Origin of the sequence: Streptomyces sp. NPDC091371, from assembly GCF_040684275.1 — a bacterium.
Taxonomy (GTDB): domain Bacteria; phylum Actinomycetota; class Actinomycetes; order Streptomycetales; family Streptomycetaceae; genus Streptomyces.
In genome coordinates this window covers 57,672-170,048 of sequence record NZ_JBFBFP010000004.1, presented here as the reverse complement: position 1 = coordinate 170,048, position 112,377 = coordinate 57,672, and the positions used below count along the sequence as shown (strand labels likewise).

At 73.1% G+C, this 112,377-nt stretch carries 107 protein-coding genes, 1 pseudogene and 1 riboswitch (2 of these 109 running past the window's edge); of the genes and pseudogenes, 51 read left to right on the top strand and 57 right to left on the bottom strand.

Annotated elements, in window-relative coordinates; translation table 11 throughout:
• Positions 1-595: the 3' portion of an MASE1 domain-containing protein gene (locus tag AB0O21_RS07615; protein ID WP_365167464.1), read on the top strand. 359 nt of this gene lie to the left of the window's left edge; 595 of the gene's 954 nt are visible here — the last part of the coding sequence; the start codon falls outside the window, past its left edge; the stop codon is at positions 593-595.
• A gap of 279 nt (positions 596-874) precedes the next feature.
• Here the strand turns inward: AB0O21_RS07615 and AB0O21_RS07610 are convergent, their stop codons facing one another.
• Positions 875-1,405: a hypothetical protein gene (locus tag AB0O21_RS07610; protein WP_365167462.1), complete on the bottom strand. Its 531-nt coding sequence runs from the start codon at positions 1,403-1,405 to the stop codon at positions 875-877.
• A complete protein-coding gene (locus AB0O21_RS07605) occupies positions 1,402-2,490 on the bottom strand; it encodes a helix-turn-helix domain-containing protein (protein WP_365167460.1) in 1,089 nt (362 codons plus the stop codon). Before AB0O21_RS07605 ends, AB0O21_RS07610 begins: the two co-directional genes overlap by 4 nt.
• Before the next feature lie 117 nt (positions 2,491-2,607).
• Here AB0O21_RS07605 and AB0O21_RS07600 point away from each other — a divergent pair, with 117 nt between their 5' ends.
• Positions 2,608-3,504, top strand: a complete 897-nt coding sequence (locus AB0O21_RS07600; protein ID WP_365167457.1) for an alpha/beta hydrolase — start codon at positions 2,608-2,610, stop codon at positions 3,502-3,504.
• Between the two features lie 9 nt (positions 3,505-3,513).
• On the opposite strand, the gene AB0O21_RS07595 is transcribed toward AB0O21_RS07600, so the two are convergent.
• The gene (locus AB0O21_RS07595; protein WP_365167455.1) at positions 3,514-3,921 is read right to left on the bottom strand and encodes a DUF3224 domain-containing protein; all 408 of its coding nucleotides are present in this window, start codon (positions 3,919-3,921) and stop codon (positions 3,514-3,516) included.
• A gap of 127 nt (positions 3,922-4,048) precedes the next feature.
• On the opposite strand from AB0O21_RS07595, the gene AB0O21_RS07590 reads away from it, so the two are divergent.
• Positions 4,049-5,032 carry a WYL domain-containing protein gene (locus tag AB0O21_RS07590; protein ID WP_365167453.1) on the top strand — a complete coding sequence of 328 codons (984 nt, stop codon included), beginning with the start codon at positions 4,049-4,051 and terminating at the stop codon, positions 5,030-5,032.
• A 61-nt stretch (positions 5,033-5,093) separates the two neighbouring features.
• The gene (gene cpt, locus AB0O21_RS07585; RefSeq protein WP_365167755.1) at positions 5,094-5,615 is read left to right on the top strand and encodes a chloramphenicol phosphotransferase CPT; all 522 of its coding nucleotides are present in this window, start codon (positions 5,094-5,096) and stop codon (positions 5,613-5,615) included.
• A gap of 13 nt (positions 5,616-5,628) precedes the next feature.
• On the opposite strand, the gene AB0O21_RS07580 is transcribed toward cpt, so the two are convergent.
• Complete coding sequence (locus AB0O21_RS07580; RefSeq protein ID WP_365167451.1) at positions 5,629-6,360, bottom strand: hypothetical protein; 732 nt, start codon at positions 6,358-6,360, stop codon at positions 5,629-5,631.
• A gap of 64 nt (positions 6,361-6,424) precedes the next feature.
• On the opposite strand from AB0O21_RS07580, the gene AB0O21_RS07575 reads away from it, so the two are divergent.
• Both AB0O21_RS07575 and AB0O21_RS07570 read left to right on the top strand, forming a co-directional pair.
• Complete coding sequence (locus AB0O21_RS07575; protein WP_365167449.1) at positions 6,425-6,577, top strand: hypothetical protein; 153 nt, start codon at positions 6,425-6,427, stop codon at positions 6,575-6,577.
• Positions 6,578-6,663: 86 nt separating this feature from the next.
• Positions 6,664-9,060 (top strand): excinuclease ABC subunit UvrA, encoded by a 2,397-nt coding sequence (locus AB0O21_RS07570; protein ID WP_365167447.1) that lies wholly within the window; start codon positions 6,664-6,666, stop codon positions 9,058-9,060.
• Between the two features lie 22 nt (positions 9,061-9,082).
• Here AB0O21_RS07570 and AB0O21_RS07565 read toward each other — a convergent pair whose 3' ends face one another.
• Positions 9,083-10,126, bottom strand: a complete 1,044-nt coding sequence (locus AB0O21_RS07565; RefSeq protein ID WP_365167445.1) for a saccharopine dehydrogenase NADP-binding domain-containing protein — start codon at positions 10,124-10,126, stop codon at positions 9,083-9,085.
• Between the two features lie 103 nt (positions 10,127-10,229).
• Here AB0O21_RS07565 and AB0O21_RS07560 point away from each other — a divergent pair, with 103 nt between their 5' ends.
• A complete protein-coding gene (locus AB0O21_RS07560) occupies positions 10,230-11,180 on the top strand; it encodes a helix-turn-helix domain-containing protein (protein ID WP_365167443.1) in 951 nt (316 codons plus the stop codon).
• A 25-nt stretch (positions 11,181-11,205) separates the two neighbouring features.
• Here AB0O21_RS07560 and AB0O21_RS07555 read toward each other — a convergent pair whose 3' ends face one another.
• Both AB0O21_RS07555 and AB0O21_RS07550 read right to left on the bottom strand, forming a co-directional pair.
• Positions 11,206-12,018, bottom strand: coding sequence for an alpha/beta hydrolase (locus tag AB0O21_RS07555; protein ID WP_365167441.1), 813 nt, complete (start codon positions 12,016-12,018; stop codon positions 11,206-11,208).
• Positions 12,019-12,178: 160 nt separating this feature from the next.
• Positions 12,179-12,673 (bottom strand): GNAT family N-acetyltransferase, encoded by a 495-nt coding sequence (locus tag AB0O21_RS07550; protein WP_365167439.1) that lies wholly within the window; start codon positions 12,671-12,673, stop codon positions 12,179-12,181.
• 46 nt (positions 12,674-12,719) lie between these two features.
• Between AB0O21_RS07550 and AB0O21_RS07545 the strand changes: the two genes are divergently transcribed.
• Positions 12,720-13,298 (top strand): TetR/AcrR family transcriptional regulator, encoded by a 579-nt coding sequence (locus tag AB0O21_RS07545; RefSeq protein WP_365167437.1) that lies wholly within the window; start codon positions 12,720-12,722, stop codon positions 13,296-13,298.
• A 45-nt stretch (positions 13,299-13,343) separates the two neighbouring features.
• Here the strand turns inward: AB0O21_RS07545 and AB0O21_RS07540 are convergent, their stop codons facing one another.
• Positions 13,344-13,970 carry a hypothetical protein gene (locus AB0O21_RS07540; protein WP_365167436.1) on the bottom strand — a complete coding sequence of 209 codons (627 nt, stop codon included), beginning with the start codon at positions 13,968-13,970 and terminating at the stop codon, positions 13,344-13,346.
• A gap of 219 nt (positions 13,971-14,189) precedes the next feature.
• Between AB0O21_RS07540 and AB0O21_RS07535 the strand changes: the two genes are divergently transcribed.
• The 3 genes from AB0O21_RS07535 (at position 14,190) to AB0O21_RS07525 (ending at position 16,467) form a co-directional block, all read left to right on the top strand.
• Positions 14,190-14,720: a DUF4232 domain-containing protein gene (locus AB0O21_RS07535; protein ID WP_365167434.1), complete on the top strand. Its 531-nt coding sequence runs from the start codon at positions 14,190-14,192 to the stop codon at positions 14,718-14,720.
• A 130-nt stretch (positions 14,721-14,850) separates the two neighbouring features.
• Complete coding sequence (locus tag AB0O21_RS07530) at positions 14,851-15,882, top strand: alpha/beta hydrolase (RefSeq protein ID WP_365167432.1); 1,032 nt, start codon at positions 14,851-14,853, stop codon at positions 15,880-15,882.
• 12 nt (positions 15,883-15,894) lie between these two features.
• A complete protein-coding gene (locus tag AB0O21_RS07525) occupies positions 15,895-16,467 on the top strand; it encodes a GNAT family N-acetyltransferase (RefSeq protein WP_365167430.1) in 573 nt (190 codons plus the stop codon).
• Between the two features lie 4 nt (positions 16,468-16,471).
• Here the strand turns inward: AB0O21_RS07525 and AB0O21_RS07520 are convergent, their stop codons facing one another.
• Positions 16,472-16,666, bottom strand: coding sequence for a hypothetical protein (locus AB0O21_RS07520; protein ID WP_365167428.1), 195 nt, complete (start codon positions 16,664-16,666; stop codon positions 16,472-16,474).
• A 332-nt stretch (positions 16,667-16,998) separates the two neighbouring features.
• Between AB0O21_RS07520 and AB0O21_RS07515 the strand changes: the two genes are divergently transcribed.
• Complete coding sequence (locus AB0O21_RS07515) at positions 16,999-17,730, top strand: SOS response-associated peptidase (RefSeq protein WP_365167426.1); 732 nt, start codon at positions 16,999-17,001, stop codon at positions 17,728-17,730.
• A 156-nt stretch (positions 17,731-17,886) separates the two neighbouring features.
• Here AB0O21_RS07515 and AB0O21_RS07510 read toward each other — a convergent pair whose 3' ends face one another.
• From AB0O21_RS07510 to AB0O21_RS07500, 3 genes and pseudogenes are all read right to left on the bottom strand, one after another.
• The gene (locus AB0O21_RS07510) at positions 17,887-18,435 is read right to left on the bottom strand and encodes a GNAT family N-acetyltransferase (RefSeq protein WP_365167424.1); all 549 of its coding nucleotides are present in this window, start codon (positions 18,433-18,435) and stop codon (positions 17,887-17,889) included.
• Positions 18,436-18,452: 17 nt separating this feature from the next.
• Complete coding sequence (locus tag AB0O21_RS07505; protein ID WP_365167422.1) at positions 18,453-20,432, bottom strand: zinc ribbon domain-containing protein; 1,980 nt, start codon at positions 20,430-20,432, stop codon at positions 18,453-18,455.
• Positions 20,429-21,040, bottom strand: a pseudogene (locus AB0O21_RS07500) (IS607 family transposase). Before AB0O21_RS07500 ends, AB0O21_RS07505 begins: the two are co-directional and overlap by 4 nt.
• Before the next feature lie 173 nt (positions 21,041-21,213).
• Here AB0O21_RS07500 and AB0O21_RS07495 point away from each other — a divergent pair.
• On the top strand, positions 21,214-22,305 hold the full coding sequence (locus tag AB0O21_RS07495; RefSeq protein ID WP_365167420.1) for a DUF5954 family protein: 1,092 nt from the start codon (positions 21,214-21,216) through the stop codon (positions 22,303-22,305).
• A 95-nt stretch (positions 22,306-22,400) separates the two neighbouring features.
• On the top strand, positions 22,401-24,356 hold the full coding sequence (locus tag AB0O21_RS07490; protein WP_365167418.1) for a PE-PGRS family protein: 1,956 nt from the start codon (positions 22,401-22,403) through the stop codon (positions 24,354-24,356).
• Here AB0O21_RS07490 and AB0O21_RS07485 read toward each other — a convergent pair.
• A complete protein-coding gene (locus tag AB0O21_RS07485; protein WP_365167416.1) occupies positions 24,353-25,558 on the bottom strand; it encodes an erythromycin esterase family protein in 1,206 nt (401 codons plus the stop codon). The two genes, AB0O21_RS07490 and AB0O21_RS07485, sit on opposite strands and share 4 nt — an antisense overlap.
• Positions 25,559-25,616: 58 nt before the next feature.
• Here AB0O21_RS07485 and AB0O21_RS07480 point away from each other — a divergent pair, with 58 nt between their 5' ends.
• Complete coding sequence (locus AB0O21_RS07480; protein WP_365167414.1) at positions 25,617-26,336, top strand: TioE family transcriptional regulator; 720 nt, start codon at positions 25,617-25,619, stop codon at positions 26,334-26,336.
• A gap of 167 nt (positions 26,337-26,503) precedes the next feature.
• Entirely contained in the window at positions 26,504-27,934 is a 1,431-nt protein-coding gene (rox, locus tag AB0O21_RS07475) for a rifampin monooxygenase (RefSeq protein ID WP_365167412.1), read from the top strand.
• Positions 27,935-28,081: 147 nt separating this feature from the next.
• Here rox and AB0O21_RS07470 read toward each other — a convergent pair whose 3' ends face one another.
• On the bottom strand, positions 28,082-29,314 hold the full coding sequence (locus AB0O21_RS07470; RefSeq protein WP_365167410.1) for a serine hydrolase domain-containing protein: 1,233 nt from the start codon (positions 29,312-29,314) through the stop codon (positions 28,082-28,084).
• A gap of 244 nt (positions 29,315-29,558) precedes the next feature.
• Between AB0O21_RS07470 and AB0O21_RS07465 the strand changes: the two genes are divergently transcribed.
• The 6 genes from AB0O21_RS07465 to AB0O21_RS07440 all read left to right on the top strand — a co-directional run bounded on the left by AB0O21_RS07465 (position 29,559) and on the right by AB0O21_RS07440 (position 35,623).
• Positions 29,559-30,044 (top strand): hypothetical protein, encoded by a 486-nt coding sequence (locus AB0O21_RS07465; RefSeq protein ID WP_365167407.1) that lies wholly within the window; start codon positions 29,559-29,561, stop codon positions 30,042-30,044.
• Positions 30,045-30,174: 130 nt separating this feature from the next.
• Positions 30,175-30,960 (top strand): CoA transferase subunit A, encoded by a 786-nt coding sequence (locus AB0O21_RS07460; protein ID WP_365167405.1) that lies wholly within the window; start codon positions 30,175-30,177, stop codon positions 30,958-30,960.
• The gene (locus AB0O21_RS07455; protein ID WP_365167402.1) at positions 30,960-31,616 is read left to right on the top strand and encodes a CoA transferase subunit B; all 657 of its coding nucleotides are present in this window, start codon (positions 30,960-30,962) and stop codon (positions 31,614-31,616) included. The genes AB0O21_RS07460 and AB0O21_RS07455 overlap by 1 nt, the downstream gene beginning before the upstream one ends.
• A gap of 259 nt (positions 31,617-31,875) precedes the next feature.
• Positions 31,876-33,297 (top strand): PHB depolymerase family esterase, encoded by a 1,422-nt coding sequence (locus AB0O21_RS07450; RefSeq protein WP_365167753.1) that lies wholly within the window; start codon positions 31,876-31,878, stop codon positions 33,295-33,297.
• A 29-nt stretch (positions 33,298-33,326) separates the two neighbouring features.
• Positions 33,327-34,745, top strand: coding sequence for a tannase/feruloyl esterase family alpha/beta hydrolase (locus AB0O21_RS07445; protein ID WP_365167399.1), 1,419 nt, complete (start codon positions 33,327-33,329; stop codon positions 34,743-34,745).
• 92 nt (positions 34,746-34,837) lie between these two features.
• Entirely contained in the window at positions 34,838-35,623 is a 786-nt protein-coding gene (locus AB0O21_RS07440; protein ID WP_365167396.1) for a 3-hydroxybutyrate dehydrogenase, read from the top strand.
• A gap of 10 nt (positions 35,624-35,633) precedes the next feature.
• On the opposite strand, the gene AB0O21_RS07435 is transcribed toward AB0O21_RS07440, so the two are convergent.
• The 5 genes from AB0O21_RS07435 to AB0O21_RS07415 all read right to left on the bottom strand — a co-directional run bounded on the left by AB0O21_RS07435 (position 35,634) and on the right by AB0O21_RS07415 (position 40,584).
• Positions 35,634-35,756: a hypothetical protein gene (locus AB0O21_RS07435; protein WP_365167394.1), complete on the bottom strand. Its 123-nt coding sequence runs from the start codon at positions 35,754-35,756 to the stop codon at positions 35,634-35,636.
• An 84-nt stretch (positions 35,757-35,840) separates the two neighbouring features.
• Complete coding sequence (locus tag AB0O21_RS07430; RefSeq protein WP_365167392.1) at positions 35,841-36,725, bottom strand: AraC family transcriptional regulator; 885 nt, start codon at positions 36,723-36,725, stop codon at positions 35,841-35,843.
• A 16-nt stretch (positions 36,726-36,741) separates the two neighbouring features.
• Positions 36,742-38,793: a protein kinase gene (locus tag AB0O21_RS07425; RefSeq protein WP_365167390.1), complete on the bottom strand. Its 2,052-nt coding sequence runs from the start codon at positions 38,791-38,793 to the stop codon at positions 36,742-36,744.
• Between the two features lie 109 nt (positions 38,794-38,902).
• Positions 38,903-39,454, bottom strand: coding sequence for a hypothetical protein (locus tag AB0O21_RS07420; RefSeq protein ID WP_365167388.1), 552 nt, complete (start codon positions 39,452-39,454; stop codon positions 38,903-38,905).
• Positions 39,455-39,519: 65 nt separating this feature from the next.
• Positions 39,520-40,584, bottom strand: a complete 1,065-nt coding sequence (locus tag AB0O21_RS07415; protein WP_365167385.1) for a hypothetical protein — start codon at positions 40,582-40,584, stop codon at positions 39,520-39,522.
• Positions 40,585-40,942: 358 nt separating this feature from the next.
• On the opposite strand from AB0O21_RS07415, the gene AB0O21_RS07410 reads away from it, so the two are divergent.
• The 8 genes from AB0O21_RS07410 (at position 40,943) to AB0O21_RS07375 (ending at position 47,883) form a co-directional block, all read left to right on the top strand.
• Positions 40,943-41,770 carry a CAP domain-containing protein gene (locus tag AB0O21_RS07410; protein ID WP_365167383.1) on the top strand — a complete coding sequence of 276 codons (828 nt, stop codon included), beginning with the start codon at positions 40,943-40,945 and terminating at the stop codon, positions 41,768-41,770.
• 173 nt (positions 41,771-41,943) lie between these two features.
• Entirely contained in the window at positions 41,944-42,501 is a 558-nt protein-coding gene (locus AB0O21_RS07405; RefSeq protein WP_365167380.1) for a hypothetical protein, read from the top strand.
• Positions 42,502-42,806: 305 nt separating this feature from the next.
• Complete coding sequence (locus AB0O21_RS07400; RefSeq protein WP_365167378.1) at positions 42,807-43,520, top strand: thioredoxin family protein; 714 nt, start codon at positions 42,807-42,809, stop codon at positions 43,518-43,520.
• Positions 43,517-44,140 (top strand): TlpA disulfide reductase family protein, encoded by a 624-nt coding sequence (locus tag AB0O21_RS07395; RefSeq protein ID WP_365167376.1) that lies wholly within the window; start codon positions 43,517-43,519, stop codon positions 44,138-44,140. The genes AB0O21_RS07400 and AB0O21_RS07395 overlap by 4 nt, the downstream gene beginning before the upstream one ends.
• On the top strand, positions 44,137-44,919 hold the full coding sequence (locus AB0O21_RS07390) for a cytochrome c biogenesis protein CcdA (protein ID WP_365167374.1): 783 nt from the start codon (positions 44,137-44,139) through the stop codon (positions 44,917-44,919). The genes AB0O21_RS07395 and AB0O21_RS07390 overlap by 4 nt, the downstream gene beginning before the upstream one ends.
• A 220-nt stretch (positions 44,920-45,139) precedes the next feature.
• Positions 45,140-45,703 (top strand): hypothetical protein, encoded by a 564-nt coding sequence (locus tag AB0O21_RS07385; protein ID WP_365167371.1) that lies wholly within the window; start codon positions 45,140-45,142, stop codon positions 45,701-45,703.
• Between the two features lie 27 nt (positions 45,704-45,730).
• A complete protein-coding gene (locus AB0O21_RS07380) occupies positions 45,731-46,462 on the top strand; it encodes a response regulator transcription factor (protein ID WP_365167368.1) in 732 nt (243 codons plus the stop codon).
• Positions 46,459-47,883, top strand: a complete 1,425-nt coding sequence (locus AB0O21_RS07375; protein ID WP_365167366.1) for an ATP-binding protein — start codon at positions 46,459-46,461, stop codon at positions 47,881-47,883. Before AB0O21_RS07380 ends, AB0O21_RS07375 begins: the two co-directional genes overlap by 4 nt.
• An 18-nt stretch (positions 47,884-47,901) precedes the next feature.
• Here AB0O21_RS07375 and AB0O21_RS07370 read toward each other — a convergent pair whose 3' ends face one another.
• The 12 genes from AB0O21_RS07370 to AB0O21_RS07315 all read right to left on the bottom strand — a co-directional run bounded on the left by AB0O21_RS07370 (position 47,902) and on the right by AB0O21_RS07315 (position 61,259).
• Entirely contained in the window at positions 47,902-48,621 is a 720-nt protein-coding gene (locus AB0O21_RS07370; RefSeq protein WP_365167363.1) for an LmeA family phospholipid-binding protein, read from the bottom strand.
• The gene (locus tag AB0O21_RS07365) at positions 48,618-50,849 is read right to left on the bottom strand and encodes an MMPL family transporter (protein WP_365167361.1); all 2,232 of its coding nucleotides are present in this window, start codon (positions 50,847-50,849) and stop codon (positions 48,618-48,620) included. The genes AB0O21_RS07370 and AB0O21_RS07365 overlap by 4 nt, the downstream gene beginning before the upstream one ends.
• A 100-nt stretch (positions 50,850-50,949) precedes the next feature.
• Entirely contained in the window at positions 50,950-52,338 is a 1,389-nt protein-coding gene (locus AB0O21_RS07360) for a HAMP domain-containing sensor histidine kinase (RefSeq protein ID WP_365167359.1), read from the bottom strand.
• The gene (locus AB0O21_RS07355; RefSeq protein ID WP_365167357.1) at positions 52,335-53,021 is read right to left on the bottom strand and encodes a response regulator transcription factor; all 687 of its coding nucleotides are present in this window, start codon (positions 53,019-53,021) and stop codon (positions 52,335-52,337) included. The genes AB0O21_RS07360 and AB0O21_RS07355 overlap by 4 nt, the downstream gene beginning before the upstream one ends.
• Before the next feature lie 111 nt (positions 53,022-53,132).
• Positions 53,133-53,744: a TetR/AcrR family transcriptional regulator gene (locus AB0O21_RS07350; protein ID WP_365167355.1), complete on the bottom strand. Its 612-nt coding sequence runs from the start codon at positions 53,742-53,744 to the stop codon at positions 53,133-53,135.
• A 131-nt stretch (positions 53,745-53,875) separates the two neighbouring features.
• Entirely contained in the window at positions 53,876-54,736 is an 861-nt protein-coding gene (locus AB0O21_RS07345; RefSeq protein ID WP_365167353.1) for a 3-hydroxybutyryl-CoA dehydrogenase, read from the bottom strand.
• 87 nt (positions 54,737-54,823) lie between these two features.
• Positions 54,824-55,996, bottom strand: coding sequence for an acyl-CoA dehydrogenase (locus AB0O21_RS07340; protein WP_365167350.1), 1,173 nt, complete (start codon positions 55,994-55,996; stop codon positions 54,824-54,826).
• A 61-nt stretch (positions 55,997-56,057) separates the two neighbouring features.
• Positions 56,058-57,230, bottom strand: a complete 1,173-nt coding sequence (locus AB0O21_RS07335) for an acyl-CoA dehydrogenase family protein (RefSeq protein ID WP_365167348.1) — start codon at positions 57,228-57,230, stop codon at positions 56,058-56,060.
• A gap of 44 nt (positions 57,231-57,274) precedes the next feature.
• Positions 57,275-59,344 carry an acetate--CoA ligase family protein gene (locus AB0O21_RS07330; protein WP_365167346.1) on the bottom strand — a complete coding sequence of 690 codons (2,070 nt, stop codon included), beginning with the start codon at positions 59,342-59,344 and terminating at the stop codon, positions 57,275-57,277.
• Position 59,345: 1 nt separating this feature from the next.
• Positions 59,346-59,537 carry a ferredoxin gene (locus tag AB0O21_RS07325; RefSeq protein ID WP_365167344.1) on the bottom strand — a complete coding sequence of 64 codons (192 nt, stop codon included), beginning with the start codon at positions 59,535-59,537 and terminating at the stop codon, positions 59,346-59,348.
• Between the two features lie 10 nt (positions 59,538-59,547).
• Positions 59,548-60,861 carry an NADH-ubiquinone oxidoreductase-F iron-sulfur binding region domain-containing protein gene (locus AB0O21_RS07320; protein ID WP_365167342.1) on the bottom strand — a complete coding sequence of 438 codons (1,314 nt, stop codon included), beginning with the start codon at positions 60,859-60,861 and terminating at the stop codon, positions 59,548-59,550.
• Positions 60,858-61,259, bottom strand: coding sequence for a hypothetical protein (locus tag AB0O21_RS07315; RefSeq protein WP_365167341.1), 402 nt, complete (start codon positions 61,257-61,259; stop codon positions 60,858-60,860). Before AB0O21_RS07315 ends, AB0O21_RS07320 begins: the two co-directional genes overlap by 4 nt.
• 346 nt (positions 61,260-61,605) lie before the next feature.
• Here AB0O21_RS07315 and AB0O21_RS07310 point away from each other — a divergent pair, with 346 nt between their 5' ends.
• The 8 genes from AB0O21_RS07310 (at position 61,606) to AB0O21_RS07275 (ending at position 69,899) form a co-directional block, all read left to right on the top strand.
• The gene (locus AB0O21_RS07310) at positions 61,606-62,787 is read left to right on the top strand and encodes an aromatic ring-hydroxylating dioxygenase subunit alpha (protein ID WP_365167338.1); all 1,182 of its coding nucleotides are present in this window, start codon (positions 61,606-61,608) and stop codon (positions 62,785-62,787) included.
• A gap of 69 nt (positions 62,788-62,856) precedes the next feature.
• Positions 62,857-63,987: a spermidine/putrescine ABC transporter substrate-binding protein gene (locus tag AB0O21_RS07305; RefSeq protein WP_365167336.1), complete on the top strand. Its 1,131-nt coding sequence runs from the start codon at positions 62,857-62,859 to the stop codon at positions 63,985-63,987.
• A 1-nt stretch (position 63,988) separates the two neighbouring features.
• Complete coding sequence (locus AB0O21_RS07300) at positions 63,989-64,921, top strand: ABC transporter permease (RefSeq protein ID WP_365167334.1); 933 nt, start codon at positions 63,989-63,991, stop codon at positions 64,919-64,921.
• Positions 64,918-65,751, top strand: a complete 834-nt coding sequence (locus AB0O21_RS07295; RefSeq protein ID WP_365167333.1) for an ABC transporter permease — start codon at positions 64,918-64,920, stop codon at positions 65,749-65,751. The genes AB0O21_RS07300 and AB0O21_RS07295 overlap by 4 nt, the downstream gene beginning before the upstream one ends.
• A 5-nt stretch (positions 65,752-65,756) precedes the next feature.
• A complete protein-coding gene (locus AB0O21_RS07290) occupies positions 65,757-66,863 on the top strand; it encodes an ABC transporter ATP-binding protein (RefSeq protein WP_365167331.1) in 1,107 nt (368 codons plus the stop codon).
• Positions 66,864-66,878: 15 nt separating this feature from the next.
• Positions 66,879-68,195 (top strand): NAD(P)/FAD-dependent oxidoreductase, encoded by a 1,317-nt coding sequence (locus AB0O21_RS07285; protein WP_365167329.1) that lies wholly within the window; start codon positions 66,879-66,881, stop codon positions 68,193-68,195.
• Positions 68,188-69,588 (top strand): aminobutyraldehyde dehydrogenase, encoded by a 1,401-nt coding sequence (locus tag AB0O21_RS07280; protein ID WP_365167327.1) that lies wholly within the window; start codon positions 68,188-68,190, stop codon positions 69,586-69,588. Before AB0O21_RS07285 ends, AB0O21_RS07280 begins: the two co-directional genes overlap by 8 nt.
• A gap of 95 nt (positions 69,589-69,683) precedes the next feature.
• On the top strand, positions 69,684-69,899 hold the full coding sequence (locus AB0O21_RS07275; protein ID WP_365167325.1) for a hypothetical protein: 216 nt from the start codon (positions 69,684-69,686) through the stop codon (positions 69,897-69,899).
• A 15-nt stretch (positions 69,900-69,914) separates the two neighbouring features.
• On the opposite strand, the gene AB0O21_RS07270 is transcribed toward AB0O21_RS07275, so the two are convergent.
• Positions 69,915-70,277, bottom strand: a complete 363-nt coding sequence (locus tag AB0O21_RS07270) for a hypothetical protein (RefSeq protein ID WP_365167323.1) — start codon at positions 70,275-70,277, stop codon at positions 69,915-69,917.
• A gap of 31 nt (positions 70,278-70,308) precedes the next feature.
• Here AB0O21_RS07270 and AB0O21_RS07265 point away from each other — a divergent pair, with 31 nt between their 5' ends.
• Positions 70,309-71,589, top strand: a complete 1,281-nt coding sequence (locus AB0O21_RS07265) for an AI-2E family transporter (RefSeq protein WP_365167320.1) — start codon at positions 70,309-70,311, stop codon at positions 71,587-71,589.
• Positions 71,590-71,608: 19 nt separating this feature from the next.
• Here the strand turns inward: AB0O21_RS07265 and AB0O21_RS07260 are convergent, their stop codons facing one another.
• Positions 71,609-72,148, bottom strand: coding sequence for a hypothetical protein (locus tag AB0O21_RS07260; protein WP_365167318.1), 540 nt, complete (start codon positions 72,146-72,148; stop codon positions 71,609-71,611).
• Positions 72,149-72,295: 147 nt separating this feature from the next.
• Here AB0O21_RS07260 and AB0O21_RS07255 point away from each other — a divergent pair, with 147 nt between their 5' ends.
• Positions 72,296-75,256 (top strand): BTAD domain-containing putative transcriptional regulator, encoded by a 2,961-nt coding sequence (locus AB0O21_RS07255; protein WP_365167316.1) that lies wholly within the window; start codon positions 72,296-72,298, stop codon positions 75,254-75,256.
• Positions 75,257-75,297: 41 nt separating this feature from the next.
• On the opposite strand, the gene AB0O21_RS07250 is transcribed toward AB0O21_RS07255, so the two are convergent.
• From AB0O21_RS07250 to AB0O21_RS07235, 4 genes are all read right to left on the bottom strand, one after another.
• Entirely contained in the window at positions 75,298-77,004 is a 1,707-nt protein-coding gene (locus AB0O21_RS07250) for a thiamine pyrophosphate-binding protein (protein ID WP_365167314.1), read from the bottom strand.
• A gap of 10 nt (positions 77,005-77,014) precedes the next feature.
• On the bottom strand, positions 77,015-78,388 hold the full coding sequence (locus AB0O21_RS07245; protein WP_365167312.1) for a hypothetical protein: 1,374 nt from the start codon (positions 78,386-78,388) through the stop codon (positions 77,015-77,017).
• Between the two features lie 14 nt (positions 78,389-78,402).
• Entirely contained in the window at positions 78,403-81,270 is a 2,868-nt protein-coding gene (locus tag AB0O21_RS07240) for a peroxidase family protein (protein ID WP_365167310.1), read from the bottom strand.
• Between the two features lie 112 nt (positions 81,271-81,382).
• Positions 81,383-84,409 (bottom strand): hypothetical protein, encoded by a 3,027-nt coding sequence (locus AB0O21_RS07235; protein WP_365167308.1) that lies wholly within the window; start codon positions 84,407-84,409, stop codon positions 81,383-81,385.
• A gap of 155 nt (positions 84,410-84,564) precedes the next feature.
• Here AB0O21_RS07235 and AB0O21_RS07230 point away from each other — a divergent pair, with 155 nt between their 5' ends.
• Positions 84,565-84,936, top strand: a complete 372-nt coding sequence (locus AB0O21_RS07230) for a family 1 glycosylhydrolase (protein ID WP_365167750.1) — start codon at positions 84,565-84,567, stop codon at positions 84,934-84,936.
• A 44-nt stretch (positions 84,937-84,980) separates the two neighbouring features.
• Here AB0O21_RS07230 and AB0O21_RS07225 read toward each other — a convergent pair whose 3' ends face one another.
• The 3 genes from AB0O21_RS07225 to AB0O21_RS07215 all read right to left on the bottom strand — a co-directional run bounded on the left by AB0O21_RS07225 (position 84,981) and on the right by AB0O21_RS07215 (position 87,869).
• Complete coding sequence (locus tag AB0O21_RS07225; protein ID WP_365167306.1) at positions 84,981-85,484, bottom strand: NUDIX hydrolase; 504 nt, start codon at positions 85,482-85,484, stop codon at positions 84,981-84,983.
• A gap of 282 nt (positions 85,485-85,766) precedes the next feature.
• Entirely contained in the window at positions 85,767-87,014 is a 1,248-nt protein-coding gene (locus tag AB0O21_RS07220; protein ID WP_365167303.1) for an FAD-dependent monooxygenase, read from the bottom strand.
• Positions 87,015-87,869, bottom strand: coding sequence for an alpha/beta hydrolase (locus AB0O21_RS07215; protein ID WP_365167301.1), 855 nt, complete (start codon positions 87,867-87,869; stop codon positions 87,015-87,017). It abuts the gene before it with no gap.
• A 77-nt stretch (positions 87,870-87,946) separates the two neighbouring features.
• On the opposite strand from AB0O21_RS07215, the gene AB0O21_RS07210 reads away from it, so the two are divergent.
• Entirely contained in the window at positions 87,947-88,852 is a 906-nt protein-coding gene (locus AB0O21_RS07210) for a helix-turn-helix domain-containing protein (protein ID WP_365167299.1), read from the top strand.
• Between the two features lie 127 nt (positions 88,853-88,979).
• On the opposite strand, the gene AB0O21_RS07205 is transcribed toward AB0O21_RS07210, so the two are convergent.
• Both AB0O21_RS07205 and AB0O21_RS07200 read right to left on the bottom strand, forming a co-directional pair.
• Positions 88,980-89,573: a DUF4240 domain-containing protein gene (locus AB0O21_RS07205; protein WP_365167297.1), complete on the bottom strand. Its 594-nt coding sequence runs from the start codon at positions 89,571-89,573 to the stop codon at positions 88,980-88,982.
• Between the two features lie 49 nt (positions 89,574-89,622).
• Positions 89,623-90,642 carry a hypothetical protein gene (locus AB0O21_RS07200; RefSeq protein ID WP_365167294.1) on the bottom strand — a complete coding sequence of 340 codons (1,020 nt, stop codon included), beginning with the start codon at positions 90,640-90,642 and terminating at the stop codon, positions 89,623-89,625.
• Positions 90,643-90,973: 331 nt separating this feature from the next.
• Here AB0O21_RS07200 and AB0O21_RS07195 point away from each other — a divergent pair, with 331 nt between their 5' ends.
• Entirely contained in the window at positions 90,974-91,429 is a 456-nt protein-coding gene (locus AB0O21_RS07195; protein ID WP_365167291.1) for a hypothetical protein, read from the top strand.
• On the opposite strand, the gene AB0O21_RS07190 is transcribed toward AB0O21_RS07195, so the two are convergent.
• The 3 genes from AB0O21_RS07190 to AB0O21_RS07180 all read right to left on the bottom strand — a co-directional run bounded on the left by AB0O21_RS07190 (position 91,409) and on the right by AB0O21_RS07180 (position 93,009).
• On the bottom strand, positions 91,409-91,771 hold the full coding sequence (locus tag AB0O21_RS07190) for a hypothetical protein (RefSeq protein ID WP_365167288.1): 363 nt from the start codon (positions 91,769-91,771) through the stop codon (positions 91,409-91,411). The two genes, AB0O21_RS07195 and AB0O21_RS07190, sit on opposite strands and share 21 nt — an antisense overlap.
• Before the next feature lie 137 nt (positions 91,772-91,908).
• Positions 91,909-92,580, bottom strand: coding sequence for a hypothetical protein (locus tag AB0O21_RS07185; protein ID WP_365167286.1), 672 nt, complete (start codon positions 92,578-92,580; stop codon positions 91,909-91,911).
• Between the two features lie 135 nt (positions 92,581-92,715).
• A complete protein-coding gene (locus AB0O21_RS07180) occupies positions 92,716-93,009 on the bottom strand; it encodes a Ku protein (protein ID WP_365167284.1) in 294 nt (97 codons plus the stop codon).
• 260 nt (positions 93,010-93,269) lie between these two features.
• Between AB0O21_RS07180 and AB0O21_RS07175 the strand changes: the two genes are divergently transcribed.
• A complete protein-coding gene (locus AB0O21_RS07175; RefSeq protein WP_365167282.1) occupies positions 93,270-93,689 on the top strand; it encodes an ATP-binding protein in 420 nt (139 codons plus the stop codon).
• Positions 93,690-93,712: 23 nt separating this feature from the next.
• Here AB0O21_RS07175 and AB0O21_RS07170 read toward each other — a convergent pair whose 3' ends face one another.
• From AB0O21_RS07170 to AB0O21_RS07160, 3 genes are all read right to left on the bottom strand, one after another.
• A complete protein-coding gene (locus AB0O21_RS07170) occupies positions 93,713-94,936 on the bottom strand; it encodes a cytochrome P450 (RefSeq protein WP_365167280.1) in 1,224 nt (407 codons plus the stop codon).
• Between the two features lie 132 nt (positions 94,937-95,068).
• Entirely contained in the window at positions 95,069-95,545 is a 477-nt protein-coding gene (locus AB0O21_RS07165; RefSeq protein WP_365167277.1) for a VOC family protein, read from the bottom strand.
• Positions 95,546-95,652: 107 nt separating this feature from the next.
• Positions 95,653-96,183: a DoxX family membrane protein gene (locus tag AB0O21_RS07160; protein WP_365167274.1), complete on the bottom strand. Its 531-nt coding sequence runs from the start codon at positions 96,181-96,183 to the stop codon at positions 95,653-95,655.
• Between the two features lie 236 nt (positions 96,184-96,419).
• Here AB0O21_RS07160 and AB0O21_RS07155 point away from each other — a divergent pair, with 236 nt between their 5' ends.
• Positions 96,420-96,842 (top strand): CBS domain-containing protein, encoded by a 423-nt coding sequence (locus AB0O21_RS07155; protein WP_365167272.1) that lies wholly within the window; start codon positions 96,420-96,422, stop codon positions 96,840-96,842.
• 37 nt (positions 96,843-96,879) lie between these two features.
• Here AB0O21_RS07155 and AB0O21_RS07150 read toward each other — a convergent pair whose 3' ends face one another.
• The 3 genes from AB0O21_RS07150 to AB0O21_RS07140 form a co-directional block, all read right to left on the bottom strand.
• Complete coding sequence (locus tag AB0O21_RS07150) at positions 96,880-97,320, bottom strand: hypothetical protein (protein WP_365167269.1); 441 nt, start codon at positions 97,318-97,320, stop codon at positions 96,880-96,882.
• Positions 97,307-97,771, bottom strand: coding sequence for an Ohr family peroxiredoxin (locus AB0O21_RS07145; protein WP_365167266.1), 465 nt, complete (start codon positions 97,769-97,771; stop codon positions 97,307-97,309). Before AB0O21_RS07145 ends, AB0O21_RS07150 begins: the two co-directional genes overlap by 14 nt.
• Before the next feature lie 75 nt (positions 97,772-97,846).
• A riboswitch (guanidine-III (ykkC-III) riboswitch) is annotated at positions 97,847-97,909 on the bottom strand.
• Positions 97,910-97,981: 72 nt separating this feature from the next.
• Positions 97,982-98,644, bottom strand: a complete 663-nt coding sequence (locus tag AB0O21_RS07140) for a deoxynucleoside kinase (protein ID WP_365167264.1) — start codon at positions 98,642-98,644, stop codon at positions 97,982-97,984.
• Between the two features lie 297 nt (positions 98,645-98,941).
• Between AB0O21_RS07140 and AB0O21_RS07135 the strand changes: the two genes are divergently transcribed.
• From AB0O21_RS07135 to AB0O21_RS07115, 5 genes are all read left to right on the top strand, one after another.
• Complete coding sequence (locus tag AB0O21_RS07135) at positions 98,942-99,679, top strand: WYL domain-containing protein (protein WP_365167262.1); 738 nt, start codon at positions 98,942-98,944, stop codon at positions 99,677-99,679.
• Between the two features lie 88 nt (positions 99,680-99,767).
• Positions 99,768-100,184, top strand: coding sequence for a nuclear transport factor 2 family protein (locus AB0O21_RS07130; RefSeq protein ID WP_365167259.1), 417 nt, complete (start codon positions 99,768-99,770; stop codon positions 100,182-100,184).
• Positions 100,185-100,481: 297 nt separating this feature from the next.
• The gene (locus AB0O21_RS07125) at positions 100,482-101,864 is read left to right on the top strand and encodes a solute carrier family 23 protein (protein ID WP_365167257.1); all 1,383 of its coding nucleotides are present in this window, start codon (positions 100,482-100,484) and stop codon (positions 101,862-101,864) included.
• A 19-nt stretch (positions 101,865-101,883) separates the two neighbouring features.
• Positions 101,884-103,329, top strand: a complete 1,446-nt coding sequence (locus AB0O21_RS07120; RefSeq protein WP_365167254.1) for an amidohydrolase family protein — start codon at positions 101,884-101,886, stop codon at positions 103,327-103,329.
• Positions 103,326-104,036 carry a sulfite exporter TauE/SafE family protein gene (locus AB0O21_RS07115; protein ID WP_365167252.1) on the top strand — a complete coding sequence of 237 codons (711 nt, stop codon included), beginning with the start codon at positions 103,326-103,328 and terminating at the stop codon, positions 104,034-104,036. Before AB0O21_RS07120 ends, AB0O21_RS07115 begins: the two co-directional genes overlap by 4 nt.
• Here the strand turns inward: AB0O21_RS07115 and AB0O21_RS07110 are convergent.
• Positions 104,020-105,099 carry a LacI family DNA-binding transcriptional regulator gene (locus AB0O21_RS07110; protein ID WP_365167250.1) on the bottom strand — a complete coding sequence of 360 codons (1,080 nt, stop codon included), beginning with the start codon at positions 105,097-105,099 and terminating at the stop codon, positions 104,020-104,022. The two genes, AB0O21_RS07115 and AB0O21_RS07110, sit on opposite strands and share 17 nt — an antisense overlap.
• 137 nt (positions 105,100-105,236) lie before the next feature.
• Between AB0O21_RS07110 and AB0O21_RS07105 the strand changes: the two genes are divergently transcribed.
• On the top strand, positions 105,237-106,016 hold the full coding sequence (locus AB0O21_RS07105) for an alpha/beta hydrolase (RefSeq protein WP_365167248.1): 780 nt from the start codon (positions 105,237-105,239) through the stop codon (positions 106,014-106,016).
• Between the two features lie 42 nt (positions 106,017-106,058).
• Here the strand turns inward: AB0O21_RS07105 and AB0O21_RS07100 are convergent, their stop codons facing one another.
• The 5 genes from AB0O21_RS07100 to AB0O21_RS07080 all read right to left on the bottom strand — a co-directional run.
• Complete coding sequence (locus AB0O21_RS07100) at positions 106,059-106,811, bottom strand: VOC family protein (RefSeq protein WP_365167245.1); 753 nt, start codon at positions 106,809-106,811, stop codon at positions 106,059-106,061.
• Between the two features lie 200 nt (positions 106,812-107,011).
• On the bottom strand, positions 107,012-107,518 hold the full coding sequence (locus tag AB0O21_RS07095; protein ID WP_365167243.1) for a hypothetical protein: 507 nt from the start codon (positions 107,516-107,518) through the stop codon (positions 107,012-107,014).
• A gap of 206 nt (positions 107,519-107,724) precedes the next feature.
• Positions 107,725-108,459 carry a sortase gene (locus tag AB0O21_RS07090; RefSeq protein ID WP_365167240.1) on the bottom strand — a complete coding sequence of 245 codons (735 nt, stop codon included), beginning with the start codon at positions 108,457-108,459 and terminating at the stop codon, positions 107,725-107,727.
• A 155-nt stretch (positions 108,460-108,614) separates the two neighbouring features.
• Positions 108,615-111,101 carry a SpoIIE family protein phosphatase gene (locus AB0O21_RS07085; RefSeq protein ID WP_365167237.1) on the bottom strand — a complete coding sequence of 829 codons (2,487 nt, stop codon included), beginning with the start codon at positions 111,099-111,101 and terminating at the stop codon, positions 108,615-108,617.
• 32 nt (positions 111,102-111,133) lie between these two features.
• Positions 111,134-112,377: the 3' portion of a SpoIIE family protein phosphatase gene (locus tag AB0O21_RS07080; protein WP_365167235.1), read on the bottom strand. The gene runs 838 nt beyond the window's last position; only the last 1,244 of its 2,082 coding nucleotides appear in the window; the start codon falls outside the window, past its right edge; it ends in the stop codon at positions 111,134-111,136.

Below are 112,377 nucleotides of genomic sequence, written 5' to 3'. Positions count from 1 at the left end.
GGCCCTGGTCTTCCTGGGCGGCCTCCTGCCGATGCTGATCAGCGCGAGTGCCGGAACCTTGACCCTGGTGCTCACCGGGGACCTGCCGCTCGCCCAGTTCTGGCCGACCTGGTCGGCCTGGTGGGCGGGAGACACGATGGGGGTGCTGATCGTGACCCCGCTGCTGCTCGTCCTGCCCACCGTCAGGCTGCCCGAGGACGCCTACCGGGCCGCCGAGGCGGTGGGGCTGCTGGCCGGCGCCGGTGTCGTCACCTACGTGGCCACCCGCAGTTCCCTCTCCCTGCTGTTCCTCGTGTTCCCGCTGCTCATCTGGGCGGCGGTACGGTTCCAGCTGGCCGGGAGCGCGCCGTGCGCCCTGCTCGTGTCCGTCCTGGCGATCTCGGCGGCGATCGACCGCGAGGGGCCGTTCGCGGGCCACACCCTCTTCGAGATCATGGTCAACCTCCAGGCCCTCAACGGGGCCGCGGCGCTGACCGGGCTGCTTCTGTCGGCGCTCGTCACCGAGCAGAACAACATCCGCCTGAAGATCGAACAGGTCTGCGAGGACCTCGCCGAACTGGTCGACCACCTCTCTCCGGGGCGGCCGGACCGGTGAGGCCCGGCCCGTGCGACGGCCGCCCGCGCGGCCCGCTCGGCGGCGGACGACGCCCGTTCGGGCCACCGAGCACGGCCGCCTCACCGAACCGGGTAGAGGTGCTGTCCGCCCTCGACGTACTCGTCCGGGCTGGGAAACGACGTGGTCGACCGCCTCGACGGGTCGCGCGGGAGACCGGCCGGAGCATCGGCGCGATCGGCCGGACCCCGTCGCCGGAACAGGCGGCCCGCCTCGACCCACCGCCGACCGGAGCCGCACGCGACCGGTAGCCGCGCGGACTCAGCCCGCCCGCTCGGGCCCGTCCACGTTCCAGCGCGCCGGCAGTGCCCCACCGCAGAAGACGCAGACGTAGTCCTCGTCCCGCACGATGCCGACCTCCCCGCAGGCGGGACAGCGCCGGAACACCACCGCGTGGGTGAAGCCGGACGGGCGCTCGATGCCGGCCGCGTCCAGCGCCTCCGCGACGGCCGCCCACGAGCCGACGTCCGGGCAGTACCCGGTCGACTGGTTGCTGACCTCGGCGACCGACCACTGCCCGGACTCCCGGCGGAAACGCATCTCCCCGGCGGCCAGCACCGTTCCTCCGTCGGCGCACGCCACGTGCTCGCTCCGGCGCGCCGCGAGCCGCAGCACACCCGCCGGGTCCACGACGAAGGTGAAGGGCTCGGCCAGGTCCCCCCTCGCCTGCTCCGAAACCCAGCCGTCCAAGTCCGCGGCCGAGCGGATGCTCCGCCCCGCGGCCCCGGGCCGGACGAGCCGCCGCAGCTCCGCCGGGCCCACGTACCGGTAGTTCCGCCCCGGTGCGGTCACGTCGGCCGGCGGTCGTCGAGCAGCCGCCACGCGGTGAGGGCGAGTCCGGCCCGGACCAGCCCGGCAGGTTCGGTGAGTTCGATGCCCAGCGCCTTCGCGATCAGTTCGAGCCGGCGGGCGACGCTGCTGTGGTGCAGGTGCAGCAGGTCGGCCGCGCGGCGCAGGGAGCCGGTGGCGCAGTAGGCGTCCAGGGTCTCCAGGTCCTCCCGGTTGGCGGCGATCCGGGCTACGGCGGCCACGTCGGCGTTGTCGCGGGAGGCGTCCTGGGGGATCTCGGCCAGCAGCGCCAGGGCCCCCAGGCCCTCGAAGTCCACGACCGGTCGGCGCGGGGTGGTGAAGCGCAGCGCGGTGCGGGCCTCCCGCCAGGAGCGGTCGGGGCTTTCGGCGGCCCCGATGCCCGCGCGCACGCCCGCCGGGAACCGGTCCCGGTCCACCGTCGTCGCCAGGATGACGCCCACGTCGGCGAGCAGCGCCGCCTTCACGGGGCGGGCCGGGCAGACCAGGCCGCCGACCTGGTCGAGCGGGACCTGAGTCCGTACGGCGACCACGCGGACCGGCAGGTCGGCGGCGAAACCCAGGAGCCGTAGCGCCCGGGCCCGGCCCGCCTCGTCCGTGTCCGGGCTGATCACCAGCTCGACGAGGGCCGGGTCGGCCATGGTCGTGCGGGCCGGACCGTACCGCTCGGCGACCGCCGCGGCCGCGAGCGCGAACCGCTCCAGCAGCGCCTCGTCGAGCGGGCCGGGCGGGCCGGGGCGCTCCAGCCACACCGTGCCGATCTCCTCGTCGTCGAGGACGATCGCCACCGTGGCGGACGCGGACGCGGACGCGGACGCGGAAGCGGACAAGGGCGCGGGCGCGGGCGCGGTGGGGGCGGCCGCTTCTCTGCCGTCGGGCGCCACGCGGATCACCCGCCCCGTGCCGTGCAGCCGGATCCCGGCCACGCACTCGGCCAGACCCGCCGAGGCCCGGGTGAGCGCCGCCAGATCGACCCGACGGCGCATCAACGTGTCGTAGAACGCGACGACTCGGATCACGCCGTCGACGTACGGATCCAGTCCAGACAGCCGTACGGCCAGTGCCTCCATGCCAGGAGGATAGGGCCCCGGGACACGGAGCGGGCGCGCCGATCGGTGCGCGATCGGGCCGGGACGCGCGACGGATGGCGGGTGCCTCCCGGGCGGACGGCCCCGAGGATGGTCGTCATGGATCCCGAACTCGAAGCATTCGTCCCGCTGCTCCCCGCGGAAGACCTGAGCGACCCGCTCAGGGTGCGCAAGCACTACGCCGAACTCGCCGCCGCGAGGCCGGCGCCCGACACCACCGGCCTGGAGGTCGAGGACCGCACCGTGCCCGGCGATCCCGGCGTGCCGGTGCGGATCTACCGCCCGCGGCAGGCCCGCGGGGCCATCGTCTGGCTGCACGGCGGGGGACGGGTCTCGGGCGACCTGGACACCGAACACCCGTGGGCCGCCGGAATGGCGCGGCTCTCCGGGGCGGTGGTGGTCTCGGTGGACTACCGGCTGGCGCCCGAGCACCGGTTCCCGGCCGCCCTGGACGACGCCTACGCCGTGCTGGACTGGACGGCGGAGCACGCCGCCGAGCTCGGCATAGACCGGGAGCGGATCGCGGTCGGCGGGCACAGCGCAGGCGCGAACCTCGCGGCCGCGGTGGCGTTGCGGGCCCGCGACGAGCAGGGCCCGCCGATCCGCTTCCAGCTGCTCAACGAGGCCTCGCTGGACGACCGGCAGGAGACGTGGTCGCAGCGGAACTTCACCGACACGCCCTGGGCGACCCGCGAGAACGTCGGCGCTTCGTGGCGGCACTACCTCGGCTCGCAGCCCGCCACTGCGTACGCCGCCCCGGCCCGCGCCACCGACCTGTCCGGCCTGCCGCCCGCCCACATCGCCACCGCGGAGTTCGACCCGAACCGCGACGAGGCCATCGACTACGCGCTGCGCCTGTTGCGGTCGGGCGTCTCCGTCGAACTGCACCAGTGGGCCGGCACGTTCCACGGCTCGCAGGCGATCACCTCCGCCGAGGTGTCACAGCGTCAGATCGCCGCACTGGGCGCCGCCGTGCGCCGCGCCGTGACCGACTGAGCCGGCCTGTCACAGCGCGTACGCGAACGTGTACTCGGTGGACTCCTCGCCGTGGCGGTGGGTGAAGCCGCCGGAACCGGTGAGCCCGGCCAGTTCACCGGTGCCGGAGCCCGGGACCACCTCGAAGCGGCAGCGCGTGCCGGAGGCGTCGAACTCGCCGCGTTCCTCCAGGACGAACGTCCCCTTGCGGCCTTCGACGCTGCCGGACAGCAGCTCCATGCCGCTGTAGGAACCGGTCGTCTCCCCGGTGTACGCGATCGTGTACGAGCAGCTGGTGCCGGGAGCCTCGATCGTGCCGGTGAAGGAATTGGTCACCTGCGCACGGGCGAGCCGCGGCGTGCTGTCGGCCGGGCCGACGGGGTCTTCCGTCCAGTCGGCGAAGGTGAAGCTGCCGCCGGCCTGCGGGGTCTGGGACATGGTGGTCCTCCAGGAGCTGTGGATCGGTCGGTGGGCCGGCCGGCGGCGGGGTTCGTGCCCCCGGCGTGAGAACAGCCTGTCCGGGGTACCTGACACCTTCTGTCAGGTATCCCGGACAATGACCCGCATGCGCGCCGACCGGCTCCTCTCCCTGCTCCTGCTGCTCCAGAACCGCGGCCGGATGACCGCCCCCGAACTCGCCGCCGAACTGGAGGTGTCGGTCCGTACCGTCTACCGGGACATCGAGGCCCTCGGCGCCTCCGGAGTCCCGGTGCACGCCGACCGCGGACCGGCCGGGGGATACCGCCTGATGGACGGCTACCGCACCCGGCTCACCGGCCTCACCGACGCCCAGGCCGGCTCCCTCTTCCTCGCCGGTGCGCCCGGGCCCGCGGGCGAGCTCGGCCTCGGCGCCGACCTGGCCGCCGCCCAGCTCAAGCTCCAGGCGTCGCTCCCCGCCGAACCTGCCGCCCGCGCCCGGCAGATCCAGGCCCGCTTCCACCTGGACGCCCCGGCCTGGTTCCGCGACGCCGACCCCGTCCCGCACCTCGCGCAGGTCGCCCAGGCGGTGTGGGACCAGCGGATCCTGCGCACCCGCTACCGCCGCTGGGGCGGCGAGGTCCACCGCGAGCTGCGCCCGCTCGGCCTCGTGGTCAAGGGCGGCATCTGGTACCTCGTCGCCCTCGCGCAGGAGGCGGTGCGGAGCTACCGCGTGGGGCGGTTCCTGGCCGTGGAGACCCTGGAGGAGGGCTTCGAGCGGCCCGCCGGCTTCGACCTCGCCGCGTACTGGCAGGAGAGCTCGCGCCGCCTGGAGACCTCGCTCCTGCGCCAGACCGCCGTCGTACGGCTCTCCCCGCGCGCCCGGAAGCTGCTGCCCATGCACTTCGGGTCGGTGGCCGTGCGCGCCCTCGCGGAAGCGGAGGCGGCCGGCCCCGACGCCCTCGACGCGGAGGGCTGGCTCCAGGTCCGCCTGCCCGTCGAGACGCATGCCGTCGCGGTCGGCGACCTGTTGCGCCTCGGTCCCGAGGCCGAGGTCCTCGGCCCGCCCGAACTCCGCCGCGCCGTCGCCGATGCGGTCGCCGCGCTGGCCGAACGCTATGCGCCGCGATAGCGCCGGAAACTCGCTGCGTCCTGTGCGGGGAGCGCCCTAATGTGGCGCGGTGACGATTCGGATGATCATTCTCAACGGTGGTTCCAGCTCGGGGAAGTCCGGGATCGTACGGTGCCTGCAGGCCGTACTGCCCGATCCGTGGCTGGCGTTCGGCTGCGACTCCTTCGTGGACGCCATGCCCGCGCGGATGCAGGAGTCGGACGGGGGCATCACCTTCGCCGCGGACGGCGCGGTGAGCGTCGGCCCGGAGTTCCGGGCGCTGGAGGCGGCCTGGACGGAGGGCGTCGCGGCCATGGCCAGGGCAGGCGCCAAGGTCATCATCGACGACGTCTTCCTCGGCGGAGCGGCCTCACAGCAGCGCTGGCAGAAGGCCCTCGGCGGACTGGACGTGCTGTGGGTGGGCGTCCGGTGTGAGAGCGAGGTCGCCGCGGGCCGCGAGATCGCCCGGGGCGACCGCGTCCGGGGGATGGCCGCGGCGCAGGCGGACGCGGTCCACGAGGGGGTGTTCTACGACCTGGAAGTGGACACGACGCACACCGAGTCCCTGCTCTGCGCGCAGGCCATCGCCACGTACGTCGGCTGACTCGGGCAGGGGTTCAGGAGATCCCGTACCACTGGCTGGCCCAGCCGGTGTTGATGGTGCTGGTCGACTGGTCGGCGAGGTTCACCGTCGGCGGCAGCGAGGTCTGGCCGGTCAGGAGCGTGCTGTAGCGGAGCTGCGGCGGCGTCAGGCCGGCGTTCACCGAGATGCCGGCCCCCGTGGACTTGAGCGTGAGCGCGTTGGTGGCCCACGTGCCGTTGAGGAGGAGGGCGATGAAGTACGTCCCGGGGGCGGCGGTGAACGGCTTGGCGAGGGCGAACGGCTTGGCGATCGGGTCGGTCATCAGCTGGGGCGAGACGTCCGCACTGGAGGCGACCAGAGCGCCCTTGGCGTCGTACACGCCGAGGTAGCAGTTCGCGAGCTGGGCGTTCGGGTCGATGCCCGCCAGGCCGAGCCAGACGTTCGACCAGGTGATCTGCTCGCGCAGCACGATCCGCACGAGGGTGACCCGTCCAGCGACCCCGGCGGCCGACTGGGCGGTGACGTGCCCCGCGTCATTGGGGTCGCCCGTCCAGGCCAGCAGGTTCTGGTCCTGCGGCCGGGGCCCCTCGAAACCGCCCCCGCCCCCGCCCCCGCCGCTCTGCGCGGGCGCCGGCGCCGGCGGGGGAGCCGCGGAAGCCGCCGTCCCGCTCCGGGCCCCGTCCGGTGCGGTGCAGCCGCCCAGGATCAGCAGCGACGCGAGGGCGGCGGCGAGGCAGGTCGTGGCGGCGGTGGTGCGGGTGCGCATGGTCCCCCCATGAGATGCGGCGGTGCTGACGGGACATGGTCACACGGGCCGGAACCGATCAGGAATGGAGAAGCCCTGGTCACACGGGCGCGGCTACCGTGACACCCTCGGCTTCGAGGTGCTGAGCGACGTCGGCCTCGCCGGCGCCTTCGAACGGCTGCGGGCCGCGGGAGCCGAGTTCGTCCAGGAGCCCGTCGAACAGCCGCGGGCAACCTGATCCGGATCAACGAGCTGAGCCGGGCTCGAAGCTGATTAGATCGAACAGTTCTTCCGCACCAGATCCGGCGCACAGATGGAGACACGATGAGCAAGGCCACGAGGACGGACACGAAGGCATCCGCGCTGCCCGTTGCCGACAGCCACGACTTGATCCGCGTGCACGGCGCACGCGAGAACAACCTCAAGGACGTCAGCATCGAGATCCCGAAGCGCAGGCTGACGGTGTTCACGGGAGTGTCCGGCTCGGGCAAGAGCTCGCTGGTGTTCGACACGATCGCCGCGGAATCGCAGCGGCTCATCAACGAGACCTACAGCGCGTTCGTACAGGGCTTCATGCCGACCCTGGCACGGCCCGAGGTGGACGTCCTCGACGGGCTGACCACCGTCATCACCGTCGACCAGCAGCGGATGGGCGCCGACCCGCGCTCCACGGTCGGTACCGCCACCGACGCCAACGCGATGCTGCGCATCCTCTTCAGCCGGCTCGGGAAGCCGCACATCGGCTCGCCCAAGGCCTTCTCCTTCAACGTCGCCTCGATCAGCGGGGCGGGCGCGGTCACCATGGAGCGGGCCGGGCAGAAGGTGAAGGAGCGGCGCAGCTTCAGCATCACCGGCGGCATGTGTCCGCGCTGCGAGGGCCGGGGCACGGTCACCGACCTCGACCTGACCCAGCTCTACGACGCCTCCAAGTCCCTTGCTGAGGGCGCGATCACCGTCCCCGGATACGCGGGCGGCGGCTGGAACTCCCGGCTGTACAGCGAGTCCGGCTTCTTCGACCCCGACAAGCCGATCCGCAAGTTCACCAAGAAGGAACTGGCCGACTTCCTGCACAAGGAGCCGACCAGGATGAAGATCGCCGGCATCAACATGACGTACGAGGGCCTCATCCCCCGGATCCAGAAGTCGATGCTGGCCAAGGACAAAGAGGGCATGCAGCCGCACATCCGGGCGTTCGTCGACCGGGCGGTCACCTTCACCACCTGTCCCGACTGCGACGGAACGCGGCTCACGGAGGGGGCCCGGTCCTCGAAGATCAAGGGGATCAGCATCGCCGATGCCTGCGCGATGCAGATCAGCGACCTCGCCGAATGGGTCCGCGGCCTCGACGAGCCCTCGGTGGCGCCGCTGCTCGACTCGCTGCGGCACACCCTCGACTCGTTCACGGAGATCGGCCTCGGCTACCTCGCCCTCGACCGGCCGGCGGGCACCCTGTCCGGCGGGGAGGCGCAGCGCGTCAAGATGATCCGCCACCTCGGCTCCTCGCTCACGGACGTCACGTACGTCTTCGACGAGCCCACCACGGGCCTGCACCCGCACGACATCAGCCGCATGAACGACCTGCTGCTGCGCCTGCGCGACAAGGGCAACACGGTGCTGGTCGTGGAGCACAAGCCGCAGACGATCGCGATCGCCGACCACGTCGTCGACCTCGGCCCCGGCGCGGGCCAGGCGGGCGGCACCGTCTGCTTCGAGGGCACCGTCGACGGGCTGCGGGGCGGCGGCACCATCACCGGCCGGCACCTCGACGACCGGGCCGCCGTGAAGGAGAAGACGCGGACGGCCACCGGGGCGCTGGAGATCCGCGGCGCGACGGCGCACAACCTGCGCGAGGTCGACGTGGACGTCCCGCTCGGCGTGCTCTGCGTCGTCACCGGGGTCGCCGGCTCCGGCAAGAGCTCCCTGGTACACGGTTCGATCCCCATGGGCGAAGGGGTGGTGTCGATCGACCAGGCCCCGATCCGCGGTTCGCGGCGGAGCAACCCGGCGACGTACACCGGACTGCTCGACCCGATCCGCAAGGCCTTCGCGAAGGCCAACGGGGTCAAGCCGGCGCTGTTCAGCGCCAACTCCGAGGGCGCCTGCCCCAACTGCAACGGCGCCGGGGTCATCTACACGGACCTGGCGATGATGGCGGGGGTCGCCACCACCTGCGAGGAGTGCGAGGGCAAGCGGTTCGACGCCTCGGTACTGGACTACCACCTCGGCGGGCGCGACATCAGCGAGGTGCTCGCCATGCCGGTGACGGAGGCCGAGGCGTTCTTCGGCGACGCCGACAGCGAGGCGCGCACCCCGGCCGCGCACAAGATCCTGGAGCGGCTCGCCGACGTCGGGCTCGGCTACCTCAGCCTCGGCCAGCCGCTCACCACCCTCTCCGGCGGCGAACGCCAGCGGCTCAAGCTGGCCACGCACATGTCGGAGAAGGGCGGGGTCTACGTCCTCGACGAACCGACCACCGGCCTGCACCTCGCCGACGTGGAGCAGCTGCTCGGCCTGCTCGACCGGCTCGTCGACTCCGGCAAGTCGGTGATCGTCGTCGAGCACCACCCGGCGGTCATGGCGCACGCCGACTGGATCATCGACCTGGGCCCCGGCGCCGGTCACGACGGCGGCCGGATCGTCTTCGAGGGCACTCCGGCGGACCTCGTGGCCGCCCGCTCCACCCTCACCGGGGAGCACCTCGCGGCGTACGTCGGCGGCTGAGCGGGCGGCTCGTCCGCGGGCCTCACCCGCGCAGTTCGACCGACAGGTGCGCGGACAGGGCGCGGAGGAACCCGGGGGCGTCGAAGGCCGCCCCGGCGGAGACGACACCGGCGGCCGTCCTGGCCCGTCCCGTGAGGACGCGGTGGACCGCCTCGACCGCGAGCGGCGCGCTGACCGCGTAGATGTCCTGGCCGCTCGCCACGGCGCGCCGCTCCTCGCCGCCGGAGCGGACGACGACGTCGACGAGGAAGGACTGCGCGGACCGCCCGCGCGCGTCGACCGCGGTCGGCGCCGGGGTGTCCGGCGCCGCCAGCTGCCCGGCCGCCTCGACCGTCATGTACGTGCGCACCTCGGGGACGGCCAGGTGGCTCGGGACGGTGACGACGTCGGCCATCGTGAACTCGCCGATCACCTCCCGGGTCCCCACCGGCTCGGGGAAGGACCACTTCAGGGTCGGCAGGGCGTCGTCGTGGTAGCGCAGCGCGCCCTGGCTGTAGCGGACGCGCCGGCCGGCCCTGCGCTCCCCGGAGACCTTGCCGGCGGCGCGCGTCCCGGCCGTGGGGTGCCAGCTGTTCAGCCCGTACGCCACGTGCACCTCGTCGGCCCCCGCCCAGTCGCCCATCGCCGCGGTGACCAGCAGGTCGCCGAGGCCGCCGAAGAAGGCCATCGCCGGGATCACGACGGTGCCGGCGGCCCGGGCGCGGTCCGCGTACCGCGTGAACGTGTCGGCGTTCGCCTCGATCTCGGCCGCCACGTCCACGTACGGGATTCCCGCGCGCAGCGCCGCCTCGATCACGGGGCCGCCGGTGGTGGCGAAGGGCCCGGCGGTGTTGACCACGGCGGCCGCCCCGGCCAGCGCGCGGTCGAGCGAGGCCGGGTCCTCGGCCGAGGCCTGCCGGACGTCGAGCCCCGGATGGGCGGCGGCGAGCTCCCGCAGCTTGCCGGCGTCGCGTCCGGCCGCGATCGGGACGAACCCGCGCTCCAGCAACTCGGCCACCACGAACCGCCCGGTGTGCCCGTAGGCCCCGAACACCGCCACCGTCTGCCCCGTCTGACCTGCACTCATCAGCTTCTCCCGCCCGCGCTTGAATGTTGAACTACGAACATCATGCGGGCCTCGGGCGGTCCCCGCGAGTGTCCGGAACGACATGGCCCGTACAATTTCGGACATGACCACTGTCGCGCTGGCCGTCACCGACGGGATGCTGCACTTCGAACTCTCCCTGGCGTGCGAGGTCTTCGGCTACGACCTCTCCGGCGTGGCCGACCCCTGGTACAGCCTCGCCCTCTGCGGGCCGAGCGCGGTCCGGGTCGGCCGCTTCCGCCTGGAACCCGACAGCGGGCTCGACCGGCTCGCCCACGCCGACCTGGTGATCGTCCCCGGCTGGGCCGACATCGACGTGGAGCCGCCCGCCGAACTGGTCGACGCCGTGCGCGCCGCCCACGAGGCCGGCGCACGCGTGGCCTCGCTGTGCACCGGCGCCTTCATCCTGGCCGCGGCCGGCCTGCTGGACGGCCGGCGCGCCACGACGCACTGGGCGCACACCCGGGCCCTGGCCGAACGCCATCCGCGGGTGGAGGTCGACCCGGACGTGCTCTACGTGGACAACGGGAGCGTGCTCACCTCCGCCGGCAAGGCCGCCGCCATGGACCTGTGCCTGCACCTGGTCCGCCTCGACCACGGCTCGGCCGTCGCCAACGCCCTCGCCCGCCGCCTGGTCGTGCCCCCGCACCGGGCCGGCGGCCAGGCCCAGTTCGTCCCGGCCCCGGTACCCGCCCAGGACGACCACCCCCTGGCGGACCTGCTTCCCTGGGCGATCGACCGCCTCGACCGCCCCCTGACCGTGGAAGACCTGGCCCGCCGGGCGAACATGAGCTCGCGCCACCTGGGCCGCCACTTCCGGTCGGTGACCGGCACCACCCCGCTGCAATGGCTGCTGACGCAGCGGATCCGGCGCGCCCAGGAACTGCTGGAGACCACGGGCGACAGCGTCGACGCCATCGCCGAGGCCACCGGCATGGGCACCGCCGCATCCCTGCGCCGCCACTTCAACCGCACGGTAGGCGTCCCCCCGGACGCCTACCGCCGCACCTTCCGCAGTACGCGGTCCAGCGGCTGACGGGCCACCACCGGACCGCGCGCGGTCATCGATCCGAAGGCCCCGCCGTGGTGAAGAAGTCGGTGAGTACGGGTGCGAGGGCGTGCGGGTCGACGTTGTGGTTCTGGCCGGGGAGCGTGTGGAGGGTGTAGTGGTCCCCGTGGGAGGCGAGCGCCTTCGCCGCGTTGGCCAGGTACGTCTCGCCCGCGTCGCCGTGGCCGACGAGGACCGGGACGTTCACACCGGCCCAGCGGTCGGTGGGCAGGGGGCGTCCGGTCATGAAGTCGGCCATCAGCAGGCCGTCGTAGGAAAGGGTGCGGGCCACGGCTTCCCATGCGGCCCAGGCGGGGGTGTGCCGCATCTCCTCGATGGCGGCCGGCGGCATGGCCAGGCCCTCGGTCAGGAAGTAGGTGAGGGCCCCCGTCGCGTCTCCCCGCGCGACGAGGGCCTTGATGCGGTCGACGTATCCGGACGGCAGGTGCGGGCGGGTCCCGTCGACGATGAACGGCGGTTCGTACAGGGCGAGCGCGCGGACCGCGCTGCCCCTGGCCACGGCCTCCAGGGCCAGAACGGCTCCGGAGGACATCCCGAAGAGCAGCACCGGCCCGCCGGCCCGCTCGATCACGGCGTCCAGGTCGTCGATCTCGCGCTGCACGTCGTAGCGCGGATGGTCACCGCTGTCGCCGCGTCCCCGCCGGTCGTAGTTGTAGACGGTGAAGTCCCGTGACAGCAGCGCGGCGAGAGGCGCGTGCCGTGCGCGGGTCATCAGCGTGCCTCCGACGAGGACCAGCGCGGGACCCGTCTCTCCGTGCTGCTCGCAGGCGATGGGCGTTCCGTCGGACGAGACCACCGTGTACATCTGTTTCCCCCCGTGTTGCCGCTGCCGTGTGGCACGAGCCTCGATGGGCAGGCTACGACCGGCGGGCTCCGGGATGATCTTGTGCGGATGAACAGGATCCCGAGGTGCCGCCTGGCCGAACGGCCACGCCGCTCCCGGAGCGACTCCTGGCGGCGCCCGGTCAGAGGCGGCGTTGCCAGGTCTGGCCGACGAGGTCGTGGCCGAAGCTGTGGTGGGGCTCTTCGGCGACGAGCTCGAAGCCCTGCTTCTGGTAGATGCGCCGGGCCGAGCCGAGGACGTCGTTGGTCCAGAGGGTGATCGACTCGTACCCGGCCTCCCGCGCGAACCCCAGGCACTCCTCGACCAGCCGGGCCCCCAGGCCCAGCCCGCGCGCCGCGGGGTCGACGAGCAGCAGCCGCAGCTTCGCCGTCCGCTCCTCGTCCGCGCGTACGCAGAACACGCAGCCGGCCCGTGCGCCGTCGACCTCGGCGATCCAGGCGGCCTGCGGCCCGGGGTGCTTCCCCACCGCGTAGTCGGCGACGATCCGGGCGACGAGTGCCTCGAAGTCCGTGTCCCAGCCGAACTCGCGGTCGTAGAGCTCGCCGTGCGCCATCACCACCCAGCCCAGGTCCCCGGGCCGGTCCAGCGGCCGAATGACCACCTCGCGCTCCGCCATGACACCCTCACCTCTACTGAAACGACTGTTTCAGTAGACTAGCCCGGTGACCCGATCCGAGCCAAACCCCTCCCCGCGCCGCCAGGAACTGCTGGAGGCCGCCTACGCCTACGCCCTGCGCAGCGGCCTGGGCGAGCTGTCCCTGCGGCCGCTCGCCGAGGAGATCGAATCCAGCCCGCGCGTACTGCTGTACCTCTTCGGCAGCAAGGACGGCCTGATCCGCGCCCTGCTCGCGCGGGCCAGGGCCGACGAACTGGCCCGCGTACAGCAGCTCGCCGACGCGCAGCACGGGCCCGACGGGCTGCGGGCGGTCGCCCGTGAGCTGTGGCGATGGCTGGCGGACGAGGCGCACCGGGGCCTGCTGACCCTGTGGGTCGAGAGCTACGCCCGCTCCCTCGTCGACCCCGACGGGCCGTGGGCCGGTTTCGCCCGCGATACGGTCGGGGACTGGCTGGCGCTGCTGGCCGCCGCCCAGCCCGCCGGGGTCCGCGACACGGAGGCCGCGCTCGCGCAGCGCACCCTCGTCCTCGCCGTGCTGCGCGGAGCCCTGCTGGACCTCCTCGCCACCGGCGACACCGCCCGCACCACCGCGGCGGTGCACCGCCATCTGGACGGGTGCGCCTGACGCCTGACGCCTGACGCCTGACGCCTGACGCCGGACGCATTGACGCTACGGGGCCGCCTGCGGATCGCGCGAAGAAGGCCCCGCCTCCTGGGCCCGGTCCCGGTCCTGGGCCCTGGCCCGGTCGCGGAACCACACCACCGTGCCCACGAGCGCCGCCACGGCCACCCCGTACAGCGGCAGCCACAAGGTCGTCGTGGCCGCCAGGCATTCGGCAACGGCCGTGCGGGCGTGGGCTTCCCGCGCGAACGCCAGGGCCGCACCGTCACTGCCGGCCAGGCTCCCGAGCGCGGCCTCTGTCCGGAAGGCCTCGTACCTGCCCAGCAGCACGCACTCACTGCGCGTACCCGGCATGGGGAAGAGCCAGGCCCGGCGCTGCAGCAGCGGCGCGAGTGCGATCGCCACGCACAGCCCGACGACCAGCGCGTACGCGACCAGGCCGCGCACGTACGCCGAGCGGATGTCCGGCGTCCACTGAGCCCGTCGCTGGAAGGCGAGCATCACCGCGAGGAGCGTCACCCCGATGAACGTGGCGAACCACTGCCACGAGCCCTGGGCGAGCGCGAACGTCAGCACGGCGGCGAGCCCGATGCCGATGACTCCGGGAGCGGGAACCTCCCCACCTGCCGCGGCGGACGCCGGCCTCGGGGTCACTCGGGCACTGGTATCGCTCACGGGCCTCTCCTGCGCGGGGAGCCACCAGCATCCGCCCGCACCCCGCCACCGCCAGAACCGCCATGCCGTACGCCCCCCACGCCCCGCCCGGATGGCCCGCGCCGGGCAACGGTTCCGCCGGGCCGCCCTTGGCGCGCGCCCGGGCCGGGACGGTGCCACGCTGGACAGGGAGGTGGACGGTCCGCGCGGCGCCGCACCCGGTGCCCCGGGAGGAGAGCCATGACCCATGCGCGCACGCTCGCGGCGGTGGCCTGTGGTCTGCTTGCCTGGACGGGCCCGATCGCCGCGGCCGCCGCGGGAGGCGGAGCCGGGCAACGGGCAGCTCCCGCGCCCCCGTGCCGCAGCGCCGATCTCGTCGCGGACAGCGCGCAGCGCCTGGGCGCGACCCGGATCCGGATCACCGTGGTCAACGAAGGCCCGGGGCCCTGCGTCCTCGAGGGCCACCCCACCCTCGCCCTCGCCGGCCAGGGCTCGCCGGACCGGAACAGGCCCCTCGCCGTGCACCGGCAGGGCGCCGCGCAGCCGGTGCGGCTGCCCGTCGGCGGTGCGGCGGAGGCCCTCGTCACGTTCACCCCGGTCCTCGGTGAGGCCGACGGGTACTGCGCCTCGAGCCCCGAAGAGCCGTTCGTCGCGCCCTCGATGGTCGTGGGCATCGCCGGGGGCCGGTTCCAGCTGGGCGTCGACGACGGCGGCGAATTCGCGCTCTGCGGCACGAGCGTCCGCGCCACCGCCTTCCGAGCCGCCCCCTGACGGGGCGGGTTGCGCGGCGCGGATCCGGGGCGTGCGCGTCCGCCCGGCGGTGTGATTGGCTGGGCCGTATGGGTCTCAGGCGAGTGTCCGTCACATGGGGGAGTGCGTACGAACGATCGGGGGGCGGGTCATGAGCGACGGCATCCGTGTTCCGGCAGCGGAGTCGGCAGCGCCGCCCTTCGACCCCGAACTGGGCCTCGTACTGGCGGCGTTGAGCAAGGAGGCCCGGGAGCCGATCACCCCGGACACCCTTCGGGCCCGGCAGGAGCGCGACGCCGCGAGCCGGCCCCGGCCGACGGCCGAGGACCTGCGCGCCGGCGGCCGGTTCGAGGTGACGGAGCTGTCCGTGCCGGGACCGCCCGGCGGGCCGGAGGTCACCCTGGTGAGCGCACGGCCCGCCGGACTCGCGGGGCCGCTGCCCCTGCTGTACTACATGCACGGCGGCGCCATGGTCATGGGCAACGCGTGGTCCGTGCTGCCGAGGATCCTGCGCGAGTGGGCCCTCCCGCTCGAACTGGCCGTCATCTCGGTCGAGTACCGGCTCGCGCCGCACGTGCGGTACCCGGACCCGCTGGAGGACTGCTACGCCGGCCTCGTCTGGGCGGCCGGACACGCGGCCGAACTCGGCATCGACGCCGACCGCATCGTCATCGGCGGCAAGAGTGCCGGCGGCGGGCTCGCCGCGGCCCTCGCCCTCCTGGCCCGCGACCGGGGCGGCCCCCGGGCCCTGGGGCAACTGCTGCTCTGCCCCATGCTCGACGACCGCGCGGACACGTTCTCCAGCCGGCAGATGTCGGGCCTCGGCGTATGGGACCTCACCTCCCACGCGACCGTGTGGCAGGCACTCCTGGGCGACCGATACGGCGCCGCCGACCTCCCGCCCTACGCGGCCCCCGCCCGCGCCACGGACCTCTCCGGGCTTCCCCCGGCCTACATCGACGTCGGGTCCGCCGAGATGTTCCGGGACGAGGACGCGGCGTACGCGAACGCGCTGTGGCAGGCCGGCGGCCAGGCCGAACTGCACGTGTGGCCCGGCGGGTTCCACGGCTTCGACGGCCTGGCACCGAACGCGGCCATCAGCCAGGACGCCCGCGCCACCCGCACCCGCTGGCTACGGCGCCTCCTCGCGACCGGAGCGGCGCAGGACGCGCGGGCTTCGTGACAGGGTTGCGGCATGACCATCGAAGTTCGTCCGGCCTCGGCCTTCGAGGACGCCCGCCTGCTGCTCGGACCGAAGTCGCCCGAGTCCAACGTCTGCTGGTGCCTGAGCTACCGGATCCCGTCCAAGCTCAACAACGAGCTCCGCGGGCCCGCCCGCGGTGAGTACGTCGCCGGGCTGTGCCGCGCGGATCCCCCTCCGGGAGTCATCGCCTACGACGGCGACACGCCGGTCGGCTGGGCGGCGGTGGCGCCGCGCGCGGACACCTCCTTCGCGCACAGCCGGAAGATCCCGCACGTCGACGACCTGCCGGTCTGGTCGTTGTGGTGCATCCGGGTACGACCCGGCCACCGCAAGCAGGGGACCTCGCACGCCCTCATCGCCGGCGCCGTGGAGTTCGCCCGCTCCCAGGGCGCACCGGCCGTCGAGGCGTACCCCCTCGACAACGGTGACGCCAAGGTGGACACGACGATGGCCTACGCCGGGATCCGGAAGAACTTCGAACGCGCCGGGTTCGTTCATGCCGCCGACACCACCTCGGTGCTGGCCGGCCATCCCCGGATCCTCATGCGGTTCGACCTGCGCTGACGGATCAGGCCGAAGGGCTCAGGTCGCTGGGCTCCTCGGCCGGCGCCCCCTGGCCGTCGCCAGCGCCGCCGAGCGCGGCCGCCGCTGCCCGCTGGCGGCGGACGTGGCGGCCGCGCAGGGCGGCGTACAGCGCGGCGGTGACGAGGCCGGCGGCGCACCAGACGGCGAGGACCACGGCGATCGTGGGGAGCACGGACACGGGGGCTCCTCGGGGTGTGCGGCAGCAGGCGTGCGGAACGGGCGGGGCGGCGGCGCCGACGCCGACCGCTGTCCCAGGAGAACGAGCGGGAGGTCGTCCACGGTTCGGCCGGGGCCCGTGTGGTGGGGGTGAACCCGCCGCGCGGACCGGGCTCACCGTGACCGAAATGTACCCCGAGGGCGCGGACTTCACGCTGGACGAGCTCACCGCGCTCGTCGGCGAGCGGCGCCGGGTCCCGCGCGCGGGCCGCGCGCAATCGGGACGAGCGCCGGTTCCCGACCGCCGGTGTGGTTCGCGGCCCGTTTCCGCCGGCGGGGTGGCAGGGTGGGGGCATGTGCGGTCGATATGCCTCCTCCCGGGCCCCGGAGGACCTCGCGGGCCTCTTCGAAGCCGAGCGGGATCCCGGCGCCGAGGATCTCGGGCCCTCCTGGAACGTGGCCCCCACCGATGACGTGTGGGCGGTCCTGGAGCGGGCCGACCGCGGCACCGGGGAGGTGGCGCGGCGGCTGCGGCCGGTGCGGTGGGGCCTGGTGCCGTCGTGGGCGAAGGACCCCGCGGTCGGCTCGCGGATGATCAACGCGCGGGTGGAGACGGTGCACGAGAAGCCGGCGTACCGGCGCGCCTTCACCCGGAGGCGGTGCCTGCTGCCCGCGGACGGGTTCTACGAATGGGTCGCCGTACCCGCCACCGGCTCGGCCAAGGCCTACAAGCAGCCGTACTTCATCCGCCCCGAGGACGCCGCGGTGATGGCGATGGCCGGGCTGTACGAGTTCTGGCGCGACCCGGCCGTCAAGGACGACGACGACCCCGCGGCCTGGCTCATCACCGCCACGATCATCACCACCGAGGCCACCGACCGGGCGGGCCGGGTCCACCCCCGCATGCCGCTGGCCCTCGACCCGGGGGACTACGACACCTGGCTCGACCCCGCCCACCAGGACACGGCGGATCTGCGCGCCCTCCTCCACACCCCGGCCGGAGGCCGCCTCGCGGTGACGGCGGTGTCGACGGCGGTCAACAGCGTCCGCAACAACGGCCCCCACCTGCTGGATCCGGCCTCCTAGTGCTGTGACCGGCAAGGTTCACCGGGCCACGGCGCCCGGCCCGGCACCTCGCTGTGTTGTCGGACCGCGCAAGTACGTCCAGTGCGAGCCGCGGCCCTCCGTCTTGCGATACACCGCACCGGACACCGCGACCGGCAGACCTTTCCGGCCACAGCACTAGCCGACCCGACGCGCCAGCACCTGCCCCGGCCATGCCCCGGAGAGGAAGCCTCCGGTGCGGGTGAAGCCGTTGCGCTCGTAGTACGCCACCAGTTCGCCCCCGCCGCCCGCCCAGCAGTCCACCCGCAGCAGGTCCACCCCGGCCCGGCGGGCCTCCTCGGCGGCGTGGGCCAGCAGCGCCGCGCCGATACCCAGGCCGGCGTGCGGGCGGTCCGTGACCAGCAGCCGGACGTACCGCTCGGGTTCCCCGGCCGGCGCGATCGGCAGCTGCGGGCTGGGGCCGGTGTCCAGCACCAGGGCTCCGACGGGAGTTCCGTCCAACTCGGCGATGTGCGGGGCGTTCTCGGTCAGGTACCGCTCGACCCGCGCCACCCCGCCGGGCTTCTGCGAATACGGCGTCGTGCCCCACTGCTCGGTGTTCCCGCGCGCGTTCATCCAGGCCACCGCGGAGTCGAGCATGGCCAGGACGGCCGGCGCGTCGGCCAGGCGGCCCGGTCTGATCCGTATGCCGTGCGCACCGTGTGTTCCGCGTGTTCCGTCGTTCATGGCGGAAGCGTCTCTAATCAGCTAAGCGATCCCATGTCAGACGTAGTGTCTGGCAACGGGATTGCCCACCGTGGTGGGGTGGCGTGAGCGTGGAGGTGGAATCCCGCGCCCAGTGCTGCTCCGTGTGGCCGGTGTCGGCTGGTGGTGGGTGTGCTGATCGTTGTCACGCCCTGGTGCCGGTGGGCTGCGCGGGGCAGCCGGGTCCGGTCCGTGTGAGCGTGTCCCTCCGGACGCTTGCCCGCCGGACCTGTGGGTCTGGTGGGGGAGGGTGTCCGGCGTCGCCTGGGCGTCGGACGTGTGGTTCGAGGCCGGGTGGGGCCGGTCTTGGACCGGTCGTTCCGGCGGGTCTTGTCGGCAGTCGGTGTGATGACTGCGCGGGCTTCGAGCTTGTCCACCACGGAGTGGATGACCATGGTGGCGCTGGCGCGGTCCACGACGGTCTTGGTCTGGTGGGTGAGGCCGCGTGCGGCAATACGTCGCCACGCCCCGTTGTCGCGGTCGCCCTGCCACCGGCAGGAGGTGTTCGGACAGATGGCCCACTTCCACCCAGTTGTGGTGGGCCGGTTGGGGGCTTTGCGATGCCGCAGCGGGGTGAGGCACTGGGGGCAGTGCTTGGAGGTGTTCCGCGCCGGGATGGTGACGACGGCGATACCCGCTTCGGCGGCGAGGTGGCGCATGTGGTCCACGATCTGCCCGCGCACTTGCTGGGACATGCGGGTGTTGTGAGTGCGGCCCATCCCTTGGGCTTCCATCGACCGCAGGTCTTCGAGGTAGATGACGGTCGCCCTGGCGGCGATGGCCTGGTCCACCGTCCAGCGTGCGGAAGCCCACGCGAGGGCGTCGTTGAGGTGGGAGCGCCGGTCGGAGATATGCCGGATCTCGTCTCGCAGGTTTTGGTGCCTGTCTGCCAGGACGTGCTGTTGGTCTCCTGCGGTGAGCCGTTGGTAGTGGTCGGCTTTGGTGTGCAGGTGCTCGGACAGCCGCCTGAGCCGGTGCTGCTTGGCGAGTACCCCGGCGGCCCGGAACTGGGCACCAGAGCCGAGGGCGGTGATCCGCCCGTCGTGGTGAAGGCGCGTGGCCCCGGCGGACAGCAGGGTGTTCAGGCCCCAGTCCACGCCCAGCGCGACTGTGTGACCGGTGCGGGCGGTATGGGGAACGGCGTGGGTGTAGGCGAGATCCGCCCGGACCTGCCCCTGGTGGATACGCAGGGTGGGCAGGTGCAGCACCGCACCGCCCGGGATCGTCGGCGGCAGCGAGATCGGGCAGGCCACCCAGGTCCAGTCCTTGTACGAGGCCGGATCGGGCCGAATGGGGAGCTGGAGGCGCAGGAGTGCGCGGCCTGGTTCGTCGGCGCGTTCGATGGTGGCCTGCTGCCCGTCGCAGGCGGACAGCAGCAGCATCCGCGCTATCCGGGGCACGGTCTCCACCTCGAACACATCAACCGGCATCCGGCCGTTCTTGGCGGTGAAGGCGGCGATCTGCCGGGTGCGGGACTTGATCACGCTGTCCGGCAGAAACTGGCCGCCCGGCACCGCATCCCGTACCGCGTCCCACTCGTCTGCGGTCCGCTTCGCCGGATCGCAGGGCCAGGTGGCGAGCACACCGCACGCCAGGTCGGCACGCCACTTCGCCGACCGCAGAGCGCGCCCGGCCTGTTCCTGGGCCATGCGGACGATCCGGTCGTTGACCCGGATACCGTCCGGTGCGGCGACTGTCCAGCCCAGGCGGCGCAGCGCCATCCACGCGTTCGACGGCAGCTTCCGGCCGCCCGCGTCCTCACCGGACGCCAGGCTGTCCACGTCGGTGGTGTTCCAGTGCTCGGCCAGCAGTGCGCCGGTCATGCCGGACACCAGATCAACGGCCCATCCCACACGCTGTGCGAGCGTGGTGGCGGGCAGAAGTTCGCCGGTCTTCTCGTCCACACCGGTACGCAGCAGGCCACGGGCGCACGCAGTACGGGAGGTCTCGCCCTCGGCGAGCGGCAGTTTCCGGCTCACCGGCCACCACCGTCTTCGGTGCACTGGCTGGTCTCAGCGAGCAGCCGTTTGCGGGCCTCTGCCGACCGCATCCCATACAAGCGGCCCGCGAAGGTGGCGACCAACGAGACGAAGTCTTCGAGGAGTTCATCACGGCCACCGGACTTCTTCGGGTGCAGGACTTCCAGGGTGACGCCGTACACGGCGAACAAACGCTTGAGCCAGCCCACACCGAACCGGGCCAGGCGGTCCTCATGCGTCACCCGCACCGCCGTCACCGACCCATCGGAGACCATAGCCTAAACCCGATTCAGGCCGGGCCGGTTCTCCCGCAGGGCGGAACCACGATCCTTGACGACCTTCACGACCTCGCCTGCGGACGTGGCCCGCAACTCCTCCTCCTGCGCGGCCAGCGATGACTCCTGCCCCGACGAACCCGACACACGCACATACAGAACCTCCCGCCTCGGGCGGGAGGCTGCGGAGTTGCTGCCGCGCTTCATGTTCTCCACATCGACCGAGGAGAACCGACGCTCACGACCGACCCAGGAGAACGGGATCTTGCCGTCGATAGCCCACTGGCGAAGCGTCATCGGGTGAATCCCCAGACGCTTCGCGGCCTTGGACATACGCAGCAACTCCATGTGCGCAACTATGGATGCACAACGCTAGGGATAACTAATGAAGTTGGTGAGCCTAGGCGGCGCGGGCCGACTCAGCAGAGTCGCCGGGCGGGGACACCCGCGGGTGGGGAATCGGCGAATCCGCGGCGGCGCCGCGCCGTGGTTGCCACGATGGGTCCATGGATCCTCGGGATGTGGGGCCGGGCGCGTCGCGGCCCGTCGTGGTGCGGGTACCCGTCGAGCCGGTGGAGGCCGCGGTCGAAGCCGACGCGGTCGACGCCGCGGCACGGGCGGGCGACGTGGTGGTGCGCGGCCCGCTGTTCGGGGTGGCCGCGCAGAGTGCCGGGGACGGGCCGCGCTGGCGGGTGGTGCTCGAAGTGACCGCCGGCTGCCCGCAGCAGGCGCGCGACTCGCTGAACTCGATGCTGTGGTTCCGTGCGAAGGACCACGCACAGGACAGGGAGGAGCGGCGCTCACTGCTGGCCGCGGTCGCCCGGCTGGAGAGCGAGAGGGTCGACGAACTCACGGCCGCCGGAACCCGGTACCGGGTCGTGCGCGCCGAGGAGTACGCGGTCGCGGGCCCGGACGGCATCGAACAGCCGCGCCCGACCGATCCGGAGCCCGCCGTCCCGAACTGGGACCGGGCCGCCAAGGACCCGGGCATCGACGAGGGCCTCCTCCTGGACCCCGACGCACCGGTCACCCCCACCCAGGCCCTCGAGCAACTGGCGCTGCGCACCCTGCGCTACACCGGCGAACGGTTCCCCGAAGACGTACGGGCCGACGCGCACCGGGCGCTGGACACCCACCCGGACGTCCTGCTGCTCCCGGCCACGTTCACGGTCGTGGAGCAGACCGCCGCGCGCGGCTGGAGCCCGGTCACCGGCCCGCACTCCACCGCGCACGCCGCGCGCAAGTCCCTGGACTTCTTCCTGACGTGGATGTGGCCGCGGATGAGCGGCCACATCCCCGAGGACGCCGACCCGCGCTCCGACGCCCGCACCCCGGCGACGGCCGGCGGGGCGGGCTCCGCCGACCGGAGGGCCGCGGAACTGGCCGCGTACGCCGGGGCCGCAGACTCGCTCCGCGCCGGGCGCGTGAACCGCCTGGAGTTCCAGGGCGCCGTGTACCAGCTCGTCCGCACCCGCCGCCTGCTGCGCTGGGGCCCCGACGGACCCGAGGGGCCGCGCCCGTCCGACGTGAACGGCCAGGACCCCGCGCGCATCCACCCCGCGCTGGACGAGGACGGCCGGATGATCCCCGAGGAGTGACCGTCGTCGCAGGCCAGAGGCACCCCAGCCCGCCGTCCTCCCACAGCCTCCTGGATGATGGCGGGACGCACGAGGGGGGAAGGGGCACGGCGGACGTGAACGACGACAGGCTGCGGGACCGCGAGAGCTGCGAGGCGCTGCTCGCCACGATGGGGCTGGAGCCCCTTGGTACCTGGTGGCTTCCGGGGATACGGAAGGCCGGCACGGCGCGCCGCCTGCTGGCGGCAGCGGCCGGCGAACCGGCGGCCGGGCCCGCCGAGGTGGCCGGGCTCGTACTCGGCGGGGGCCGCGAGTTCCTGCTCGCCTTCGACGGCCCCCACGCCCCCGGCGGCTACAACGGGAGGGCGTGGCGCCGGGTCCGGATCCTCGCAGCCGACCCGGTCCGGGCCCTCGCCGGCCTCCTCACCGCGACCGACCCCGACCCGCGCGGCCTGCTCCTGTCCGCTCCGGACGGCGAGACCTTCGCCGGCACGGTGCCGGGTGCCGACGGACAGCCGCGGCTGATCTTCCTGACCGGCATCAGCGCCCGCGTCGACGCGGCCGCCGAGTCCGCGGCCCGGGAGAGCGACGAAGAGGGCGCGGCCGCCTGGGCCGCCTACCTGGCCGGTCTCGACCCGGACCCGGACCTCCTCGAAGCCGCTGCCGACGACCTCGCTTCGGACTGGAGCACACCGGAGGCCATGCGCCGGGAGTTGCTCCGGCCCTCCCCGCACCTGCTGGGGCGGTTCCCGCCGGACGAGCTGGTGGACGCGGTACTGGCACAGCCGGATCCGCGGCTCCGGCTCGCCACCGCCGATACGCACCCGCGCCTGACCTCCGCCCACTGGACCCGGCTGATCCGCGCGGCCGACACCGAACGGGAACGCCGGCTCCTCGCCATGCTCGCCGCCGACCGGCGCGTCGAGCTCGCGGAGGACACGTACGCGCTCCTGGTCGCCGATCCGTCGGCCAACGTCCGGTCCGAGGCCGCCCGGCTCACCGGCCTGCCCCCACGACACGCCGCCGCCCTGGCGCAGGACACGGACGCCGCGGTCCGGGACTTGGTCTGCCGGACGGCTTGGCCCGTGCTGTCGGCCGAGCGCCGCAAGGCCCTGCTCACCGACGAGGCGGCCCGCGTACGGACCGCAGCACTGCTGTGGCACCACCGGGACGAGCCGCTCTCGCGGGAGGTCTTCGTACGCGAAGAGCTGGGGGAGCGGGCCGTCGAGGACTGCCGTCTGGGGCCCGACCTCGTCGAGCACCTCCTCGCGACTGGGAACGCGCGCATGCGTGCGGCGCTGGCAGCCAATCCCCGCCTCGACCCCGAGACCGTGGCACGCCTCGCCCGGGACACGGACGCCGGGGTCCGCCACATGGTGGCCCTGCGCGCCGACCTCACCGAGGAGCAGCGGACCACGATCCCGGTGGACATCGACCCGGACGGCCACTCGGTCACCCTGCCCTGGGTCGCGGAGCTCCACGAGGACCCGGAGGCCATGCGCCGGCTCGCCCGCTCCTCCCACCACCTGGTGCGCCGGAGCGTGGCCAGCGCCCGGCGTCTGCCCCCGGACGTGGTCGAGCTGCTGGCCTGGGACCGCGACCGGGTCGTCCAGCTGTTCCTCGCCGAGTCGTGCGAGGACGCCCCCGCCGAGATGCTGCTGCGGGTGTGGACCTGGTGGACCGGCAGCCTGTCCTCCCCGGGGCGCCCCCGCACGCACCCGAACTTCCCCCGCGAGGGGCTGTTGCGCTACGCGGACGATCCGCACGGCCGGATGCGGCGGCTCGCCCTGGACGACCCCCTCTCGACCCCCGAACTCGTCGCCCGGTTCGCCCGGGACCGCGACCCGGAAGTGCGCTACCGGGCCGCCGAGGACCCGCGGCTGACCCTCGCCGACGCGGCCCGCCTGGCCGAGGACCCGGACGACTCCGTCCGTGGGGTCGTGCTGCGGGAGCGGAACCTTCCCGCGAGCGTCCTGACGGCACTGCTCCGGGATCCCGACGCGTCCCGGGACGCCGCCCGCAACCCCGGCATCCCACCCCACGTGGCCCGCGTCCGGGCGGCCTGCCACTAGCTCCGGGGGAGGTCCCTGACGAACACGAGCCCGTCGCTGTCCGCCAGGTGGGCCGGGTCGAACGGGGCGTAGCCGAACCAGGGCGACACGCGGGGCGCGGGCCCGGTGCCGCCGAGGGCGGCGGCCAGCCGCGCGGCGTCGATGAGGCAGCGCTCCTCCGGGAGCGCGTACAGAAGTCCTTCGAGGGTGTCCGGTGGCGGCGTGTCCACGCCCTGGTGCCGGATCGTGCCGAGGGCCGTGGCGACGAAGGCGTACTCCTCGCCGAGCCGGGCGCTCACCAGCGCCCCGGCGCTCCACCACTCCAGCGGTGCCCCGCCCATCCGCATCGTGCTCTTCTCCCGCTGGAGGTGGGAGTTGTGGGCGTGGACGAGTACCGGACCCCGGGCGGCGAGGGCGAGGAGGTTGTCGGCCATCATCCGGTCCCGGACGCTCACCAGCCGGGTCAGGCGGGCCGGCGAGGTGTCGGCCATCGAGTGGTGGTAGCGCAGCAGGCCGGTCGCGGTGCGTCCGTACAGGAGCGCCCGGTCCCACTCCTCCCGCGGGGTCGCCGCGATCAGGTGCGGCGTCTGCTGGTCGAGCAGTGCCGCCAGATCGTCGGCGAGCAGCCGCAGTTCCTTCGCCTCGGCCGACCGCCCCACGGATCGGGCCGGGTCCATCATCGCGGCGGGATCGGTCCACCGGTCGTCGTCGGGGCCGAGCAGCCGGTCGAGCGCGTCCGCGGTGCAGGGGAGCAGACCGGGGTCGACGTGGGCCGCGAGGTAGCCGTGGAGCGCGGTCAGGGCCTGGCGGGGGCCGGCGGCGGCAGTGGTCTCCAAAGGCCCGTCGAAGCCGGCGAAGCGGATCCGCTCGGGGGCGGGCCGCCCCTCGTTGTGGGCCCGCATCCAGCGCACGAGTGCGCGGTTGGCCGCGGAGGCGCCCCAGCCGTGGCTGAATCCGCGTTCCATGACCTTGTCGAGCGTGCCGGTGCCCGAGGTGACGTAGTCGTCCACGACCAGGCCCATCAGACAGTCGCTCTCGATCGCGATCGTCCCGTAGCCCTCCTGCTCGACGAGCTGCCGGAAGAGCTCGTTGCGCAGGTCGAGCAGGGCGTCCTCGCCGTGGGTGGGCTCGCCCAGGGCGAGCATCCGGGGCCGGGACGGAAGCAGCCGAAGGACGGCGGAGGCGTCGACGGCATGGGCGGTGTGCTTGATGTCTGCTGCCATGCCTTCAACGGTATCGTTGAACCTTCGGTGGAAACTTTTCCGCGATATCGTGGGATCTGTGGGACGAAACCTTCAAACGGACCGACAGCTCAGGCCGATCGACCTCGCACGCGGGTACGGCCTGTCGACCCAGGCCGTCAGGAACTACGAGGAGGCCGGCATCCTCCCGGCCGCCGGTCGCACGCCCCACGGCTACCGCACCTACACCCCGCTCCACGCGCTGGCCCTCGGCGCGTTCCTCGCCCTGGTACCCGGCCACGGACACCGGACGGCGACGTCGATCATGCGGGCCGTGAACCAGGACGAGACCGACGAGGCGTTCCGGCTCATCGACGAGAGCCACGCCCAACTACTCGACGACCGGCGGACGCTCCGGGCCGTGGAGCGCGCCCTCCGCGACCTGTCGCCCACCACCGCGCCGCCGGCCGGGACCGGCGGCACGTTCGTGGGGCCGCTCGCGGCCGAGCTCGGCATCCGCCCCGCGACGCTGCGCAAGTGGGAGCGGGCCGGCCTGGTGCGCCCGCGCCGGGACCCGCTGACCGGGTACCGGGTGTACGAAGAGGCCGACGTACGGGACGCCAGACTGGCCCACCAGCTGAGGCGGGGCGGCTACCTGCTGGAGCAGATCGCCCCGCTGATCGGCCACGTACGGGCGGCCGGCGGGCTGGAGCCGCTGGAGGCCGCGCTGGGGGACTGGCACGCACGGCTGTCCGTGCGGGGGAGGGCGATGCTGACCGGGGCTGCCGAGCTGGAGGGGTACCTGCGCGCAAGGGCGTGAGCCGGCAGCGGCAACAGGCCATCGGCCACCGGGAAAAGAGAAAGGCAAGGAGGTAATCCGCTCCTTGCCACTCTCAACATATAGCGCACCGGGGGGCTTGCGGCAAGGCCCCCACCGTGCCGCAGAATCATCGGCCTGAGCCCGAAACCTGCGGAAACGGACCCTTCATGATTGACGTGATCATTGCCGGCGGCGGACCGACCGGTCTGATGCTGGCCGCCGAACTGCGGCTGCACGGCGTGCAGGTGGTGGTGTTGGAGAAGCTGACCGAGCCGACCCTGCAGTCCCGCGGGCAGGGCCTTCACGCGCGCAGCGTCGAAATGATGGACCAGCGCGGGCTGTTGGACCGGTTCCTCGCGGTCAGCGAGAAGTTCCAAGTCGGCGGACTGTTCGGCGGCATCATGAAGCCGTGGCCGGACCGGCTGGACACGGCCCACCCGTTCGGCCTCGCCACCCCGCAGCCGGTCACCGAGCGGCTGCTGAACGAGCGGGCGCTCGAACTCGGTGCCGAAATCCGGCGCGGCAGCGAACTGGTGGGGCTGAGCCAGGACGAAGAGGGGGTGACCGCCGAGCTGGCCGACGGCACGCACCTGCGCTCGCGCTACCTCGTCGGCTGTGACGGCGGACGCAGCACGGTGCGCAAGCTGATCGGTGTGGGGTTCCCCGGCGAACCCGCCACCGTCGAGACGCTGTTGGGGGACATGGAGGCGACCGAGGATCCGGACACGATCGCCGCCGTCGTCGCGGAGGTCCGCAAGACCCAACTGCGGTTCGGTGCCCAACGCAACGCGGACGACGGCACGTACCGCATCGTCGTGCCGGCCGACGGCGTGTCCGAGGACCGTGCGACCGCGCCGACCCTGGAGGAGTTCAAGACGCAGTTGCGGGCCTTCGCAGGCACCGACTTCGGCGTGCACTCGCCCCGCTGGCTGTCCCGGTTCGGCGACGCCACCCGGCAGGCCGAGCGCTACCGCGTCGGCCGGGTGCTGCTGGCCGGCGACGCGGCGCACATCCACCCGCCGACCGGCGGACAGGGGCTCAACCTCGGCATCCAGGACGCGTTCAACCTCGGCTGGAAGCTGGCCGGCGCGGTCGCCGGCTGGGCCCCGGAGGAACTGCTGGACACCTACCACGCCGAACGGCACCCGGTGGGCGCCCGCGTGCTGGACAACACCCGCGCGCAGATCACGCTGCTGGGTACCGATCCGGGCGCGACGGCGCTGCGGGAACTGTTCGCGAAGCTGATGGACTTCGAGGAGGTGAACCGGTACGTGACCGAGATGATCACCGCGGTCGGGGTCCGCTACGACTTCGGCGAGGGCCATGAACTGCTCGGCCTGCGGATGCGGGACGTGGAACTGAAGCAAGGACATCTCTACGAGCTGATGCACGGCGGCCGCGGGCTGCTGCTCGACCAGACCGGCCGGCTCTCCGTCGAGGGCTGGGCGGACCGTGTCGACCTGGTCTCCGACGCCGGAGCGGAACTGGACCTGCCCGCAGTGCTGTTGCGGCCGGACGGCCATGTCGCGTGGGTCGGTGACGACCAGCGGGATCTGCTCACCCACCTGACGAAGTGGTTCGGCGCCGCCGCCGGCTGACCGGTTCGCCGGCTCGCAGCCGACGCCGCGTCCGGCCCGCTCCTGGTCGACGGAGCGGGCCGGACGCGTACGGCTTGGCCAGGACCGGCCCGTGCGAGCCCTCGTCGAGCGCGCCGTTCGACCCCGGTCAGGCCCGCCGCCTACGCGCTACGGGAGGAACGCCGGGACACGCGAGGCAGGCCGGCCGGCTTCGGCGCCGCCGCTGCCGCACATCGCCTCCCGCTGCAGCGCCTTCAGCGCGTCGTCGAGGGGGTGGTGCTGCGGCTGCCCCGAGGAGTCCGGCGCGTGCCACCTCTGGAGGTTGACCGCGACGGACATCTGGCGCTTGCCGTCGTCCCGGGTCAGGGAGATCGTCCCGGCCCCCCAGACGGTGCCGTCGTGGCCCCAGAAGGTGCCGCAACCGGGGACGTCGACCTTGTGCAGACCGAGGCCGTACTGGATCGTCGTCCCGTCCAGGGCGATCACCGGGATCGTGCGCTGCATCTCCGCCAGCGACGAGCGGCTGACGATCCTGCCGTCGAGCAGCTTGCCGTAGAAGCGGTTGAGATCGTCCATGGTCGACACCAGGGCGGCCCCCGTCCCCGTCCAGGACATGTCGTACACGCTGAAGTCGCGCGGCGGGTCGAGCAAGCCGAACAGGGCCTCGTACATCCGCGAGTGCGGTCCCTCGATGCGGGGCCCGGACGGGAACCCGGTGTGCCGGAGCCCTGCGCGCTCGATGACGTTCCGGGTGATGTACTCCTCGGCCGGGGTACCGGTCACCTGCTCCAGCAGCTGGCCGAGGATCAGCCAATTGGTGTTGGAGTACACCCCCGTGGGGCCTCCGGGCTCGCCCGCGGGAGGCGCGCCCAGCCCCAGTTCGATCAGCTCGGCCGGGCGGAACCGCCTGAACCGGTTGTCCTCCAGGCTCTCCGGCGAGGGGGTCTGGAGGGACGGGAACGCGTAGGGGATGTAGTCGGGGATGCCGCTCGAGTTGTTGAGCAGCATCCGCACCGTGATCTTCCGGCCGCGTTCTCCCGGCACCAACTGCGGCAGGTAGTCGCCGATCGGCGCGTCGAGCCGGATCCGACCCTGCTCGACCTGCTGCATGACGGCGGCGGCCGTGAACGTCTTCGTGATGCTGCCGACACGGTGCCGCATGCCGGGCGTCACGGGACGGCCGGTCGTGACGTCGGCGACCCCGGAAGCGCCGCGCCAGGTCCGGCCGGCGTCGCGCACCTCGGCGAACACCCCCGGCATCCCCGCGCGGTGGACGTCGTCCAGGGCGGACCGCAGCGCCGCGGCCCCGGGGGGCGCGGGAGCCGCCGTGACCGTGCCCGCACCCACGCACAGGGCAGTCAGGGCGGTCACGCTCGCACACATCATCAGGCGGATCTTCAAGACACGGGTCCTTTCACGGTCAATGGACGTAACGGGGACCCCCGCCGTGCTGTCGGCATCGAGTTCGGGATCCATGCGGGCCATCGTCACGGTCCGTCGCCCCCGGGGTCATCCGCCACCCGTCGGGCTTGCCGCCCCGATCCCGCGCCGATCGGCGCGCGGCGCCTGCTGCCGTGCGGGCTGCCCAGCCGGGTGCGGAGCCGGGGCGGGGCGCGTCCTCGAACGGGCGTGGCAGCATGTGGGGATGATCTTCCCCCATGCCGACGGCGACTACGCGATCAGCTCGATGTACTCCCTACCGGACGACGCCTGGTACGTGGAGCTGACGCTCGCCGCCGAGGAACTCCACCTCGCGACCGCGATCGTCCCCGACGAGGACCCGGCCAGGGAGCCGACGGTGTGCTTCTACACCTGCGAGCCGCACCGGGACCTCCCGTACGAGGTCGTGCGCTGGTTCATGGACCAGGTCGACGAGGAGATCCGCACGTCCCGCGCCTGGATGCTGCTGCGGCCCGAGCTGGTCGAAGTCGTCCACCGGCTGCGCCAGGAACACATGGGTGTCCTCCACGATGACGACTTTCCCGAAGTCCTGGCCGAAGTGCGTGCCGGGGTCCCCGAGGCAGACCTTCCCGCCGTCCTCGCCTCCGCCTTCGGCCGCAAACCCGACGGGGGCTTCGTGGACCACCCGCACATGCCGTGGCCCGCGGACGGGCAAGGGGAGACGGCCTAGGACCTGCCCAGGACTGGTTCCCTGCCACATCCGATGCCGCCGAGCTGTGGGGAAGTCCGCCATCGTGCACCCCCCGACCGGCTTCCTAGGCTCGCCGCAGGCCCGCGAGGGTGGACGGAAGGAGTCGCGGATGAGTGTGGACAAGGTGGTCGGGGATTCCCTCGAAGCGGTCGCCGACATCGATGACGGGGCGTCGGTCTCGGTCGGGGGGTTCGGCCTGTGCGGGATCCCGGGGGTCCTCATCGAGGCCCTCCGGGAGCGCGGGGTCGGCGGCCTGAAGGTGGTCTCCAACAACTGCGGTGTGGACGACTGGGGGCTCGGGCTGCTGCTGCGCGAGGGACGGATCGCCCGGATGACCAGCTCGTACGTGGGCGAGAACAAGGAGTTCGCCCGCCAGTACCTCAGCGGCGAGCTGGAGGTGGAGCTGGTCCCGCAGGGGACCCTGGCGGAGCGGCTGCGGGCCGGCGGCGCCGGCATTCCCGGCTTCTACACCCCCGCCGGTGTCGGCACGCAGATCGCGGACGGCGGCCTGCCCTGGCGGTACCGCGAGGACGGCACCGTCGCCGTGGCCTCGCCGCCGAAGGAGACGCGGACGTTCGGCGACCGCGCGTACCTCCTGGAGGAGGCCATCACCACCGACTTCGCCCTCGTCCGGGCCGCCGTCGGCGACCGGCACGGAAACCTCGTCTTCCACGCTTCCGCCCGGAACTTCAACCCCCTCGCGGCGATGGCCGGGCGCGTCACGGTGGCCGAGGTGGAGGAGCTCGTCGCCCCGGGCGACATCCCGCCCGACCAGGTCCACCTGCCCGGCGTCTTCGTCCAGCGGGTCGTCCGCGTCGCGCCCGACGATCCCGCCGCAGCCAAGCGCATCGAGCGGCGTACGACCCGCCCGCGCCCCGTCGAGGAGACCCGCTGATGCCCCTGACCCGCGAGCAGATGGCGGCCCGCGCCGCCCGCGAACTGACCGACGGCTCGTACGTCAACCTCGGGATCGGGCTGCCGACGCTCATCCCGAACCACCTCGCCGACGGCATCGAGGTGGTCCTCCACTCGGAGAACGGCATCCTCGGCGTCGGGCCCTACCCGGACGAGGAGGACGTCCACCCGGACCTGGTCAACGCGGGGAAAGAGACGGTGACCGCCGCCGCCGGAGCCTCGTACTTCGATTCCGCGCTCTCCTTCGGGATGATCCGAGGCGGCCACATCGACGTGGCGGTACTGGGGGCCATGCAGGTCTCGGCCTCCGGTGACCTGGCCAACTGGATGATCCCGGGGAAGATGGTCAAGGGCATGGGCGGCGCCATGGACCTGGTGCACGGCGCCCGCCGGGTGATCGTGCTGATGGAGCACACGGCACGCGACGGCTCCCACAAGCTCGTCGAGGAGTGCACTCTCCCGCTGACGGGCCGGGGGGTGGTGAACCGGGTCATCACCGACCTCGCGGTGATCGACGTCTCCGCCTCCGGCCTCCTGCTGCGCGAACTCGCACCGGGGGTGAGCCTGGACGACGTCCGGGCGGCCACCGGCCCGGAACTGGCGGTCGCGGGCGGCCTGGCCGTCCGTACCCGATAGCAGGGCGGCCGGGACGGGGCAACGGGGCGCGGACCACAGCCATTTCGGCCGGCTGTGGTGTGCACCACCGTACTGGGCGGGCGGCTCCGGCTCCTACGGTTACCCGCACACCAGCCCGTCCGTACCGATGAGGACGGTGCTGCCACCCGCACAGGGAGCCGCCATGCCGTCGCGCGCCACCTCTTCGAAGCCGCTGCCGTCCGCGCAGCCGTCCCGTACCCCGCCGGGAGGCGGACGGTGGCGCCGGGCCCTCGGCCGGATGCCGGCGGTGGTGGCCCTGGTGGCGGGGGCGGCACTGCTCTCGCCCGCCCCCGCCGCCCGGGCCGCCGTCTCCCTGCAGAGGATCAGCGCCTTCGGCACCAACCCGGGCGCGCTGAACATGTACGCGTACCAGCCCGCCGGTATGCCGGCCCGCCCCGCGGTGGTGGTCGCACTGCACGGCTGCACCCAGAGCGCCCAGGTCTACGCCGACAACTCCGGGCTGACGCAGTTCGCCGACCAGTACGGGTTCCTGCTGGTCTTCCCCGAGACGACCTCCGCGAACAACAGCAGCCAGTGCTTCAACTGGTTCGAGCCCGGCGACACCAAGCGGGGCCAGGGCGAGGCCGCCTCCATCCGGCAGATGGTCGCGCACGCCGCCTCCGCGTACGGCACCGATCCCGCACGGGTGTACATCACCGGGCTGTCGGCGGGCGGCGCCATGACCTCGGTGATGCTGGCCGCCTACCCCGAGGTGTTCGCGGCGGGCGCGGTCATCGCCGGCATCCCCTACGCCTGCGCGAACTCGGTGGTCACCGCCTACTCCTGCATGAGCCCGGGTACGGACCGCACCCCGGCGGCCTGGGCCCAGGGCGTCCGCGACGCGAACCCCGGCCGCACCGGGCCCTGGCCGAGGGTCGCCATCTGGCACGGCGACAGCGACACCAAGGTCGTACCGAAGAACGCGGAGGAACTGCGCGACCAGTGGACGGCCGTCCACGGCCTGGACCAGAGCGCGGACCGCACCTCCACCATCGGGCCCAACAGCACCCGCAGGGAGCAGTACCTGGCCGCGGACGGCAGCGTCGCCGTCGAAGTGGACCGGGTGCCTTCCCTCGCGCACGGGACTCCGGTGGATCCGGGCAGCGGACCGCAGCAGTGCGGCGCCACCGGGACGGCGCACTTCATCCGCTCGATCTGCTCCAGCCACTGGATCACCGGCTTCTTCGGCCTCGACGCCTCCACCCCGCCCCCGGGCGGCCTGCCCGCCCCCGCGGGCCTCGCCGCGACCGGGGTCACCGACACCACCGTCACCCTGGACTGGAACGCCGTCGGCGGCGCCGCCTCGTACGCCGTCTACCGCGACGGCTCCCGCATCGCCACCCCGGACGCCTCCCCGTTCACGGACACCGGACTCGAACCCGGCACCGGCCACACGTACGCCCTCGCCGCCCGGGACGGCGCCGGCGTCGAGGGCGCCCGCTCGGCGGACGTCAGCGCCACCACCACGGGCGCCGCGGCCCGGTGCTGGACCGCGAACAACTACCAGCACGTCCAGGCCGGACGTGCCACCACCAACGGCGGCTACGCCTACGCCAAGGGCTCGAACCAGAACCTGGGCCTCTACAACACCTTCGTCGTGCACACGCTGAAGGAATCCCCGGCCGGCCACTACGTCATCGCCGACGGCACCTGCCCCTGACACCCGTACACGTTCCACCGGAGGTAACCGTGCACCTGTCCCGCACCACCGCCCTGCGGCGGTCCGTCGCCGCGGCGGCGGCGCTCGTCACCCTCGCCACCGTCCCCGCGGCCGCCCAGGAGCGGGGTGATACCGGCGAAGGCGCGACGGCCCCTTGCGCGAGTCTCCACCGGCTGAGGGTGCCCGGCGCCGAACACCAGGAGAGAGCCTGCCTGGCCGAGCTCACCACGGCCGGAACCGTCGCCTCCGGCCACACCGACCCGGCCGACTGGGCGGGGCTGACCCCCGCCGGACTCGCCGCCCCCAGCGGCGTCCCCGGAATCCAGATCGACGGATACTTCCCCGACACCTCGACGGCCAACACCAACCACGGCTGGCAGCACGACGCCCAGTTCGTGATCCGGCTGCCCGACCGCTGGAACGGCGGCCTGGTCGTCGCCGGTTCGCCGGGGGTCCGCGAGCAGTACGCCAACGACCGGGCCATCGCCGACTGGGTCCTGGCCCGCGGGTACGCGTACGCCGCGACCGACAAGGGCAACACCGGGGTCGCCTTCCACCGCGACGGCCGCGCACCCGGTGACGCGATCGCCGAATGGAACACCCGGGTCACCCAGCTCACCCGCGCCGCCCGGGCCGTCGTCGCCCAGCGCTACGCACGGCCCCCCGCCCGCACGCTCGCCACCGGCATGTCCAACGGCGGGTACCTCGTCCGCTGGCAGCTGGAGAACCATCCCGAGCTCTACGACGGCGGTGTCGACTGGGAGGGCACCCTGTGGCGGGAGGAAGGCCCGAACCTGCTCACCTTCCTGCCGCCCGCCCTCGCCGCCTACCCCGCCTACGCGGCGGGCGGCGAGGGAGCCGGGCCCGCCCACCGGCAGCTGACCGCGGCCGGCTTCCCGGCCGGCTCGGAGTTCCTGTGGCCCTTCCACCACGCGTACTACTGGGACCTCACCCAGCGCATCTACCGCGAGGAGCTGGACCCGGACTACGACGGCCCGCTCGAGGCCGGCCACCCCTTCTGCGCACCCGGCACCCCCGCCTGCGACGCCGACTACGACTACCCCTCACGGCCCGACGCGGTCCGTGACGCGGTCTCGAAGGCCGCCCTCACCGGCCGGATCGGCAAACCCCTGATCACGGTGCACGGAACCCTCGACGTGCTGCTGCCCATCAGCCAGGACTCAGACGTCTACGCCCGCATGGTCGGCGACGCCGGGCGCGGCCACCTCTTCCGCTACTACCGGGTCGAAGGAGGAACCCACGTCGACTCGCTGTTCGACGCCTTCCCCGACCGGCTCCGGCCCATCCTCCCGTGCCACCGCGCCGCCTTCACGGCCCTGGAGGACTGGATCGGCCGCGGCGTGCGGCCGCCGGCCGGCCGCACGCTGCCCCGGCCCGCCTCCGCCGGCCCCGGGGAACTGCTGACGAGCTGCCCGCTCGGCCCGTGAGCCCCGCTGGTGGACTCCACCACCCCACCGGCCACGACTGTGGAGGCCGGACACATGGGGCCGGTGCCCGCACGTCACGCATGATTCCCGGCATGACTAGCGGAATCACACCCCCGTCCGACGGAACCGCAGGTGTCGACCTCTCGGGCCGCACCGCCATGGTGACGGGCGCCGGCAGCGGGATCGGCCGGGCCTGCGCCCAGGCGCTCGCCGCCGCCGGCGCGCTCGTCCACGTGGTCGACCTCGACGCCGCGGCGGCCACCTCGGTCGCCGAGGCGGTCGGCGGGCGCGCCCACGTGGTGGACCTCGCCGACGGCCGGCTCGTGGCGGAGCTGCCCACCGCGATCGACATCCTGGTCAACAACGCGGGACTGCAGCACGTCGCGCCCCTCGCCGACTTCCCCGTGGAGCGGTTCGAACTCCTCCAACGGGTGATGGTCCAGGCCCCGTTCCTCCTCATCCGCCAGTGCCTGCCGCACATGTACGCACGCGGCTGGGGCCGGATCGTGAACGTCTCCAGCGTGCACGGCCTGCGCGCCAGCGCCTTCAAGGCCGGATACGTGACCGCCAAGCACGCCCTCGAAGGCCTGAGCAAGGTCACGGCCCTCGAAGGGGCCCCGCACGGAGTCACCAGCAACTGCGTCAACCCCGGCTATGTCCGCACACCCCTCGTGGAACGGCAGATCGCCGCCCAGGCCGCCGCCCATGGCATCGACCCGGAGCAGGTGGTCGGTGAGGTGATGCTCAGCCGCTCCGCGGTCAAGCGGCTGATCGAACCGGAGGAGGTCGCCGGCGCCGCCGTATGGCTCTGCGGCCCGCACACCGGCTACATCACCGGCGCCTCCCTCCCCGTCGACGGGGGATGGAGCGCCGCCTGACCACGCGGCGTCAGCGGCCGCTCGTGTCACCGCCCTCGCGACGCCTGCGGCGGCTTCGGCCGAGGGCCGCCGCCAAACCGATCAAGCCGCCCGTGATCGCACCGGACACGAGGATGCGCAGCAGGTCTTCCATCGAGTTCTCCGCTCCTGATCGACTACGAACGGGGACACTAGCGGCGCGCGGGCGGCCTGGCTTGGACAAATTTGCGCTCGCCCCTCACAGGGCGAGGGCTCCCTCCGCCACGCGGGCGGTGGCCATCCGGCCGGGGGTGGTGCCGGCCAGTGCGCGGAACTCGCGGTTGAGGTGGGCCTGGTCGTAGAAGCCGCAGGCGGCGGTCACCCGGGTGGGAGTCGCGTCCTCGCGCGTGAGGAGCCGCACGGCCCGGTGGAAGCGCAGCACCCGGGCGGACATCTTGGGCGTCAGGCCGACCTGTTCGGTGAAGCGGCGGACCAAGTGGCCCTGGCTCCAGCCCACTTCGGCCGCGATCCGGGCGACCGGGAGGTTCCCGTGGGCGTCGGACAGCAGCCGCCAGGCGTGGCCCACCTCGGGGGCCGGGAGCGGCCCGCGTGCGAGCCTGGCCGACAGGGCGATGTCCAGCAGGTCGAACCGCGCGGCCCAGTCACGGGTGGCCGCCAGTTGCTCCACCAGCACACCGGCCTCCGGACCGAGGACGTCGCAGAGCTCGACCACCCGGTTGGTCAGCTCGCCCATCGGCACGGCGAACAGCCGATAGGCCCCCAGCGGGGTCAACTCCAGCCGGATCGCCTCCTGGCCGCCGGGATGGTCGCACACCCGGGACCCGTCCTCCAGCCCCGCGACCAGCGAGCCGGTCACCTGGCTGAAGGCCGGGCCCGCGTCGCCCAGCCGGCGGATCTGGGCGAACGGCTCACCCAGGCTGATCACCACGACGGCCCGACCGGTGGGGACCAGCCGCACCCGGTAGGGCGTGGCCGCCGCATCCCAGTAGCCGGCGTAGCTGTGCAGGATCGGCCGCAACTGTGCGGGCCACGGCCGGGTCACCCGCCACCGGGCACCCACCCGCGTCACGCGGACCGCGCGGTCCCCCTGCCCGGCGATGGCGGTCCGTCCGGCCACCGACACGTCCCCCTCCCCGCTCTCAGCGCCAGGAGGGGTGGCCCTCGACGGAGGTGCCCGCGCCGAGTTGGCGTTCGCCGGTCCCGTCCGCGCGTACGGCCCAGATCACCGTCTTCTCGTACGGGCCGCGGACGAAGGCCAGCCAGGCGCCGTCGGCGGACCAGGCGGGATCCATCTCGTGGGCCGCGCCGGCCACCAGCCCCCGGTCGTCGGTGCCGTCCGCGTCCACGAGGCGGATGTCGCCCTGGGTGCCGCTGCCGTAGGTCCCCGCGGTGTACGCGAAGGCCGCGCCGTCCGGGGACCACACCGGGTCGAGCGCCGGGTGGGGCAGCCGGGTCACCTGCTGGGGGGCGCGGCCCGGGGCGGCGGGGTCGACCAGGTGGATCTGCCAGTTCTCGGGCTCGGTCTGCAGGCACACCGCGATGCGCTTGCCGTCCGGCGACCACGCGGGGTCCTCGACCTGGCCCGCGCCCGAGGTGAGCTGGACGGCCGAGCCGTCGGCGACGGTCACCACGAACAGCTGCTGTACGCCGTCCTTCTTGCGGAGCACGGCGAGCCGGGTGCCGTCCGGCGACCAGGACACCCTGCCGCCGGCGATGGAGGCGACCCGCCGCGTGTTCGAGCCGTCGGCGTTGGCGGTCCAGACGGCGTGGCCCTCGGGCGTGGTGCGGGTGAACGCGAAGGACCTGTGGTCGGGGGACCATTGGGGCAGGCTGTCGCACGCGTCCGCTGCCACGAGCCGCACGGGCTTGTCCGTTCCGGCGTCCTGGCGGGCGATGGTGCTGAGGCAGGTGCCGGGCCGGCCCGAGGCGAGGTCCTGCCGGATCAGCAGGGGTCCGGTCGGGAACGGAGCGGGGCCCGGGGCGGAGGCGGACCCGGTGGGTCCCGTGCCGCCGGACTTGCCGCCGCCATCGGCCGATCCCGTCCAGGGATGCCACACGAGCAGCCCGATGGTCGCCAGGGAGGCCACGACGGCCGCCGCCACCACCGCGGTGCGCCGTCGGCGCCGCTCGCCGGAGGGCTGCGACGCCCCGCCGGGCTGCGGCGACTCGGCGGGTACGGGGAGGAGCGGCGTGGCGGGCCCCGTCACCGTGCGCCACTGTTCCGTACGGGGCTCCGCGCCGACGGGGGCGGGGGTGTCCGGTGCGGTCTCGGGCGCAGAGTCATGCGCAGAGCCATGCGCAGAGGCCGGCGCGGCGGGCGGCGCCGCCGGCTCCTCGCGGGGAAGCAGTTGGGACGCCTCGTCCGGCAGCCAGCCGCCACCGGCCGGGTGGCGGACGGTCAGGCCGGCCAGCAGGGCGGCGGGGGTGGGCCGGGCGGCCGGGTCCTTGGACAGGCAGGCGCCGATGGCTTCGCGGAGTTCGACGGGGACGGCGGTCAGGTCCGGCTGCTCGTGGACGACCTTGTAGTGCCGGGCCGCGGACGGGCCGTCGCCGAAGGGCGTGCCGCCCGCGGCCTGGGTCAGCACCACCCCCAGAGCGAACATGTCGACCGCGGGGGTCACGGCGCCGCCCATCAGCTGCTCGGGCGCCAGGAACCCCGGCGTGCCGACCTGCAGCCCGGTCTGCGTCAGGGCCGTACCGTCCAGAGCCCGCGCGATGCCGAAGTCGATGACGCGCGGCCCGTCCTCCGCGACGATGATGTTGGCGGGCTTGAGGTCGCGGTGGATGACCCCGGCCCGGTGGATCGCCTCCAGCGCCTCGGCCAGGCCCGCCGCCAAGACGGTGAGCGTGTCCAGCGGCAGCGCTCCCACGCGCGCGAGCACCGCTTGCAGGGTGGGGCCGGGTACGAAGGCGGTCACCAGCCACGCCGGGTCCCCGTCGGGATCGGCGTCGACCACCGGAGCGGTGTGGAAGCCGCCGACCCGCCGCGAGGCCGCCACCTCGTCGGCGAACCTGCGCTTGAAGCCGGGCTCGTTGCTCAGCTCGGGACGTACGACCTTGACGGCCACGGCGCGGCCCGACTGGGACCGGCCCAGGTAGACCACTCCCATGCCCCCCTGGCCGAGCCTTCCTACCAGTCGGTAGCGGCCCTCGCCGACCGAGGTGGGATCGCCCGCTTCGAGCGGCTTCATGGGTCCCCCGTTTCACACCTTGTGCAATGAACAGCCTCTCCTTACCCGCCGCGTCGTGTACCAGTCAAGCCGAGGCCTCGGTGAGCCTCGGGGCAGTGGCGGCGAACCCTCAGGGCGTGCGCCAGCGCGCGGAGGTCCGGCTGGTCGCCTTCCACAGCTCGGGACCCCCGGCAGGGGCGGGCCACACCTGGATCAGGTACTCCTCGACGGGATCGCCCGCCATGCGCGGGTCGCCGTCGTCGCGGTTCCTGCCGTGGACGCGGATCCGGTAGTCACCGGGGCCGGGAAGGTCCAGCCGGCCGGCCGGGTCCACTTCCGTTCCGGTCGTCGCGAAGTCGATGAACGCGGAATCCCACGAGACGGGCACCTCGGCGACGTCCTGCCACCCGTCCACGGCCAAGGGCGGGGTCTCATCCCAGAGCTGGGCGGTGACGGCGACGCGGCCGATCTCCTGCCCGCACAGGATGCGGGCGCTGCCGTCGTCCGGGTCGGCCTCGACCAGTCCGTTCAGCGCCCACTCGGGTTCGAACTCGGCCACGAGGTCCTCCCCCGTGAGGTCGATGGTGCCGGCGTCGACGTGAACGGTGCGGGTGGTGGTGTGCTGCGGGGCGGGCATGCGGGGTTTCCCCTCGGAGTCGAAGCGGAACGGGGCCGCACCCATGGTGGGTGCGGCCCCTGCTCTCGTGTGGCCGGTTCGGCGGAAGTGCCGGCCTACGGCGGGCGCGATCAGTCGCTGCCGCAGCCCACCGGTCCCATCGCCTGGGGCGGTGCCACAGCACCAGCGGCCTTGAGGACACGGACGTAGAACGCGTCGCCCTCCAGGACCCGCTGACCGTTCAGCGACGCCTTGCGCAGGCTGCCCTCACGGGAGTTGTCGCCCCCGTCGAGGAAGTGGCACGAGTAGTCGGGGTTCCGGCTGGCCCCCTCCAGCGACTGGGCGAAGGGGTACTCGTCACACGCCAGCCCGCTGCCCGGCGGAGGCCGCGGCACGCCGCGGCCGCAGGCCACGTCACGGTTCGCGTCGATGATCGTCTCGTCGAAGGTGCGGTGCAGGGCGTACCGGGTACCCGGCTTCCCCCACGGCTGGTCCAGGTTCCGCTGTGCCCAGTCGACGTGCCAGGCCACCGCGTCGACCCTGGGGTTGGCGGTGTCCAGCACCCAAACGGCCGCGACGTCCGGGTAGACACAGCCGCCGGTCGCCACGGGTGTGATCCGGGGGGTGCTGTCGCAGCGCGGCCGGAAGGTCTCGCCGATGAGCGCACTGCCCTCGTCGTGACGGGGAGCGTCCAGGGTGGCGTACGGCCGGATGCTGTCGCTGACCAGGTCGCGGCCCGGCGACGAGACCGTGAACTCGTACGTTCGGGTCTGGTTCGGGAAGAGGAACTGCTCACCCGACTCGTCCACTTGGCAGTGGTTGCAGTCGAAGCCGACCCGGCCGTTGGTCAGCCAGCCCGCCCATGAGGACGGGTCCGTCAGCCGCAGCTCCACCTTGTACTTCGACTCGTAGCGATTGCGCGGGTTGAGGGTGGACGTGACCTTGGAGTGCAGGTTCGCCGTCCCGGCGGGTGTCCCGTTGATCGTGTAGACCACCGGTATCTTCACGTTCGAGCACGATTCGGTCCGGGTGAGCCGGATGAACCCTTCGGCGCAGTCGACCGCCTGGGCGCCGACGCCGCCTTCGTTCTCGTCTTCCTTGAGGGTCGTCGCCCTTTCCGGAGTTCCCAGCTTGATCGCGAGCTGACCCGGTCCAGAGTCGCTCGGTTCGGGCGCGGCGCCCGCAGGCGTGGCCACTGCCAGTGAGATCAGCAGGGCCGTGCCGAGTGCTGCGACTGCCGCGCGTGTCCTGCTTAACGGTCCTTTACCCATGCGGGTGAGTCCTTCGTCAGTCGAACGGATGGACCCGTGCATGCTGAAACGTTCGGCGGCGGGCGGTCAACAGGTTGTTGAGATCTACCGGACGTCCTCACGCAAACCACCCGACCCGTACGCATATCCCTCACGGTCGGGGGAGGGCGCCGCCTCCTTCCTGTGCCGATCCTGCGGGCTTCCTTAAGGGACCTTGAAGAACGCCTCCGAGAGGCTCTTTTGGCTGGTCACCGCCCTAGGCTCGGGCGGACCCGTCCCCCTCTCTCTGTGAGGTGCTACAGGCATGAGCCCCAGCCGAACTCCCGGAACACCGTCCCGTGTCGAGGTACGACGGAAGAAGAAGACGCGCACCCGCATCGTGCTGTCCCTCACCGCGGCGGCCGCCGTGGTGGCGGTCGGGGTCGCGGTGGCCGATTCCGACGGCGGAGCGCGCGTGGACCAACGGGCCGACGGTACGGCGGGCTCCGGCAAGGAGGAGTCGACGGCCACCCCCTCGCCCGCCCTCCCCACGCTCGGCGCCGACGCCGCTTCGGCGACGGGCGCGATGCCGTCGGCGACGCCCGGCGGGGACGCCACGGGATCCGCTACTCCCACGAAGTCCGCGGCACAGCAGGGCAACCCGGCCGGCCAGGCGTCCACCCAGCCCGCCAAGCCCGCGCGGACACCCGCGACGGCCGGCGGCGGCTCCGGCAGCTCCGGCGGTTCGTCCGGCGGCTCCTCGGGCGGATCCGCGAGCGAGTCCGCGGTCCTCGCCCTGGTCAACAAGGAGCGGGCCGCGGCGGGCTGCGGTCCCTTGGCCGCGCACGACAAGCTGAGCGCGGCGGCACGGGCGTACAGCGACACCATGGCCCGCAGCGGTGTCATGTCCCACACCGGACCCGACGGATCCACCATGACCACCCGGGTGGAAGCCGCCGGATACGGGTGGTCCCGACTCGGCGAGAACATAGCCCGCGGCCAGGCGGACGCCGACGCGGTCATGAAGGCCTGGATGAACAGCTCCGGCCACCGGGCCAACATCCTCAACTGCTCCTTCAAGGAGATCGGCATAGGCGTCCACAAGGGCGACGGCGGCCCCTGGTGGACGCAGGACTTCGGAACGCCGAAGTAGCCGAAGCAGCGGCCCCCGCCGTCGCTCCCGCCCCGGCCGCCCGGCGGCACACGTCCTCCGACCCGCACGCGGGCCAGGAGGACGTCGGCGTTCGCCCGCGGACCAGGGGCCGGCCGCGGCCGTTCCGGGGGAGGTGGTCAGGAGTGGCCCGGCGCGTCGGCCACTATGGGGCCGTGCCTCCCATCCCGCGCTACCTGCTCATATGGCTGTCGTGCACGGCCGCCAGCGTGACCGCCGTGCTCGGCACGGTCCAGTTCGTGGTCGGTTCGACCAGGCATACGCCTCCGGTGGCGCGGTCCGCCCCGATGGTCTTCGATTCGCCGCCCGCGTGGCAGGCGGGGCAGGGCGCGCCGCCGAGCCCGCAGTCCCCGAGCGCGTCCCCCAGCGCCTCGCCCGCCGAGACCGGGCGACCGTCCCCCTCCGCTTCGGCGTCCAGCCCCAAGGCCTCGACGGGAACACCCCGCACGACGGCGCCGAAGCCCGCCGTCGACTGCGAGGGCGGTCCGGGCCTGCACACCGTCCCCTCGCAGGGCGGCAAGGTGACGGTCCGGTACGGGAGCGGCGGCGTCTGCCTGATCTCCGCGGTGCCCGGCCGGGGCTTCAAGACCACCACGTCGCAGACCGCGGACGACACCCTGACGGTCACGTTCACCAGCTCGGACCACCGCTCGGTCATCACGGCGACGATCGACCCGGTGGCGAAGGCCACCGTGCGGGAGAGCTCGCTCTGAGGACCCGGGCGCTGCGGGCGGTTCACACCACTCGCACCCCTGCTCCGCTTTGGGGTGCTTCACCTCCCGTATGCGCTCATCGCCCGGGTACCGGCGAAGCGGAACGTGAGCTGTTCCTTAGGGGAACCTGAAGATCGCGCTCACGCGGTTCCGGCGGCCCGGCGCGGTCCTATGCTCGCGTCAGCCGAGCGGCCCTCGGCGCCCGGGCCTGATGCCCCGGCGCCCCGTCGGACCGCCGGCTTCACCGATCCGGAAGGCGTCCCGCCCTTCCCGGAACCCGAACCGCGCCCTGGGGTGTCCTCGCCATGACTTCACGCATACTCCGACCCGTCCGACTGCCGCTCATCGCCGCGGCCGTGGTCGCGGCCGGCCTGACCACGGCCTGCGGGCCGTCCTCCCAGCCCGTCGGCGCCGCCTCCGCCTCCGCTGCGGGACAGCCGTCCGCGACCCTCCCCGCCGGCATGGAGTCCGCGTCCCCGTCCACCGAGGCCTCCCCGACCGCCCCGGCCTCTCCGTCGGCGTCCGCCGGCAGCCCGTCCGCCTCCTCGCCGGCCCCCTCGCGAACCCAGACGGCCTCGGCCGCGCCCAAACCGTCCCGTACGTCCGCCGCGCCCGCCCCGGCGCGGATCCCCGGGCCCGGCTACGACAGTTCGGCCGATGCGCAGAAGCTGATCGACGCGGCGCTGAGCGCGGCCAAGGCCGACGGCAGGATGGTGCTGCTCGACTTCGGCGCCAACTGGTGCGGCAACTGCAAGGCGGCCGACAAGGTGTTCGCGCAGCCGCAGACCGCGGCGATCCTCGGAGCCTCGTACCACCTCGTCAAGGTCGACATCGGCGGCAACGGCTCCGCCAACTCCGCGCTCCTGCGCAAGTACAGCCCCTCGGGCGGCAGTTACAAGATGCCCGTCCTGATCGTTGTCACGCCGTCCGGTACGGTGCGCACCGACACCCACGCCACCGGGAACCCCTCCCTGACCTCGGAGGGGATCAACTCCTTCCTGCGTCAGTGGGCGTCATGAGACGACCGGTTCCGCGGCCCGCCGCCCTCGCCTGCGCCGCTCTCGTGGTCGCGGCCGGCGGCTGCGTCTTCGCGGCCTCGGGCGGCGCGGGCGCGCACGGCGGCGACGGCGGCCCTTCGGCCGGGCCTGCGGGCGTCGCCGTCCGGGCCGCGGCCGAGGCCGCGGTCGTGGAGCCCGGCGCCCGGCCGGCCGCGCCCGCGCTGGCGGGCGAGGACCTGGACGGGCAGCCGGTCGGCCTCGACGGGTTCCGGGGGCAGGTCGTCGTGCTCAACGTGTGGGGGTCGTGGTGCGGACCCTGCCGGGCCGAGGCCGACGATCTCGCGCGGCTCAGCGAACGCACCCGGGCGGACGGGGTCCGGTTCCTCGGGATCAACACCCGCGACCGGGACCGCGCGGCCGCGCAGTCCTTCGTACGCGCCCACGGCATCGGCTTCCCCAGCCTCCACGACCCGGCCGGCGAGCTCCTGCTCCGCTTCCCTCCCGCGCTCCTCAACCCGCAGACGATCCCGTCCACCCTCGTGATCGACCGTCGCGGACGCGTCGCCGTCAGCATCGGGGGCGCGGTCACCGACCAGGAGCTGGGGCCCCTGCTGGCGCGTGTGGTGGAGGAAGGGCCATGACGCCGCACACGGGCGTGACGCTCCTCGCCGCGGACGCCCCGTCCCTGCTCCAGGGGGCGCTGGCCGTCGCCGCTCCCGTGGCCTTCTTCGCGGGCCTCGTCTCCTTCCTGTCGCCGTGCGTACTGCCGCTCGTACCCGGCTATCTCAGCTACGTGACCAGCCTGTCGGTCTCCGACCTGGCCGACGCCCGCGGCGGGCGACGCGGGCGCATGGCCGCCGGCGCGCTGCTGTTCGTCCTGGGTTTCACGGCGGTCCTGGTCTCCGGAGGCGCCCTGTTCGGCTACTTCGGCCGCACCCTGCTGGCGCACCAGGAGGTGGTCACCCAGGTGCTCGGCGGCTTCACCGCGCTGATGGGGCTGTCCTTCATGGGCTTCCTGCCGGGCTTCACGCAGCGGGAGTTCCGCAGCCACCGGCGGCCGGTGCTCGGCCTGGCGGGCGCGCCCTTGCTGGGGGCGGTGTTCGCGGTCGGATGGACCCCGTGCATCGGCCCGACGCTGGCCGCCGTACAGGCGCTCGCCTGGAGCGAGGCGAGCGCGGCGCGCGGAGCCCTGCTGATGGCGGCGTACTGCCTCGGGCTGGGACTGCCGTTCATCCTGGCCGCGCTGGCCTTCCGGCGCGCCCTGGGCGCCTTCGGCCTCGTCAAACGCCACTACCCGTGGGTCCTGCGGATCGGCGGCGGCATGCTCGTGCTCGTCGGCGTGCTGCTGGCCACCGGCGTGTGGAACGACCTGGTGTACCGGCTGCAGTTGTGGAGCGCGGCCTTCACCACGGCTGTCTAGTGCTGTGGCCGGAAAGGTTTGCCGGGTCGCGGTGTCCGGTGCGGTGCATCGCAAGGCGGAGGGCCGCGGCTCGTACTGGACGTACTTGCGCGGTCCGACAACGCAGCGAGGTGCCGTGCCGGGCGCCGTGACCCGGTGAACCTTGCCGGTCACAGCACTAGCCCCCTGCCACCCACCCCTTTCCCAGCCTTTCCCACCCTTCCCGAGTCCAGAGGTACCGATGAACCCTTCCCCGTACGCGAGGCGTTCCCGGGCGGCGAGCGCCGCTGCCGCCCTCGTCACCGTGGCCGCGCTCGCGGCGTGCGGCCAGCAGACTGCCGAGCGCGGCGACGCCGCACCCACGACCCGCTTCACCGAGAACGGGGTCACCGTCACGCTCTCGGTGTCCGACTGGCACACCCGGAACGGCACCCTCACCGCGGTCTTCACCCCCGAGGTGGGGTTCCACCTGTACAGCACCGATCTGCCGGCCACCGGGATCGAGGGCGTAGGCCGGCCGACCGCCATCGGCGTCACCGGGGCCCTGCGGGCGGAGGGGAAGCCGGCGGCCGCGGCGGAGGTACGGACGATCAGCCTGCCCGGCGTCGACGCCCCGGTGCCCGTCTACCCGGACGGTCCCGTCACCGTCACCCTGCCCGTCAGCACGGCCGGAAGCGGGGACGCGACGGTCCTGCTCGGGTACGCGAGCTGCAGTGCGCGGGAGGGCTGCACCATCCCGGTTGCCGACCGTCCCGTGCACCTGCGCGTCACCGACGACGGCCCGGTCTTCGCCGGTGCCCGATAGGAACGATCGTTCACCTAAGGTGTGCCCATGCCCAGCGTCCTGGTCGTGGAAGACGACCCCAGCATCCGCCAGTCCCTGATCGAGGTCCTGGCGGAGCACGGGTATGCCGTACGCAGCGCCGCAGACGGGTTCGGCGCCCTGCGCGAGGTCACCCAGGTACCCGTCGACGCGGTGGTCCTCGACCTGGGGCTGCCCGATCTGGACGGAGGAGACGCACTGCGCATGATCCGGGGCATCTCCTCCGTTCCCGTACTGGTGGCCACCGCCCGCGACGACGAGACGGAAATCATCAAGCTCCTCAACGCGGGCGCCGACGACTACCTGGTCAAACCCTTCTCGGGGGGACAGCTCATCGCACGCCTCGCCGCGGTCCTGAGGCGCACCAGCCACGTTCCCCCCGTCCGGGCCGCGCACGCCGTTCAGGGGCCGCGCCCGGCGCCGGCCGCCGAACCGCTGCGCGCCACCACCGTGGGCGAGCTGGCGGTCGACCCCGGGGCCCGCACCGCCCACCTGGCGGGCCGGGAACTCCACCTCACCCGCCGGGAGTTCGACCTCCTGGCCTTCCTCGCCCAGCACACCGGCCAGGTCGTCTCCAAGCGGCGCCTGCTGACCGAGGTGTGGCGCGAGCCGTACGTGGACGACCAGACCGTCGACGTGCACCTGTCCTCCCTGCGCCGCAAGCTCGGCGAACGCGCCGCCGCCCCCCGCTACTTGCTGACCGTCCGAGGCGTCGGCATCAAGCTGGTGGCGCCGCGGTGAGACGCTCACTGGCGGGAGTGGCGCTGGCCGTGACGTCGATGGTCGCGCTCTCCTTCCTCATACCGCTGGCCGCACTGGTGATGTCACTGGTCAAGGAGCAGAGCATCACCGCGGCCGAGCAGCGGGCCGCCGCCCTGGCCCCGGTGCTGACGCTGACCACGGATCCGTCCGCGCTGCGGGAGTCCGCGGCGAGTCTGGACGCCACCGAGCACGTCGTCGTCCACCTGCCGGCCGCCCCCGCCATCGGCAGCTCCCGGGCCCCCGCGGCACTGCTCGAACGGGCCCAGCAGGGGCGCGAGTCCATCTCCCAGGAGATCCCCGGCGGCTGGATATGCCTGCAGCCGGTGGTGCTGCCCGGCGACCGGGTCGCCGTCATCGAGAACTTCGTCCCCGATCGGGAGCTGACCCGAGGGGTCAAGGCTTCCTGGGCCGTCATGCTGCTCCTCGCGGTGGGTCTGATCGGCGGCTCCGTGCTGGTCGCCGACCGGCTCGGCGCGAAGGTCGTCAGGTCCTCCAAACGACTCGCCCGCGCTTCCCACGCGCTGGGCCGGGGCGATCTCGAAGCCAGGGTCGAGCCCATGGGACCCAGGGAACTGCGCGACGCGGGCATCGCGTTCAACGCCATGGCCCACCGGATGACCGAACTGCTCGCCGTCGAACGCGAACTGGTCGCCGACCTGTCCCACCGGTTGCGGACCCCGCTGACCGCCCTGCACCTGGCGTCGGAGCGGATGGCGGGCTCGCCGGAGTCGGCCAGGGTGGAGGCGGCGGTGTGCGCGTTGGAGACCGAACTCCAGGCCATCATCACCGCGGCGCGCACCCCGCTCGCCGTGGGCCCGATGGGCCAGGGCCTGCTCGGCACGGATACGGATACGGATACGGACACGGGCGCCGGCCATCAGGCCAGGAGCGCGGCAGCGCCCGCCGGATCCCGCTGCGAGGCGGCCGATGTCGTCAGCCGCCGGACCGCGTTCTGGGCGGTCCTGGCGGAGCAGCAGAGCCGGCCCTGCTCCGTCGAGGTCACTCAGGAGCCCACGCCCATCGGCCTGTCCGACGACGACCTCGCCGCCGTCGTGGACGCGCTCATCGGCAACGTCTTCCGGCACACCCCGTCCGGCACCCCGTTCGACGTCCGTGTCGTCCGCACCGCCCTGGCCGTCGAGCTGGTCGTGGAGGACGCCGGTCCGGGCATCCCCGAACCGGACCGGGCCCTCTCCCGCGGCAGCAGCACCGGGTCGTCGGGGCTCGGCCTCGACATCGCCCGCAGGGCCGCGGCCGTCACCGGAGGCTCGACGCACATCACCCGCGGCCCCCGTGGCGGCGCGCGCATCACCGTGACCTTCGCACTCGCCCCGCTCCCGCCCTCCGGGCGCGGGCCCCGAACCTCCCGGCGGCGTGCGGGATGGCCGCGCGGCCGGTGAGCGGATCCGCCTCCCGCGTCACACGCCGGGCAGGGGGCTCGGGCCGCCCGTCAGCGCGATCTGCACACCGTCCGCCTGGACCCGTACGGACGTGGCCTCGAGCCCGAGCGGGTAGTCCTTCGGCACACCAGCCCGCGACCCGAGGGCACCGTCGGCCAACCCGAGCCGGTCGGCGGGAACGGAGCGGCCGAACAGGGTGAGGCCGTCGACGGCGAGGGTGACCTTCCCGTCGGCGAGGACCGGACGCAGCGTCAGCTGCCCGACGCCGCCCGGGCCGACGGCGGCGAGGACGGTTCCCCGTTCCGGGTCGGTGGTGACCGCGGCCACCGGTACGGAGGGAGCGGCCTCGCGGATCGCGGCGGCGATGGACCGCGTGGAGGCGGTCACCCGGGCGTGGGTGCCGCCGACGGTGGCCCTTTCGCCGAGGCGGACGTCGTCCAGCCGCGCCTGGACGCGGACATCGGTGAGGCGCCCGACGCGGGCGTCCTCGGTGCTCACGTCGAGCCGTGGGATGTTCCCGCGCGCCAGGTCCCACAGGGCCCAGCCGTCTCCCACGCCGACCGCCACGCCGTCGCCGAGGGCCGGGGCCGCCGCCGCGACGCGGTCGCGGATCACCCCGCGGGCGGCGAACTCGGCGACGCCCGTGGCGAGGACGGCTGCCAGGAGCACCGAGGCGGTCACCGTGAGGACGAGGTGGCGGCGCATGACCGCCCGGGATTTCGTCAGGAGCTGCTTCACCGGTGCCCTCCACCGGTCGGCGCGAGGTCGGGTTCGGGAAGGCCGGCCGGTGCGGCGCCGGGCCCTTCCGGGTCGAAATGGGGGAGGAGCCGGTCCAGCCAACCGGGGAGCCACCAGTTGGCGCGCCCGAACAGGTACATGGACGAGGGGACCAGCAGCAGCCGGACCACGGTGGCGTCGATGACCACGCTGACGCCGAGCCCGAGGGCGAGCATCTTCACGGCGACGTTCGTGGACAGCAGGAACGCCAGGAAGACACTGGTCATGATCAGTGCCGCACAGGAGATGACGCGGGCCGTGGCGGCGAGGCCGGTGGCGACGGCCAGGTGGTTGTCCCGGCGGTGCAGCCACGTCTCGCGGATCCGGGAGAGCAGGAAGACCTCGTAGTCCATGGAGAGTCCGAAGACGATCGCGAACATCATCATCGGCACGTACGACTCGACGGGCACCTTCTCGGTGACCCCGAACAGCGAGCTGCCCCACCCCCACTGGAAGACCGCGACGACCACGCCGTACGCGGCGGCGATGGAGAACAGGTTGAGCACCGCGGCCTTGAGCGCGACCAGCGGGCTGCGGAAGACCGCGAGCAGCAGCAGGAACGCGGCCGCCACGACCACCCCGATGATCAGGGGCAGTTTGGCCGTGAGCGTGTCGGTGAAGGTCTGGGTGGCGGCGGTGGTGCCGGTGAGGTAGCCGGTGGCGCCCGTACCGGCCAGGGCCCGCGGCACCGTGTCGTCCTCCAGCGTGTGGATCAGGTCCGCACTGGCCCGGTCCTGCGGGCCCGTGGCCGGGGTCACCGTGGTGATGAGCAGGACGTGGTCGGGGCTGGCGGCCGGCGGCGTCACGGAGGCGACGCCCGGCACGGCGGCCAGCGCCTTCTGGAGCGAATCGGCCAGGGCCTGGCGCTCGGTCCCGTCGGCGACCTGCCGGCTGTCGAGCTGGGTGACGACCGTGATCGGGCCGTTGGCGCCGGGCCCGAAGCCCTCGGTGATCAGGTCGTAGGCGCGGCGGTCCGTCCGGCTGGTGGGCTGGGCCCCGGCATCGACGTGTCCCAGGTGCATGGACGCGACGGGCAGGGACAGGACGCCGAGTAGGAGCAGGCCGCTGACCAGGAACAGCCAGGGGCGCCTGCTGACCCTGAGGGCCCAGCGGTGCCAGACGTCCGACGCGCCGGTGGGTTCGGCGACCGGCGTACGCACGTGGAACCGGTCGATGCGGCGGCCGAGCAGGCCCAGCAGCGCGGGCGTCAGCGTCACGGACGCGGCCGCGGCCACGAGGACACCGATCCCGGCCGCGACGCCGAGGGCGCCGATGAAGCCCACGCCGGAGACGCAGAGGCCGCCCAGGGCCATGGCGACCGTGGCGCCGGCGACCAGCACGGCACGGCCGCTGGTGGCGACCGTACGGCCGACCGCCTCGGCGGGTTCCGTCCCCGCGTGCAGCAGGGCCCGGTAGCGGGTGGCCAGGAAGAGCGCGTAGTCGATGCCGACCCCGAGACCCATCATCGCGGCCAGCGTCGGGGCCGCCTGGGCGAAGTCGAAGTGCCCGGCGAGCAGCCCCAGACCGGCCAGGCTGACCGCCAGGCCGATCACGGCCGTCAGCAGCGGCAGACCGGTGGCGGCGACGCTGCCGAAGCCGATCAGCAGCACGAGCACGGCGACGGCCAGGCCGATGGCCTCCGAGACCCGGTCGGCGGACTTGGGCGTCGCCAGCTGCCCGAGCGGGGCCCCGTACTCGACGGTGACACCGTCGGCGCGCAGCGGCTGGACGGCGGTGTCGACCTCGGCCAGGTAGGAGGGGTCGAAGGCCGCCGGGTTGCCGCTGAAGCGGACGGTCAGCTGGGCGGTGGCGCCGTCCGCGGAGACCGCCCCGGGGGTGGCGAGCGGATCGGCCACCGACACCACCTCCGGCAGCCGGGCCAGGTTGTCGACGGCCGAGCCGATCGCGGCCCGGTGGGCGGTGACCGCCCCCCGGTCCGTGGTGATCACGATGGGTGCGGCCGTGCCCCCGGCACCGCTGGTGTGGGCCTTGAGGAGGTCGGCGCCGGTCTGCGTACGGGTCCCGGGCAGGGAGAAGCTGTCCGCGAACGTGCCGCCCCACTGCTGGTTGGCCACCCCGAGACCGACGAGGAGCAGGACCCACAGGGCGACGATCCGCCAGGCGTGCCGGGCACACCAGCGCCCGCTCCAGTGGAGGAAACCGGGCTGCGCGGTGGAGGGAGAGTTCATGGGGCCTCACTCTGCGCGGCGCGGGTAAGGGCGGTGTTGGCGCATTGTTCGGGGAACGTACGGGCGACCGCGCGCCCCCGGACGGTGCGGCCGCGCCACCTCACGCGGCGTCGGGCGCCGACGGAAGGGCGACCGTGAAGCAGGCGCCGCCTTCCGGGCCGTGCCCTTCGACGCGGAGGGTGCCGCCGAGGCGGCCGGCCAGGCGGCGGGCGATGGCCAGCCCCAGGCCGCTGCCCACCGGCCGGCTGTCCCGGTAGCGCTCGTGCAGGGCGCCGTGGTCGAAGGCGACGCGCACGTCGTCGTCGGTGAGCCCGGGCCCGCCGTCGCGGACCTGGAGCGCGGCGCCGCCGTCCGCGTCCGCACGGACGGCGAGGACCAGCGGCGCGCCCTCGGGCGTGACCCGCAGGGCGTTCTGGACCAGGCCGTCGATCAGCTGCCGGACCCGGAAGGCGTCCGTGTCGACGATGACGGACCGGTCGGGCCGCTCCAGCCGCAGTTCGACACCGTGCCGTGCGCAGGGTCCGGTCCAGAAGGCGGCGGCCTCGGCGACGACCGCGCACAGGTCGGCGGGGGCCACGGCGAGCCGGAAGTCGTCCGCCTCCAGCCGGGCCAGGTCCAGCAGGTCGCCCAGGAACCGGTCCAAGCGCCGGGTCTCATCGGCGAGGATCCCGCCGACCTCGGGCAGCCGGTCCGGCTCGATCAGGCCGTCGGCGAGTGCCTCGGCGTACCCCTGCACGGCGGTCAGGGGGGTGCGCAGGTCGTGGGAGACGGACAGCAGGAACTCCCGCTGCCGGTTCTCGCTGCGCGCCAGCGCCTCGTCCAGGACGTTGAGGGCGCGCCCGATCTCCGCCGCCTCCCGGGGGCCGTCGACCGGCGCCGGCACGCCCCGTTCGCCGTCGGCGAGCCGGTGCGCGATCCGCGCGGCCTTCCCCAGCGGTCGGGCGATGCGGCGGGCCAGGAGCGCTCCGGCCAGTGCCGCGCCGAGCATGCCGATGAGCAGCGGCGCCACCACGTTGCGGCGGATCCGGTTCGTGTTCTCGGTGACGACCGCGTACGGCTCCGTCAGCACGACCGCGCCGCCGCGCACGCCGGGCCGGCCCACCAGCAGGACCTCCTGGCCGCCGAGGATGCCGGTGCTGGAGACCGGCTCCCCGGCCAGGAGGGCCGCCTTGGACGCCCGGTCCACGGCCGGGGTGGCGGTTCCGCTGACCGTGCCGTCCGGGGCGATGACCGCGAGCTGCACGCTGTTCGGCCCGCCCAGTACTTGGGCGCCGTGGAACAGCGCTTCGGACAGGGCCGGCAGCCGGCTGAGCACGGTCGCCTGACGTGCCAGTTGGTCGCGTTCTCGATCTTCCGCGCCGTGCGCCGCGGTCTGCCAGGCGACCAGCCCGGTCAGCACCACCGCGAGCGCCGCGACGACGGTGGTCAGCACCACGATGTTGCGGGCGAGGGAGCCACGACGGGGGCCGCCGGTGCGCGGGCGGTTCACGGGCCGGGGGCCGTCGCGCTGTACCCGACACCGCGGACCGTGCGGATCGGGCTCGCGTCGCCGAGCTTGGCGCGCAGCTGCGAGACGAAGACGTCGACCATCCGGGTGTCGCGGTAGCCGGGGTGCCCCCACACCTGGGCGAGCAGCTGCTCCCGGGTGAAGACCTGCCCCACGTGCTGGAGCAGGTGCGCGAGCAGATTGAACTCCGTGGCGGTGAGCTCGACCGGCTCGCCGTCGCGGCGCACGGTGCGGCTGACCGGATCCAGGCTGAGCCGGCCGACGGGCTCGGGCGGCAGGCCGGGAGGGCCCGCCGCCCGGCGCAGTACGGTCTTGACGCGGGCGACGAGCTCGCGCGGCGAGAACGGCTTGGTGAGGTAGTCGTCCGCGCCCAGCTCCAGGCCGAGGATCCGGTCGGCCTCCTCGCCGCGCGCGGTGACCAGCAGGACCGGCGTCCAGTCGCCGGCGTCCCGCAGGGCGCGGCAGAAGGAGATGCCGTCCGTGCCGGGCAGGCCGATGTCCAGCACGATCGCCACCGGGTGCATCCGCCGGGCGGCCGCGAGCCCGGCGGTCCCGTCGGCCTCGACGTGCACGCCGAAGCCCTCGCGCGCCAGGTAGAGCCTTTGCACGTCGGAGATGTGGCGCTCGTCCTCGACGATCAGCACGAGGCCCCTGGACTGCGTCATCAATGCCTCTCACGTGCGGCGGACCCCGTCGATGCTAACCGCGGAGATCCGGCCGCAGGGCGGGCGCGCCGCGACCCGTACGTTCCCCGAACATTTCGCGGAGCGACGCCCTCAGACCTGCGGGAAGGCCGGCGAAATGCCGAGGGCCGGCGCGATCGCCCGCCAGACCGTCGACTGGGCCGTGGCGAGGTCGACCCTCGGGTCCTCCAGCATCAGGCGGATGCCGAGGCCGTCGCACAGGGCCAGTACCAGCGTGCTGACCGCGGCGACGTCGCAGTCGGTGAACTCGCCCGATGCGACGCCCCGTGCCACGACCCCGGCGACCCACGCGTGCAGCTGGTCGTACAGGTCGACGGCGAGGTGCCGGGCCGCTCCGTCGCGCAGGGCGCGCACCCACAGCTCCTGCCAGAGCTTCCAGTCCTGGCGCAGCTCCGCGTCCGTGGGCAGCATGCTCCGCACGATCCGGGCCAGGACGACGGCGGCCGGGAGCGAATCGTCCTCGCTGCCGGTGTCCGTACCGGTCTTCGCGAAGGAGTGCGTCATCGCCTCGGCGAAGAGGTTCTCGCGGGTGTCGAAGTGGTAGTGCAGCAGGGCCTTGGAGACGGCGGCGTGCTCCGCGACCTTGCGCATGCTGACGTGCTCGAAACCGATGTCGGCGATCACTTCGCACGCGGCCGTGAGGATTCGCTCACGCGTTTCGAGTGCGCGCTCGGCCTTGGTCACGTTGGCTGCTCCCGGTGTCGGCGCCCGTTGGGTCGGGTGCGTGGGTGGAGGGAAGGGCCCCGCGGCCCGGCCTGCCGGACCACCATCCTCGCAAATGGGGCCCGGCGGGCTCGGGTCGTCGGCCGAAGCGGTCAGGGATAGGCGTGGAAACCCCGGCCGGTCTTGCGGCCGAGCAGGCCCGCGTCCACCATCCGGGCCAGCAGCGGTGGCGGGGCGTACAGCGGCTCCCGGTACTCCGCGTACAGGGAACGGGCGATGGCCTGCACGGTGTCCAGGCCGATCAGGTCGGCCAGGGCCAGCGGCCCCAGCGGGTGCGCGCAGCCCAGGGTCATGCCCCGGTCGATGTCCTCGGCCGACGCGGCCCGGGACTCCGCCATGCGCACGGCAGCCAGCAGGTACGGCACGAGGAGCGCGTTCACGATGAAACCGGACCGGTCCTGGGCGCGGACGACCTGCTTGCCCAGGACCTCGGAGGCGAACTCCCGCGCACGCCGGGCGGTGTCCTCGGAGGTGAGCAGGGACGGCACCAGCTCGACCAGGGGCAGCACCGGCACGGGGTTGAAGAAGTGGAGGCCGACCACCCGCTCCGGCCGCGAGGTGGCCGTCGCGAGCCGGATGACCGGGATGGAGGAGGTGTTCGTCGCGAGTACGGCGTCCCTGCGTTCCACGACCTCATCGAGCCGGGCGAAGACCTCCAGCTTCGCCCGCTCGTCCTCGGCCACCGCCTCGACCACGAGGTCCCGGTCCGTCAGGCGGTCCATGTCGGTCGTCATCGTGATCCGGCCCACGGCCGCGTCGCGTTCGGCGGCGGTCAGTTTTCCGGCGGCCGCGGCACGCGACAGGGAGCGGGCGATGCGCCCCAGGCCGGCGTCCGCGGCCGGCCGGCTCGTCTCCACCACCACGACGTCCCGCCCGGCGCGGGCGCACACCTCGGCGATGCCGGAGCCCATCAGGCCGCACCCCACGATCCCGACCCGTTCGACATCGGTCATCGGCGTTCCTTTCGGCTGGTTCTCGTACGTACGGACGGACGCGGGCGGCGGCGGTCCGGGAGCTTGCCCCCGGACCGCCGCGGAGGGTCACGCGGAGGCCGGCATCGCCAGCACGCCCGTGCCGCGCTTGACGAGTTCGCCCGCGATGATCAGGCGCTGGATCTCGGAGGTGCCCTCCCAGATGCGGTCGACGCGCAGTTCGCGGTAGAGGCGCTCGACGGGGTACGAGCGGTCGTAGCCGCGGCCTCCGAAGATCTGCAGGCAGCGGTCGATGACGCGGCCGGAGGCCTCGCTCGCCGACAGCTTGGCGATGGCCGCCTTGGCGTGCAGCGTCTTGCGGTCGACGCGCCCCTCGTCGACCTCCCAGGCGACCTGGTGGGTGTAGGCGCGGTTGACGGCGATGTCGACGGCGCAGTCGGCGAGCATGCCCTGGATCAGCTGGAAGTCGGCGATGGGGGAGCCGAACTGGCGCCGCTCCACCGCCCAGTCGCGGGCGAGCTCCAAGGCCCGTTCGGCGGCCCCGATGGTGCGAGCGGCGATCATCAGCCGTTCCTCGGTGAACCAGGAGCGGGTGATGTCGTAGCCGTTGCCCACCTCCCCGAGCACGGCGTCCTCGGGCAGGTGCACGTCGGTGAAGGTGAACTCGGGGTGCTCGTAGACGAAGGTGTGCATCCAGCGGGGCACCCGGGTCATCTCGATGCCCGGGGTGTCCTTGTCGACCAGGAACAGGGTCGGCGCGCCCTCGTCCCCGGCGGCGGCGAGCACGATCATGAAGTCGGCGTGGTCGCCGACGGTCACGAACCACTTCTCGCCGTTCAGGACCCAGCCGTCGGCGGTGCGCGTCGCCGTGGTCTTCAGGCTCTGCGGGTCGGAGCCCGCCGCGGGCTCGCTCACCGCGTAGCAGTCGCGGCGCCGTCCCCGGATCACCGGGACGAGGTAGCGCTCCCGCTGCTCCGGGGTGCAGAAGGACAGCGCGTTGGCGGGCCGCCACACCATGTCCCACAGGGCGCCGGTGAGCCGTCCGAGCTCCGCCTGGACCGTGACCTGCTCCAGGATGGAGAGGCCGGCGCCGCCCCACTCGGCGGGCATGTTGACGGCCTGGAGGCCGCTGTCGAGCACGGCGTCGCGGATCTCGGTGTGGGCCTGCGGCGGCAGGCCGTTGTTCTCCTCGCAGTCCAGCTCGTACTTCATGATGAACTCGGTGAGCGCGCGCGCCGAGTCCCTGAGCTCTTCCTGACGGGCGGTGAGGCGGAAGTCCATGTCTGTCGGTCCTCGTGGTCGTGGGTGCGGTGGAAGGGGTACGCCGGGAGCGCCGGGAGCGTCAGGAGCCGGGCAGGGCGAGGGCCCGCGTGCCGCGCTTGACGAGCTCGTTGGCGATGATCAGGCGCTGGATCTCGGAGGTGCCCTCCCAGATGCGGTCGACGCGCAGTTCCCGGTACATGCGCTCGACCGGGTACGAGCGGTCGTAGCCGCGGCCCCCGAAGATCTGCAGGCACCGGTCGACGACCCGCCCGGCGGCCTCGCTCGCGGCGAGCTTCGCCGTCGACGCCTTGGCGTGCAGGGTCTTGGGGTCGGTGTCCGGCAGGCCGGCTTCCCAGGCGACCTGGTGGGTGTAGGCGCGGTTGACGGCGATGTCGACGGCGCAGTCGGCGAGCATGCCCTGGATCATCTGGAAGTCGGCGATGGGGGAGCCGAACTGCCGGCGCCGCACCGCCCAGTCGCGGGCGAGCTCCAAGGCCCGTTCGGCGGCCCCGACCGTGCGGGCGGCGATCATCAGCCGCTCGTCGGTGAACCACTCCTTGGTCAGCTCGTAGCCGTTGCCGACCCCGCCGAGCACGTCCTCGTCGGCGACGAAGACGTCGGTGAAGGTGAACTCGGGGTGCCCGTTGACCGCGGAGTGCATGAACCGGGGGACCCGCGTCATCTCGACCCCCGGTGCCTGCTTGTCCACGAAGAACAGGGTCGCGGCCCGCTCCGGGCCCGCATCGGCCTGCACCAGCAGGAAGTCGGCGATGTCGCCGCAGGTCACGAACCACTTCTCGCCGTTCACGAGCCAACCGCCCGAGGTGCGGGTCGCGGTGCTCGTGCACGAGCCGGGATCTGAGCCCGCGCCGGGTTCGGTGACCGCGAACGCGTCGAACCGCTCGCCCCGGATGACGGGCAGGAGGTACTTCTCCCGCTGCGCCTCGGTGCCGTGCGCGAGGACGTTCGCGGGCCGCCAGGGGATGTCCCAGAGGCAGTTGGTGGCCTTGCCGAACTCCTCCTCGACGATGACCTGGTCGAGCAGGGACAGGCCGGCCCCGCCCCATGCGGCGGGCATGTTGATGGCGTAGACGCCCGCGTCCATGGCGGCGCGGGTCAGTTCGCGGACCGTCTCGGCGGGCAGCGGGCCGCCGGCCTCCTCGGACTGGTCCTCGTACCTCATCAGGAGCTGTGCGTAGGCGGCGGCGCGGGCCTTGAGGTCGGCCTGCTCGGGCGTGTAGCGGAAGTCCATGGTCCTCTTGGTCTCCTTCGGGGGACGGGTAAGGGGGGCGGGCCTCAGCCCAGGACGGCCCTGGCGTCCAGGGCCAGCGCGCCGTCCGGGCGCACCAGCAGCGGGTTGACCTCCAGTTCGGTGATCTCCGGATGGGCGGCGGCGACCTCGGTGATCCGCTCGATCACGGCGGCCGCGGCGGCCACGTCCAGCGCGGGCCGACCGCGTACGCCGTCCAGCAGCGCGCCGGCCCGCAAGCCCCGGAGCAGCTGCGAGGCCCGTGCGGCCGGTACGGGCGCCAGCGCGAACGCCACGTCGCGCAGGGTCTCGGTGAGCACGCCGCCCAGCCCGACCATGGCCACCGGCCCGAACCGGGGGTCCCGGTTCACCCCGACGATCAGCTCGATGCCGTCGGAGAGGTCGGCCATCGCCTCCACCGAGTAGGCGGCCGCACCGAGCCGGGTACGCATCTCCCGGTAGGCGGCCAGCAGCGCGGCCCGGTCGGGCAGACGCAGGGCCACCCCGCCCGCGTCGGACTTGTGCAGCAGGTGCAGCGCCTTGAGCACGTACGGGCCCTCGAACTCGGCGGCCGCGGCCAGCAGTCCGGCCTCGTCGGTGACCTCGCGGGCGGCCGGGAACGGCACCCCGGAGGCGGCCAGCAGCGCCCGCACACCGTGGTAGCCGGGGTCCCCCAGCTGCACGGCCGGAGCGGGCAGCGGGGCGATCCCCGGCGAGGGTGCGGCCGCCCGCCCGGTCATGGCGGCCAGCGCGCGGGCGGCGTCCTCGGTCGCGGAGAACACCGGGACCCCGGCCTCGGCCAGCACCCGGCAGCTCGGCGACTGCGGATACATCGACTGCACGACCAGCGGCTTCGGCGTGGCCGCGAGGTGCGTGACGATCTTCTCGGCGGCCCGTGTCTCGCCCTCCGCGAGCACCGAGCCGCCGGCCTGGCCGCCGCCGAGCCCGCCCTCGGACGCGGCGTATCCGCCGAAGTAGCCCGTCATCAGGACGGCGTCGACCTCGTCGGCCGCGAGGAGCTGCGCGACCGTGTCGGCGTACGAGAGGGGTTGCTGCTCGCCCATTCCCGCGAGGTCGACCGGATTGCCGACCGCGGACTGCTGCCACAGCACGGTCCGCAGCCGTCCCTGGGTCGCGGCGCCGAGTTCCGGCACGTCGAGCCCGGCGTCCTCGGCGGCGTCGGCCGCGATCGCTCCGTGGCCGCCGCCGTCGGTGAACACCGCGGTACGCCGGCCGGGCGCCCGGGCCCCGGTGCTCAGCGCCGCCAGGACGACGGTCATCTCCCGCGGTGTCCGTACGAGTTCCACGCCCGCGTCGCGGCAGGCGGCGGCCACCACGTCGGCCGAGGTGGTGAGCGCCCCGGTGTGCGACTGGGCGCTGCGGGCGGACGCGGAACCGCGCCCGGCGGTGAGCAGGACCACCGGCTTGCCCGCAGCCGCGGCGGCCCGGGCGAAGGCCCGGCCGTCGCCGAAGTCCTCGGCGTACACGGCGATCGCCGTGGTGGCCCGGTGCCGGGCGCAGTCCTCGACGAGGTCGACGAGGGTGACGTCGGCCTGGTTGCCGAGGGACACGAACCGGGAGAAGCCGAGGCCGTGCGGGGCGCCGCGGAGCTGGAGTTCGAGGGCGAGGTTGCCGCTCTGGCTCAGCAGGGCGACACCACCGGGCGCGAAGCGGTCCGAGGCGAGGTAGAGCTCGGTCGTGTTGTCGGCGATGCCCAGGCAGTTGGGTCCGACGAGGACGGCTCCGGCTTCCCGGACCCGGGCGACGATGGCGCGCTGCCGGGCCAGTCCGGCCGGGCCGGCCTCGGCGAAGCCCGCGGTGATGCCGACGATCGCCTTCGCCCCGCAGGCCAGGGCCTCTTCGAGGGCGGCCTCGAAACCGGTGCCGGGCACCGAGACCACCACCAGCTCGACGGGTTCGCCGATCGCGGCGAGGGACGGGGCCGCCTGTCGGCCGAGCACGGTGCCGCCGCGCCGGTTCACCAGGTGCACCGGCCGCCGCCCGTCGGCGCGCAACGCCTGGGAGGCCACCGCGTGGCCGTACTTCGCCGGGTCGTCACTGGCACCGACCACCGCGACGGAGCGGGGGTCGAAGAGGGCGGTCAGATCGCGTCCCATGTCACTTCTCCACTCGGAGGGCGGAGTTGGGGCAGCTCTCGGCGCAGGCGCGCGCCGCTTCCTCGGTACCGGGCGGGACGGTGACGACGACGACCTTCGCGTAGCCCCATTCGTCGAGTTCGATGAGACGGGGCGCGTGCTCCTGGCACAGCCCGTAGCCCTGGCAGCGGGTGGAATCCAGCAGGAGTTTCACGGTGTTCCTTTCAACACGGGAGCATGGGCAGCGGCCATGGGGAGACGGGACCGTGGGACGAAGGCGCGTCGGCGACCTCCGGTACGGCCACGGCGAGGCGGTGCCCGTGACCGCCCGGGGCCGGGGCGTCGGCCGCGCAGCGGGGGCACGGTCCGCGCAGGTGGGACCGGACGAGTCCGGGGAAGGCGCGCAGGAGGCTGCCGGCGGTGCCGGCGGCTGCGTCGAGCAGGCCGCACGCGCCGCGCCCGGGCAGGCCCTGCGCCCACCGGGCGAGCCGGTGCGGGGTGTCGGGCCCGGCCGTGCCCGCGGCGAGGGCGTGCAGCGCGTCGCCGATGGCCGCCGTGCCCGACACGCAGACGCCGCACTGCCGGGCGCTCTCGGCGGCGAGGTGGCCGACGGCGTCGGCGGCGGTGCGCACCGGGCAGGCGCCGGGGGCGAGGAAGCGGATCGCTCCGCAGCCCAGCGCGGTGCCGGCCGCGGCGAGCGCGTCGGGGTCGAGGGGGAGGTCCAGCGCGGGGGCGTCGACGAGCCCGCCGAACAGCCCGCCCATGAGGGCCCCGGCCGGGTCCGGGGTGCCGTGGGCCGCGGCCAGGGTGCGCAGGGGGACGCCGTAGGAGACCTCGGTGAGCACGGGCTCCGTGCTCGCGCCGGACAGCGTCACCAGGGTGGAGCGGGCGATCGCCTGCCGCAGGTCGGGGCGGGCGGCGGTGAGGGCGATCCGGGCGAGGGTCTCGACGTTGGAGACCAGGGTCGGCGCGCCGCCCACCCCCCGCTCGAAGGGGCGGGGCGGTTTGGCGGTGGGCAGGGCCGGCCCGCCGTCGATGCGGCGGACGACCGCGCTCTCCTCACCGGCCACGTAGGTGCGGGCGGTTTCGACGACCTCGACGGGCAGGCGCGGCTCCCGTTCGGCGAGGGCCCGGCGGACGCGTGCGGCCGCCTCCGGGTCGGAGAGGTAGACGTAGCCCCGTACGGCCCCGGTGATCGAAGCCGCGCGGGCCAGGCCGTCGAGGACCAGATGGGGCCGGGCCCGCAGCAGCCAGCGGTCCTTGACGGAGCCGGGCTCGCCCTCCTCGCCGTTCGCCACGACCACCGGGCGGCAGCCGCGCTCGCGGACGGCGCGCAGCTTGACGGCGGCCGGGAAGCCGGCCCCGCCGCGGCCGCGCAGACCGGATGCGCTGAGGTGACGCAGCAGCTCGTGCGGGGCGGTGGCGTCGGCGTAGCCGCCGGCGGCGCGGTACGCCTCGGCGTCCTCCGCCACATCCGGCTTCGCGCCGAGTACGGAGCCCGTCGCCGACGTCGCCGTCGGGAGTCGGATCGTGGTCATCGGGTGCTTCCTGTCCTGGGGTCGGTGCGCAGGGCCCGCACGGCGCTTTCGAGCGCGGCGCGGTCCCCGTCGGTGCGGGCGTATCCCGTTCCCGGGAGGCCGATGAGCATGCGGTGGTGGTCGAGGACCACCTCGCCGGCGAGCAGGGCGGCCGCGCGGTCGCCCCGTTCCGGGTCGGCGGCCGCGGCGGTCACCAGTGCGGTGACCTCGGCCAGGTAGCGGAGCCAGCCGCGCCGGCTGCCCCGTAGCACGAGGCGCTCGACGCGGCGCCGCTCGGCGGCGAACGGTTCCGCGGGCGGAGGGTGTGCGCAGGCACGCAGGGCGGCGACCGCCGCGGGGAGTTCTCGCTCTGGTTCGGGGGTGAGCCCGAGCCAGTCCAGACGCCGACGACCGCTCATGCGTGCCTCCGGGAGGTGGGCGGCGGGAGATCGGGGAGGGCGGGGGCCCGGTCGTCCGGGCGGGCCGCCCGGCCGCATCCGCCCAGGTGAATGGGGCGAACGTGGAGCAGAACCGGAGCGGCGACAAGGAATCACGTTTGCTGACCGATCGGTCAGGCAAGAATCACGCTAGCTGACCGATCGGTCAGCGTACAAGTCTTGACCCGGCGGAAATCAGCCAGCAATCTGACTGTCCAATCGGTCAGCAAGGCCCCGGTTCCGCCGCGGCCCGCTGCCCGCAGCCGGGTCGTATCGACATCGATCGCCGATACCGATCGCCGCACCGCCGGCACGGAGGAGCCACCCGATGCACTCCAGAGCCCCCGAAAAACCCCCCGCCGACCAGCCGGACCAGGACGCCCCCGGGCCCGCGCTGCCAGGCCGCTACTACACCGACCCCGACACGGCCGCCGCGGAGACGCGGCGGGTCTTCGCCAAGTCCTGGCAGGTCGTCTGCCACGAGTCCGACCTGCCGAACCTGGGAGCCCGGCTCGCCGCCACGGTCGCGGACCGCGAGGTGCTGGTCGTCCGGACCGAGGACGGCGGCCTGGCCGCCCACCTCAACGTGTGCCGCCACCGCGGAACCCGCCTGGTCACCGCCCCCGAACCGGCCGGCAAGGCGATCCGCTGCCCCTACCACGGCTGGACCTACCGCCTCGACGGAAGCCTGGTCGGCGCCCCGGAGGCACGGCAGATCCCCTGCCTCGACAAGCCCGCGCTCGGCCTGCTCCCGGCCCGCGTCGAATCCTTCCTCGGCTTCGTCTTCGTCAACCTCGACCCCGACGCCGTACCGCTCGCGAAACAGTGCGCCGGACTCGCCGAGGCGGTCGGCCACTACGCCGGCGCGGACCTGGTGCCGGTCGGCCGCAGCCGGATCCACGACCTGGCCGGGGCCGAAGTGCAGGAGGCCAACTGGAAGGTGGCCGTCGACAACTACCTGGAGGGCTACCACGTACCCGTGGCCCACCCCGGGCTGATGCGGCTGCTCGACTACCAGGGCTACACCTGCGAGATCGAGGAGTCCTACGCGCTGTTCGCCTCGCCCCTGCGGGACAAGCCCTCCTCCAACTGGGCCGAACGCCTCTACCAGCGCATCGCCGCCCCCATGCCCGGCCTCACCGAGGCGGACCGGCGGGTCTGGCGGTACGCGGTGATCTACCCGAACACCCTCATCGACTTCTACCCCGACCACGTACTGGCCTGGACCGCGATCCCCACGGCGGTGGACCGCGTGGCCGTACCCGGAGCGTTCTACACCCGCCGCGGTACCGGCCTGCGCACTCGCCTCGCCCGACGCCTGAACATCCACATCGGCTGGATCACCAACGACGAGGACGCCGAGCTCGTCGCCCGCGTGCAGAAGGGGCTCTCCACCCCCGGCTTCGAGCCCGGGCCCCTGTCCCGCCGCGAGTCGGCGGTCGGCTGGTTCGCCGGCCGCATCCGGGCCGACCTCGAAGCCGGTGCGGCCCGGCACCGAACCGCACCCTGACGCACCGCCCCCCGCACCCCCGCCGCCCCCCCACCATCCCCCGACTGCCCCCTACGGAGAGGACCCCCGATGTCCCCCGAGGCACACCCCCTGACCAGACGCTCCTTCCTCCGCGCCGGCACCGCCGCGGCCCTCGGACTGACGGCCGCCGGATGCGGGTTCGCATCCGAGGACGACAAGGCCGCCCAGCAGGCCGTCGAGACGCCGATCGACGTCAAGGTCGACGGCGACCTCGTCTACTTCAACTGGGCCGACTTCATCGACCCGGCCGTCTTCGAAGGCTTCGAGAAGGAGTACGGAGTCAAGGTCGTCCAGTCGAACTACGACTCGATGGAAGGCATGGCCGCCAAGCTCAACGCCGGCAACCGCTACGACATCATCTTCCCCACGGCGAAGTGGTCCCAGCGCCTCGCCGCCGGCGGCAAGTTGCGCACCATCGACCACGGCCGGCTGAAGAACGCCGAGGCCGTGTTCGGCGGGTACGACTACTTCGCCGACCCGTGGTACGACCCCGGCTCCCGGCACACCGTCCCGTTCACCATGTACAAGACCGGCATCGGGTGGCGGCGGGACCGGCTCGGGGACCTGACCGGATCCTGGGGCGACCTGTGGAACGAGCAGGCCAAGGGAAAGGTCTTCGTACTCGACGACCGCGACGAGGTGCTCGGGATGGGCGCCCTCAAGCTCGGCCTCGACGTCAGCACCGAGGACCCGGACGACCTCGCACGGGTCACCGAGACCCTGCGCTCGCTCCGCCCGCGCCTGCGCGGCTTCTCCAGCGACAGCTACAACAACCTGCTCAACGGCAACGCCGACATGACCCAGGCGTGGAGCGGTGACATGGCTGCCATGCTCGCCCAGGCCGAGGACCCGGCGGTCTTCGGCTTCGAAGTCGCCAAGGAGGGCGCCCCCGTCAACTCCGACTGCTACGCGATACCCGCCGACGCGCAGCACCCCGGCACCGCGATGCTCTTCATCGACTACATGCTCCGCCCTTCGAGCGTGAAGAAGAACATCGAGTACATCGGCTACCCGATGCCCGTCCGCGGCAGCGAGGACACCTACAGCGCGCTCGTCGAGCCGTTCCCCCAGTGCCTGGTGACGGCGTCCGACCTCAAGGACGACCTCTACTTCCGCAACGCCACGGCGAAGGGCGAACAGCACCGCGACACCGCCTGGACCGACGTGAAGGCCGGCTGACATGGCACCACGCACCCGATCGGCAACGGCCCGTCCGCCGCGCGGCGGACGGGCCGGCGGGGAGGCGCGCGGCGGACCGGCCCGCGCGGAGGCGCGGCTGTGGACCCGGCTCATGCTCCCCGGCACGCTCTGGATGACCGGATTCCTCCTCGCCTCCCTCCTCCTCGTCGCCACCCTCGCGTTCGGCACCACCGACCCGCTCGGAAACCCGCGCTTCGGGTTCAACCCCGACAACTTTGCCGCACTGGCCGAACCGGCCTACCGCACGGTCCTGCTGCGCTCCCTCGGCTACGCGCTGATCACCTGCCTCATCTGCCTGGCCGTGGCCTACCCGGTCGCCTACGCCATCGCGCTGCACGGCGGCCGCTTCAAGAACCTGCTGATCGCCGCGATCGTCGTACCGTTCTTCGCCAACTACCTGGTACGGATGTACGGCTGGTCGGTCGTCCTCTCCGACGACGGGCCGCTGCTCGGGGCCCTGCGCGACCTCGGCCTCGCCGACGACGGCACCAAGATCCTCCAGACCGGCCCGGGCGTCATCGCCGGACTCGTCTACGGCTTCGTCGTCTTCATGATCATCCCGCTGTACGCGGCCATGGAACGCATGGACACCGCACTCATCGAAGCCGGCCGCGACCTCTACGGCGGCCCCCTGCGCACCTTCTTCTTCGTCACCGTCCCCGCCACCCGGCAGGGCGCGGCCGCCGGCTGCGTCCTCGTCTTCCTGCCCGCCATGGGCGACTTCGTCAGCGCACAGCTCATGGGAGGCCCCGACCAGATCATGATCGGCAACCTGATCCAGGACAAGTTCTTCCAGGGCCAGAACTGGCCGCTCGGCTCCGCCCTGACCATGCTGCTGATGGCGGTCCTGCTGCTCGGCATGCTCGGCTACCTGCGCCGCACCCGCAAGGACGAGGCGGAGGCGGCCCGATGACCCGGCGCCCGCGCCGCGGAGCCGCCGGCCGCCGCCCCCGTTTCGCCATCGCCGTCACCGCGATCTTCTTCGCGCTGCTCTACCTCCCCGTCGGCGTGGTCGTCCTGTTCTCCTTCAACTCCCAGAAGTCCCTCACCGTCTTCGACGGCCTCAGCCTGCGCTGGTACACGGCGTTCCTCCACGACGACGCCCTGATCGACTCGCTCGGCATGAGCCTGCGGGTGTCCCTGGTCGCCATGGCCGGCTCGCTTCTCCTCGGCGTGGCCCTGGCCCTCGGCCTGGTCCGCAGCCGCGGCCGCCTCGGATCCTTCGCGGGACTCGTCATGCTGGTCCCGCTGATCACGCCGGAGATCGTCACGGGCGTCGCCTCGATGATGCTCTTCAAGGGCCTCGGCATCACCCTGTCCACCACCACCGTGATGCTCGCCGAGATCACCTTCTCCGTCTCCTACGTGACGGTCATCCTGCGCTCGCGGATCGCCGCCCTCAACGCCGAGGTCGAGGAGGCCGCGATGGACCTCGGCGCCACCCGCCGGCAGGCGCTCTTCCTGGTGACCCTGCCCGCGCTGCTCCCCAGCATCCTCGCCTCCGGGGTGCTGATCTTCGCCCTGGTCTTCGACGACTTCGTCCTCGCCTACTTCACCACCGGCGTCGACCCGCAGCCGCTGTCCGTCCGCATCTACTCGGCCATCAGGTTCGGCGTCCAGCCCACCATCAACGCCGTCGGCACCCTGATGCTCGCCGGATCCATCGGCCTGATCGTCCTCGCACTCGCCATCCCGCGCCTGTTCGGGCGCCGAGGCGGCCTCGACCTGCTCTCCGGGAAGTGATCCCCATGCACCCGACACCCGTGCACCCGACCCCCGCCGTCCGGCTCGACCACGTGAGCAAGCAGTACCCCGGTGCGGACGGCACCTACGCCGTGCACGACGTCGAACTCGACATAGCCGCAGGCGAGTTCTTCTCCCTCCTCGGCCCCTCCGGCTGCGGCAAGACCACCCTGCTGCGGATGACCGGCGGCTTCGCCGACCCCACCGAAGGCAGCGTCCTGCTCGACGGCCAGGACGTCACCGGCCTCCCGCCCAACAAGCGCAACGTCAACACCGTCTTCCAGAGCTACGCCCTCTTCGACCACCTCTCCCTCGCCGACAACGTCGCCTTCGGCCTCAAACGCAAGGGCGTCCCCCGGGCCGAGATACGCGAGCGCGTCACCGACATGCTCGACCTCGTCCAGCTCGGAGGACTGGCCGGCCGCAAACCGCCCACGCTCTCCGGCGGCCAGCGCCAGCGCGTCGCCCTCGCCCGCGCCCTGGTCAACCGGCCCGGGGTCCTCCTGCTGGACGAGCCGCTGGCCGCCCTGGACCTCAAGCTGCGCCGGCGGATGCAGGTCGAGCTCAAGCAGATCCAGCGCGAGGTCGGCATCACCTTCGTCTTCGTCACCCACGACCAGGACGAGGCGCTGACCATGTCGGACCGCCTCGCCGTCATGAACGAGGGCCGCATCGAGCAGTGCGGCACGCCCGAGGACGTGTACGAGCGGCCGACGAGCAGCTTCGTCGCCTCCTTCATGGGCACCTCCAACCTCGTCCCCGGCACCTACCGCTCCGGCCGGGTCGTCCTCGACCAGGGTCCCGCCCTGCCCGTCGGCCCCCGCCCCGGAGTTCCCGACGGCAGCCGCGTGAGCCTCTCCATCCGCCCCGAGAAGATCTGGCTCTCCGACCTCGAACCGGGCATGGCCCACGTCGGCGGAGTCGTCCGGGAGACCGTCTACTGCGGCCCGACCACCACCTACCTCATCGAACTGGCCCCCGGCGTCACGGTGTCCGTACTGGAACAGAACACCGTCCGCTCCCGCATGGAGGACCGCTGGAGCGGCGGCGAGCGGGTCGAGATCGGCTGGAAGCCCGAACACTGCCTGGTCCTCGACCACGCCGACGCCTGACCGGAGGACACCCCCATGAACCACGACGTCATCGTGCTCGGCGCCGGACTGGCCGGTCTCGCCGCCGCGCGCGACCTGGCCGCCGGCGGAGCCGACGTCCTCGTCGTCGAGGCCCGGGACCGGGTCGGCGGACGCGTCGAACAGACCACCCTCCCCGACGGCCGGCTGGTGCAGCTCGGCGGCGAGGTGGTGGGCCGGGCCCACACCGCCTACACCGCCCTGGCCGCGGAACTGGGACTCACCCTGGTCCCCAGCTACGTCGCCGAGCCCGGCGCCCTCACCCGCGCCACCCCCGAAGGGGTCTGTGCCGGGGACCTGCCCCACTGGTTCGGCCCCGGCGACGACGCCTGCCACGCCAAGGTCACCGCCGCCTTCGCGGCGCTCGCGGGCACCGTCGACCCGGCCGACCCCTGGTCCCACCCCGAGGCCGCGCGGCTCGACGGACTGTCCGTCGGCGACTGGCTCCGCTCGCAGGGCGCCACCAGTGCCGTCGTACGCCTCTGGGAGATCGGCCAGCTCGCCCTCGCCGACGGCTCCTGCGAACGGACCTCCCTGCTCGCCGCCCTCCGCAAGCACGCCGCCGTACCCGGCACCGGCCACTACGAGTACGAGGCCTGGGAGGGCCTGCGGGTCGCCGAGGGCTCCGCGACCGTGGCGCTGCGCATGGCCGAGTCCCTCGGCGGGCGGATCCGTACCGGCTCACCCGTCGAAGCGGTCGCGATCCGACGGCCCGGCCCCTGCTCGGTACGCCTGGCCGGCGGCGAATCCCTGACCGCAGCCGCCGTGCTCAGCGCCCTCCCGGCCGGCCCGCTCCGCTCGGTCGCCGTCACCGGGGTCTCCGACGAACGCCTCGCCTCCCTGCACCGCCAACGCCACGCCCTCGCCGCCAAGTTCACCGCCGCCTACGACCGGCCCTTCTGGCGCGACCGCGGCCTCAGCGGCCTGTCCGAATGCGAAGGGCTGCTCGGCAGCACCTGGCCGCAGAGCGAAGGCATCCTCTCCGCCCTCGTCCCGCCCGAACGCTACGGAGTCCTGCTCGGTACCCCCGCCTCCCTGCGCACCGCCGAACTGCTGGCCGACATCGCCCGCCTCTACGGCGACGAAGCCCGCCACCCGCTGGCCGCGTACGTCCGGATGTGGGGCACCGACCCGTGGACGCAGGGCTACGTCACCCAGTGGACCCCCGGCGACGTCATGGCCGTCGGCCCCCTGCACGGCACCCACGAACCCCCCTTCTACGTCTGCGGCTCCGACCAGTGGGTAGCCGGCTACATGGAAGGCGCCGTACGCACCGGACGCGACGCCGCGAAGGAGGCGCTGCGCCGTGGCTGACGCCCTGCTCAACCACATCGGGGGAGCGGACCGCCCCGCCGCCTCGGGCGCGACCACCGCCCTCACCGACCCCGCCACCGGCCGCGTGCACGGCCACGCCCCGCGCTCCGGCCCCGCCGACACGGACGCGGCCTGCGCCGCGGCGTCAGCGGCGTACGCACACTGGTCCACCACCACCCCGGCGGCCCGGCAGCGCGCCCTGCTCGGCATCGCCGACGCCATCGAGGCGCACGCGGAGGCCTTCACGGCCGCCGAAACCGCCGACACCGGCAAACCCGCCGACCAGTTCACCCACGAGGAACTGCCCGCGATCGTCGACACCGTCCGCTACTTCGCCGGAGCCGCCCGCAACCTCCCGGGCGCCGCGGCGGCCGAGTACACCGAGGGCCGCACCTCCCTGCTGCGCCGCGAACCGGTCGGCGTCTGCGCCCAGATCACCCCCTGGAACTACCCGCTGATGATGGCCGCGTGGAAGATCGCGCCGGCCATCGCCGCCGGGAACACCACCGTGCTCAAACCCGCCGACACCACCCCCTCCTCCGCCGTGCTGCTGGCCCGGCTCGCGGCCGAGCACCTGCCGCCGGGCGTGCTCAACGTCGTCTGCGGCGACCGCGACACCGGCCGCGCCCTCACCGCCCACCCGGCGGTCGCCCTGATCGCCGTCACCGGCAGCGTCCGCGCCGGCCAGGAGATCGCGGCGGCCGCCGCGGCCCGCCTCCAGCGGGTCCACCTCGAGCTCGGAGGCAACGCCCCCGTCCTCATCCACGAGGACGCCGACGTGGCAGCCACAGCCGCCGCCCTCGCCGCGGTCGCCTACTACAACGCCGGGCAGGACTGCACGGCGCCCACCCGGCTCCTGGTGCACCACCGGATCCACGACGCGTTCCTCGCGGCCTTCGCCGCCGAGGCGGCCAAGCTCCGCGCCGGCACCGACTTCGGCCCCCTCAACAACGCGGCCCAACTCGCCTCGGTCCAGGCCATGCTGGACCACCTGCCACCCCACGCCGAGATCGTCACGGGCGGCAGCCGTCTCCCGCGCCCCGGCTACTTCCACGAGCCGACCGTGGTCGCGGGCGTCCGGCAGGACGACGAGATCGTCCAGGAGGAGGTCTTCGGCCCCGTCGTCACCGTCCAGCCCTTCACCGACGAGACCGAGGCCCTGCACCTCGCCGACGCCGTGCGCTTCGGCCTGGCTGCCAGCGTGTGGACCACCGACCACGACCGTGCCATGCGCGCCACCCGCGCCCTGCGCACCGGCATCGTCTGGGTGAACACGCACGGCACCACGGTCTCCGAGATGCCCCACGGCGGAGTCAAACACTCCGGCTACGGCAGCGACCTCTCCCTGTCCGGCCTCCTGGACTACACGCAGGCCAAGCACGTCATGCTGTGAGCCGCTCCCCACCCGACCGGCTGCCCGGGGTTTCGGCGGACGAGAGCCGGGCAGCCGCCACGCGGGGGCCCGCGACGGGAGCGAGGAGGAGCGCCATGGACGAGCAGGGCGGAGCAGGAGGAGTACCGCTGCACCACGACGGGCCGCAGGCCCGGCACCGCACACCGCGCGGCGATCGCCACGACACCGGGAAGACGGCCGCCGCCGACACGGACGAGGCCAGCCGCCTCGACCGCCCGCAGCAGCCCGAGAAGCCGAGCGGCAAGCCGTCCGGAGAGGGGACGCGCTGGGTGAGCCCGCGGGACGAGTGAAGAAGGCGGGCCCGCTCAGTCTCCTTCGTCGAAGGTTCCCGCCTCGATCTCGAGGGCGAGTTCCTGAAGGACCTCCATGGCCGAGATGTCCGTGCGGCCCGCGTCGTGCGCCATGGCGAGGCTGGTGAACGCCAGGCTGAACCCGGAGACCATCGTGTGCAGGGCCGGGCCGAGCGCCTCGGCGACCAGCCCGGCCACCTCCTGCGGCGTCGCGTCGGCCGGAACACTGATCGACGGCAGCATCTCGTTCAGGAGCTGGGTCACCACTCCGGAGGTCGCCCCGTTGTCCTGCTCCTCCCCGGCTTCGGCCATCCGGCGGATCTCCTGTGCCTCGGTGAGAATGCCGATCACTCGCTTGAGAACCTCCGCGCGTTCCATGCGCGGATCGTAGGACAGACGGAGGTCCGGCGTGCGTGGATGGCTCGGGCGACTGAAGGACGCGGCGGCGCGGGCCGGCGAGCGCAGGGCCGCGCTCCAGGCCGAACGGGACGCGGAGAACGCCGAAGAACGGGAGGGCACCGCGCCTTCGGGTGGCGGCGGTCCCGGCAGCCCGGGCTTGAGGGATCCCGCCGCGGCGGTGCCCTGGGGGGTCAGGGTGGCCGCGGAGGCCGGCTGGCGGTTCCTGGTGATCGCCGCCACCGTCTGGGTGCTGATGCGGGTCATCGGGGCGGTACGGCTGGTCGTGCTCGCCTTCGTCGTCGCACTCCTGGTCACCGCGCTGCTGGAGCCCACGGTCGCCCGGCTGCACCGGCGCGGCCTCGCCCGGGGCGCGGCGACAGCACTGACCGCAACCTGCGGATTCGTGATCCTCGGCTTGGTCGGATGGTTCATCGTCTGGCAAGTGCTCGACAACCTCGGCAACCTCTCCGAACGCGTTCAGGAGGGCATCGAGGAACTCAAACAGTGGCTGATCAACAGCCCGCTCCACGTCACCGAGCAGCAGATCAACGACATCGCCGACACGTTGAGCGACAGCATCGGCACCAGTACGAGCGAGATCACGTCCACCGGCCTGCAAGGCGTGACGGTGCTGGTGGAGGTGATCACAGGTCTGCTGGTGGCGATGTTCTGCACCCTGTTCCTGCTGTACGACGGCGAGCGCATCTGGCGGTGGACCCTCAGGCTGGTCCCCGAGGCCGCCCGCCCCGGGGTCGCGGGCGCCGGCCCGCGCGCCTGGCGCACGCTCACCGCCTACGTCCGCGGCACCATGATCGTCGCGCTGATCGACGCGGTCTTCATCGGCATCGGCATCTACTTCCTCGGGGTACCGCTCGCCGTCCCCATCGGCGTGGTGATCTTCCTGGCGTCCTTCGTGCCCCTGATCGGCGCCGTCGTCTCCGGCGCGCTGGCGGTCGTCGTCGCGCTCGTCACCGAGGGCGTCTTCACCGCACTGATGGCGTTGATGGTCGTCCTCGTGGTGCAGCAGATCGAAGGACACCTCCTGCAGCCGTTCATCCTGGGCCGGGCCGTGCGCATCCACCCGCTGGCCGTCGTCCTGGCCGTGACCACGGGCGGCGCCGTCGCGGGCATCGGCGGGGCCGTCGTGGCGGTCCCGCTCGTGGCCGTGGGCAACACGGTGGTCGGATACCTCCGCACCCACCCGCCCGCGAGCGCGACCGGCGCGGCGCCCCCGCCCGTGGCCCCGGCGGGGGCAGAGGACGCGAGCGCGGAGGACGACACGGCCCCCTGAGGGGCGGCTCCCGGCGGGCCTACCGGGTCTCGCGGACCAGCCGGTACGGCTCTCCCGCCAGCCAGAGGCGATCCTCCGCGTCCACGTGGCAGCCGCGGCGTTCCGGGAGGCCGCGCAGGTACGCGACGGCCGGGCCGGTCAGGCGGACCCGGCCGCCGCCGAGGTGGGTGATGCCGTTCGGCGCGGGCAGCGAGGCGAGCCAGGTGGCGTGGTCCCGGCGCAGCTCGGCGGTGTACGAGACCTCCGCGCCGGAATCCCGTGCCAGGGCGTACAGGACGTCCCCGTAGCGCGCGTGGTCCAGGACGGCGCGTACGGCCGCTTCGATGCCCGACAGGCCCGCGTCCACCTGGTCGCAGGCGAAGACGCGGCCGGCCCGGGCCCGGGCGTACGCGAACCAGCTCCCCGCACGGGACGGGACGACGTAGCCGACCGGATACCCGCCCGGGAGCCCGTCGTCCAGGCAGACGTACACGATCCCGGCGGCATCGCTCTCCTCCCGCGTGAGGAAGAGTCCCCGCGCCTTGAGCAGCATCGTGAGAGACCCGTCGATGACGGTCATGTTCGTGCTCCTTCCCCGGTCATGGCGGCGGCCGCCCCCTCGAACGGCCGCCGCGCTTGCGAAACCTTCGCGGAAGGCGATGCAATGTCGATGAAGTTCTGATGATGTGGGGCATGAGGCGGGGCGGGGCGGGCGGAGGCTTTGGGCGTGGGGGCGGGATCTCGTCGGCGGCTGCGGCTCGCCGTGCTCGGCACCGTACGGGCCTGGCGCGACGGTACGCGCCTCGCTCTCGGGCCCGTCCGGCAACAGGCCGTCCTGGCCGCGCTGGTGCTGCGCCCCGGACTCCTGGTGAGCCGCGAGCAGTTGCTCGACGGGGTGTGGGGGGACAATCCACCGGGCTCCGGCCCCAAGGTCCTGCCAAGCTACGTCTACGCGCTGCGCCGCAGACTCGACGAGGAGGGCACCGCGCCGGCGGATTCGGTGATCCGCGGGGAGCAGGGCGGGTACCGCTTCGCCGCCGGCACGGCCCGGACCGACGTCGACGACCTGGCCGAGCTGGCCTCCGCCGCCCGTCGCGCGAAGGCGTCCGGCGATCCGGCCACCGCCGCGGACCGGCTGTCCGCCGCGCTCGCCCTGTTCGACGGCGAGCCCCTCGCCGGCCTGCCCGGACCGTACGCCGACGCCGAGCGGCAGCGGCTCCTGGAGCGGCTGCGCGCGGTGCGGCGGGACCGGCTCGCATGCCTGGTCCTGCTCGGCCGGTTCACCGAAACCCTGGACGAGCTCGCCGCCCTGTCCGCGGCCGCTCCCACCGACGAACCGCTGGCCGTGCTCCGCATGCGCGCCCTGCACGGCTGCGACCGCCAGGCCGAGGCGCTGAACGTGTACGAGGACCTGCGCAGGCGCCTCAAGCGCGAACTGGGCGTCGATCCAGGTGAGGAACTCCGGCGGGCGCACCAGGCGGTGCTCCGCGGGGAAGGCGTACGCCTCCCGCGCCCGCCGGCACCGCCGTCCGCCGCACTCCCGTCAGCCGCACCCCCGCCCCCGCCCCCGCCCCCGTCCCCGGCTCCCGCCCCGGCCGGGCAGCTCGGCCCCCGGCGCGCCGTCAACGACCTGCCGGGCGACGCCGGCCGGCTGATCGGCCGGGAGGACGAACTGGCGCGGCTGACCGCCCCGTCGGCGCCCGGCTCCGTATCGATCGTGACGGTGGACGGGACGGCCGGGGTCGGCAAGACGGCGCTCGTCGTCCGCGCGGCCCGCGAGCTCAGCGCCCACTACCCGGACGGCTGCCTGTTCGTGGACCTGCGCGCGCACAGCACGGGCCGGCGGCAGACGCCCGAGCAGGCCCTCCAGCGCCTGCTGCGCTCCCTCGGCGCGGCCCACGGCGAGCTGCCGAGCGACCTCGAGGAACTCACCGCCGCCTGGCGCGCGGCGACCAGCCCGCTGCGGCTCCTCCTCGTACTGGACGACGCCCTGGACGCCGACCAGGTGCGGCCGTTGCTGCCGGCGGGGGCGGGAAGCACGGTGCTCGTGGCCGGCCGGCGCAGGCTCGGCGAACTGGACGCCGACCGGCGCGTCACCCTGGAGCCCCTGGCGGCCGGCGACGCCGTGTCCCTGCTCACGCACCTCATCGGAGACGAGCGCGCGAGCAGGGAGCCGGAGGCGACGGACCGGCTCGTCGGGCTGTGCGACGGGCTGCCGCTGGCCTTGCGCATCGCCGGGTCACGCCTCCAGAACCGGGGCAGTTGGACGGTCGGGTACCTGGTGGGCCGCATGGCGGACGACGACCGCCTGCTCGGCGAGCTCAGCGTGGGGGACCGCAGCGTGGAAGCGGCCTTCCGGCTGTCCTACGACCAGCTCACCCCCGAGCAGCGGCGCGGATTCCGCGGCCTGGGCCTGGCACCGACGGTCGAGTTCGACGTACTGACGCCGGCGGCCATGCTCGGATGGCCGCCCCACGACACCGAGCGCGTCCTGGAGAGCCTGGTCGACACGAGCCTCCTCCAGCAGCCGCGTCCGGGCCGCTACCGCCTCCACGACCTGGTCCGCGTGCACGCACGACGCGTCGCGGAGGCCGCGCCGGAGGAGGCCGCCACCGCCCGCACGGCCGCGCTGCGCCTCTACCTCGACGCCGCCCGGGCCACCAGCGACTGGGGAGCCGGCGCCTTCACCACCGGCCCCGGGCCCATCGGCGGGGCGTTCGCGGACTGGCGGGAGGCGGAGGCCTGGCTGGACGCGGCCGGCGGAGAACTCGCCGACGTCGTCGGACACGCCGCGGCCCTCGGCGAAGCCGACTACGCCTGCTGGATCGCCGAGGCGCTGTGCGACTACTTCGTACGGCAGGGCCGCTACCACGAGAGCCAGACCGCGCTGGAGACCGCCCTCGCGCAGGTGGACGGGGCCACCGACCGGCGCATGGCCCTCGCCCTGCGGAACTGCCTGGGCTACACCTCCCTGCACCAGCGCCGGTACACCCGGGCCCGCGCCCTGTTCACCGAGGCGCTGGCCCTCGGCCGGCTGCGGCCCGACCCGTATGAGGAATCCCGCACCCTGACCGGATTCGGCGCCCTCTACATCAGCCTGGGCGACGGCGGCCGGGCGCTCTCCCACGTCACCGAGGCGACCGGCCCGGCCCGGCGGCCGCTCAACGACTGGGTCGCCGCGATGGCCTTCGTCATCCAGGGCCTCGTCCACCAGTACGAACGACGCAACGACGAGGCCCTGGCCTCGTTCGCCGAGGCCCGCACCCACGCCGAGGCGTCCGGCCGCCCCCGCATGTCCGGCAGGGTCCTGAGCTGCGCCGCCGACATCCACCTGCGCCTCGGCCGCTCCGGGGAGGCCAAACGCCTGCTCCGCGAGGCGGTCGACCTGGTCGCGCAGGGCGGGGACGTCTTCCTCTGCGCCCGCAGCCTGACCCGGCTGGGCACGGCACACCAGGACGAGGGGGATCCGGGCGCCGCCATCGCCCTCCACCACCAGGCCCTGCTGCAGCATCGCTTGCTGTCCCCGCTCACCGAACCCGGGTACGACTGGCTGGAGATGGACATCCGCAGTCGGCTGGGCCGCGCCTACGTGGCGGCGGGACGCGTCCGCGAGGCGCGCGAGCAGTTCCGGACCGTGCTCGACGTCCACGCCGCCCGCGCGCACCGCGCGGGCCCGGCCGCCCGCTGAGCGGGTCGCGCATCCGACCAGGCCGGCAGGGCCCTCGTTCCTCACGACCGGAAGCGTTCCTCGAGGGTCTCGACGAGCCCGTCGATCACGCCGTCAGGCGACGGGCTGTAGTGCGGCACCGCCCATCGCGTGATCGCGGCGTCGATGACCGTGGGCCGGCCCGACGCCAGGGCCGCGCGGAACGCGTCCTCGAACTCCTCCAGCGTCTCCACCCGGTACCCGTCGGCGCCGCACGCGCGCGCGTACGCGGCGAAGTCCGGGTTCTTGAACTCGACGAGGGCGGATTCGGCGTACGTGACCAGCTGGAAGAGTTTGATCAGCTTGAACTCCCCGTCGTTGAAGATGACCCAGATGACGGGGATGTCGTGCTCGACGGCGGTCATCAGCTCGAAGCCGGACAGCGAGTAGCATCCGTCGCCGCAGCCCACGACGACGGTCCGGTCCGGGTGGGCGACCTTCAGGCCGATCGCCCCGTTGACGTGTCCGGCCATCGGCCCGAAGGAGCCGGCCTTGCGGAAGTTCTGCCCCTGTTCCAGCTCCACGTAGTACCCGAGCCACGCCAGATGGGCGCCCGCGTCCGCGAGCAGAACACCCCGGGGCGGCAGCAGGCGCCCGATCGACTGGGCGAGTTCGCCGGGATGGATCTTTCCCGTCAGGTGGACGATCTTGCGGGCTTCGTAGTCCCGGCCGTCGACCTCGACCGCCGGTACGTCGCCGACCATCCGCTCCAGCGCGTCGACCAGGGCGGCCACCGCGGGACGCGCGTCGGACAGCAGGGTGTGGTCGGGCCGGTAGGCCTTCTGGAACTCGCCCTCGGAGATGTTCACATGGATGAGCAGCTTGTCCTCGAACAGGTCCTCGCGGTAGTTGAACGTGGCGTGCTGGTTGAGGGAGTTGCCGATGCACAGCACGACGTCGGCCTCGCGGAAGGCCTTCCACGCGCTGGAGTGGCCGCTGTCGGCGAAGACGCCGACCGCGAGCGGGTGTCCCTCGGAGACGATGCCCTTGCCGTCCAGGGTGGTGAGCAGGGGGATCTGGAACCGCTCGATCAGCCGCTCGATCTGCGGTCCGGCCCCGCTCCGTACCGCACCGAATCCGACGAGCGCCACGATCCGCTTCCCCCGTGCCAGGGCGTCCGCCAGGACCGATGCGATCTCCGCCACCCGTGCCGGGTCCGGCAGGACCGGCTTCACGTCGAGCTTCAGCGGCCGGAAGTTCGTGACCTCGACGCCGCGGTGGGTCAGGTTCTCGGGCACGTGGATGTGCACGGGCCCGGGCCTCCCCTCGAACGCGAGGTTGACGGCTTCCTCCAGGACGTCGCACGTCTCGGCGATGTCGGTGAGGAGGAAGGACTTCTTCGTCGTGGCCGCGAACATCGCCTGGGAGTCGGGCGTGCGGTTCAGCCCCGACGTCTCGTTGAGCGAGCCCCAACCACGCCATTCCATGCTCGCGTACCCCGAGACGGCGAGGACCGGATAGGAGTCGGACATGGCCACGGCCAGCCCCGAGAACAGGTTGAACGCGCCCGGCCCGGCCGTCGCGAAGCAGAAGCCCAGCCGGTTCGTGTACATGGCGTAGCCGCAGGCCATGAAGGACGCGGCCTGCTCGTGCCGCGTGATGACCGGCCGGATCTGCCGCGAATGCTTCAGCGCCAGCATCAGACCCGCCGCGTTCTCCCCGGCACCGCCGAAGGCCGCGCGCACCCCGACGCCTTCCAGCCCCTTGACGATGGCTTCGTAGACTCTCATCGGGTCTCCCTCATCCGTCCCAGCGCGAGGCGTGCCGGCGGTGGGCCTCGGTCAGGCCGCCCTGGAAGAAGCGGTCGTAGTACTCGGATTCGACGTGGTGCGCCTGCAGCCAGATGCCGGGGACGTGGATGGCGTCGGTGTGCGCCGGGAACCGTCCGTGGGTCTCGTGGATGTACACGCAGACGTCCCGCGCGCATTCGATCACCTGCCGGTCGTACTCACCGGCCTCGGCGAGGTACCGCTGCGCGTAGTCGTCCTTGTAGATGCGGGTGAAGAGTTCCTTGTCCGCGTAGATGCCGTGCTCCCCGAACTTGGAGCGGACGACGGAGTCGACGGCGGCCTGCATCGACGGGTGGTTGGGCGGGCAGGCCGCCTTGATGAGGTGCTCGCCGCCGGCCCGCAGCCCCACCGGGTGGGCGCGCAGGCCCGCGTACTTGGGCAGCGGCACCTGCCAGCGCAGGACGTCGGCGGGGCGGAACTTCGGCGTGACGAAGTCGAAGCCCAGCATCCGGCCGTAGGCGCGCGAGAACTTCGGGTCGCCCAGCATGATCTGGGGGCTGATCGTCGCGTGGATCCAGGCGCCGAGTCCCATGGCGTCCGCGACCAGCATCATGTTCTGCAGCAGCAGGTCGGCTTCGACCTGCGTGCGCATCGGCCCCAGGGCACCCAGCGGCAGTTTGACGTCCGGGTTGAGGAAGCCGTTCTTCAGCCATTTCCGCACTCCGGCCGGGCGGTAGAAGTTGCGGTCGTCGACGATCGTGGGCCGGGCTCCCTCCGGCTGCGTGAGCAGGTACATCAGCGCGTTGACGTACTGGTGGGAGAGGTCGACCACCGGCAGGAACAGGGTGGTGCCCGGGAGGTTGGACAGGAACCGGTTGGAGTCGAGGTACGCCGGGAAGTCGCGCATGCCCTCGGCGACGTCCAGGCGGTGGTCCAGTACGCGCACTTTCGACATGCGCGCGCGGTCGATCAGCGTGTCGGGGTCGAAGGCGTGGTCCCGGGACGGGGGCAGTTTCCGCAGGTAGTACGTGCCACTGTCGTTGATCATGAAGAAGTGGGTGGCCTGCGCGTTGTCCGGGCTCCCCGCCGTCCGCCCCGTCATGTTCAGGTTCGGCTTGGCCATGATGGGCTGGTGATCGCGCGGGTCCTCGAAGGGCCGGTCGGGCATGGTCAGCCCCGAGGAGCCGGTGAGGGCGATGAGCACCGCCTCCTCCAGCTCGCCCAGGGGCTGCGGCCGGTGGGCGGAGCGGTGGCTCATCGATCCGGCCGGCACGGACGCGCCCCGGCTGACACGGTGGGTGCGCCGCTTGAAGACCGTCTCCCACAGCGGACGGGACAGGAGGGCTTCCAGGCCGGGGTGGCCCGTGCCGTCGGGTGTGGACATGGCGCCTTCCCCGCTCAGCCGCGGCCGGGGCCGCTGTTGTTGCGCTCGGGCTGGACCGGACGCCAGGGCGCGAACGCGCTCGCGCCGCGCGGCAGGATGCCCGCCAGCTCGGGGCAGTGCCGCAGGATGACGCTCGTCATGCTGCCGCGTTCGATCCAGTCCATGCCGAGGGGCGTGTAGAGCTCGGGCCGGAAGTCGACCGTGAGGAAGCGGTCGCTCTGCAGCCGTCTGCTGGCCATCAGGATGAAGACCCGGAAGGCGGTGTCGCTGAACCCGAAGCCCGTGGGCGGATTCTCGGCGAAGAGCCCCACCACGGTGTCGATGTCGTCCACCGAGCGGTACACGTCCCGGAGCCGTGCGACCGTCCGCGGATCGGAGGAGAGGTCCTCGAACCGCCGGATCCGCGGCTTGTGCAGGCCGGCCCGGAAGTCGTTGTAGCGCGGGACGCCGCGGCGCCGGGTTCGGACCAGGTCGACCACGGAGAGGTCGATCAGCTCCCCGTCCCGCTCGAACGCCTGGAGCGTACGAGGGAAGTTGTGGAGGGTGATCGCCCCCGGGTGGGCGATGCCCAGCGAGTACAGGGTGTTCACCAGGCCGGTCTTGCGGATGAGGGGCTCCGCGGCCGCGCCCTGGAGGTCGGTGAACGTCAGGGTGTCGAGCGGGCGGCCGAACCGGTGGTCGACCAGTTCGTAGTCGTCGGGGATCAGGGGGTGCATCCGGTAGACGGTGACGAACTCCTCCGTGAGGGAGTACGGGGCACCGTGGTGGTCGGGCAGGGTCTTGGGGATGCCGTGCTGCCCGTTCGCCTCCAGCAGCCAGACGCCCAGCTGGTCGAGCCAGTTCTTCGGCGGCCCCTGCCAGTTGGTCTTCATGCCGATGTCGAGGGTCTTGGTGGCGAGGATCGCGGGGGTCCACTCGACCGTGTGGATCTTCGCGATCAGGGCCGAGACGACCAGCCGCGCCGTGTGGTACACCCGGTCCTCGTCCATGCGGGGGTACTCGCGTCGCAGGGCCTCGCACACCGCGTTGTGCTCACGGGCGAACAGGGTGTGCATGGCGCTGAGGCCGAGCCACCAGTTGTCCGTGAATCCGGTGAGCGGGACACCGTTCGAGCCGTTCGGCAGGTGCCCCTCCTCCAGCCGGAGCCCGGCGCCGCCCCCGGGCTCGCGCAGCGAATTCGCGACCGCCTGGTCACCGCCGTAGACCTCCGAACCGTCCCACCAGTGCGAGACGCCGCTCGCGAACAGGATCGGCGACCGCTCCCCGCCGGGTACGCGCACCGCCTCGTCCTCACCGAAGCGCATCACCTTCTCCCGCGGTCCGCCCGGCGTGTTCTGCCAGGTCTCACCGGGCGGCAGCGGCACCTCGACGCTCTTCGTGCCGACCGGGAGCCTCTTGTGCTTGACCCAGTCGTGCACCTGGAACTGGATCCACGCGGCGGCGATGACGTTCAGTGACGTCGCGGGGATGAACGCCTCGCGCCGGAGCAGTTCCCTGCTGACGGTGACCGGATTGGGGGCGTCGAACCGGTCCGGGCGGTACACGGGGGGCATGGTGCGGCCGAAGGTCGCCCCGACGGCCCCCATCGCCGGCGCCGACAGGTCGTTGTACGTGCCGTCGTAACTGCGCCTGACCAGCAGGTCCGCGTCGATCGGCGCCTCCACCGGCCCGGCCTCGGGCGGCGCCTCGTGGACTTCGGTGTCGATGAGGTTGTGCCGGCGCAACGTTTGGCGGAAGGCCATGAGGTTGAGCAGGCCGAGCGGGGTGGGCAGCCGGTGCCAGGGGACGAAGCGGTTCACGGTGCGGAAGGCGGCCCGCAGCGGCGCCCCGAGCAGCACGTTGCGCCGCGGCTCGACGGTCACGAAGCGGTGGCCCAGGCGGTGGGCGCTGCTCGCCTCGTACGCGAGCTTGCGGGCGCGGTTGAGGTTGCCCAGGGGGCGGAAGCCCTCCGTGGTGTGCCACGGGTTGAAGGCCAGCAGGTCGACCCGCGACGCGCAGGCGCGCGCTTCGGCGGTGTGGATGTCCTGGCGCGGGACGGTCAGCGTGGCCACCGGCACGATGGGCGCGTCCGCCTCCCGCCACTCGGCCGCGCCGTCCTCGATGGGCGTGCGCCGGGCGTCCGCGTAGCGCTGCACGCAGAGCTCGAAGACGACATCCGCCTGACGCAGCCGCTGGGACAGCTCGTGGCGCAGGTGATCGGGATCGGTGCCCGGCACCGCCGGGGCCGGCGGGGCGCCCGCGGCCGGCCGCAGCTGATAGCGCACCGGTCCCGCGCCGCCCCACAGGACCGCGCCGCGGGACCAGTACGTCTCCAGCGCCAGACTGGACACCGTGCGCCGGGTCCCCGCGACGACGTTGCGCCGCATGCGGCCGGCCGTGGACCAGCCGACCGCCAGGGGCAGCTTGACGAACAGGGCGAAGCCCTTGGCGAGCCGCGAGTCGGCACCCGCCATGGCCTTCGCGAAGGCGACGAACTCACCCGCGTTGCGGGCATGGGAGACCGGGAAGCTCGTCATCAGCAGGTCGTGGGTCTCGTCGGAGCCCACCTCGACCCGCAGCGCCGCCCCGCGCAGATCGGGCGCGAAGTCGGGCTGGCGGACACCGCTCGCGTTGGACAGCCGGACCGTGACCGGGTACTCGGCCCCGGGCCGGGCGAAACCCGTCCGCAGGTCCTCGGGGAGGTCGTCGCGGAACCTCAGCCGGGCGTTCTCCACGCCGAGGACCGCCTTGGCGTGGAAGGTCCGTTCGAGAGCGGGGGAGCCGCTGCGCTTCTTCACCTTGAGCTGCACCCGCAGGAGGTCACCCGCGAGTCGCTCGAAGACCCGCCGTTCGGCCTCCGGGCTGCCGCCGACGTATCGCTCGTACCGCTCGGCCTCGTCCATGCGCGCCTCTTCGCGAAGGGGGTTTCTGTGTACTCCACACGAGGTTGCCCTACCTCCGGGGCGGTGTCGTGCGCAGCGCGGCAGACGGGCGATGTCCGGCGCCGAACACCGGTCAGTCGGCTCCGTGCCTCCCGTGCTTCCCGCCCGTCCCCGCCTTTCCGGCCTTTCCGGCCGCGGTGCCGAGGTAGTGGCCGAGCGCCCGGTAGGCGTCGAACTGGGCGTGGTCGAACCACTGGTCGAAAGTGGCCTGCCGGGGGAAGGCCTTCTCCCTGAGGGCGTAGCTCAGCAGCTCGTAGGACATGTCCGGGGTCAGGTTCGCCTTGGCGAAGATGATCGTGCCCTGGTGGGAGGGGGGAGCGCCGGGGGAGAACAGGACCGGCTCGGGGTACGTGATGGTGCCCGTCACCACGCAGCTCGCGGAGAACCGCGCGTTGAGGGCCGCCATCCCTTCCGGTGGCCCCAGCGGTTCGGCACTGCCCGGCACCAGCTTGAGCACCTCGTCCTTCGGGAACTCGATGACCACCCCGAGGTCCTCGTACGCGAGCGTCACCGCTTGGGCGAGGGTGGTGGCCAACGGCGGGCTGTCCCCGCTGGAGTCGATGACGTAGATCGTCCGGCAGCGGAGCCGGAGCATCTCGACCAGCCCGAGATTGTCGAAGTGCCCGCCGTCGGTGCACAGCAGCATGGGGCTGGTGTCCGAGTACCGGCCCACGAGCTCCTGCAACTGGTAGCGCAGCCGCCGCATCCGCGGCAGCCGGGGCATGGTCCAGTCGGGACCGTACTTCGCCAGTTCGGCGAGATAGGCGGGGTTGGGCACCCAGGTGCCCAGACGCAGGTTGGACAGCGCGAGCAGCCGCTCGAAGAACATCGTCTGCGTGCCCATCGCGGAGGCGAAGGCCGCGCCGGACACCGCGACGGCGGACTGCACCGTGATGTCGCGCCTGATCAGCGGCCGGGCCGTCGCCTCCAGCGTGGAGGTCCGCACCCAGCCGGTGTCGGGACCGCCGACGTAGTCGGAGGCGAAGGTGAACGGGACGGCGGGCCGGCCGGGCGCGGTGCGGTTGCGCAGCGAGACGGCGGCGGAGGCGGCGAAGATGACCTGCGGGAAGCCGTCCACCTTCCGGGCATGGGTGCTGAGATGGGTCGGCTCGGCGTTGTAGTCGTACGGGAGGCCCCCCACTGAGCCGTCCTTCAGTACCGCGCGCCGCACGGCGAAGGCGCCCGCCAGCCGCTGCCGGTAGAAGGGGTGCAGGCTGAAGGTGGTCTGGTCGATGACGAACGGCAGGACGAGCAGGGCGAGGGGCAGCCCCCACTTCCACCGCCAGTCCCACTCGCCCGCGTACACGGCGACCCAGGCGAGCAGCGCGAGACCGAAGAAGCCGAGCAGGAGCAGCACCAGCCAGCAGACGATCGCCTTCACCCAGCCGGTACTGCTCTGGACGGTGATCGAGGTGCCGCCCCTGGAGAACATGCCCGCCGTGTCCCCGTCCGGCTTGAGCTTCTTCACCGACTTGTGGGCCGCGGTGTACAGCGCCCCCAGCCACGTGGCCGCGGCCGTGAGCGCGGCGAGCAGGGTCACGCCCTGGCCGCCCGTGGGCAGGAGGTTCTGCGCCTCGGACAGCCATACGAAGAACCAGATCACGGCGGGGAAGACGATGGTGTACGCGGCGACCGCCAGGGCCAGCACCACGATCGTCTTGATGGTGCTCCGCACCCAGGCCGGGCGGGAGCGTCCGGTGAACGCCCGGAAGAGGGTGGTGACCAGGGTCACCACCCCGGCGAGCGCGATGAGGACGAGCACGGGATTGCGGACGTGCGTGTACAGCTCCAGGCGCGGTACCTTGCCGCCGGGGCGCCGCAGGGCGTCGAGGTCGGTCAGCGGGACGTGCGCGTAGAAGGCGTGCAGGTACATGCCCGCCACCGTGAACATCAGCGCCAGCATGCCGAGGGAGACGACCATGCCGCGCAGCACGGTCCCCGCCGCCTGCAGCCGCTCCCTGGGACTGTCCGCGAGGTACTTCGCGTGCCGGCGGACGTGGTCCTCCTCGGGGCTGCCGGGCGCGAACACGTCCTCGGGCGTGGCGAGATCGGCCCGCACGAACGGCTTCCCGCTGCTGTCCTTGGGCTGTTCGGGGGTGAGCGCCAGCTGGAACGCCCCCGCCGTGAAGCCGCCGCCCGAGACGGACACCAGATAGCGCGCCTTCTGGACCACGCCCGCGTCCCGGAGCGCCTGGAGCGCGCCGAGGACGACCGAGGCGGAGCGGATCCCGCCGCCGGACGCGCAGATGCCGACCTCGGCCGGGTCCCGGCCGGGCAGTTGGAGCGCCCTGGTGTGCCAGCGGGCCTTCGCGCTGTCCCTCGGCCCCGGCGGCCCTTCGCTGTGCGGCGCGGGCGGCGTGTACGGGGCCGTCCAGTCCGCCAGGGGAGTGGAGGCGTGCGGCGCCGCGGGCGGGGCGATCACGTCCGGGTCGTCCCACCAGCTCTCGGACCCGTCGGCCAGTTTGTGGGCGCTGCGTACGACGGCACGCGGATGCGGAGGCTGCGCTCCCTCCACCGCGGCCTTGGTGGGCAGCAGCCGGCGGAAGGCCAGGGTGAGGCCCGCCCACAGGGCCGCGGCGATCAGCGGGACGACGACCGTCCACTTCACCTGGGCGCAGTAGGAGGCCCAGGTGAAGGCCCATTCCGGCCCGCTGTCGAGCCGGTCGAGGCCCAGGTGGAGGAAGAGGTTCTCCGCGCAGTCCGCCACCAGCGGCACGGCGGTGAGGGCAAGGGCGCGGCGGGCCCACAGGCGGGAGGCCCTGCGGTAGAGGTACAGGGTGCCGAAGCCGAGCACGGAGGCCAGCGCCAGCGTGTACCCCGGGATGAACAGCAGCCAGTCGAGGAGCAGCCCGTCCTTGAAGAGCCTGATCCTGTCGCCGGTGCTGCCGCCGATGATGTCCAGTACGGTCTGACGGGTCGGGAGGTCCTGGCCCGCGGCGAACTGCAGCCGCACCTCCGCCCTCCCGCCGGGTTTGTCCATGGGCGGGGCCAGCAGGTAGACCAGCATCAGGGTGAGGCCGACGACCAGGCCGCCCCAGCAGAGCCAGGGGGCCCAGCCCGGGATCTGACGTCTCGGGGTGTGCTCCTGAGTGCGCGTCATGTCTCCACGGTAGTGAAACCGGAGCCGTATCCAGGGACGCGCGCGCACGGGCTCCGGGTGACGCGCCGCAGCCGGGGCCGGGGCCGGCGCCGGATCCGGGGCCCGGGGCCCGGGCAGAAGGACGGCGGCGGCACCACGCGGGAGCACGGACGCGGATCATCCCGGACGGCGACGGCGCCGTGAACCCGGCCGGCGTCGCCCACGACCACCGGCTGATCATCGAGTGCATCCGGCACGGCACCCTCCAGGACAAGGGCGGCTGGAGCTCCCGGGCCACCGTCGACGCCTTCGTCCGGTACGCCGAGACGGCCTTCCGCGAGTACGGCGACGCGGCCGACCCCGCGCAGGCGCAGCGCGAGCTCCACCGCCCGAACCACCACATGACGCTCGCCCAGGCCCGGGTCACCACCCTCTGCCATGAGATCGTCCCGGCGGCCGAGATCGAGCCGGCGCCCGACATCGCGCTCGTCTACCCGCAGTCCAGCCGCCCCGTGGCCGTACACGGCACCTGCAACCCCACCGCCTGAGCCCGGGCGCCCGCCCGCGGGCCGGACGTCAGGACGATGCTCGTCTACGCCTCCCAGTCCCAGGTGTCGAAGTACGCGGGCACCCCGGCCCGGCGGGCGGCCATCACCGCTTCGAGCCGCGCGTGGTCCCGGACCGGCATCAGCTCCCGCCACTGCGGCAGGCTCAGGACGCGGACCTCGTCGTGCTCGTCGGGGTCCAGGACGATCCCGGCGAGCTGGCCGGAGGTGAGGCGGCCGCCGTCGAACACGTAGCCCGCGGTGCTCAGCGGCCACTGCCTGCCGGGCAGCCCGAACACCGCGGCCAGCAGCCGCGGCGGTCCGGGAACGACGAGTCCGGTCTCCTCCCGGCACTCCCGCACCGCCGTCTCCCACGGACGTTCGCCCGGATCGGCGACCCCGCCCGGCCACTGCCAGGGATGCGTGGAGGAGTAGGTGGCGCGCAGCTGGACGGGCCGGTCGTCCTCGTCGGTGAAGAACACCGCGCCGAACACGGTGGCCTTCGGAAGCGACGCGGCGAACTCCTCGGGCGGCAGCCACTTCTTGGTCACGACGCGCCCCCCTCGAGCGTGGCCGTGGCGGAGCGGCGGCGCCGGTGGGCGGGGTCGTCGAGTCGGGGCTGGTTCACGCAGTGGTCCTTTCGTGGACGGGCTTCAGGCGGTGGGCGGTGCAGGGGGCGGTGGCCGCACCCGGGAGTCGCCCGTCGCGGCAGGCGCAGCGTTCACAGCTGCAGGTGTGGGGGAGTCCCTGACCCATTGCTGCCCGCTGGGTTCGCGGTGCATTCGGTACCGCGTGAGCGTGGTCCGCCGCCTGACGGGAGGCAGAGGACGAGATCAGCATGTCCGGCATCGTGATGTGGTGGGCGCCGGCGGGTAGTCGTCGACGGTCATGGAGTTGTAGAGGCGTGCGCTCTTGGTGGTGAGGCGGAGGAGGGCGCGGCTGGGCCCCGTCGGCAGGGCGGAGATCAGGCGGGCCCCCTGGGCCAGTCCCCGCACTCCGAGGCGGGAGGTGGGGATCAGGGTTTTCGCGGCGCTGAGCGCGGCCGCGCGGCTGCCCCGCACGTGCTCCGCCATCGCGCGCTCGTAGGCGGGGAAGGCGCGCTCGTGGTCACCGTCCGCCCGCGCCGGCTCCCCGGCGAGGACGTACGCTCCGACGACGGCCAGGCTGGTGCTGCCGCCGACGGCCGGGCCGGGGCAGTAGCCCGCGTCGCCGACGAGCGCCACGCGCCCCCGTGACCAGGTGTCCATGCGGAGCTGGGTGATGGAGTCGAAGTAGAACGCCGGGGTGCGGCCGAGCTCGTCCAGCCAGCGGTCCACATCGGGGTGCATGCCCTCGAAGGCACTGCGCAGCAGCTCCTTGTGCCGGGGCACGTCGTGGTGGTGGTAGTCGAGCTCGCGCGCGCTCCGGAACAGGAACAACGCCCGCGCGTCGCCGAGGTGCCGCGCGCCGTACATGCCGGCAGTGCGGCCGACGCCGACGTGGATGAGGAGCTCGCCGTCGAGCGCGGCGACGTTCGGCAGGGGCAGCACCCCGAGGTAGGCCCCGGTGAAGGCGCTGAAGCGGGACTCGTCGCCGAAGACGAGGCGGCGCACGTTGGAGTGCAGCCCGTCCGCGCCGACGACGAGGTCGAAGCGGCGCGGCGCGGCTTTCTCGAACCGCACCTCGCCGTCGGGCGAGATCGCGGTGATCGAGTCGCCGAAGACGTACTCGACGTCGTCGCGCGCGGCGTCGTAGTAGATCTCACTCAGGTCGTCGCGCATGATCTCGACGTGCCGGTCGGAGGCGGCACCGAAGATCTTGGAGAGGTCCGCCCGGACGGGACGCCGTACGCCCTCCCGGTGGACGGTCATCCGGTTGGTGCCGGTGGCCCGCTCCTCGACGAGCGGGAGTACGCCCATCTTCTCCGAGACGTTCACCGCGGGCCGGAACAGGTCGACCGCGTGGCCGCCGGTGTTGCGTGGAGCCGGCGCGCGCTCGACGACGGTGACGCAGAAGCCGTGCCTGGTGAGCCAGTACGCCAGCACCGGACCGGCGACGCCGGCCCCGGAGACGAGAATCCGGACGGGACCCCTCCTTGTCATTCAGACCGCCCGTACGGCGTCCCCGTGGCGAAGGCCGGCAGGGATGGCCGTCCGCGCGGGATCCTCGAGTATCGGTGAGTGCCCGAGACCGGGCAGCAACTCGACTTTCGCGCCCGGAACGGCGCGGTAGTCGGCGGCGGATGAGGATCGCCACCTGCGGTCGTCCACGCCGAAGATCACCAGTAGCGGCTTGCCGAGGGCCGTCAGCCGGTCCGGGAGCGCCTGCCGCTCCAGGTAGTCGCGGGTGCCGTGCATCGTCGCGGTGAGCGTGTACTGGGTCATGCAGCGCACCTCGTCCAGAAGCTCTGACGGGATCTGGTAGCCCGCGCGACTGAAACCGGTGCTCGCGAACCGGCGGATCTCCTCGTCGGTCGGCGGCCACTGCGAGAGCCCGGTCGCGGTGGACTGCGGTGCGATGAAGGCGTCCAGGCTGGGGCCGGTGTTGATGAGCGCGAGCGCGGTCACCAGGCCGGGTCGCTGTTCGGCGAGCGCGGTGGCGACCGCGCCGCCGCTGGAATGGCCGACGACCACGGCGTGCTCGACGCCGAGCCGGTCCAGTGCCACGCCGGCCCGGCGTGCCTGGTCCGGGAGCGCGTAGCTGCGGTCGGCCGGTTTGGCCGACCGGCCGTGCCCGAGCAGGTCGATCCGGATGACGCGGTGAGATCCGGTCAGCAGCGGAACCAGCTGGTCCCACGAGCGGGTCGAGGATGCGGACCCGTGGATGAGCAGGAGTGCGGGGGCGTCGCGGGGGCCGTCCTGGCACACGTGGATGTAGCCGTCGTCCAGCGGCAGGGTCGAACTCTTGGTGGCCTCGGCGCCGCCGTTCACGCGCGGTCCGTCGTCAGAAGCAGTCATGAGCCCACTGTCTCCGCCGGTTCCCACCCGCGGATTGGATGAATGTTCCCCTCTGCCGACTCAACTAGCATGGAACGGTGGGGACTTTCATGCACGGTGCGGCTGTGTGGGACGTCGCATGCCCGCAGCGTCCCAGCAGGGTGGCCGGTCTCACCATGGCCGGATTCCGCGTCCCTGACCTGGACGCGCTCCGGATGGTCCCGCACCCGGCCGTGACGCTGCTCCTGGAGTTCGGTGCCGGCTCGCCCGTCCTTGACTGTGCCGCCGGGCAGCAGCAACGGGGAAGCCTGGTCGCCGGGCCCGGGCTGGGGACCGGCGGCGAGGTCCGGGCGCGGGGTGAGAACGTCGAGTGCGTGCAGGTGCGCCTGTCCCCGGTGATCGCACGGGCGGTTCTGGGCGCCTCTCCCGCCGACCTCGACGGCGCCGTCGTGTCACTGGGCGACCTGTGGGGCCGGGAGGCGTCCCGGATCCGAGAGCAACTGGGCGATGTCTCGTCGTGGCAGGATCGCTTCGCGTTGACGGACGCGCTGCTCGCCCGTCGGCATGAGGCGGGGCCGCCCGTGGACCCGGGGGTGGCCTGGGCCTGGCACCGCATCGTCGACAGCCGTGGCCTGGTCCGGGTCGATGGACTCGCGGCCGAGGTGGGATGGAGCCGTAAGCGCCTTTGGTCCCGGTTCCGGTCGCAGCTCGGCCTGCCGCCCAAACGCGCCGTGAAGCTGGTCCGCTTCGACCATGCCGCCCACCGCCTGGTCGCGGGTGAAGGCGCGGCCCGAGTCGCGGCCGACGCCGGCTACGCCGACCAGTCACACCTGCACCGGGACGTCGTGGCGTTCACCGGGGCCACGCCCGTGACCGTGGCCGGCGAGCCGTTCCTCGCCGTTGACGACATCGCATGGCCCAGCCGCGGAACACCCGCCAAGCCTCCCGTCCCCAGGGACCTCCGGCTCGACCGCCGACTGGAGGTGAGACGGCTACCGCTGTGAACGGCTGCTGGAGCATTGCGTGTCGGCGTACTTGCCAGAGCTGCCAGAGTGCCCAGGCGAGTACGGGTGAACGGGCTGACTCAGATGGCAGATCGCAGGCGTCGCGTCACCGATCAGGACCTGGCTTCTACGGGAAGAGGACGTCGAGCCGGGGTGTCCCCGTTCTCACCGTGGCCTCTATGGTGTCGATTTCTTCTCCGGGCTTCGCCCACGTCTCCCGGACGGCTTCCAGGGCCTCGTGGAACGCCTCCCCGCAGTCGCTCTCCTGGCCCGTCAGTTCGTCGAACACCTCCTGGGCCACGTAGTCGAGCTCCTCCCATTCCGGCCATTCGTCGTCACACCACTCCCGCGTGTGCCGTCCCACCAGGGCCCGCACCTCAGCAACGTCAGCGAGGGCATCCGGATCAGCGAGCACCGCCTTGTACGTCCCCTGCCCCTGGGCCACCAGCCAGAGCGCGAAATAGTCGAAGCCGTCATCGGAGCACAAGCCGCCCTCAATCCGGCCCACCGCCCGCCACAATGCGCCCGTGGCGACCGCCGAGCACGCGGCCTCCAGCCGCGCCTGAAACTCCGCCCCCTCCGCGGCCGGCCGGCACCGCAACTCCCCGCGCAGCCACTCCAGCCGTTCGTGCCGGTCACCGGGGCGACAGCTCAGCCCATCCATGAGCGCCCAGAAGGTCATATCGTCCATGCCGCACAGGATCGCAACCACCACTGACATGCCCGAGAACCCCTTGGCGAGGCGACCGTTTCGGGCGCTCCCGCCCGGCCTACCGCGCCGGGTAGGTGGTGAGGTACTGCAGGACGGCGGCGAACGCGGTCACCATGTCGTTGAGGCCGACCGTCTCCTTGAGCACCACGGAGCTGCCGTGTCCGCCACCCTCGTACCCGTAATAACGCGGGTGGCCCTTTGCCCCTGACTTCTTCTTGAATCCGTCGCCTTCCGGCTCCGCCACCAGCTCTTGCACCCCGGGCCCGGCATGCCGGACGAAGCTGCAACGGGCGAGCCAGTCCCGTTTCCGGTCCGCGAGTGCCCCATTGGCGGCGGAAGTCGCCTCCGGCGTCTGAACCATGATGCGGATCTCGAAAGGACTGCCCGTGCCGCTCCTCGGGTTCAGGCGCTGGATCTCGGCGACGACGTAGCCGTCCTCCGTCTCTCGCCAGGCACAGATGTTCGGGGCTCCGGCCTCGGAGCGCTGCTTCGGTGCGAAGACCGTGCCGGGCGGGGAGGTCGCCTGCGTGATGCTTGCCAGTCGCCGCAGACGCAACGCATCGCTGAGCACGATGGAGGCATGGTTCGCCGGACCCGTTGCCTCGGCCTCCAGCTGCGTGAACTGCTGGAGCCCTCGGACGGACAGGAGCCGGGCGAGGTCATCCGCCGAATGGTTCCAGCCGGCGAGGAGACTGGCGACGGTGAGCCGACGGGACCAATGGCTCGGCTCATTCGGGATGGGATCGGCATTCGGGCCCACCAGGTAGCGGTCTGACGCCGGTATGCCCCTCGCCTCAGCCCAGGCGTCGTAGACCGCGAACTGTTCGCCATGGGCGCCGGCACCGAGCTTCACCTCCATCACCGTGCGCTCGGTGCCGTCAAGCAGGACGACGAAGTCGGCCCGGCCTGCCGGCGCGCCCCGGCCTGCCTTCACCCAAGCCTCCCGCCAGACCGTGATCGTCCCCGGTGCCAGGACCAAGGCCGACCGGAGCGGCTCGGGATCCAGCTCGGCGAGGAAGCACAGCAAGTCCGACCAGTCGTCCTCGGTACGCAGCAGGCGCGTCAGTCCATAGGTCACGACCGGACGCTACACGCCCCCTCTCGTTCCGCCAGAGGTTCGGGCACAGACGGGGCGCGCTCCGCGCGGGCGTCGTCGTGGCGGCCGTGCTGTGCGGCTTGCCCACATCGGCCGGTACGCCGTCGGCCCGTGCGGTGCCCACCGTGCCGGTGTCCGTGACGGTGACCAGCGTCGACGGGGTCGGCGACGACCTCGACGGGATCGACCACGACGACTGCGGCACGCCTTTCCGCACCGACACGGGCGAGCTGGAATCGGATGACGACCGGCTCGACATCAAGTCCGGCGCGGGCGAGACGGTGACCGTGGCCCTCGGCTTGCGGACCGGCCGGTGGAGCGGCGACGCCAACTGGCCGACGGCGACAACACGATCGACGTCGACCTGCCGTGGTTCGGGGCCGGCCCCCACCACAAGGACGCCTTCCTGGAGCTCGACTACTCGACGGGACAGGCTCCCCGGCGTGACGACATCCAGGCGACGGAGCGTTCGGCCGAGGCCCCGCCGCTTGAGCAGCTTTATGCGTGGCGGCTGTGGCCGGAGCGGGTCACTGCACCAGTGAACGACGGCGTTGAGGTGTTCGCTCTGCCGAATCGGCTGACCCGAGCGCTGGCCAGGGCTAGCTCCGCCGAACTCGGAGAGCTCGCAGCCCGCTGGACCACGCGGCTCTGGTCCGAGGACGGGGACGACATGACCGATGATGATCTACTGGCGGTCCTGCAGGGGATTGCCCGGCTCGCGGAGTCTGCGGTGAACGCGGGGGGCGGCCTATACAGCTGGAGCCTCTGACCGTCCCCCGGCCCCCCGCGCCCGCGCCCGCGCCCGCAAGGGAGGCTCGTTCTTGACGCCGCTGCACGCCAGGAGCTCGGTCCCGGTGGCGTCGAAGTGCAGGGTGAAGAACCAAGATCGGTCTGCGGCGACGATGTTGCCGGTACGCAGTTGCCCGTCGCGGTGCCGAGCGCGAAGGATCTCAACGGTCTCGTCGAGGCCGAGGGTCGTGAGGCCGATCTTCAACGACCACCGCACCCTTGTCGCAGCGATGCCGAAGACCATCGACACTGGCGGCTGTCCGTCGAAGAGCAGTACCTCGCGGCCAGGCAGCGATGGCGTCGCGTGCTGCCTTGCAGGCACTGGTCTGGTCCTTGAGCATCGCAGTAATGTCGCGCTGACCCGGGTCCTCGTCCTCGATGGCCATGCGATGACTGTAGGGAGCGAACGCGGGCGTTGCTACAGGATTCGGAGTGGCCTGCGCGGGGCCGTCGGAGCCATCAGGACCGCCTACCCAGCGGAGGTCGTCCGTCGATGACGGTGCTCTTCGAGCCGATGGCTGCAGCCTGCGTGCGGCATCGTTCCAGCCCGGCAGTCACCTCTTCGCGGTCCGGGCCGTCCTGGCTGGCCAGGAGTTGGCCAGCGGCGGTCATGGCGTCCCAGAAATCGGGCGGCGAGCCCCGCCCGTCCCGGAACCGGGTCTTGGCGAAGTAGAGGAAGATCTTCGTGAGCTCCCCGGTGCGAAACCACCCGAGCAGGCCACAGGGATGGCCCCCGCGGGCACCAGCGGCGGTTCCCAGCAGGTCGCGGATGCGCTCTTCGTGCTCGTCAAGCACTCGGTCCACGATGAAGACGTGCCCGAACGTGAGAACGAGGGCGAGGTCCTCCTCCTCACCCATCACGAACTCCGCGAAAAGCGGCTCGACCTCTCGAAGCCGGGCCTCGGCGTCAGTCGGGGGCACACCCAGGGCCAAGCACACGGCCAACACACAGACACCCCACTGGCCGGTCCTCGCGGCCAGCTCGGCGAAGACCTCCTCGCCGCTCTGCCCTGCGGCGAGCATCTCCTGCGCCTCCAGAATCAGCGCGCCCTGGCCCTCCCCATGACTCATGGCGAGAGGCGACCGCGAGGTGCGATGGGCGCGCGAGTCGGCCGCGATCCCCTCGGTCACCGAGGCAGCACGAAGCCACCCGGCCAACGGGGGTGTGAAGCGCAGCAGAGCCGGATTGCAGCCCTATTTCGCACACTCGAATACCGACGCTGCCGTCCTCCGCCTTCAGAGTGATCAGGTACTCGCGGCCGCGCATCACGAACGTGGCCACGCCCGCCCGGTTCGCCTTCGCCAGGGCCTTCTGCAGCAGGGCGTACACCTTGGCGTACTCCTTGCCCCTTGGGGCGGGCCGACGTAGTAGGTCTTGTCGAAGACGATCGGAGCGACCTGGTCGAGGTCGACGAAGCCGCTGGTCTCCAGGGTCTGGGAGCGCCCGGGCGCTATGTCGTCGAGCTCCCTGGGCTCGACCAGTACGCACTCGTCGCCGGCGCCGGGCCCCGGGAGGGCGGGATGCGGTCCCCGTCGCAGCCATGAGGGCCAGGACCGCACCCCGCACCCTGCACCTACCCGGGGCGGGGGAGGTGACACGGTGGGGCGCAGTGACGCCGCCGGCGTCACCCCGCACCAGGCGGCCCGGTTCCTCCAGCGCTTCGCCGGAGCCCATGGGGAGCGCCCCGCCGACGTCGCGCGGGCTGCGGGACGGGTTCGAGGACGGCGAGAGGTTCGAGGGGGGCTGAGGGAGTGAACGGGGCGGGTGGGGGAAGGCGGATGGAGGTAAGCGTTACGCCGGCTTTTGGACGATCGATTCCATGCTGCCTGTTCACTCGACCCTGCGCCTGCGCCTGCGCCTGCACCTGGACCTGGACGGTCCGGGTTCGGCGGCAGTCGCGCGCCGCGCGGCGCGTGAGTTCCTCGCGTACTCCGCGCCCGGCCGGCCCGCCTTCGGACCCGTCGCCCTGGACGTCGCCCTGCTGGTGATCAGCGAACTCGTCACCAACGCGGTCCGCCATACGTCCGGAGGCTGCGCGCTGGACCTCCGCCTGCGGCCAGAGGGGGTCGACGTCGAGGTCACGGACTCCAGTAGTGCCGAGCCACGGCCCAGGCGGCCCGATCAGAAGGGCGAGGGCGGATGGGGATGGCACCTGGTCAACCGGCTCGCCACCGAAGTGGAGATCCGGCACCACGGCGAACAGGGGGGAAAGACCATCCACGTCCATGTCACCCGGTGAGCCGTCGGCCGGGTGCCGCGCGTTCACCAGGTCGTGTGCAGGGCCCGCGGCGAGCGGTGGATCAAGGTGGGGCGCATGGCCGGCGGGGGTGCGTCCGGGTCCAGCCGCAGGCCCGGCAGGCGGCGGGTGAAGACTTCGAGGGTGATGCGGAGTTGTTCGCGGGCCAGCTGAGAGCCGGGGCAGCCGTGGGGGCCGTGGCCGAAGGAGAGGTGGCGCCGGTCCTCGGGGCGGCTGATGTCGAACCGGTCGGCCCGCTCGTACCGGTCCTCGTCCCGGTTGGCCGAACCGTAGGCGACCAGAACGGTCGCTCCGGCCGGGAGCTTGGTGCCGGCCAGTGTCACCGGCCGGGTCGTGGTGCGGCGGAAGGCCTGGACGGCGGTGTCGTAGCGGGCCGCCTCCTCCACCGCGGCGGGTATCAGCGCCGGATCCGCGCAGAGCATCTCCCACTGCGGCCGGTCGCGCAGCAGATGCAGCAGCGTGGTGCCGATCAGCGCGCTGGTGGTGAGGAACCCGGCGATCAGGAGGTTCTGGAGGCTCGCCACCAGTTCGTGGCGCTCGTCGAGGGTGAGCTCGGCGTCACCGGGCGCCAGGGCCGCCACCCTGGCCGAGCACAGGTCGTCCCGGGGCGAGGCGCGCCGATCACGCAGGTATCCGTCCAGCAGGTGCTGGAGCGCGACCACGTCCTCGGCGGCCGCAGCCTGATCCTTCGGCGGCAGCGGCCTGAACAGCAGCTCGTCGGCCCGGTATCCGCCGTGCACCGCCGCGGGCACGTCCGCCGGGTCCAGGCCGATGAGCCGGCCGACCACCCGCCCCGGCAGCCGACGGGCGTACGCCTCCATCAGCTCGGCGGATCCGTCCGCCGCGATGCCCTCCACCAGCTCGCTCGCGCACTCCCGCGCGTACGGCAGCAAGGCGGCCACGCGCGCGGCGGACAGGCCGCGGTTCAGCACGCCCCGGTGCCGCCGGTGCTCCGCACCGTCCGAGGTGACGACGGTCTCGCGCGGTGCGAACCCGCGCGGCAGGACGCCCAACGCCGCGTCCGACAGTGCGATGTCGGGGAGCAGGGACCCGGCGGAGGAGAAGTCCTCGGCACGCACCAGCACCTCCCGGACGTCCTGGTCGCGGGCCACCAGCCACGCGTCGAACTCCGGTACGTACGTCAGGCCTGCGGCCCGGCGGGCGCGGGCGTAGAGCGGGTACGGGTCGAGGTAGAGCTCATCGCGCCTTGCCTGGTCGTGCGACGGCACACGGTCCTCCGGATCGCGGTGAGACGGGGCCGCGGGGCAACTCCGCGGGGGTGAACTCCGGTGCCGGACCATGGTGCCCGAGCCCCGCCGCGCCGGGAAGGGCGCCCCACCCGGCTCCGGCTCGGTCCCGCCTCACGCCTCCGGCGTGCGCTGCGCGGCGTCCGGCGGCGCGGGCGTGAGCGAGGCGAAGTCGGGCAGGATCAGGGAGCCGTCGCCGGCCAGCGTGAAGCCGGGGTTGTGGGCGATCTCCCAGGCATGGCCGTCGGGGTCGGTGAAGACGCCCGAGTAGAAGCCGATCGCGTTGACGGCGGCGGGCCGGGTGACCGTGCCGCCGGCCTCCGCGGCGGCGCCGAGGAGGCTGTCGACCTCGGCGTCCGTACGCACGTTGTGGGCCAGGGCGATGCCCCCGAACCCGGCCGGCGGGGCGTCGGGCAGCCCGCAGTCCGCGGCCAGTTTCCGGCGGTCCCACAGGACCAGGGCCATTCCTCCCGCCTGGTGGAAGACCGTCTCCTCGACCTCGGTGCCACGCCATCCGAGGGCCGCGTAGAAGCTCTTGGCCCGGGCGAGGTCCGAGACCCCCAGGGTGATGAGGCTGATCCGCTGTTCCATTCCGACACCGTAACGGCCGTGCGCGGCCGGGGCACGGGACACGGGGCACGGGGCACGGGGGCCGGCGATCCGGCGGCCCGCCCTCCCGGGCGCAGGGCCCGGCCGGTTCAGTCCCCGTCGGCTCCGGCCGGGGACTCCATCGCGGCGATGCGCCGGTTGACGACGACGGTGGCGGCGGCCGCGCTGAGCGCGAAGGCCACCACGATGACCGCGGGACGGTCGAGCCTATGCCCGCTGATGTGGTCGAGCGAGAAGCGCCCCGGCCCGGTGACGCCGAGGCAGGCCGCGACGGAGCCGAGGAAGGCCGGGTACTCGAAGCCGCCGCCCTGGGCGAAGAACCCGGCGGGCGCGTGGACCGAGACGGCCCCTGCCATGGCGCCGGCCGCCGCGGCGCCCGCGGCCGGGGTGGCGAGCCCCAGCGCCAGCAGGGCACCGCCGCCCGCCTCGCCGAGCCCGGCCGCGAGGGCGCTCGGCCTGCCCGGAACGAAGCCCATGTGCTCCATCGCCTCGGCCGTTCCCTCGATGCCGCCCCCGCCGAACCAGCCGAAGAGCTTCTGCGTGCCGTGCGCGATCAGCACGCCGCCCGCCGCGAGGCGCAGGGCGAGCAGCCCGAGGTCCTTGCGAAGGATGAACTGCATGGGGCGACCTTTCGATGGGTGGGCTGGGGGATCGGCGCACACGGACGTCCGGCTCCCGCTCCACCATCACCCGGGAGACCCCCAGGACCCCGGCTCGCGGAGCCGGACACACGCGAGAACGCCCGCCCGGACCAGCGTCCGCGCGTGTCCGCCGCCGGCCGGCGAGGTGGTCCGCATACGGGTCCCCGGCCCGGGTAGGCGCCGGGTAGCAGCCGCTTCCAGTAGCGGGAGGAACCATGACCCGGCGAGTCCACGAGGTGATGACCGAGAAGCCGGTGACCGTCGAGAAACTGACCTCACTGGCCGAAGCGGCCCGCGTCATGCGGGACGCGGACATCGGGGACGTCCTGGTCGTCGACGAGGGCAGGCTGCGCGGGATCCTGACCGACCGGGACCTCGTCATACGGGCCATCGCCGAGAACCGGGACCCCGCGGAGACGACGGTGCAGGCGATCTGCAGCTCTGAGCCGATCACCGTCGGTCCCGGGGACGACGTCCAGCAGGCCGCCGATCTCATGCGGCGCCATGCGCTGAGACGCCTGCCCGTGCAGACCGAGGACGGCGAGCTCGTCGGGGTGGTCACCCTGGGTGACCTCGAGGTCGAACGGGATCCGGGGTCGGCCCTCGCCGCCATCGCGGCGGCCGAGCCCGACAGCTGACGCCCGCCGCTCGGCACGGCCGCGGTCCGGACGGAGGTCACAGCCGCCAGTACGTACCCGTACTCGAATCGACGTGCACGACGTGGCGGCCCACACGCACCACGTGGTGGTCCGGACCGGTCCAGGAGCCGGTGGCACCCTCGGCGCCGGGCAGCGGGGTCCAGACCTCCAGGAAGGTGCTGCCGTCCGGGTTGGTGCCCCGCTCGACGAGGTTCGCGCCCTCCCACCGGAAGGTGCCGGTGTCTTCGCCGGGCTCGCCCGTGAGGTGGTGGAAACGGACCCGGGAGCCGTCGAAGGACGTCGTACCGGCGAAGCCGCGGCTGTCGGCGTAGTACGGCCCGGTCTGCAGCCACACCACTTCGCCGTCCTCGCGCAAGGGGCCGCCGTCGCGGCTGATGCCGCGCCGCAGCCACGCGCCGTGCTCGGGCACCGCCACGCCGGGGCCGGCCGGCTGCGGATCCGGCTCAGGCCTGGTCATCGGGGCCGGTGCCGGTGTCGGCGTCGTCCACGGCCAGGAGGGTCACCGGTACGTTGCCCCGTACTGCCTGCGAGTACGGGCAGACCGCGTCCGCCCGGTGCAGCAGGGGCTGGAGGTCCGCCGCACGCCACCCCGGCAGGCTGACGGTGAGGGCCACCGCGAGGCCGTAGCCGGCGGGCGTGTCCGTGGTGCCGAGCTGAACTTCGCAGGCCACGCGCGCGGCGGAGGCATCCGCACCGAACTCGGCGGCCACCTCCGCGAGCGCGGAGGTGAAGCAGGCGGCGAAGCCGGCCGCGAACAGCTGCTCGGGGTTGGTGGTGCCGGGCACCTTCTTGCGCGGCGGGGCGAGGCGGACGTCCAGGCGCCCGTCGTCCGTGCGGACGGATCCGGTACGGCCCCCGGCGGCGTGTGCGGTCGTCCGGTACAGGCTGCGGGTGAGTGGCACGGTCATGGCGTTCGGCCCATCTTGCTCGACGAGGACGCTGCCCGGGCGCGGACAGCGGACGGCGCTGCTCGTGCAGCACCTCGCGCGTCGTCGTGCGTAACCGGGTACGGCGCATCTCGTCCGGGGCCTGGAATCCGGCCGCCGGACAACCTAGCAACGGAGCGGGCCGCCGGGGGCCTCCCCGGCGGTGACCTTCCTCACCCGCCGCCCGCCGCCTCAGGCCGGGCGACCGACCGCCGCCAGGGCGTCCCTGACCTCGCGCGCCACGCGGGCGGCGTCCTCGGGGTTGTTGACCACATCGGTGCGGTTCATGTCGACGACGAGGACCTCGCTGGCCGAGTAGTGCTTGTGCACCCAGTCGTCGTAGCCGGACCACAGGGTCCGGTAGTAGGCGACGAGGCTCTCGTCCTGTTCGAAATCGCGGCCCCGCAGCCCGATCCGGTGCAGCACGGTCTCGAAGTCCGCCTTGAGGTAGACCATGAGATCGGGTGCCTTGCGGTACGGCAGGCCGTCGATCTCGCGCATCATCTCGCCCAGCAACCCCTCGTACACCTGCATCTCGAGGGAGCTGATCCGCCCCAGGTCGTGGTTGACCTTCGCGAAGTACCAGTCCTCGTATATGGACCGGTCGAGGACGTTGTGACCCTGCTTGTACGCCTCCTTGATCGCGGCGAACCGCGTCTGCAGGAAGTAGAGCTGGAGGAGGAAGGGGTAGCGCCGCGCCTCGATCTCCTCGGGGCTCGCCGTGTAGAAGAGCGGGAGGATCGGATTGTCGTCCACGCTCTCGTAGAAGACTTCGCTGCCCAGGTCCTTGGCGAGCAGCTCGGCCACACTGGTCTTGCCGATGCCGATCATGCCTCCGACGCAGATCACTGGCATACCTCACTTCTCCCTGGGGGTCTTCTGTTCGTGGGCGGGTGTGCCCGGTGCCCCGGGATCTTCATGACCAGCGTCATGTGGCCCCCATCGGGACCACGGCCCTGACCCGGGCCGCTCTCGGCGACCGGCCGGCCCGACCGGTGCGCGGTCGCCGCGCACGGCGACCGGCCGCAGCCCCGCGGCCGCCTTGAATCCTAAATGATGATGCGCCCTGCACCGGCCGGAGCACCGGCCACCCGGCCGGATCCGCCTCCGTACCGCCCCGGGGGGATCGGGCATCGGCTACGGTCCTTGACTGTGAACCGAACCGAGCGTCTTTACGCCCTGGTGGAGGAGTTACGCGCGGTCTCGCCCCGGCCGCGCAGCGCCCGGTGGCTCGCCGAGCGCTTCGGCGTCAGCACCCGCACCATCGAGCGGGACCTCAGCGCGCTGCAGCAGTCCGGTGTGCCGCTCTACGCCGAACCGGGCCGCAGCGGCGGGTACGTGGTGGACAAGGACCACACCCTGCCGCCCCTGACCATCACACCGGCCGAGGCGGCGGCCCTGGCCGTCGCCCTGCACCGGCTGTCCGGGACGCCGTTCGCCGAGGACGCCCGCTCGGCGTTGTACAAGGTGCTCGCCGTCATGCCGCAGCGCGATCGTCAGGCCGCGCGCGAGCTCGCCGGCCGGGTACGGGTCGCCGTGAACCCCGCCGAACCGTCCGAGGTCCTGCACGCCCCGCACGTCCTGCACGTCCTGCGCGAGGCGCTCTCGACCCGCCGGCTGCTGCGCCTGCGCTACGCCGACGGGCAGGGCGGGGTCACCGACCGCGCCGTCGAGCCCCTGGGCTTCCTCGACGGCGAGCACTGGTACCTCATCGGCTGGTGCCGACTGCGTTCAGCCGTGCGGGCTTTCCGCCTCGACCGCATCCGCGGGGCGCGGGCACTGGAGGAGACGGTGGAACCGCGGCTGGTCGACCTGTCCGAACTGGACATCCCCGCACGGGATTTCGTCGCGCTCGACGAGGCGCTCGAAGAACTCTACGGTTCCGCTTGAGCCGCCGCGCGGAGGGCTAAACACCGACAGGGGGTTGTCGCCCACGGCCCGGAGGCTGTGTGACCACGACCGACCACGGAAGGCACCCATGTCTGTGACGACGACCCCCACCACCGACTCCGCACCGCTGACCCGGGAGGCCGGCACCCGGCTGGTGGAGGGCTGGGCGGCGCTCTGGAACGGAGACGTCGCCCTCGCCGACCAGATCCTCGCCCCCGGCTTCCGGCTGCACTTCGCGGACGACTCCGCCGCCACCTTCGGCCGGGACGAACTGACGGCCTTCATCTCGGCCAACAGCCTTGCCTTCACCGGCATGACGTTCGCCGCCGACGCCCCGCCGCTGGTCGACTCCGAGCGCGGCGAGCTGGCCTGCCGGTGGAGCGAGAGGCACGCCGACGACGGCGGAGACGTCGTCGTCAAGAGCGGCATCGACATGTTCGCGGTCACGGACGGCCGGATCTCCGCGGTCTGGTCCCTCACCGGCAACCGCAGCTTCGCCGCCTGACCGACACGGTCGGTCCCGTGCGCCGGTTCCCAGTGGGGACCGGCGCACTTCGGCGTGCGCGGACCCCAAAGGGGAGCGGATGCCGGGGTGTTGTCCGCCGGGCCGCGAGCCGGGTGGCGACTCCCCGGTCGCCCCGGCGTCCGTCCGGGAGCCGGCGGAAGCGGCGCGTCCACAACTCTTGACGGGCCTCCGGGGCCCTCGCATACTGGCGGCCAAATCGATTTGGCCCCATCGATTCGGCCCCTGCCCGGAGCCGGATCGCGGCCGAAGCCGGAGCGAGCCGAACGGAGCTCGAACGTGTCCAGTCCCAGCACTCTCCCGCACCCCGTCGACCAATCCCGCCCGCTGAGCAGGATCCTCCTGTTCGGCCTCCAGCACGTCCTCGTCATGGCGGCGACCCCCGTCTCGGCGATCTTCCTGATGAGCGCGACCCTCCACCTCGACACGGACCTCACCGTGAACCTGCTCTCGGCGGCCTTCGTGCTCTCCGGGGTCGGTTCACTCATCCAGTCCCTGGGCCCCTGGAAGTTCGGGCCCCGGCTGCCCTTCGTCATGCTGCCCGGCGGAGCCCCGCTGATCCTGTTCCTGGCGATCGCCGAACAGCACGGCGTGCGCACCGCCACCGGCGCGGTGATCATCAGCGCCGCCTTCTACTTCGTCGTCCTGCCGGTCTTCGCGCGCCTGTTGAAGTTCTTCCCGACCCTGGTCATCGGCACGATGATCGTCATCGTCGGGGTCAACCTGGTGAAGGTGGGCGCGCTGCTCGTCACCGGGCGGCCGGGCTCGCCCGGCTTCGCCAACACCACGGACCTGGCGCTCGGCATGGCGACGATCGGCTTCACCGTCGCCCTCTACTGGCTGTTCACCGGCGTCGTGCGGCAACTCGCCGTGATGCTGGGCCTGATCGCGGGCAGCGTGCTGGCCTTCGCGCTCGGCCGGTTCGACTTCGGCGCCGTCGCCGAGGGCGGGGTTCTGAGCGCCCCGCAGCTCATGCCGTTCGGATCTCCCGAGTTCCACCTCGTCGCCGCGCTGCCGCTGATGCTCTACGGACTGGCCTCCATGGCGGAGGCCACCGGGCAGACCGTCATCAACGCGGAGACCGTCGGCAAGGAGATCGACAAGCGGAAGGTCGTCCCCCGGACCATCCGCGGCGATGCCCTCGTGTCGCTCTTCGGGGGCTTCCTGGGACTGCCGCTGATGGTGACCAGCGGCGAGAACATCGGAATCGTCCGTGTCACGGGCGTGCGCAGCCGGTTCGTCACCGCGGCCGCCGGCGTCGTGCTCATCGTCACCGGCTTCCTCGCCCCCGTCATCCGGGCCATCAGCGCCATCCCGTCCGCCGTCGTCGGCGGAACCGCCATGGTGGTGTTCGCGGTGATCACGGTGCTCGGTATCCAGATGCTGGGAAAGGCGGACCTCGAACAGCACTCCCACGGGTTCATCTGCGCCGTCGCCATCGCGCTGGGCCTGCTGCCGATCCTCGTCCCCGGCGTCTACGCGGGCCTGCCGTCCAACGCGCGGATCCTGCTCGAAAGCGGCGTCGCCGTCGGCGCGTTCACCGCCGCCATCCTCAACGTCCTCTTCCACCACGTACGGCCCCGGCTCGCCCGGTGGCGCGCGGGAGAGCCCGCCCCCGCCCTCCTCGACGCGGGCGAGCCCCGCGCCGTACCCCACGCATGACCCGTACGGAAAGACTGAGATGACCGACCTGACGCATTACGACCCGAACGCGGGCGGCGGTCCGGCCACGGACGGCCTCCGCCCCCACCACCTGGCCGGCGAGGCCCAACTCCTCGCCCCGGCCGTCGTGATGACCCCCGACGGCCCGATGGAGCAGTACGCGGCCGTCGTGGCCGACGGCGCCTTCCGCGCGGTCGGACCCGCCGCACGGCTGGAGCTCGACCACCCGCACCTCACCCCCCTGCGGCTGCCCGGACACGTACTGATGCCGGGATTCGTCGACGCGCACCACCACCTGACGCAGAGCTTCGGCGCCGCGCTCGCCTTCGGTGAGCCCTCCGAGATCTTCCGCCGGGTGTGGGTCCCCCTGGAGGGGGCCCTGGACGAGGAATCCGCCTACGTGGCCGCGAAACTCGCAGCCCTCGAATCGCTGCGGGGAGGGTTCACCACCGTCGCGGATGCCGGTACGAGGGCCTCCGTGGACGTGGACGTCGTGGCCAGGGCCACCCGCGACGCCGGGATCCGCTGCGTGCTGGGACTCGTCTGCAACGACGCAGACGGCGCCGACGGCGGTGGTGCCGCCGACGTGCAGGACCGGGCCGAGAAGCACCTCGCCCGGTACGACGGGGAGGAACTGGTCCACCCGTCGCTGGCGGTCTCCGTCCCGGAAGCCGCGACGGCGCGGACGCTGCGGGCCACGGCCCGGCTCGCCGCGGAAGCGGGCGCCGTCGTCCAGATCCACGTCAACGAGCACCTCGCCGCCGTGGAGCGCTCCCTCGTCCGGCACGGCCTGCGCCCTCTGGAGTACCTGCGCGAAGTCGGCGCGCTGGGACCGCAGTTGCTGGCCGCCCACGCCACCCTGGTGACACCGGCCGAGCTGACCCTGCTCGCCGACACCGGCACCGCGGTGAGCTACAACCCCGTCGCCAGCGCCTGGAAGGGCAACGCCGTGGCACCCGCGATCACCATGGCCGATCGGGGGATCCGCTTCGGACTGGGCACGGACGGCACCCGCGGTGACGGGTTCCGGCTGGTGGAGGCGGCGGAGTTCGCCCAGCGCCTCACCTACGGGCTGGCCACCGGGGACTCCTCGTGCGGCGCCGGCTGGACCTGGCTGGAACACGCGGGCCCGGGCGGCGCGGACGCCGTCGGCCTCGGCGCGCTCACCGGCCGGATCGCCGCCGGGGCGGCGGCCGACTTCCTGCTCGTCGACGCGAGCGGCCCGGAGATGCGGCCGTCCTGGGACCTGCCGTGGGAACTCGTGCGGCGCGGCAACCGCGACCAGATCACCGCCGTGTTCGTCGCCGGAAGGCTGCGGATGTTCCAGGGACGGCCCGTCGGATGGGACGGCTCCGCGCTGGTGCGGCGGGCGGCCGAGCTGGGCCGGGAGGTGGTCGCGCGGGCCGGGGTGACACGCGTACACCGCACGTCCACGGACGCACGCTCCCGGAGCGCCGCACGGTGAGCGCCGCAACGGTGGCGATCCTCGCCCTGGTGGTGGCCGCCGCCGCGTTCGTCCAGGGGACCAGCGGCCTCGGATTCGCCCTGGTCGTCGCACCGGTGGCCGGGCTGCTCCAGCCCGCCCTGCTCCCGGTGTTCGTCCTCGCGTCGATGATCCCGCTGAACATGTACGTGGCCTGGCGCGAGCGGCACGCCCTGGACCTGCGGGGTGCGGGCTGGATCACGGTGGCCCGCCTGGTCGCGACTCCGGGCGGACTGGTACTGCTCTGGGCGGTTCCGGAGCAGCGGCTCGGGGTGGTCGTCGGCGGGGCGACCGTACTGGCGGCGGTGGTGAGTCTGGCCGCGCCGGCCTTCGTGCCCGGCCGCGCCGCGTACCTCGGAGCGGGACTCGTCACCGGTCTCACCGAGACCGCGACCGGCGTGGGCGGCCCGCCACTGGCCCTCGTCTACCAGCACCGGCCGCCGGCGGAGCTGCGGTCCACGGTCGCCGTGTGCTTCCTCGTCGGCGAGGTCGTCTCGCTCGCCCTGCTGCTCGCGACCGGCCAGGGCAGCCCGGAGCAGCTGGGCTGGGCCGTGCTGCTCCTGCCGGCCCTGGCCGTCGGGGCGTGGCTGAGCCGGCTGGCGCACCACCGCGTCGACGCCGCGAGGATGCGCCCGCTGGTCCTGGTCTTCGCCCTGGTCTCCGGCGTGGTGCTCATTCTGGCGCCCTGACGCGCAGCGACGAGGCCCGCGCGATGACGCGGGGCTCGGGTGCCGGCGCCGCTGCCGTCGTCGCAGCGGGCGCGTCGGCGGCGGCGGTGTCCTCCTCGCGCAGGCGGGCCAGGAGCAGTTCGACCGCGTCGCCGGCCGCCCGGTCCAGCTGGAGGTCGACCGCTGTGAGCGGCGGCTCACAGGTGCGGGCCCGCGGGCCGTCGTACCGCGTGACCACCATGACGTCGTCCGGGACGGTGCGGCCGCTGTCCCGGATCGCACGGACGGCGCCCACCGCGAAGGCGTCCACGAGCGCGCAGACGGCGTCGATCTCGGGGTGGTCGGCCAGCAGGGCCGCGCAGCACTCGTAGCCGGCTTCCTCCCCGCCCTCCTCCGGGGCGGTGGCGACGAGGGGGGTCCAGCCCTGCTCGGCGGCGACACGTTCGTATGCCGCCCGGGCGTCGACGGCGGAGTGGCGGGTGCCGGCGCCGATGACGAGCGCCGGATGGCGGGCCCCCTGGGCGCGCAGGTGCTCCAGCAGCAGCTCGGCGACCAGGCCGCCGCGCAGGTCGACGTACGGGGCGTCCGCGTCCGAGCGCAACTCGCGGCCGAGCGCCACGTACGGCAGGTTCCGCTCGCGCAACTGCGCGACGGCCGCGTCGTCCTCGCTGGGCTCGACGACGATCGCGCCGTCGATGTCGAGGGAGTGCAGCGCCGATCCGGACTGCACGGGCGGCACCAGGACGAGCGCGTACCCGTGGACCAGGGCGCGTTCGGCCGCGGCGGCGGCGACTTCCATGTAGAAGCCGAGCCGGGAGGGGCCGCCCGCCACCGCGAAGGGCATCGACGAAGCGAGCGCGATGGCCTTCGCGTGCCCCTGGCGCAGGCGCTGCGCGCGCAGGTTGGGCCGGTACCCGAGTTCGGCGGCCACCTGCTTGATGCGTTCGCGGGTCCGGGGGTCGACCTTGCCCAGCCCGTTCAGGGCATGGGACACGGTCGTCCGGGACACCGAGGCGGCCTGGGCGACATCGGCGATCGTCGGCGGCCGCCTGCGGGAACCGGAACCGGAACCGGGGCTGGGCATCGGCAGGACGCTCCTCGCTCGCTTGCAACGCTGACGGGTGACGATGCCATCTTCGCCGACGCGGCCCCCGTCCTCCAGCCCCGCCAACACGCCCCGCCCGCCGCACCGTCGGTGCGGGAACCGGTAGGTTCGTCAGGATGGAGATCCGAGCGGGCGAGGTCACGGTCCACTACGTGGAGCACGGAGTCGGCCGGCCCGTGCTGGTGCTGCACGGCGCCGGCGTCGACCACCGCGAGCCCGAGGCCTGCTTCGAGCCGTCCTTCGACGGCGTCGCCGGGTTCCGGCGGATCTATCCGGACCTGCCCGGCACGGGCCGGACGCCGGCTCCCGAGGCGCTGCGCAGTGCCGACGACGTGCTCGACACCCTGCTCGGCTTCGCCGACCAGGTCACCGGCGGGACGCCCCACCTCCTCATCGGCCACTCGGCGGGCGCCTACTACGCGCAGGCGATGGCCGCGAGGACGCCGGCGCAGGTCGCAGGCCTCGCGCTGGTCTGTCCGCTGCTGCCGGGCCTGCGCGACGTCCCGGACCACCGGGCCGTCGCCGGATCCGGGGAGATCGGCGACGAGGAGTTCCGCGGCTACTTCGTGATCCGCACCCCGGAGATGCTCGAGCGGTACGAACGCTACGTCGCCCCTGCCGCCGGGCTCGTCGACGAGGCCGCGCTCGAGCGGATCGGCGGGCGATGGGAGCTCACCCCCGACCGCGGCCCGGCGTACCCGGGTCCGACGCTGGTCGTGGCGGGGCGGCTGGACTCGACCGTCGGGTACGCCGCCGCTGCCGACCTCGTCGATCACTACCCGCACGCCTCCCTGGCGGTGCTCGACGACGCGGGACACGCCCTGCCCCACGAGCAGCCGGAGCTGCTGCGCGCCCTCATCGCCGAGTGGCTCGCGCGCGTCGAGCGGGCGGGCTGACCGGGACGGCGGGCCGAGGAGCCGGGTCCCACAGGCGCCCTCTCACTGCGGGGAGGAGCCCGGTCCGGCCGGCCCGGCGATGGAGAACAGGGCGCCGTCGGGGTCCCGGAGGGTGATCTCGCGGGGGACGGGATCGGACCCGGTCGCCGAGACGCTGCTGCCGCCCAGTGCCGTGGCCGCCTTCACGGCCGCCGCGACGTCGGGTACCCGGAAGTACACGCGCCAGCGCGGCCGCAGGTGCGGGTCCGGGTGCTCCGCGAGCGTCCCGCCGTGCAAGCGAGCCACCGTCCGGCCGGCGTGCCGGAGCAGGATGCGGTTGTCCGCCTCCACGTAGGCGACCTCGCAGCAGCCCGCGTGGTCACAGGCCCACTCCAGGACCTCGCCGTAGAAGATGGCGGCGTCGAAGGCGTTCCGGGTGCGCAGTTCGAGCCATGCCGGAGCGGTTTCGCCGCCCATACCCCAGTCGGGGATGGCGTCCCCCTGCCAGATCCCGAAGACCGCCCCGTCGAGGTCGGCCGCGAGGGCCGCCCGGCCCGTGCCGAAGGCCAGGGGGCCGACGGCGACGGTTCCGCTGCGTTCGAGGATGCGGGCCGCCGTGACGTCGGCGTCGTCCACGGCGAAGTACGGGGTCCACGCGGCCGGGATCGTGTGAGCCGCGGGCAGGGCGCCGATACCGGCGACCGGGATCCCCTCGCGGAAGGCGACGGAGAACCCCTCGCCGAGGCGGGCGGGCCCGAATTCCCAGCCGAGGACCTCGGCGTAGAACTCATGTGCCCTGCCGGGGTCGCGGGCCATGAGGCTGACCCAGCAGGGCGTTCCGAACGTTTCGTGACTCGATGTCGACACGACGGTCAACCCCATCCCGCTGGTGCGCCCCCGGGAGCACCCTCCACGGTACTCGTGGGCGCTCTCGGAGACGGCGTGTACAGACCGGGTCGCCGACCCGCACCTGCCGGAGGGTGCTCCGGGCGTGTGCGGGGAGTGGCCCGTACGGCTCAGTAGCGCAGCGCCGTACCGGTCTGCGCCGAGACCGTACCGGACAGTTTGTGCGTGCTGCGGGCCGTGCCCTGCCCCGTGCCCTTCCCGGGGACGTCCGTGACCGTCACCACCACGGTGTCGAGGAGGTGGCCGCTCTCGTCCTTGAACTCGACCTGCACGGCGAAGGACTTCTTCCCGTCGTCACTGTTCACCACTGACACGGGGACCGTCGTGTACCCGTCCGCGTCGGTCGTCACCGAACCCAAGGACACCTGGTCCTTGGCGTCGATCCCGTTCTTGATCTCGCCGAGCTTGTCCTTCGCGACGGCAGCGGCGGACTCGGCGGCCTTCTCGGCCTCGGCGGCGGCCGACGAGACCGCCTCACCCGCCGATTTCACGGCCGACGCGGCGCTCGACACGGCGCCGGAAGGGCTTCCGCCGCCGTCCGAACAGCCCGCGGCGCCGAGCGCCACCACCGACAGCACCACACCTGCCGCACCATGCATCCGCCCGACCGCCGCCACCGTGCCTCCAAGGGGGTTCCGGACCTCCCAGTCAAAGGCGTGCCGGCCCGGTTGCCCAATGGTCGGGGCATTCGGGTGAGGGCGGGGCACAGCCGGGTGGCGCCGGAGGGGGAGCGGGCGGCAGGGCCCAGCGGATCGCCCGGGTCACGGCGTGGCCCCCGGCGCGGGCGGCCAGGGGCGCCGGGCGCCCGGCCCGTGCCGGTGCCTCAGCCGGCGGGTGCGGCCGCCGTGTGGCGCAGTACGCCTATCTTGTCGATGCGGTGCTCGGGGTTGCCCCTGGCGTCACTCCAGAAGTTGCCCGCCGCGTGGTCCTCGGGGGTGGCGCAGGTCGAGATCGTGATCATGGCCTGGGTGGGCGCCACCCCGGGCGCGCCGGGCACCGCCGCACGCTGCTCGCTCAGCGACCGCTCCGAGCGGAAGGACGTGCTGCGGGTCGCGATGATCTCGTAGGTGTACGTCGTTCCGTCCACCGCGACCAGGACGGTGTCGCCCGCCTCCACGGCGGGCAGGTCGTGGAGCGGGCCGCCCGCCGACAGGCGGTGTGCGGTGACCAGGAAGTTGCCCACCTGGCCCGGCCCGGCCCCGCCCCCCTCGCCGTACGGGCTCGCGGCCTCTCCCCGGTCCTGGATGCGGGTGCCCGGCACGTCGTCGGTGGTCCCCTCGTACGGCACCACGCGCAGTCCGCTCACGCCCGCCGAGGGGATCGACAGGGTGGAGACCCGGATGTGCCCGGAGGCGGCGGAGCGCGCGGCCGGCGCGGCAGGTGCCGGGGAGGCGGGCGCGGTCACGGGCGGGACCGACGGCGCGGCCGCGGGAGCCGTCGTACGCGGTGGGGGAGCGGGCGCGCCCGCGACGGCCTCGGGGGCGCAGGCCGCCAGCAGGGCGGTCACGGCACCGGCGAGCACGGCCGACATGGCGCGGGGAGGGAACGGCAGGGGCATGGCGGATTCCGTGGGGGTCGGGCCGGGCCGTGCGGCAAGTGGGGGACCCGGATCGCGCCGACATCCTGACATGCGGAGCAACAGCTCCATAAGGGGCAGGACCTGTGACCTGCTCCACCGCCCGGCTACCGGAAGCCCGAGGGCGACGGGCCCCGTCAGGGGAGGGGCAGGCTCTGTTCGGACCAGACGGTCTTGCCTCCCCCGGAGTAGCGGCTGCCCCAGCGGTGCGAGAGCTGGGCCACGATGTACAGGCCGCGGCCGCCTTCCTCGGAGCTCCTCGCCCGCCGCATCCTCGGCTGCGTGTTGCTGGAGTCCGAGACCTCGCACGTCAGGGTGTCCGCCCTGATCAGCCGGAGCCGGACCGGGCCCCCGGCGTGGCGGATGGCGTTGGTGACCAGCTCGCTGGCGATGAGCTCCGTACTGAAGGCGAGCTCGTCGAGGTCCCAGGCGGTCAGCTGTTCCAGGACGAGCCGCCGTGCGTCGCCGACGACCGCCGGGTCGGCGTCGAGCATCCACGTGGCGATGGAGTCGGCATCCACCACCCGGGTACGGGCCAGCAGCAGGGTGACGTCGTCCCTGAGCCTGCCCGGCGGCAGCCCTTCCACGATGTCGTGGCGGGCCTGACGCAGCGGCCGGCCGAGCACGTCCGCGCGCAGCAGGCGGTCCGCCAAGTCCTGCATGCCCTGGTCGATGTCCCCCTCTCCGCGTTCGATCACGCCGTCGGTGTACAGGGCGACGACGCTCCCCGGCGGCAGCTCGCGCTCGACGGGCTCGAAGGGCCAGCCGCCGACCCCGAGCGGCGGGCCGGGGCTCAGCTCGACGTACTCCACGGTCCCGTCCGGGCTGACCACGGCCGGCGGCGGGTGCCCGGCGCTCGCCATGACGCACCTGCGGGTGACCGGGTCGTATACGGCGTACAGGCAGGTGGCCCCGGCCGGTCCGCCGGGCACCGGCGTGACCGACTCGCCGTCCTCCGGGTCGTCGCTCTCGGCCTCGGCGACGACCTGCAGGACCATGTCGTCCACGTGCGCCAGCAGTTCCTCGGGTTCCAGCTCCAGGTCCGCCATCGCGCGTACGGCGCTGCGCATGCGTCCCATCATGGCCGTGGCGTGCAGCCCGTGACCGGCGACGTCCCCGACCACCAGGGCGACACGGGCCGACGACAGCGGGATGACGTCGAACCAGTCGCCGCCCACTCCGCTGTCCGCGTCGGAGGCCAGGTAGATGCAGGCGGCCTCCACCGCGGGCGTTTCCGAGGTGGCCGGCGGCAGGAGGCTCCGCTGCAGACCCACAGCGGTGCGGCGTTCCTTCGTGTACCGCCGCGCGTTGTCCACGGCGACGGCCGCACGGGCCGCGATCTCCTCCAGGAGCGCGAGGTCGTCCCCGTCCAGCGGATGGGAGTCCCCCGTGCGCCACAGGGTGAGCCTGCCGAACCGGATGCCCCGTGCGCAGAGCGGCGCCGTCATCGCCGAATGCGCACCCGGGACACGGGCGGCCCAGTCCGGGGCCGCGTCGTCCTCGGCCCCCGCGGACCGGGCTGCGAGGCCGGTGATCAGCTCGCCCCGGCTCTCCCGCGCCCCGGGCGCGCCCGGTTCGGCCCCGGTCGGGTAGGGAGCCGGGTAGGGAACGGCCGCCGCGTCGAGAGGGGCCGCGAAGTGGGTCGTACCCGCACGCAGCACGTCCGGTTCCGCTCCGGCGACGGCCATCCGGATCAGCGGCAGCGCGAGGTGCCCGTCGGCGGCCGGTTCACCGCCGGTCAGCACCGTCTCCGCGAGATCCACCGCGGCGCACTCGCCGAACCCGGGCGCCAGGACGCCGACCAGGTCCTCGACGGTGCGCGGGACGGACAGCGAACCGCCCAGCGCACCGGTCGCGCGGTACAGCAGGTCCAGGCGCCCGCGCGCCCGCTCGCGGTCGGTGACGTCGGTGAACACCGCCGCCACGCCCATCGGACGTCCGTCGGGCTCCTGGAGCCTGAACGCCTGGATGGTCACGACCCGGCCGCCCCTCGGGTCGTCCAAGGTGCGCGCGGTCGCGTCGAAGCCGATCAGGGGGTTCCCGGTGTGCAGGACCTCCCGCAGCCTGCCGTCGATGATCCGCGCGTCCTCGGCCCACAGGAAGTCGGCCAGGCGCAGGCCGCTCAGATCGACGGGCACCCCGGTGTACGGCAGCAGGTGCGTGTTCGTCCGCAGCAGGCGCAGGTCTGCGTCGAAGACGGCCAGGCCCACTCGGCCCTGCAGGAACAGCTCCTGGGTGAACGCGTGGTCCTGCCGCCATCGGGCGACCAGTTCCAGCGGTGCGCCGAGCACCAGGCAGCGGGCCGCGTCCCCAGGCGCGCCGTCGTTCAGCGGTACGACGCGGAAACCGATCTCCAGCGCGCGTCCCGAGCCGTGCCGCAGGGTCGCCCGGCCCTCCCACCCCTCCGGCTTCCCCCGCCCGCCCTGAGCCAGAACCGCTTCCCAGCCGCTCGCGTCCGCCAGGAGCTCCCGTGCCGGTCGGCCGCACACGTCCGCGGCCGCGCGTCCCACCAGGGCCTCGGCCGCCGGCGTCCAGCCGATGACCGTCCCGGCACGGTCCAGCAGTGCTGCGGCCGTGTGCGTGACAGCGAGGGGATGGTCCTGGTTGCTCTCAGTGGCGCGCATGCGTGCCCATCTCGTCCGCCGGTCCCGCTGTCCTAGTCCGAGTATCGGTCAATGGTGTTGATACGGGCGATGAGGAGGGCGATGTCGTCGTCGGCGGAGCCGGGCACGAGGTGGGTGAGCAGGCTGTCGCACAGGGCGGACAGGGACGGGGCGGGTCGGGCGAGCAGATCGGTCAGCTCGGCGAGGCGCTCGTCGATGTCGCTGCCGCGGGCCTCGATGAGTCCGTCGGTGTACAGGACGAGGAGGCTGCCCGGCGGCAGGGTGAGGTCGGTGGTGGTGAACCGGGTACCGCCGACGCCCAGCGGGGCGCCGGGCGGCACGTCGAGGAGGCGGGCTTCGCCGTCCGGGGTGACGGTCACGGGCGGCGGGTGGCCGGCGCGGGTGATGCGGCAGTGCCCGGTGGCCGGATCGACCACGACCGAGAGGAACGTGGCGAGCATGGGCTCCGCCAGGTCGTCCAAGGCCGCCTCCAACTGGTACAGCAGCTCGTCGGGCGCGAGATCGAGGCGGGCGAGTGCCCTGACGCTGGCGGAGAGCCGTCCCATCACCGCCGCGGCCGCGGTGCCGTGGCCCATCACGTCTCCGATGACGAGCGCGGCCCTGCCGCCGTTCAGGGGGACGACGTCGTACCAGTCGCCTCCGACCTCGTTGACGTCGCTGGCGGGCAGGTAGCGGTGCGCGACCTCGATCCCCGGCGGCGGGGTGATGTGCTGGGGCAGCATGCTGCGCTGCAGAACGGCGGCGGTGTCGTGCTCGCGGTGGTAGAGGCGGGCGTTGTCCAGGCACACCGCGGCCCGGGCGGCCAGCTCCCCGGCCAGTGTGACCTCGTCCTCGGTGAACGGTCCTATGGGCCGGGTGCGGTAGAAGGTGGCCAGCCCCAGCACCACACCGCGGGCCGGCAACGGGGTCATCATGAGCGAGTGCACCCCCCGCTCGAGAAGCCGCGCGGGCGCCGTCGAGTGCCGGGCCGCCGGGGCGATGGCCTGTTCGTCGAGCTCCGCGATGACGAACGGCCGGCGTGCGGCGAGGGCCTGCGTGTAGGGGGCGCCCGCCGGGAAGGCCAGCGTGCGCCCGAGCGGGGCGAGGATGGAGGTGACGGGCGATCCGGTCAGTGGTGCCTTGCCCAGGCGGAGCAGCGTGGCACCGCCGACGAGGCCGGAGCCGAGGTCGCCCCCGGAGGCCAGGGTCTCCAGGACGTCGACGGTGACGGCGTCCGCCAGGTCGGGCACGGCGACGTCGGCGAGTTCCTGGGCGGTGCGTTCCAGGTCCAGGCTGG

Excerpts from the sequence above, each read along its gene's own strand:
- AB0O21_RS07455 (WP_365167402.1), top strand. The coding sequence starts at position 30,960 with ATGCCCCTGACCCGCGAGCAGATGGCGGCCCGCGCCGCCCGCGAACTG.
- AB0O21_RS07175 (WP_365167282.1), top strand. The coding sequence starts at position 93,270 with ATGCTGCCTGTTCACTCGACCCTGCGCCTGCGCCTGCGCCTGCACCTG.
- AB0O21_RS07535 (WP_365167434.1), top strand. The coding sequence starts at position 14,190 with ATGACCCATGCGCGCACGCTCGCGGCGGTGGCCTGTGGTCTGCTTGCC.
- AB0O21_RS07290 (WP_365167331.1), top strand. The coding sequence starts at position 65,757 with ATGCACCCGACACCCGTGCACCCGACCCCCGCCGTCCGGCTCGACCAC.
- AB0O21_RS07320 (WP_365167342.1), bottom strand. The coding sequence starts at position 60,861 with ATGACCACGATCCGACTCCCGACGGCGACGTCGGCGACGGGCTCCGTA.
- AB0O21_RS07530 (WP_365167432.1), top strand. The coding sequence starts at position 14,851 with ATGAGCGACGGCATCCGTGTTCCGGCAGCGGAGTCGGCAGCGCCGCCC.
- AB0O21_RS07295 (WP_365167333.1), top strand. The coding sequence starts at position 64,918 with ATGACCCGGCGCCCGCGCCGCGGAGCCGCCGGCCGCCGCCCCCGTTTC.
- AB0O21_RS07285 (WP_365167329.1), top strand. The coding sequence starts at position 66,879 with ATGAACCACGACGTCATCGTGCTCGGCGCCGGACTGGCCGGTCTCGCC.
- AB0O21_RS07400 (WP_365167378.1), top strand. The coding sequence starts at position 42,807 with ATGACTTCACGCATACTCCGACCCGTCCGACTGCCGCTCATCGCCGCG.
- AB0O21_RS07425 (WP_365167390.1), bottom strand. The coding sequence starts at position 38,793 with ATGAAGCCGCTCGAAGCGGGCGATCCCACCTCGGTCGGCGAGGGCCGC.
- AB0O21_RS07440 (WP_365167396.1), top strand. The coding sequence starts at position 34,838 with ATGACTAGCGGAATCACACCCCCGTCCGACGGAACCGCAGGTGTCGAC.
- AB0O21_RS07260 (WP_365167318.1), bottom strand. The coding sequence starts at position 72,148 with ATGACCGTCATCGACGGGTCTCTCACGATGCTGCTCAAGGCGCGGGGA.
- AB0O21_RS07315 (WP_365167341.1), bottom strand. The coding sequence starts at position 61,259 with ATGAGCGGTCGTCGGCGTCTGGACTGGCTCGGGCTCACCCCCGAACCA.
- AB0O21_RS07600 (WP_365167457.1), top strand. The coding sequence starts at position 2,608 with ATGGATCCCGAACTCGAAGCATTCGTCCCGCTGCTCCCCGCGGAAGAC.
- AB0O21_RS07105 (WP_365167248.1), top strand. The coding sequence starts at position 105,237 with ATGGAGATCCGAGCGGGCGAGGTCACGGTCCACTACGTGGAGCACGGA.
- AB0O21_RS07085 (WP_365167237.1), bottom strand. The coding sequence starts at position 111,101 with ATGCGCGCCACTGAGAGCAACCAGGACCATCCCCTCGCTGTCACGCAC.
- AB0O21_RS07555 (WP_365167441.1), bottom strand. The coding sequence starts at position 12,018 with ATGTACACGGTGGTCTCGTCCGACGGAACGCCCATCGCCTGCGAGCAG.
- AB0O21_RS07100 (WP_365167245.1), bottom strand. The coding sequence starts at position 106,811 with ATGGCCCGCGACCCCGGCAGGGCACATGAGTTCTACGCCGAGGTCCTC.
- AB0O21_RS07565 (WP_365167445.1), bottom strand. The coding sequence starts at position 10,126 with ATGAGTGCAGGTCAGACGGGGCAGACGGTGGCGGTGTTCGGGGCCTAC.
- AB0O21_RS07525 (WP_365167430.1), top strand. The coding sequence starts at position 15,895 with ATGACCATCGAAGTTCGTCCGGCCTCGGCCTTCGAGGACGCCCGCCTG.
- AB0O21_RS07120 (WP_365167254.1), top strand. The coding sequence starts at position 101,884 with ATGACCGACCTGACGCATTACGACCCGAACGCGGGCGGCGGTCCGGCC.
- AB0O21_RS07145 (WP_365167266.1), bottom strand. The coding sequence starts at position 97,771 with ATGACCGTGCCACTCACCCGCAGCCTGTACCGGACGACCGCACACGCC.
- AB0O21_RS07420 (WP_365167388.1), bottom strand. The coding sequence starts at position 39,454 with ATGGGTGCGGCCCCGTTCCGCTTCGACTCCGAGGGGAAACCCCGCATG.
- AB0O21_RS07410 (WP_365167383.1), top strand. The coding sequence starts at position 40,943 with ATGAGCCCCAGCCGAACTCCCGGAACACCGTCCCGTGTCGAGGTACGA.
- AB0O21_RS07220 (WP_365167303.1), bottom strand. The coding sequence starts at position 87,014 with ATGACAAGGAGGGGTCCCGTCCGGATTCTCGTCTCCGGGGCCGGCGTC.
- AB0O21_RS07605 (WP_365167460.1), bottom strand. The coding sequence starts at position 2,490 with ATGGAGGCACTGGCCGTACGGCTGTCTGGACTGGATCCGTACGTCGAC.
- AB0O21_RS07385 (WP_365167371.1), top strand. The coding sequence starts at position 45,140 with ATGAACCCTTCCCCGTACGCGAGGCGTTCCCGGGCGGCGAGCGCCGCT.
- AB0O21_RS07205 (WP_365167297.1), bottom strand. The coding sequence starts at position 89,573 with ATGTCAGTGGTGGTTGCGATCCTGTGCGGCATGGACGATATGACCTTC.
- AB0O21_RS07155 (WP_365167272.1), top strand. The coding sequence starts at position 96,420 with ATGACCCGGCGAGTCCACGAGGTGATGACCGAGAAGCCGGTGACCGTC.
- AB0O21_RS07380 (WP_365167368.1), top strand. The coding sequence starts at position 45,731 with ATGCCCAGCGTCCTGGTCGTGGAAGACGACCCCAGCATCCGCCAGTCC.
- AB0O21_RS07330 (WP_365167346.1), bottom strand. The coding sequence starts at position 59,344 with ATGGGACGCGATCTGACCGCCCTCTTCGACCCCCGCTCCGTCGCGGTG.
- rox (WP_365167412.1), top strand. The coding sequence starts at position 26,504 with ATGATTGACGTGATCATTGCCGGCGGCGGACCGACCGGTCTGATGCTG.
- AB0O21_RS07575 (WP_365167449.1), top strand. The coding sequence starts at position 6,425 with ATGGAGAAGCCCTGGTCACACGGGCGCGGCTACCGTGACACCCTCGGC.
- AB0O21_RS07485 (WP_365167416.1), bottom strand. The coding sequence starts at position 25,558 with ATGGCAGCAGACATCAAGCACACCGCCCATGCCGTCGACGCCTCCGCC.
- AB0O21_RS07345 (WP_365167353.1), bottom strand. The coding sequence starts at position 54,736 with ATGACCGATGTCGAACGGGTCGGGATCGTGGGGTGCGGCCTGATGGGC.
- AB0O21_RS07310 (WP_365167338.1), top strand. The coding sequence starts at position 61,606 with ATGCACTCCAGAGCCCCCGAAAAACCCCCCGCCGACCAGCCGGACCAG.
- AB0O21_RS07560 (WP_365167443.1), top strand. The coding sequence starts at position 10,230 with ATGACCACTGTCGCGCTGGCCGTCACCGACGGGATGCTGCACTTCGAA.
- AB0O21_RS07580 (WP_365167451.1), bottom strand. The coding sequence starts at position 6,360 with ATGCGCACCCGCACCACCGCCGCCACGACCTGCCTCGCCGCCGCCCTC.
- AB0O21_RS07365 (WP_365167361.1), bottom strand. The coding sequence starts at position 50,849 with ATGAACTCTCCCTCCACCGCGCAGCCCGGTTTCCTCCACTGGAGCGGG.
- AB0O21_RS07090 (WP_365167240.1), bottom strand. The coding sequence starts at position 108,459 with ATGCCCCTGCCGTTCCCTCCCCGCGCCATGTCGGCCGTGCTCGCCGGT.
- AB0O21_RS07245 (WP_365167312.1), bottom strand. The coding sequence starts at position 78,388 with ATGTCCACACCCGACGGCACGGGCCACCCCGGCCTGGAAGCCCTCCTG.
- AB0O21_RS07340 (WP_365167350.1), bottom strand. The coding sequence starts at position 55,996 with ATGGACTTCCGCCTCACCGCCCGTCAGGAAGAGCTCAGGGACTCGGCG.
- AB0O21_RS07270 (WP_365167323.1), bottom strand. The coding sequence starts at position 70,277 with ATGGAACGCGCGGAGGTTCTCAAGCGAGTGATCGGCATTCTCACCGAG.
- AB0O21_RS07515 (WP_365167426.1), top strand. The coding sequence starts at position 16,999 with ATGTGCGGTCGATATGCCTCCTCCCGGGCCCCGGAGGACCTCGCGGGC.
- AB0O21_RS07355 (WP_365167357.1), bottom strand. The coding sequence starts at position 53,021 with ATGACGCAGTCCAGGGGCCTCGTGCTGATCGTCGAGGACGAGCGCCAC.
- AB0O21_RS07250 (WP_365167314.1), bottom strand. The coding sequence starts at position 77,004 with ATGAGAGTCTACGAAGCCATCGTCAAGGGGCTGGAAGGCGTCGGGGTG.
- AB0O21_RS07570 (WP_365167447.1), top strand. The coding sequence starts at position 6,664 with ATGAGCAAGGCCACGAGGACGGACACGAAGGCATCCGCGCTGCCCGTT.
- AB0O21_RS07160 (WP_365167274.1), bottom strand. The coding sequence starts at position 96,183 with ATGCAGTTCATCCTTCGCAAGGACCTCGGGCTGCTCGCCCTGCGCCTC.
- AB0O21_RS07395 (WP_365167376.1), top strand. The coding sequence starts at position 43,517 with ATGAGACGACCGGTTCCGCGGCCCGCCGCCCTCGCCTGCGCCGCTCTC.
- AB0O21_RS07450 (WP_365167753.1), top strand. The coding sequence starts at position 31,876 with ATGCCGGCGGTGGTGGCCCTGGTGGCGGGGGCGGCACTGCTCTCGCCC.
- AB0O21_RS07550 (WP_365167439.1), bottom strand. The coding sequence starts at position 12,673 with ATGGCGGAGCGCGAGGTGGTCATTCGGCCGCTGGACCGGCCCGGGGAC.
- AB0O21_RS07275 (WP_365167325.1), top strand. The coding sequence starts at position 69,684 with ATGGACGAGCAGGGCGGAGCAGGAGGAGTACCGCTGCACCACGACGGG.
- AB0O21_RS07390 (WP_365167374.1), top strand. The coding sequence starts at position 44,137 with ATGACGCCGCACACGGGCGTGACGCTCCTCGCCGCGGACGCCCCGTCC.
- AB0O21_RS07235 (WP_365167308.1), bottom strand. The coding sequence starts at position 84,409 with ATGACGCGCACTCAGGAGCACACCCCGAGACGTCAGATCCCGGGCTGG.
- AB0O21_RS07465 (WP_365167407.1), top strand. The coding sequence starts at position 29,559 with ATGATCTTCCCCCATGCCGACGGCGACTACGCGATCAGCTCGATGTAC.
- AB0O21_RS07240 (WP_365167310.1), bottom strand. The coding sequence starts at position 81,270 with ATGGACGAGGCCGAGCGGTACGAGCGATACGTCGGCGGCAGCCCGGAG.
- cpt (WP_365167755.1), top strand. The coding sequence starts at position 5,094 with ATGATCATTCTCAACGGTGGTTCCAGCTCGGGGAAGTCCGGGATCGTA.
- AB0O21_RS07140 (WP_365167264.1), bottom strand. The coding sequence starts at position 98,644 with ATGCCAGTGATCTGCGTCGGAGGCATGATCGGCATCGGCAAGACCAGT.
- AB0O21_RS07300 (WP_365167334.1), top strand. The coding sequence starts at position 63,989 with ATGGCACCACGCACCCGATCGGCAACGGCCCGTCCGCCGCGCGGCGGA.
- AB0O21_RS07510 (WP_365167424.1), bottom strand. The coding sequence starts at position 18,435 with ATGAACGACGGAACACGCGGAACACACGGTGCGCACGGCATACGGATC.
- AB0O21_RS07495 (WP_365167420.1), top strand. The coding sequence starts at position 21,214 with ATGGATCCTCGGGATGTGGGGCCGGGCGCGTCGCGGCCCGTCGTGGTG.
- AB0O21_RS07110 (WP_365167250.1), bottom strand. The coding sequence starts at position 105,099 with ATGCCCAGCCCCGGTTCCGGTTCCGGTTCCCGCAGGCGGCCGCCGACG.
- AB0O21_RS07460 (WP_365167405.1), top strand. The coding sequence starts at position 30,175 with ATGAGTGTGGACAAGGTGGTCGGGGATTCCCTCGAAGCGGTCGCCGAC.
- AB0O21_RS07305 (WP_365167336.1), top strand. The coding sequence starts at position 62,857 with ATGTCCCCCGAGGCACACCCCCTGACCAGACGCTCCTTCCTCCGCGCC.
- AB0O21_RS07590 (WP_365167453.1), top strand. The coding sequence starts at position 4,049 with ATGCGCGCCGACCGGCTCCTCTCCCTGCTCCTGCTGCTCCAGAACCGC.
- AB0O21_RS07215 (WP_365167301.1), bottom strand. The coding sequence starts at position 87,869 with ATGACTGCTTCTGACGACGGACCGCGCGTGAACGGCGGCGCCGAGGCC.
- AB0O21_RS07130 (WP_365167259.1), top strand. The coding sequence starts at position 99,768 with ATGTCTGTGACGACGACCCCCACCACCGACTCCGCACCGCTGACCCGG.
- AB0O21_RS07435 (WP_365167394.1), bottom strand. The coding sequence starts at position 35,756 with ATGGAAGACCTGCTGCGCATCCTCGTGTCCGGTGCGATCACGGGCGGC.
- AB0O21_RS07150 (WP_365167269.1), bottom strand. The coding sequence starts at position 97,320 with ATGACCAGGCCTGAGCCGGATCCGCAGCCGGCCGGCCCCGGCGTGGCG.
- AB0O21_RS07595 (WP_365167455.1), bottom strand. The coding sequence starts at position 3,921 with ATGTCCCAGACCCCGCAGGCCGGCGGCAGCTTCACCTTCGCCGACTGG.
- AB0O21_RS07335 (WP_365167348.1), bottom strand. The coding sequence starts at position 57,230 with ATGGACTTCCGCTACACGCCCGAGCAGGCCGACCTCAAGGCCCGCGCC.
- AB0O21_RS07165 (WP_365167277.1), bottom strand. The coding sequence starts at position 95,545 with ATGGAACAGCGGATCAGCCTCATCACCCTGGGGGTCTCGGACCTCGCC.